The organism is Polynucleobacter sphagniphilus, assembly GCF_001953355.1.
GTDB classification, from domain to species: domain Bacteria; phylum Pseudomonadota; class Gammaproteobacteria; order Burkholderiales; family Burkholderiaceae; genus Polynucleobacter; species Polynucleobacter sphagniphilus.
In genome coordinates, this window is the sequence record NZ_MPIY01000002.1 from 57672 (window position 1) to 173014 (window position 115343).

The 115343-nt window shown below is 46.0% G+C and carries 108 protein-coding genes, 5 tRNA genes and 1 riboswitch (2 of these 114 cut by a window edge); of the genes, 70 read left to right on the plus strand and 43 right to left on the minus strand.

What is annotated here, in order from left to right; translation table 11 throughout:
• Positions 1–63, minus strand: partial view of a hypothetical protein gene (locus tag BOQ04_RS02675; RefSeq protein WP_076023242.1) — the 5' portion only. It extends 120 nt beyond the left edge of the window; only the first 63 of its 183 coding nucleotides appear in the window; it begins with the start codon at positions 61–63; the stop codon falls past the left edge of the window.
• A gap of 94 nt (positions 64–157) precedes the next feature.
• On the minus strand, positions 158–1423 hold the full coding sequence (locus tag BOQ04_RS02680; protein ID WP_076023243.1) for a cupin domain-containing protein: 1266 nt from the start codon (positions 1421–1423) through the stop codon (positions 158–160).
• A gap of 53 nt (positions 1424–1476) precedes the next feature.
• Here BOQ04_RS02680 and BOQ04_RS02685 point away from each other — a divergent pair, with 53 nt between their 5' ends.
• Complete coding sequence (locus BOQ04_RS02685) at positions 1477–2082, plus strand: FKBP-type peptidyl-prolyl cis-trans isomerase (protein ID WP_076023419.1); 606 nt, start codon at positions 1477–1479, stop codon at positions 2080–2082.
• Between the two features lie 40 nt (positions 2083–2122).
• On the opposite strand, the gene cysE is transcribed toward BOQ04_RS02685, so the two are convergent.
• Together cysE and BOQ04_RS02695 are read right to left on the minus strand one after the other, a co-directional pair.
• On the minus strand, positions 2123–2884 hold the full coding sequence (gene cysE, locus BOQ04_RS02690; protein WP_076023244.1) for a serine O-acetyltransferase: 762 nt from the start codon (positions 2882–2884) through the stop codon (positions 2123–2125).
• A gap of 23 nt (positions 2885–2907) precedes the next feature.
• On the minus strand, positions 2908–3666 hold the full coding sequence (locus BOQ04_RS02695; protein WP_076023420.1) for an RNA methyltransferase: 759 nt from the start codon (positions 3664–3666) through the stop codon (positions 2908–2910).
• Between the two features lie 153 nt (positions 3667–3819).
• Here BOQ04_RS02695 and BOQ04_RS02700 point away from each other — a divergent pair, with 153 nt between their 5' ends.
• Complete coding sequence (locus BOQ04_RS02700) at positions 3820–4611, plus strand: inositol monophosphatase family protein (RefSeq protein WP_076023421.1); 792 nt, start codon at positions 3820–3822, stop codon at positions 4609–4611.
• A gap of 47 nt (positions 4612–4658) precedes the next feature.
• On the opposite strand, the gene BOQ04_RS02705 is transcribed toward BOQ04_RS02700, so the two are convergent.
• From BOQ04_RS02705 to BOQ04_RS02715, 3 genes are read right to left on the minus strand one after another with little or no spacing between them, the layout of a single operon-like run.
• Positions 4659–5447, minus strand: coding sequence for a UDP-2,3-diacylglucosamine diphosphatase (locus BOQ04_RS02705; protein WP_076023245.1), 789 nt, complete (start codon positions 5445–5447; stop codon positions 4659–4661).
• Complete coding sequence (locus BOQ04_RS02710; protein ID WP_076023246.1) at positions 5444–5947, minus strand: peptidylprolyl isomerase; 504 nt, start codon at positions 5945–5947, stop codon at positions 5444–5446. The genes BOQ04_RS02705 and BOQ04_RS02710 overlap by 4 nt, the downstream gene beginning before the upstream one ends.
• A gap of 16 nt (positions 5948–5963) precedes the next feature.
• Positions 5964–6773: a tetratricopeptide repeat protein gene (locus BOQ04_RS02715; protein WP_233126613.1), complete on the minus strand. Its 810-nt coding sequence runs from the start codon at positions 6771–6773 to the stop codon at positions 5964–5966.
• 87 nt (positions 6774–6860) lie between these two features.
• Here BOQ04_RS02715 and cysS point away from each other — a divergent pair, with 87 nt between their 5' ends.
• The 8 genes from cysS (at position 6861) to BOQ04_RS02755 (ending at position 15952) form a co-directional block, all read left to right on the plus strand.
• Positions 6861–8279 carry a cysteine--tRNA ligase gene (gene cysS / locus BOQ04_RS02720; protein WP_076023248.1) on the plus strand — a complete coding sequence of 473 codons (1419 nt, stop codon included), beginning with the start codon at positions 6861–6863 and terminating at the stop codon, positions 8277–8279.
• Entirely contained in the window at positions 8279–8947 is a 669-nt protein-coding gene (locus BOQ04_RS02725) for a DNA-3-methyladenine glycosylase family protein (protein ID WP_076023249.1), read from the plus strand. Before cysS ends, BOQ04_RS02725 begins: the two co-directional genes overlap by 1 nt.
• 9 nt (positions 8948–8956) lie before the next feature.
• Positions 8957–9928 (plus strand): acetyl-CoA carboxylase carboxyltransferase subunit alpha, encoded by a 972-nt coding sequence (locus tag BOQ04_RS02730; RefSeq protein WP_076023250.1) that lies wholly within the window; start codon positions 8957–8959, stop codon positions 9926–9928.
• Positions 9894–11198, plus strand: a complete 1305-nt coding sequence (tilS, locus tag BOQ04_RS02735; RefSeq protein ID WP_076023251.1) for a tRNA lysidine(34) synthetase TilS — start codon at positions 9894–9896, stop codon at positions 11196–11198. Before BOQ04_RS02730 ends, tilS begins: the two co-directional genes overlap by 35 nt.
• 86 nt (positions 11199–11284) lie before the next feature.
• Positions 11285–12535 (plus strand): aspartate kinase, encoded by a 1251-nt coding sequence (locus tag BOQ04_RS02740; RefSeq protein WP_076023252.1) that lies wholly within the window; start codon positions 11285–11287, stop codon positions 12533–12535.
• A 79-nt stretch (positions 12536–12614) separates the two neighbouring features.
• Positions 12615–12709 (plus strand) — tRNA-Ser (locus BOQ04_RS02745).
• Positions 12710–13185: 476 nt separating this feature from the next.
• Complete coding sequence (locus BOQ04_RS02750) at positions 13186–14655, plus strand: Fic family protein (protein WP_076023253.1); 1470 nt, start codon at positions 13186–13188, stop codon at positions 14653–14655.
• Between the two features lie 529 nt (positions 14656–15184).
• A complete protein-coding gene (locus tag BOQ04_RS02755) occupies positions 15185–15952 on the plus strand; it encodes a metallophosphoesterase (protein ID WP_076023254.1) in 768 nt (255 codons plus the stop codon).
• 29 nt (positions 15953–15981) lie between these two features.
• Here BOQ04_RS02755 and BOQ04_RS10600 read toward each other — a convergent pair whose 3' ends face one another.
• Genes BOQ04_RS10600 through BOQ04_RS02765 form a run of 3 tightly spaced genes read right to left on the minus strand, consistent with a single transcriptional unit; the run spans position 15982 to position 17631 of the window.
• A complete protein-coding gene (locus BOQ04_RS10600; RefSeq protein ID WP_083657493.1) occupies positions 15982–16578 on the minus strand; it encodes a type II toxin-antitoxin system HipA family toxin in 597 nt (198 codons plus the stop codon).
• Positions 16562–17290: a type II toxin-antitoxin system HipA family toxin gene (locus BOQ04_RS10980; RefSeq protein WP_083657494.1), complete on the minus strand. Its 729-nt coding sequence runs from the start codon at positions 17288–17290 to the stop codon at positions 16562–16564. The genes BOQ04_RS10600 and BOQ04_RS10980 overlap by 17 nt, the downstream gene beginning before the upstream one ends.
• A complete protein-coding gene (locus BOQ04_RS02765; RefSeq protein ID WP_076023255.1) occupies positions 17290–17631 on the minus strand; it encodes a helix-turn-helix domain-containing protein in 342 nt (113 codons plus the stop codon). The genes BOQ04_RS10980 and BOQ04_RS02765 overlap by 1 nt, the downstream gene beginning before the upstream one ends.
• A 482-nt stretch (positions 17632–18113) precedes the next feature.
• Between BOQ04_RS02765 and BOQ04_RS02770 the strand changes: the two genes are divergently transcribed.
• Positions 18114–19274 carry an alkane 1-monooxygenase gene (locus BOQ04_RS02770; RefSeq protein ID WP_233126614.1) on the plus strand — a complete coding sequence of 387 codons (1161 nt, stop codon included), beginning with the start codon at positions 18114–18116 and terminating at the stop codon, positions 19272–19274.
• Positions 19271–20869 (plus strand): GMC family oxidoreductase, encoded by a 1599-nt coding sequence (locus BOQ04_RS02775; protein WP_076023256.1) that lies wholly within the window; start codon positions 19271–19273, stop codon positions 20867–20869. Before BOQ04_RS02770 ends, BOQ04_RS02775 begins: the two co-directional genes overlap by 4 nt.
• Here BOQ04_RS02775 and BOQ04_RS02780 read toward each other — a convergent pair.
• The 7 genes from BOQ04_RS02780 to BOQ04_RS02810 are packed head-to-tail and all read right to left on the minus strand — an operon-like array spanning position 20866 to position 29264.
• A complete protein-coding gene (locus tag BOQ04_RS02780; protein WP_076023257.1) occupies positions 20866–21630 on the minus strand; it encodes an enoyl-CoA hydratase in 765 nt (254 codons plus the stop codon). The two genes, BOQ04_RS02775 and BOQ04_RS02780, sit on opposite strands and share 4 nt — an antisense overlap.
• A gap of 5 nt (positions 21631–21635) precedes the next feature.
• Positions 21636–22616, minus strand: a complete 981-nt coding sequence (locus BOQ04_RS02785) for an NAD(P)H-dependent flavin oxidoreductase (RefSeq protein WP_076023258.1) — start codon at positions 22614–22616, stop codon at positions 21636–21638.
• A 21-nt stretch (positions 22617–22637) separates the two neighbouring features.
• Entirely contained in the window at positions 22638–23093 is a 456-nt protein-coding gene (locus tag BOQ04_RS02790; protein WP_076023259.1) for a DUF2147 domain-containing protein, read from the minus strand.
• Between the two features lie 31 nt (positions 23094–23124).
• Positions 23125–24321 carry an acetyl-CoA C-acyltransferase gene (locus tag BOQ04_RS02795; RefSeq protein WP_076023260.1) on the minus strand — a complete coding sequence of 399 codons (1197 nt, stop codon included), beginning with the start codon at positions 24319–24321 and terminating at the stop codon, positions 23125–23127.
• Positions 24322–24338: 17 nt separating this feature from the next.
• Positions 24339–26780: a 3-hydroxyacyl-CoA dehydrogenase/enoyl-CoA hydratase family protein gene (locus BOQ04_RS02800; protein WP_076023261.1), complete on the minus strand. Its 2442-nt coding sequence runs from the start codon at positions 26778–26780 to the stop codon at positions 24339–24341.
• Positions 26781–26790: 10 nt separating this feature from the next.
• Entirely contained in the window at positions 26791–28578 is a 1788-nt protein-coding gene (locus tag BOQ04_RS02805) for an acyl-CoA dehydrogenase C-terminal domain-containing protein (protein ID WP_076023262.1), read from the minus strand.
• 50 nt (positions 28579–28628) lie between these two features.
• Positions 28629–29264 carry a TetR/AcrR family transcriptional regulator gene (locus BOQ04_RS02810; RefSeq protein WP_076023263.1) on the minus strand — a complete coding sequence of 212 codons (636 nt, stop codon included), beginning with the start codon at positions 29262–29264 and terminating at the stop codon, positions 28629–28631.
• A gap of 237 nt (positions 29265–29501) precedes the next feature.
• On the opposite strand from BOQ04_RS02810, the gene BOQ04_RS02815 reads away from it, so the two are divergent.
• From BOQ04_RS02815 to BOQ04_RS02880, 14 genes are all read left to right on the plus strand, one after another.
• On the plus strand, positions 29502–30308 hold the full coding sequence (locus BOQ04_RS02815; protein ID WP_076023264.1) for an outer membrane protein: 807 nt from the start codon (positions 29502–29504) through the stop codon (positions 30306–30308).
• 138 nt (positions 30309–30446) lie between these two features.
• The gene (locus BOQ04_RS02820) at positions 30447–32123 is read left to right on the plus strand and encodes a long-chain-fatty-acid--CoA ligase (RefSeq protein WP_076023265.1); all 1677 of its coding nucleotides are present in this window, start codon (positions 30447–30449) and stop codon (positions 32121–32123) included.
• On the plus strand, positions 32120–33100 hold the full coding sequence (locus BOQ04_RS02825) for an NAD(P)H-dependent flavin oxidoreductase (protein ID WP_076023266.1): 981 nt from the start codon (positions 32120–32122) through the stop codon (positions 33098–33100). Before BOQ04_RS02820 ends, BOQ04_RS02825 begins: the two co-directional genes overlap by 4 nt.
• A 33-nt stretch (positions 33101–33133) precedes the next feature.
• Positions 33134–33883 (plus strand): lysophospholipid acyltransferase family protein, encoded by a 750-nt coding sequence (locus tag BOQ04_RS02830; protein ID WP_233126615.1) that lies wholly within the window; start codon positions 33134–33136, stop codon positions 33881–33883.
• Positions 33883–34785 (plus strand): TorF family putative porin, encoded by a 903-nt coding sequence (locus BOQ04_RS02835; protein WP_076023267.1) that lies wholly within the window; start codon positions 33883–33885, stop codon positions 34783–34785. Before BOQ04_RS02830 ends, BOQ04_RS02835 begins: the two co-directional genes overlap by 1 nt.
• A 14-nt stretch (positions 34786–34799) precedes the next feature.
• Complete coding sequence (locus BOQ04_RS02840) at positions 34800–35195, plus strand: DUF805 domain-containing protein (RefSeq protein ID WP_076023268.1); 396 nt, start codon at positions 34800–34802, stop codon at positions 35193–35195.
• Between the two features lie 152 nt (positions 35196–35347).
• Complete coding sequence (locus BOQ04_RS02845) at positions 35348–36019, plus strand: carboxylesterase/lipase family protein (protein WP_076023269.1); 672 nt, start codon at positions 35348–35350, stop codon at positions 36017–36019.
• A gap of 220 nt (positions 36020–36239) precedes the next feature.
• Entirely contained in the window at positions 36240–36530 is a 291-nt protein-coding gene (locus BOQ04_RS02850; protein ID WP_076023270.1) for a hypothetical protein, read from the plus strand.
• Between the two features lie 144 nt (positions 36531–36674).
• The gene (locus tag BOQ04_RS02855) at positions 36675–36860 is read left to right on the plus strand and encodes a helix-turn-helix domain-containing protein (RefSeq protein ID WP_076023271.1); all 186 of its coding nucleotides are present in this window, start codon (positions 36675–36677) and stop codon (positions 36858–36860) included.
• A complete protein-coding gene (locus tag BOQ04_RS02860; RefSeq protein ID WP_076023272.1) occupies positions 36857–37153 on the plus strand; it encodes a hypothetical protein in 297 nt (98 codons plus the stop codon). The genes BOQ04_RS02855 and BOQ04_RS02860 overlap by 4 nt, the downstream gene beginning before the upstream one ends.
• A gap of 37 nt (positions 37154–37190) precedes the next feature.
• Complete coding sequence (locus BOQ04_RS02865; RefSeq protein ID WP_233126616.1) at positions 37191–37652, plus strand: Smr/MutS family protein; 462 nt, start codon at positions 37191–37193, stop codon at positions 37650–37652.
• Positions 37653–37707: 55 nt separating this feature from the next.
• The gene (locus BOQ04_RS02870) at positions 37708–38049 is read left to right on the plus strand and encodes an ElaB/YgaM/YqjD family protein (RefSeq protein ID WP_076023274.1); all 342 of its coding nucleotides are present in this window, start codon (positions 37708–37710) and stop codon (positions 38047–38049) included.
• Between the two features lie 6 nt (positions 38050–38055).
• Positions 38056–38424, plus strand: coding sequence for a phage holin family protein (locus tag BOQ04_RS02875; protein WP_076023275.1), 369 nt, complete (start codon positions 38056–38058; stop codon positions 38422–38424).
• Positions 38421–38705, plus strand: a complete 285-nt coding sequence (locus BOQ04_RS02880; protein ID WP_233126617.1) for a YqjK family protein — start codon at positions 38421–38423, stop codon at positions 38703–38705. Before BOQ04_RS02875 ends, BOQ04_RS02880 begins: the two co-directional genes overlap by 4 nt.
• Positions 38706–38722: 17 nt before the next feature.
• Here the strand turns inward: BOQ04_RS02880 and BOQ04_RS02885 are convergent, their stop codons facing one another.
• Positions 38723–39241 carry an adenine phosphoribosyltransferase gene (locus BOQ04_RS02885; RefSeq protein ID WP_076023276.1) on the minus strand — a complete coding sequence of 173 codons (519 nt, stop codon included), beginning with the start codon at positions 39239–39241 and terminating at the stop codon, positions 38723–38725.
• Between the two features lie 11 nt (positions 39242–39252).
• Between BOQ04_RS02885 and BOQ04_RS02890 the strand changes: the two genes are divergently transcribed.
• On the plus strand, positions 39253–39813 hold the full coding sequence (locus tag BOQ04_RS02890) for a phosphorylase family protein (protein ID WP_076023277.1): 561 nt from the start codon (positions 39253–39255) through the stop codon (positions 39811–39813).
• Positions 39814–39828: 15 nt separating this feature from the next.
• Here BOQ04_RS02890 and BOQ04_RS02895 read toward each other — a convergent pair whose 3' ends face one another.
• Together BOQ04_RS02895 and BOQ04_RS02900 are read right to left on the minus strand one after the other, a co-directional pair.
• Positions 39829–40704 (minus strand): transporter, encoded by an 876-nt coding sequence (locus BOQ04_RS02895; RefSeq protein ID WP_143742147.1) that lies wholly within the window; start codon positions 40702–40704, stop codon positions 39829–39831.
• 33 nt (positions 40705–40737) lie between these two features.
• The gene (locus BOQ04_RS02900; RefSeq protein WP_076023279.1) at positions 40738–41268 is read right to left on the minus strand and encodes a hypothetical protein; all 531 of its coding nucleotides are present in this window, start codon (positions 41266–41268) and stop codon (positions 40738–40740) included.
• Positions 41269–41399: 131 nt separating this feature from the next.
• Between BOQ04_RS02900 and BOQ04_RS02905 the strand changes: the two genes are divergently transcribed.
• The 4 genes from BOQ04_RS02905 to BOQ04_RS02920 are packed head-to-tail and all read left to right on the plus strand — an operon-like array spanning position 41400 to position 45841.
• On the plus strand, positions 41400–41879 hold the full coding sequence (locus BOQ04_RS02905) for a MarR family winged helix-turn-helix transcriptional regulator (RefSeq protein WP_076023280.1): 480 nt from the start codon (positions 41400–41402) through the stop codon (positions 41877–41879).
• On the plus strand, positions 41876–43306 hold the full coding sequence (locus BOQ04_RS02910) for an efflux transporter outer membrane subunit (protein WP_076023281.1): 1431 nt from the start codon (positions 41876–41878) through the stop codon (positions 43304–43306). Before BOQ04_RS02905 ends, BOQ04_RS02910 begins: the two co-directional genes overlap by 4 nt.
• A gap of 22 nt (positions 43307–43328) precedes the next feature.
• Entirely contained in the window at positions 43329–44297 is a 969-nt protein-coding gene (locus BOQ04_RS02915) for an efflux RND transporter periplasmic adaptor subunit (RefSeq protein WP_076023282.1), read from the plus strand.
• Between the two features lie 8 nt (positions 44298–44305).
• A complete protein-coding gene (locus BOQ04_RS02920; protein ID WP_076023283.1) occupies positions 44306–45841 on the plus strand; it encodes a DHA2 family efflux MFS transporter permease subunit in 1536 nt (511 codons plus the stop codon).
• Between the two features lie 29 nt (positions 45842–45870).
• Here the strand turns inward: BOQ04_RS02920 and thiD are convergent, their stop codons facing one another.
• The gene (gene thiD / locus BOQ04_RS02925) at positions 45871–46746 is read right to left on the minus strand and encodes a bifunctional hydroxymethylpyrimidine kinase/phosphomethylpyrimidine kinase (RefSeq protein ID WP_076023284.1); all 876 of its coding nucleotides are present in this window, start codon (positions 46744–46746) and stop codon (positions 45871–45873) included.
• A gap of 21 nt (positions 46747–46767) precedes the next feature.
• Between thiD and BOQ04_RS02930 the strand changes: the two genes are divergently transcribed.
• Positions 46768–46843, plus strand: a tRNA-Asn gene (locus tag BOQ04_RS02930).
• Between the two features lie 65 nt (positions 46844–46908).
• Here the strand turns inward: BOQ04_RS02930 and BOQ04_RS02935 are convergent.
• From BOQ04_RS02935 to BOQ04_RS02965, 7 genes are all read right to left on the minus strand, one after another.
• A complete protein-coding gene (locus BOQ04_RS02935; protein WP_076023285.1) occupies positions 46909–47493 on the minus strand; it encodes a hypothetical protein in 585 nt (194 codons plus the stop codon).
• A 117-nt stretch (positions 47494–47610) separates the two neighbouring features.
• Positions 47611–48537 carry a thiamine phosphate synthase gene (gene thiE / locus BOQ04_RS02940; protein ID WP_076023286.1) on the minus strand — a complete coding sequence of 309 codons (927 nt, stop codon included), beginning with the start codon at positions 48535–48537 and terminating at the stop codon, positions 47611–47613.
• A gap of 18 nt (positions 48538–48555) precedes the next feature.
• Positions 48556–49374: a thiazole synthase gene (locus tag BOQ04_RS02945; protein ID WP_076023287.1), complete on the minus strand. Its 819-nt coding sequence runs from the start codon at positions 49372–49374 to the stop codon at positions 48556–48558.
• Between the two features lie 21 nt (positions 49375–49395).
• Entirely contained in the window at positions 49396–49593 is a 198-nt protein-coding gene (thiS, locus tag BOQ04_RS02950) for a sulfur carrier protein ThiS (protein ID WP_076023288.1), read from the minus strand.
• Positions 49584–50738 (minus strand): FAD-dependent oxidoreductase, encoded by a 1155-nt coding sequence (locus tag BOQ04_RS02955; protein ID WP_076023289.1) that lies wholly within the window; start codon positions 50736–50738, stop codon positions 49584–49586. Before BOQ04_RS02955 ends, thiS begins: the two co-directional genes overlap by 10 nt.
• Positions 50739–50747: 9 nt before the next feature.
• Entirely contained in the window at positions 50748–52664 is a 1917-nt protein-coding gene (thiC, locus tag BOQ04_RS02960; RefSeq protein WP_076023290.1) for a phosphomethylpyrimidine synthase ThiC, read from the minus strand.
• Positions 52665–52702: 38 nt separating this feature from the next.
• A riboswitch (TPP riboswitch) is annotated at positions 52703–52811 on the minus strand.
• 90 nt (positions 52812–52901) lie between these two features.
• Positions 52902–53744 carry an NUDIX hydrolase gene (locus BOQ04_RS02965; protein ID WP_076023291.1) on the minus strand — a complete coding sequence of 281 codons (843 nt, stop codon included), beginning with the start codon at positions 53742–53744 and terminating at the stop codon, positions 52902–52904.
• A gap of 284 nt (positions 53745–54028) precedes the next feature.
• On the opposite strand from BOQ04_RS02965, the gene BOQ04_RS02970 reads away from it, so the two are divergent.
• The 5 genes from BOQ04_RS02970 (at position 54029) to BOQ04_RS02990 (ending at position 58482) form a co-directional block, all read left to right on the plus strand.
• Entirely contained in the window at positions 54029–54442 is a 414-nt protein-coding gene (locus BOQ04_RS02970; protein ID WP_076023292.1) for a surface-adhesin E family protein, read from the plus strand.
• Between the two features lie 85 nt (positions 54443–54527).
• Positions 54528–54881 carry a DUF1622 domain-containing protein gene (locus BOQ04_RS02975; RefSeq protein ID WP_076023293.1) on the plus strand — a complete coding sequence of 118 codons (354 nt, stop codon included), beginning with the start codon at positions 54528–54530 and terminating at the stop codon, positions 54879–54881.
• Complete coding sequence (locus BOQ04_RS02980; RefSeq protein ID WP_076023294.1) at positions 54878–56080, plus strand: c-type cytochrome; 1203 nt, start codon at positions 54878–54880, stop codon at positions 56078–56080. The genes BOQ04_RS02975 and BOQ04_RS02980 overlap by 4 nt, the downstream gene beginning before the upstream one ends.
• Positions 56081–56196: 116 nt before the next feature.
• Complete coding sequence (locus BOQ04_RS02985; RefSeq protein ID WP_076023425.1) at positions 56197–57630, plus strand: patatin-like phospholipase family protein; 1434 nt, start codon at positions 56197–56199, stop codon at positions 57628–57630.
• Between the two features lie 39 nt (positions 57631–57669).
• Positions 57670–58482 carry a peptidylprolyl isomerase gene (locus tag BOQ04_RS02990; protein ID WP_076023295.1) on the plus strand — a complete coding sequence of 271 codons (813 nt, stop codon included), beginning with the start codon at positions 57670–57672 and terminating at the stop codon, positions 58480–58482.
• A 407-nt stretch (positions 58483–58889) separates the two neighbouring features.
• On the opposite strand, the gene BOQ04_RS02995 is transcribed toward BOQ04_RS02990, so the two are convergent.
• From BOQ04_RS02995 to BOQ04_RS03005, 4 genes are all read right to left on the minus strand, one after another.
• Positions 58890–58964: transfer RNA gene (locus BOQ04_RS02995), tRNA-Arg, on the minus strand.
• A gap of 29 nt (positions 58965–58993) precedes the next feature.
• A complete protein-coding gene (locus BOQ04_RS10700) occupies positions 58994–59161 on the minus strand; it encodes a hypothetical protein (RefSeq protein WP_158025474.1) in 168 nt (55 codons plus the stop codon).
• A 38-nt stretch (positions 59162–59199) separates the two neighbouring features.
• Positions 59200–60441: an MFS transporter gene (locus BOQ04_RS03000; RefSeq protein ID WP_076023296.1), complete on the minus strand. Its 1242-nt coding sequence runs from the start codon at positions 60439–60441 to the stop codon at positions 59200–59202.
• Between the two features lie 14 nt (positions 60442–60455).
• A complete protein-coding gene (locus BOQ04_RS03005; protein WP_076023297.1) occupies positions 60456–61676 on the minus strand; it encodes a CaiB/BaiF CoA transferase family protein in 1221 nt (406 codons plus the stop codon).
• Positions 61677–61755: 79 nt separating this feature from the next.
• On the opposite strand from BOQ04_RS03005, the gene BOQ04_RS03010 reads away from it, so the two are divergent.
• On the plus strand, positions 61756–63744 hold the full coding sequence (locus BOQ04_RS03010) for a DNA topoisomerase IV subunit B (RefSeq protein WP_076023298.1): 1989 nt from the start codon (positions 61756–61758) through the stop codon (positions 63742–63744).
• Positions 63744–66176 (plus strand): DNA topoisomerase IV subunit A, encoded by a 2433-nt coding sequence (parC, locus tag BOQ04_RS03015; protein ID WP_233126618.1) that lies wholly within the window; start codon positions 63744–63746, stop codon positions 66174–66176. Before BOQ04_RS03010 ends, parC begins: the two co-directional genes overlap by 1 nt.
• Before the next feature lie 90 nt (positions 66177–66266).
• Here parC and BOQ04_RS03020 read toward each other — a convergent pair whose 3' ends face one another.
• The 3 genes from BOQ04_RS03020 to BOQ04_RS03030 form a co-directional block, all read right to left on the minus strand.
• The gene (locus BOQ04_RS03020; RefSeq protein WP_076023299.1) at positions 66267–66725 is read right to left on the minus strand and encodes a RidA family protein; all 459 of its coding nucleotides are present in this window, start codon (positions 66723–66725) and stop codon (positions 66267–66269) included.
• Between the two features lie 71 nt (positions 66726–66796).
• Positions 66797–67972: a vWA domain-containing protein gene (locus BOQ04_RS03025; RefSeq protein WP_076023300.1), complete on the minus strand. Its 1176-nt coding sequence runs from the start codon at positions 67970–67972 to the stop codon at positions 66797–66799.
• A gap of 15 nt (positions 67973–67987) precedes the next feature.
• A complete protein-coding gene (locus BOQ04_RS03030) occupies positions 67988–68845 on the minus strand; it encodes an AAA family ATPase (protein WP_076023301.1) in 858 nt (285 codons plus the stop codon).
• 164 nt (positions 68846–69009) lie between these two features.
• Here BOQ04_RS03030 and BOQ04_RS03035 point away from each other — a divergent pair, with 164 nt between their 5' ends.
• A complete protein-coding gene (locus BOQ04_RS03035) occupies positions 69010–69372 on the plus strand; it encodes a c-type cytochrome (protein ID WP_076023427.1) in 363 nt (120 codons plus the stop codon).
• 17 nt (positions 69373–69389) lie between these two features.
• Positions 69390–69734 carry a c-type cytochrome gene (locus tag BOQ04_RS03040; protein ID WP_076023302.1) on the plus strand — a complete coding sequence of 115 codons (345 nt, stop codon included), beginning with the start codon at positions 69390–69392 and terminating at the stop codon, positions 69732–69734.
• An 88-nt stretch (positions 69735–69822) separates the two neighbouring features.
• Here BOQ04_RS03040 and BOQ04_RS03045 read toward each other — a convergent pair whose 3' ends face one another.
• Positions 69823–70461, minus strand: coding sequence for a GntR family transcriptional regulator (locus tag BOQ04_RS03045; protein WP_076023303.1), 639 nt, complete (start codon positions 70459–70461; stop codon positions 69823–69825).
• 98 nt (positions 70462–70559) lie between these two features.
• Here BOQ04_RS03045 and scpA point away from each other — a divergent pair, with 98 nt between their 5' ends.
• Genes scpA through BOQ04_RS03085 form a run of 8 tightly spaced genes read left to right on the plus strand, consistent with a single transcriptional unit; the run spans position 70560 to position 79683 of the window.
• Complete coding sequence (gene scpA / locus BOQ04_RS03050) at positions 70560–72743, plus strand: methylmalonyl-CoA mutase (RefSeq protein WP_076023304.1); 2184 nt, start codon at positions 70560–70562, stop codon at positions 72741–72743.
• Positions 72744–72756: 13 nt separating this feature from the next.
• Entirely contained in the window at positions 72757–73782 is a 1026-nt protein-coding gene (gene meaB / locus BOQ04_RS03055) for a methylmalonyl Co-A mutase-associated GTPase MeaB (protein WP_076023305.1), read from the plus strand.
• Between the two features lie 9 nt (positions 73783–73791).
• Entirely contained in the window at positions 73792–75324 is a 1533-nt protein-coding gene (locus tag BOQ04_RS03060) for an acyl-CoA carboxylase subunit beta (protein WP_076023306.1), read from the plus strand.
• Positions 75325–75349: 25 nt separating this feature from the next.
• Positions 75350–77374, plus strand: coding sequence for an acetyl-CoA carboxylase biotin carboxylase subunit (gene accC, locus BOQ04_RS03065; protein WP_198929279.1), 2025 nt, complete (start codon positions 75350–75352; stop codon positions 77372–77374).
• A 10-nt stretch (positions 77375–77384) separates the two neighbouring features.
• Positions 77385–77849 carry a VOC family protein gene (locus BOQ04_RS03070; protein WP_076023308.1) on the plus strand — a complete coding sequence of 155 codons (465 nt, stop codon included), beginning with the start codon at positions 77385–77387 and terminating at the stop codon, positions 77847–77849.
• A 36-nt stretch (positions 77850–77885) separates the two neighbouring features.
• Positions 77886–78620 carry a tRNA (adenosine(37)-N6)-threonylcarbamoyltransferase complex dimerization subunit type 1 TsaB gene (gene tsaB, locus BOQ04_RS03075; protein WP_076023309.1) on the plus strand — a complete coding sequence of 245 codons (735 nt, stop codon included), beginning with the start codon at positions 77886–77888 and terminating at the stop codon, positions 78618–78620.
• Positions 78621–78622: 2 nt separating this feature from the next.
• The gene (rimI, locus tag BOQ04_RS03080; RefSeq protein WP_076023310.1) at positions 78623–79159 is read left to right on the plus strand and encodes a ribosomal protein S18-alanine N-acetyltransferase; all 537 of its coding nucleotides are present in this window, start codon (positions 78623–78625) and stop codon (positions 79157–79159) included.
• A complete protein-coding gene (locus tag BOQ04_RS03085) occupies positions 79156–79683 on the plus strand; it encodes a uracil-DNA glycosylase family protein (protein WP_076023311.1) in 528 nt (175 codons plus the stop codon). The genes rimI and BOQ04_RS03085 overlap by 4 nt, the downstream gene beginning before the upstream one ends.
• On the opposite strand, the gene lplT is transcribed toward BOQ04_RS03085, so the two are convergent.
• On the minus strand, positions 79680–80999 hold the full coding sequence (lplT, locus tag BOQ04_RS03090) for a lysophospholipid transporter LplT (RefSeq protein WP_076023312.1): 1320 nt from the start codon (positions 80997–80999) through the stop codon (positions 79680–79682). The two genes, BOQ04_RS03085 and lplT, sit on opposite strands and share 4 nt — an antisense overlap.
• Positions 81000–81073: 74 nt before the next feature.
• On the opposite strand from lplT, the gene alr reads away from it, so the two are divergent.
• Positions 81074–82165 (plus strand): alanine racemase, encoded by a 1092-nt coding sequence (alr, locus tag BOQ04_RS03095; protein ID WP_076023428.1) that lies wholly within the window; start codon positions 81074–81076, stop codon positions 82163–82165.
• Between the two features lie 73 nt (positions 82166–82238).
• On the opposite strand, the gene BOQ04_RS03100 is transcribed toward alr, so the two are convergent.
• A complete protein-coding gene (locus tag BOQ04_RS03100; protein WP_076023313.1) occupies positions 82239–83132 on the minus strand; it encodes an outer membrane protein assembly factor BamD in 894 nt (297 codons plus the stop codon).
• Positions 83133–83152: 20 nt separating this feature from the next.
• Between BOQ04_RS03100 and BOQ04_RS03105 the strand changes: the two genes are divergently transcribed.
• The 7 genes from BOQ04_RS03105 to BOQ04_RS03135 all read left to right on the plus strand — a co-directional run bounded on the left by BOQ04_RS03105 (position 83153) and on the right by BOQ04_RS03135 (position 90763).
• Entirely contained in the window at positions 83153–84190 is a 1038-nt protein-coding gene (locus tag BOQ04_RS03105) for an RluA family pseudouridine synthase (RefSeq protein ID WP_083657497.1), read from the plus strand.
• Positions 84190–84951 carry a peptidoglycan editing factor PgeF gene (pgeF, locus tag BOQ04_RS03110; protein WP_076023315.1) on the plus strand — a complete coding sequence of 254 codons (762 nt, stop codon included), beginning with the start codon at positions 84190–84192 and terminating at the stop codon, positions 84949–84951. The genes BOQ04_RS03105 and pgeF overlap by 1 nt, the downstream gene beginning before the upstream one ends.
• A gap of 107 nt (positions 84952–85058) precedes the next feature.
• A complete protein-coding gene (gene phaC / locus BOQ04_RS03115; RefSeq protein WP_076023316.1) occupies positions 85059–86690 on the plus strand; it encodes a class I poly(R)-hydroxyalkanoic acid synthase in 1632 nt (543 codons plus the stop codon).
• Positions 86691–86726: 36 nt separating this feature from the next.
• Entirely contained in the window at positions 86727–87467 is a 741-nt protein-coding gene (locus tag BOQ04_RS03120) for a 3-ketoacyl-ACP reductase (protein WP_076023317.1), read from the plus strand.
• Positions 87468–87578: 111 nt separating this feature from the next.
• Positions 87579–88148: a polyhydroxyalkanoate synthesis repressor PhaR gene (phaR, locus tag BOQ04_RS03125; RefSeq protein WP_076023318.1), complete on the plus strand. Its 570-nt coding sequence runs from the start codon at positions 87579–87581 to the stop codon at positions 88146–88148.
• A gap of 2 nt (positions 88149–88150) precedes the next feature.
• Positions 88151–89509: a 30S ribosomal protein S12 methylthiotransferase RimO gene (gene rimO, locus BOQ04_RS03130; RefSeq protein ID WP_076023319.1), complete on the plus strand. Its 1359-nt coding sequence runs from the start codon at positions 88151–88153 to the stop codon at positions 89507–89509.
• A 69-nt stretch (positions 89510–89578) separates the two neighbouring features.
• Positions 89579–90763, plus strand: coding sequence for an acetyl-CoA C-acyltransferase family protein (locus BOQ04_RS03135; RefSeq protein ID WP_076023320.1), 1185 nt, complete (start codon positions 89579–89581; stop codon positions 90761–90763).
• A 5-nt stretch (positions 90764–90768) separates the two neighbouring features.
• Here the strand turns inward: BOQ04_RS03135 and serB are convergent, their stop codons facing one another.
• Positions 90769–91659 (minus strand): phosphoserine phosphatase SerB, encoded by an 891-nt coding sequence (gene serB / locus BOQ04_RS03140; protein ID WP_076023321.1) that lies wholly within the window; start codon positions 91657–91659, stop codon positions 90769–90771.
• Positions 91660–91670: 11 nt separating this feature from the next.
• Positions 91671–95210 carry a transcription-repair coupling factor gene (gene mfd, locus BOQ04_RS03145; RefSeq protein ID WP_076023322.1) on the minus strand — a complete coding sequence of 1180 codons (3540 nt, stop codon included), beginning with the start codon at positions 95208–95210 and terminating at the stop codon, positions 91671–91673.
• A 23-nt stretch (positions 95211–95233) separates the two neighbouring features.
• Between mfd and ispD the strand changes: the two genes are divergently transcribed.
• The 9 genes from ispD (at position 95234) to BOQ04_RS03190 (ending at position 104483) form a co-directional block, all read left to right on the plus strand.
• Positions 95234–95992, plus strand: coding sequence for a 2-C-methyl-D-erythritol 4-phosphate cytidylyltransferase (gene ispD / locus BOQ04_RS03150; RefSeq protein WP_076023323.1), 759 nt, complete (start codon positions 95234–95236; stop codon positions 95990–95992).
• Between the two features lie 15 nt (positions 95993–96007).
• Positions 96008–96511, plus strand: a complete 504-nt coding sequence (gene ispF, locus BOQ04_RS03155) for a 2-C-methyl-D-erythritol 2,4-cyclodiphosphate synthase (protein ID WP_076023324.1) — start codon at positions 96008–96010, stop codon at positions 96509–96511.
• Between the two features lie 71 nt (positions 96512–96582).
• A tRNA-Leu gene (locus BOQ04_RS03160) sits at positions 96583–96669 on the plus strand.
• A gap of 56 nt (positions 96670–96725) precedes the next feature.
• Positions 96726–98063, plus strand: a complete 1338-nt coding sequence (gene tig, locus BOQ04_RS03165; RefSeq protein WP_076023325.1) for a trigger factor — start codon at positions 96726–96728, stop codon at positions 98061–98063.
• Positions 98064–98103: 40 nt separating this feature from the next.
• Positions 98104–98733 (plus strand): ATP-dependent Clp endopeptidase proteolytic subunit ClpP, encoded by a 630-nt coding sequence (gene clpP / locus BOQ04_RS03170; RefSeq protein WP_076023326.1) that lies wholly within the window; start codon positions 98104–98106, stop codon positions 98731–98733.
• Positions 98734–98762: 29 nt separating this feature from the next.
• Positions 98763–100133, plus strand: coding sequence for an ATP-dependent Clp protease ATP-binding subunit ClpX (clpX, locus tag BOQ04_RS03175; protein ID WP_076023327.1), 1371 nt, complete (start codon positions 98763–98765; stop codon positions 100131–100133).
• A 180-nt stretch (positions 100134–100313) separates the two neighbouring features.
• The gene (gene lon, locus BOQ04_RS03180; protein WP_076023328.1) at positions 100314–102746 is read left to right on the plus strand and encodes an endopeptidase La; all 2433 of its coding nucleotides are present in this window, start codon (positions 100314–100316) and stop codon (positions 102744–102746) included.
• Positions 102747–102852: 106 nt separating this feature from the next.
• Positions 102853–102928 (plus strand) — tRNA-Val (locus BOQ04_RS03185).
• Positions 102929–103016: 88 nt separating this feature from the next.
• Positions 103017–104483 carry a peptidylprolyl isomerase gene (locus tag BOQ04_RS03190; RefSeq protein WP_076023329.1) on the plus strand — a complete coding sequence of 489 codons (1467 nt, stop codon included), beginning with the start codon at positions 103017–103019 and terminating at the stop codon, positions 104481–104483.
• Between the two features lie 10 nt (positions 104484–104493).
• Here the strand turns inward: BOQ04_RS03190 and BOQ04_RS03195 are convergent, their stop codons facing one another.
• The gene (locus BOQ04_RS03195) at positions 104494–105150 is read right to left on the minus strand and encodes an arylesterase (RefSeq protein WP_076023330.1); all 657 of its coding nucleotides are present in this window, start codon (positions 105148–105150) and stop codon (positions 104494–104496) included.
• Between the two features lie 28 nt (positions 105151–105178).
• On the opposite strand from BOQ04_RS03195, the gene BOQ04_RS03200 reads away from it, so the two are divergent.
• The 3 genes from BOQ04_RS03200 to BOQ04_RS03210 are packed head-to-tail and all read left to right on the plus strand — an operon-like array spanning position 105179 to position 110684.
• Positions 105179–105859 (plus strand): ABC transporter ATP-binding protein, encoded by a 681-nt coding sequence (locus BOQ04_RS03200; protein ID WP_076023331.1) that lies wholly within the window; start codon positions 105179–105181, stop codon positions 105857–105859.
• 21 nt (positions 105860–105880) lie between these two features.
• On the plus strand, positions 105881–109918 hold the full coding sequence (purL, locus tag BOQ04_RS03205) for a phosphoribosylformylglycinamidine synthase (RefSeq protein WP_076023332.1): 4038 nt from the start codon (positions 105881–105883) through the stop codon (positions 109916–109918).
• Between the two features lie 10 nt (positions 109919–109928).
• Positions 109929–110684, plus strand: coding sequence for a spermine/spermidine synthase domain-containing protein (locus BOQ04_RS03210; protein ID WP_076023429.1), 756 nt, complete (start codon positions 109929–109931; stop codon positions 110682–110684).
• Positions 110685–110784: 100 nt separating this feature from the next.
• Here the strand turns inward: BOQ04_RS03210 and BOQ04_RS03215 are convergent, their stop codons facing one another.
• Positions 110785–113370, minus strand: coding sequence for a bifunctional aconitate hydratase 2/2-methylisocitrate dehydratase (locus BOQ04_RS03215; RefSeq protein WP_076023333.1), 2586 nt, complete (start codon positions 113368–113370; stop codon positions 110785–110787).
• A gap of 142 nt (positions 113371–113512) precedes the next feature.
• The gene (locus BOQ04_RS03220; RefSeq protein ID WP_076023334.1) at positions 113513–113701 is read right to left on the minus strand and encodes a superinfection immunity protein; all 189 of its coding nucleotides are present in this window, start codon (positions 113699–113701) and stop codon (positions 113513–113515) included.
• A 121-nt stretch (positions 113702–113822) separates the two neighbouring features.
• Here BOQ04_RS03220 and BOQ04_RS03225 point away from each other — a divergent pair, with 121 nt between their 5' ends.
• On the plus strand, positions 113823–115343 hold the 5' portion of the coding sequence (locus tag BOQ04_RS03225; RefSeq protein ID WP_076023335.1) for a CTP synthase. Its footprint extends 141 nt past the window's final position; only the first 1521 of its 1662 coding nucleotides appear in the window; the start codon lies at positions 113823–113825; its stop codon lies off the right edge, out of view.

A 115343-nucleotide genomic window follows, 5' to 3' on the forward strand; every position in this document is an offset into this window, starting at 1 on the left:
TTTTTTACCGCAAGCGGCCAAAGCAATAGCGAACAATGCTACGAGTACGAGTGACTTCTTCATTTGTAATTTCCTCTTAAAAAAAATTAACACCAATTACCGGTAATTGTTGTTGGAATTAACACGGGGAAACTCCCTAGGTGTTTTCCAGTATTTATTATAGCCATGTCTTTGCTTGATCTTCAAAAATGAGCCAGCCTGCCATATAGGCCTCAAAAAGACTACCCCCATCTTTCGGCTTTAGTATTTTGCTCAAGGTTTTACTGGGGTCGAGCGCTTTATCCTTCGATAGTGCGCGCCATGCGGCTTGGATTTCCACCGCCTGATCTTGGGTGACCACGTCCCCATTGCAATAAACCTGAGTTCCTATCGAAAGAATTCGGGTTTGAGGGTGTATCTTGAGCACCTTTTTTTCTAGATTGCGTGCAAATTGACTAGCAGTCAGGCAATGGGTGGGTCCATCAAAAAAGGCCCGAGGCTTGGGTTCGCTTAAATATGAGGCAATTCCAGGTAAAAACGTCTCGATTTGGTCTAATTTGAGACTGGCCAAACTACCCTGAAGCTGCTTGATCATCTGCTCTGGAACTTGCTCTGGATGCAGGCAAGCCTCTTGCTTGGGATCGCTATAGAGGCTAGCAAGCTCAGGAACGTCATCAAAGGATTCGGCAAGACGCCACAAGCCTTCGCGTAGCAATTCTCGATAAGTGGGGGCTCTAAAGCCTATCGACCAAGTTTGACAACCGCTATCGAGTGCAATGCCATCATGGGCAATGTGAGGGGGTAGGTAAAGCATGTCACCTGGCTCTAGAACCCACTCTTGATCATGCTTAAATTTCTGCAAAATCTTGAGCGGTAGATTGGGGTTTAGAGATAAATCTTCTTGGGCGGAAATGCGCCACTGGCGGCGTCCAGCCATCTGAATGAGAAAGACGTCATAAGAGTCAAAATGTGGGCCCACACCACCTCCAAGGCCTGCAATACTAATCATCAGATCATCTAAGCGAGCGTCTGGAATAAAGCGGAACCAAGAGAGGATATTGGCTGCCGCAGGGTGATGGGCTTCCATACCCTGAAGTAAGAGCGTCCAATTTTGATCTTTCAGACTTGGAATAGCCCTTTTTTTCAGTGGGCCCTCGGTCAAGCTCCAGGGTTTTGACTTAATTAATCTGGTTTCTGCCATTTCTTGACCGGCAAGCGCAAAGAGTGTATCGGCTGAAATGGGGCTCGATAAGGCAATCTTCTCTTCTTTAGCCATTGCAAATGCAGGAATAGCCTGTCGAACCAGTAATGGCTTTTTATGCCAATAGGTTTTCATGAACTGCTGTGGACTGATTTTTCCCAATAAGGCCCATGGCTCATCCAGGGGAAGGTCTTTGGGGGCATGCGGGGGTTCGTATGGCTTGCTCAAGTAAAATGAGGTCATAAAGTAAAAGCAATATTAAGATTGATTAAAAACGAATGTCTGAAGAATTCCGCATGAAGATTGAAAAAAATACCATCGTATCCTTACGTTATAAGTTAACCGATGCACAAAATAATGTCATCGAAGAACCTGATACCCCGATGGTATACCTGCACGGTGGTTACGAAGGTACTTTTCCTAAAATTGAATCCTTGTTGGATGGTCAGGATGTTGGCTATGAAGCGAGTATTCAGCTTGAACCTAGTGAAGCCTTTGGTGAGTATGATCCCGAGTTATTAAAAATCGAACCGCGTGTGCGCTTCCCCGAGCCTTTAGAAGTGGGCATGCAATTTGAGGGCGTTCCAGAAGCTGATGAGGAAGATGTTGAGCATGCGGCCGTTGATAGCGATGAGGACGAAGAGCCCTTAATTTATACCGTTACGGATGTAGCTGATAACCAGGTGGTGCTGGATGGCAATCATCCACTAGCAGGCATGGCACTGCGTTTTTGGGTTCAGGTGGAGGATGTGCGCGCCGCAACGGATGATGAGATTGAAAATCGCCATCCTGAGGGCGGCGATAGTTTTAGCTTTGGCATGCCCATTGAGGGTGACGATGGTGATGAGGATGACTTCTTAGGTGACGAACCTGAGAATCCCAGTTCACACACCTTGCATTAAAAACCTCAAGCGTGTATTGGTACGCTTTTTTATTTCCGACTTACTCTTTGAGCCATTCCTTGAGGGCGCCCAGATCACGCTTGGCATCGCTAGATTCGCCGCTGGGCTGGGCTGGACTATCACTCAATTTGGCAAGTGCTTGCTCTAAAGCATGTATTTTTGCCTCTTGTTCCAGGCTAATATCAATTAAGCCCTTGAGCGCCATTGAAACAGGATCATCAATGTTTGGGGTGATGCCATAGGCTGAAAAATATTCCTTTGCTTTGCTATCGACGCTTTGAGGCAAATCAGGATGAAGAATGCGTGCTGGAATGCCAACAGCGGTTGCGCCCGCCGGAATTTCTTTCAGGACAACTGCGTTGGAGCCAACACGTGCTCCATCACCTACCGTAAAGCCGCCCAAAACTTTAGCGCCCGCACTGACAACCACGCCTTTACCAAGTGTGGGGTGACGTTTGATGCCTTTATAAAGCGAGGTGCCACCCAGCGTGACGCCTTGGTAAATGGTGCAATCATCACCAATTTCTGTAGTCTCACCAATCACAATCCCAAGTCCGTGATCCAAAAAAACTCGACGCCCGATTTTTGCTCCCGGATGAATTTCAATACCAGTCAGAAAACGTGCCAACAAAGAGAGTAGGCGCGCCAACCACTTGAGTCCTAGATTCCATAAGCCATGGGAAACACGATGAATCCACACTGCATGTAAACCGGGGTAGCACGTGATCACCTCAAGGCGATTTCTGGCTGCTGGGTCGCGAACAATGATGGAGTCGACTTGATCGAAAAGGGAATTAAACATGGGTTAATTTTAACGGGAGTAGGCTATTTTCTCAGAAGCATCTGTTTTGCAATACCGCGTAGGAGGTCGATTTCTTCTTTATGAAGACGGCTGCGTGCAAAAAGGGCTTGAAGGCGGGGCATGAGTTTTTTGGGGTTTGCGGGGTCTAAGTACCCAATTGCCTCTAGACCTTGCTGCCAATGGTTCAGCATCGCCTCAATAGCTACTGGATCTGCAAGTTCTGCCTTTTCCTCCCTCTGGGGTAATAGGCCAGCCTTCTGGCTGCTGGACGCGGCATTGAATGCTTCTCTGAGGCTAAAGGCGCAAACCATGATGGCTTGAGCCAGATTTAAGGAGGGGTAGACGGGATTGGCGTCGAGCCACACGCGATGCGTGCAGAGTGCAAGGTGCTGGTTATCCAAGCCAGTCCTTTCTGGGCCAAACAAGAGAGCTACCTTTTGATTTTGATCTACCGCTTGCGCAATCAAAGCCCTAGCCTCCACCCAATCAATCGAAGGTGGACCAAATTCACGATCGCGGCTAGTAAGACCCAAAACTAGGGTGCAGCTTTGTACAGCCTCGCTAATAGAGGTAAATTCTTGGCTTGATTCAAGTAAATCATTGGCCCCACTTGCCAAGGCTATTGCCTCAGGTTCTTTGGCAATCATGGCGCTTTTTGGCTTAACCAAGCGCAAATCCTCAAAACCCATGGTCTTGAGGGCGCGTGCTGCTGATCCTACATTGCCAGGATGGCTGGTTTCTACTAGCACCCAGCGTAATTGTTTGGCTTGGGATGGGTTCATTGAGGCTGGTAATAGGACAGGGATTTGGGCAACATCTTTGGGTAATGGGGGCAATCGTTTAGAATCAAGCTGTTGACTCCATATTGTGCTGCAGATTTGCTTGTGCCGCTCAATCTGAGGAGTTTGTTCTTATTTAATTTGTCCATCAATACTATGCATCCCATGTTAAACGTGGCCATTAAGGCTGCCCGTCGTGCCGGAACGGTTATTAACCGTGCATCCCTCAATTTAGAGCGCTTGCAAGTAGATCGCAAACAGCATAATGACTTTGTGACCGAGGTGGACAAACAGGCAGAAGCCGCCATCATTGAAACTCTGAGTGAAGCCTATCCTACCCATGGATTTTTGGCTGAAGAAACGGGCGCGCAAAATACCGATGCAGAAAATGTGTGGATTATCGATCCACTTGATGGCACAACCAATTTCATCCACGGCTTTCCACAGTACGCTGTTTCTATCGCCTTGGCTGTGAATGGGGTGACTCAACAAGCCGTTGTGTACGATCCGACTCGCGATGAATTATTTACAGCCACTCGCGGTGCGGGGGCATACTTAGATCGTCGGCGCTTGCGTGTTGCTACTCAAGATCGCTTAGCCAATGCCTTATTGGGCACCGGCTTTCCTTATCGGGAAGACCAAGATCTAGAAAAATATCTCAAGATCTTTGCAGAGATGACGCGTCAGTGCGCTGGCTTGCGTCGCCCAGGCGCCGCCTCTTTAGATCTGGCCTATGTTGCTGCGGGACGCTACGATGGTTTCTTTGAAAGTGATCTCAAGCCATGGGATATGGCTGCGGGTGCCTTGCTTGTTACAGAGGCTGGTGGACTCATTGGTAACTATCGTGGTGAAGAGGGTTACTTGCAAAGCGGTGAAGTCATGTGTGCCAATCCACGCATCTTTGCGCAAATGGTTCAATCACTTTCTAAGTATTCGAATAGCAAGTAAACAACTGCTGAAACAAGAAGCGAGAGTTCATACTCTCGCTTTTTTATTTATGCTTTGATGAGATCTAAATAGCGGACACCCTGTTCATCTATGAGTAGTGCGCTCGCTTTTGGCATCACACTTTCTGGGTGATCTAAATCCCAGTCAGATAAAACCCAGCGTTGCCATTCTTGTTCATTGAAATGCTCAACATGGTGAGTGGGTAAGTGGGTATGGCCATGAATCAGTTTATTGCTATTTTGAGCTGCCAATAGCGCAGCGCATGCAGTTTGGGTGACATTGCTGCGAAGCAAATTCTTTTCTGGTGCTGCGCTAGCGTAACGTTGGTATTGCACCGTGCTATTGCTACGTAAATGATTAGCGATTGCCCGACGCCATTTCAGCGGCATTCTTAAGAATAGTTTTTGTATCCAGGGTTTGCGTACCCAGCTACGAAATATTTGGTAACCCACATCGGCAGTGCATAAACCATCGCCATGGCTCAGTACATATTCAGCGCCGCCAATGCTGACCTTGCAGGGATCTGAAAGCAAAGTCATACCAGTTTTTGAGAGGTAGTCATTGCCGACCAAAAAGTCCCGATTGCCATGCATGTAATAGGTCTTGACTTTGGTAGAAAGCGTTGCAATGGCACGCTTGACCTCTTGCTGGAAAGGCGAGAGCAAGCCCGCATCGTCGCCCACCCAATATTCAAATAAATCACCCAAGATGAAAACAGCCTCCACCTTAGGAGCTTCTTTTTCACAAAAGTCAAAGAAGCGTTGCGCCGTCAAGGGCATTGACGGCGTCAGATGAATATCTGAAATGAGCAGGGCGCTCGAATAGTGCGGAATCATTCTTCTAGAACGCTGGCCTTTTCAATCACAACATCTTCTGTTGGTACATCTTGATGAAAACCAGCGCTACCTGTTTTTACTTTGCGGATCGTGTCAACTACATCCAAGCCATCAGTTACCTTGCCAAAGACTGCATAACCCCAGCCTTGTGCATTTGGTGCAGTGTGATTTAAGAAATCATTGTCATTGACGTTGATAAAGAATTGAGCAGTAGCAGAATGTGGGTCACTAGTGCGAGCCATGGCAACTGTGCCACGCTCATTCTTAAGGCCGTTATTGGCTTCATTTTCAATTTCTGCGCCAGTGGGCTTTTGCTTCATACCTGAGGTCATGCCACCACCCTGGATCATGAAGTTATCAATGACGCGATGGAAAATGGTGCCGTCATAGTGACCATTTTTTACGTACTGCAAAAAGTTTGCAACACTCTTAGGCGCCTTAACAGCGTCCAGTGTTAGGGTGATATCACCTTTGTTGGTCTTCAAGAGAACTTTAGCCATGATTAAATCAACTTTCTTATGGTTTATTAGTGGTTGGAATGGGATTTTGAGGGGGAGTTTGGGCTGCCGCAGGTTTTTTACTTGGTGGCTTGAGTAATTCAAGTAGTGCCTTGGCGCGATTGCCGTACTGTCGTTGATATTGAGTGCCTTTGGCAGCCTCTTCATAGGCCTGTGCACCGAGACGAATATAGACTTCGCCTAAATTGGCTGAGGCAATGGTATAGCTTGGTCGTAGCTTGAGTGCCAGTTCTAAATAATCACGTGCCTCAATCCATTGTCCTTGATCAGCTGCGAGCGCGGCCAGATTGTTATAGGGCTCGGGTAATTCTGGAAATTGCTGGGTGATTTCAATGAGGGTCTTCTTGGCCGCATCAAATTGACGCAACTCTAGCTGAATACGGGCTTTTACAAAACGTAGTTGTACATTCCTGGGTGTCTTCTTAAGATGGGTATTAATGAGCTCAATAGCCTGTGGGTATTGATGGGCTTTAACTAGTTTTTCAACGTCCGATGGAACAGCATTTTTGGTCACGGGATCCGGCTCGATAATCAAAAATGACATCAGCGGTACAGCAACCGAATCAGATAGTTCTGAATTGACTATGCCGCTATTGGTAGTCAATTTAGGCGGGTCGTTAGGTCGATCGCCCCCGAGATAGGGCTGCTGGGCACAAGGGCAAGCCATTTCCTGTTTGTCCACAGCCAGGATTTTGGCTTCAGCCAGTTGTTGGCCTGTGCTGCTACAGCCTGCCAATACAAAGAGGGCCAGGCTCAAGGCCAATGCTTGAAAAGGCTTAAAACGGCGTGTTAAGACTGAAAATGACATAAGTGGTGGGGTGTAAAACGGACTCATTCGATATACTCAGCGCTCAGTCTAACAAATTGGCGCTACTTGCCTCCTCTTTATAGCTCTATGTTGCAAATCTATAACACCCTAAGCCGCTCAAAACAGGTATTTAAGCCCATCGTGCCAGGCAAAGTCAAAATCTACGTCTGTGGCATGACGGTATATGACTTTTGTCATATTGGTCATGCGCGGGTCATGATCGTGTTTGATATGGTAGTGCGCTGGTTGCGCGCGAGCGGCTATGAGGTTTTGTATGTGCGCAATATTACTGATATTGACGACAAAATTATTCACCGTGCGATTGAAAATGGCGAGTCAATTTCTACGTTAACTAACCGTTTTATCGAAGCGATGCATGCCGATTCTGATGAACTAGGTTTGATGCATCCTGACGTGGAGCCCCGCGCTACCCATTACATCGCGCAAATGCAGGGAATGATTGGCCGTTTAATAGAGAATGAGTTGGCCTACCAAGCGGATGATGGCGATGTGAATTTTGCGGTGCGCTTATTTCCAGGTTATGGCAAGCTCTCTGGAAAAACCCTAGATGAATTAAATGCAGGTGAGCGGGTTGCTGTTGGTAGTGGAAAGCGTGATCCATTAGATTTTGTCTTATGGAAAAGCGCAAAACCAGAGGAGCCTACAGATACGCGTTGGAGCTCACCATGGGGAGAGGGTAGACCAGGTTGGCACATTGAGTGTTCAGCTATGTCTTGCGATTTACTGGGTGATCATTTTGATATTCATGGCGGTGGAGCTGATTTGCAGTTTCCGCACCATGAAAATGAAATTGCCCAAAGCGAAGGTGCCCTGTATGGTATCGACCGCAAACCAGAAGACCAGCCCTTGGTGGATTACTGGATGCATAACGGCCATATCCGCGTCAATGAAGAGAAGATGTCTAAATCTTTGGGTAATTTCTTTTTGATTCGAGATGTTCTAAAGCAATTTGATCCCGAGGTGCTGCGTTTCTTTATGCTGCGCGCTCACTATCGCAGCCCCATTAACTACAGCGATGCTCAGCTTGAAGAGGCGCGTGCTGGTCTGGTTCGTTTATACACGGCTTTATCTCATGTGAACACGGCCAATCAGGCAATTGATCCACACTCCCCTTGGGTAGTGCGCTTTACTGAAGCCATGAATGATGATTTCAATACGCCTGAAGCAATTGCAGTCTTGTTTGATTTAGCTACTGAAATTAATCGTGCAAGCGGCACTGATAAGCAGGAGTTGGCCAGTCTCTTAAAGTGGTTGGCAGCAAGCCTACATTTTCTCCAACGTGATCCGACCGATTTTTTGCAAGCTGGAAGCAAGCAGGAGGGCGGTTTAAGTACAGCTGAAATTGATGAACAAATATTAGCGAGGGCAGCTGCTAAGCAAGCTAAGGATTTTGCAAAATCAGATGCGATTCGTAAAACACTGCTTGAGCAAGGAATTATTCTGGAAGATAAGCCCGGCGGCATTACGGAATGGCGTAGGGCATAGTGACTTCTTCTAAAAAAACGGATATTGCTGTGGAAAGTATTCTGGAATCAATTGCTCCAGATTATTGGGAGCAAGCTTGCAATGAGCTCATGAAGCAAGATCGCATTATGAAAAAAATCATTCCCAAATATGGGTCTGGGTTTTTGATGACACGCGGCGATCCTTTTACAACTCTCTCGAGAGCAATTGTTGGGCAGCAGATTTCTGTGGCAGCGGCTCAATCGGTTTGGAATAAAGTGGTCTTGGCTGCGAAAAAAATTACCCCCAAAAATATCCTCAAACTCACTGTTGAGGAATTGCGTGCCGCTGGCTTATCGGGTCGCAAGGTGGAATATATCCGTGATTTAGCAGACCATTTTGATAATGGCCGTTTGCATGCCAATCAGTGGAAAAATATGGATGACGAGAGTGTCATCAAGGCATTGTGCTCAATTCGGGGAATTGGTCGCTGGACGGCCGAAATGTTCCTGATTTTTAATATGGTTCGCCCTGATATTCTGCCTTTAGATGATGTAGGGTTAATCCGGGCGATTTCCCTCAATTACTTCAGTGGCGAGCCGGTCAGCCGCCATGAAGCTCGTGAGGTGGCAGCCAACTGGGCCCCATGGCGTACGGTTGCAACCTGGTATTTGTGGAGAAGTATCGACCCGGCCCCGGTTGAATATTAAAATCTAGCTATGAAAACGACTTTCCTGGATTTTGAGCAGTCAATTGCTGAACTAGAGTCAAAGATTGAAGAGCTTCAATTTGTGCAAGATGAATCATCGGTAGATATTTCCGATGAGATTAAAACCTTGTCCGAAAAGAGTCAGCAATTAACTAAAGACGTTTATGCCAATTTAACGCCATGGCAAGTGTGTCAGGTTGCACGCCATCCGCAGCGTCCTTACACCCTAGACTACGTGAACGCGTTATTCACAGATTTTCACGAGTTGCATGGCGATCGTACATTTGCAGATGATCAATCCATTGTTGGTGGTTTAGCCCGCTTTGAAGGTATGCCATGCATGGTGATTGGTCATCAAAAAGGGCGTGATACTAAAGAGCGGGCTCTGCGTAATTTTGGTATGAGTCGTCCAGAGGGTTATCGCAAAGCAATGCGCCTGATGCGCCTAGCCGAAAAATTTGGCTTGCCTGTATTTACGTTCGTTGATACCCCGGGCGCTTTCCCGGGAATTGATGCGGAAGAGCACAATCAATCAGAGGCAATTGGTCGAAACTTATATGTACAAGCAGAATTAAAAGTACCCATCATCGCCACCATTATCGGTGAGGGTGGGTCAGGTGGCGCTTTAGCGATTGCGATGGGTGATGTAGTACTCATGTTGCAAAACTCTACGTACTCTGTCATTTCACCAGAAGGCTGCGCCTCTATTTTATGGAAGACAGCCGAAAAGGCATCAGAAGCTGCGGAGCAGTTGGGTTTAACTGCCCAACGTATTAAAGCCATTGGCTTGATCGATAAGATTGTTCCTGAGCCCATTGGTGGTGCGCACCGGGATTACGACACCATGATGACTCATATGCGCAAAGCATTAGCAGAGTCACTCAAGGTATTTGAAGGCATGAAAGAGAGCGCACTTCTCGAGCGTCGCCATGAACGGTTAATGAGTTATGGCAAGTTCAAGGAAATCGAAAAAAAATCCTAAAACAATCAATCGAATCGCTGTTGCCTTAAGTGGTGGCTTAGATTCGGTTGTATTGCTCGATTCAGTTTGCAAGGCGAGTGATCCTGACCACACCGAGATTTGGGTATTCCATATCCATCACGGTTTACAAAAGGCTGCTGATGAGTGGATTCTATTTTGCGAGCAGCTTGCAAAAAAATACAAAGTTCATTTTGATTTCCGCCTTCTACATCTAAAAAATAATCAAGCTCAAGGTAATATTGAGGCGCGGGCGCGAGCAGGCCGTTATGAGGCGCTTGAAGATCTGTGTGTTGAACACAACATCCATGATTTACTTTTAGCCCACCATCAAAACGATCAAGCTGAGACCATCCTATTGCAATTACTCAGGGGGTCCGGTATTGCTGGCATGGCGGGAATGCCGCAGCAGCGTGAGCTAGTCAAGGGTAAAAGCATCACCTTATGGCGCCCATTGCTTGATCAAAGCAGGGCGCAGCTTGAGTCTTATGCAAAAGAACATAAGCTCAAATGGATTGAGGATCCCAGCAATGTCGATACGAGCTATCGGCGCAATGCAGTTCGTAAATATATTCTCCCAAAGCTTGTTCAAATTCAGCCAGAGGCAGTGGCTAATTTGGCGCGTAGTGCGCAGCTCATGGCCCAAGCGCAAGGACTGCTGGATCGACTGGCCGAGCAAGATGGTCAGGCAATCTTCACCCAGCATGAATTAAAAGTCGCCCCCCTCAAAGCGCTTGCAAAGAGCGACTTGCCCGCGGCAAATAATGTGTTGCGCTATTGGTTAAAGAGTCATAACCTAGGCATGCCTTCACAAGAGCGTTTGCAGTCTTGGTGGGGCGATCTTCATTCTGTAAAGCCTTCAGCCCAACTGAAATGGCAACATGATGGGGTCAGTATTTGCCTGTGGCGCAGCAAGCTACAGGTCACCAGCCCAAACCGCCAAGAGAACACGGGGGAGTGGGTTTTTAAGCCAATATCAGTGCGCAGTAAATTACCAGGTATTTCTCTGGATTGGGTAGAGGAAGCTCAAAGCAGTGGATCCATTGAGTTGAGGAAGCGTAGCGGTGCTGAGAAATTGCAAATTAAGCCCAGCAGCCCCCGAAAGACTCTCAAAAATCTATTTCAAGAGCTCCAGGTGCCCCCATGGGAGCGCCAAGCGCCCTTGCTTTACATCAACGGCGAGTTAATCGCGGTGGCAGGTGTGGGAGTGAGTTACCCCCATTTAGCTCTGGTTGGACCCCGTGTGTGGCCTCAGTGGTTGCCTGCAACCTGAATGGTCGCAGACGGTGGCTCAAAACCCTGTAAAATAAGCCCTTTTTAGATCCTTAGGAATTCATTTCCTGATTACTGACGGTTTTTATGGCTCTTATTGTTCATAAGTATGGCGGCACCTCAATGGGCTCGGTAGAGCGCATTCAGAATGTTTCGAAACGCGTAGCTAAATGGATGCGTGCGGGTCACCAGGTGGTGATCGTTCCTTCCGCTATGTCGGGTGAAACAAATCGCTTACTGGGTTTGGCAAAGGATATTAATCCCGATGCAAACCCGCGTGAGCTCGATCAAATTGCCTCAACCGGCGAGCAGGTCAGCTCTGGCTTGTTGGCCCTGGCCTTAATGCGCGAAGGTGTGGATGCGGTGAGTTATGCCGGTTGGCAGGTAACAGTGCATACCGATTCTGCTTTTACAAAGGCGCGCATTAAATCGATTGACGATAAAAAGATCCTTGCAGATTTAAATGCAGGCCGTGCAGTAGTGGTAACCGGATTTCAGGGTGTAGATCCCAATGGCAATATCACTACCTTGGGTCGAGGCGGTTCTGACACATCTGCTGTAGCGATGGCAGCCGCCCTGAAGGCCGATGAGTGTTTGATCTACACCGATGTCGATGGTGTTTATACAACCGATCCTCGTGTTTGCGAAGATGCCCGCCGCTTAGATCGCATTACTTTTGAAGAAATGCTGGAAATGGCCAGCCTTGGTTCAAAGGTCTTGCAAATTCGTTCAGTGGAGTTTGCTGGTAAGTACAAAGTTAAAACCCGGGTTCTGTCTTCCTTGACAGATCCTTTGATGCCCTTGGCTGAAGAGATGAAGTCAGGTACCTTGATTACATTTGAAGAGGACAGCACTATGGAAGCCGCCGTTATTTCCGGCATTGCCTTTGCGCGTGATGAAGCAAAGATTACCGTTTTAGGAGTTCCTGATCGACCAGGCATTGCATACCAAATCCTAGGGCCGATTGCGAATGCCAATATTGATGTCGACATCATTATTCAAAATCAGTCTTTTGAGGGTAAAACAGATTTCACTTTCACTGTTCCACGTGCTGATTATCAAAAAGCTTTGGACTTGCTCAAAAACAATGTTCAGGCGCATATTGAAGCTAAAGAAATCACTGGCGATCCAAAAGTCTCCAAGGTTTCCGTAGTTGGCGTTGGGATGCGCTCCCATGTAGGAATCGCGAGCAAAATGTTCCGTACCTTATCGGAAGAGGGTATCAATATCTTGATGATCTCCACCAGCGAAATTAAGATTTCTGTCGTAATCGATGAGAAATATATGGAATTAGCAGTACGTGCCTTGCATAAGGCATTTGAGCTGGATCAGAAGTAAAAGGGCAATAAGGAGCAGTAATTCCCCTCAGTCAACGGAATCCGTTAAACTGTGGGGCGTTGTAAATGTATCGAAGTAAGGAGACGTGGCCGAGCTGGTCGAAGGCACTCCCCTGCTAAGGGAGCATCGGGGCTAAAACTCTGATCGGAGGTTCGAATCCTCTCGTCTCCGCCAGCACTTTTGGCATTTTTTCTCTTTTTTACCATACGCATCAATGACTTAGCCCCCTAACCGGGGCTTTTTCTTTACTACTCCCGCTTACCAGTACGCTTACCACCCAAGCAATGCTTGTTTTGGGATGCTCTAGAGTTTAGTTGCCAAATCTAGCTCTAAAACCTAATGGTTTAAATTGCTCAAAATTTAGGCAATATGGATATCTCAGGTGCTTTCGACATGTTACGCCTGGTAGGTGGCATATTAAGAAAACTGCATTTTCAAGGTGAATTCAGGCCCTCGATGCCACTAGTAAAAAATCATTTAAATAGCTATTTAGTAGGAAAAAGTGAGGATATGTTTAAAAATGTAGGAATCTATTAAAAAATGTAATAAAAAGTATGTAAATATGTCTAATCGTAAGAAAAAGTGTGTATATGTAAGAAAAAGTATGGGAAAATAACCATTCGAACGAAAAAGCGGAGCTTGAGGGAAATATGAGTGAAATAGGCTACTCACGAGTAAAAAGTCAGTTAGATCTCAGTGCTTTTGATCCTCTGGTACCCGCACGCCTTGCCTCGGTAACCAGTGTAACGCCCACTCAGGGCGCATTGTTGATACCGGCAAAGGTAGCCCCTAAAGATGATCGCCCACTAAGCCACCTTTTGTTTGCACTAAAGCATGAAGGGGTTAATCTTCAGCTGCTATCGCAGGCCTTAAGAAAAATCCCGGCCCAAGAGATGCTGGCTGCCATTAGTGAATCGCCAACAGGCGTTTATATACGCACAGCATGTTTTTTGTGGGAAGCCTTTAATAGGCAAGAGTTAAAGGGCGCGCCAGTAATTACAGGGCCGATGGTCAATTTATTTGACCCAAAAAAATACATTACCGGTCCAAGCATACGCAATGCTAAATGGCGGGTTCATTTCAATGGATTGGGTTCTTTGGATTACTGCGTAACTGTTGAGCGAACCGCACGTATTAATAGCTTGCTTGAATCCAACATCCTCCAGAAGGCAAATGAATTTCTATCGCAGCTTGGTGGAGCCGCGTCCGATAGGGCAATGTCATGGGCTTATTTAAGCGAGACCAAAAGTTCTTTTGAGATTGAGCATGAAACACCAAGCGCAACTAAAGCAGAAGCATTTGTAGAGCTGCTTAAAAAAGCACATCTGACTCCTCAATTGAATGAAGAATACTTGGTTGGATTGCAAAACACTGCCATTGCAAACCCATTAGATAGGGCCGTTCATTATCGGCATGAGCAGAATTGGTTAAGTAGTCCGTTACGTGGTGCTGCTGGCGTAACGTATATTCCACCACCACCTGAAATTGTTAATGACTTGATGAAGGGTTTGGTAGATTTTGCTAATGCCTCGCCAAAGCAGATAGACCCCTTGGTTGCAGCTGCGATTATTTCATTCGGGTTTGTTTTCATTCACCCATTTATGGATGGAAATGGACGTTTGTCCAGATTTTTATTTCATCATGCAATATGCCAGTCTGGCGCTTTAAAGAATGGCCTGCTATTGCCAGTATCCATTGCGATGAAGCGGAATGAAGATTTATATCTAACCGCTCTAAAGAGCTTTTCTGAACCTGCTCGCAAGCGCTGGGAAGTTATTTGGATTGATGGTGATGAATATCAAATGACATTCAAATCAAATGATTCCTTATATCGCTATTGGAATGCCACTGCCTGTGTTGATTTTGGATTGGAGATGGCCAAGCAAGCATTGGAAAAGGACTTAAGAGAAGAGACCGAGTTCTTGGCAAAGTATGACCTTATTTACCGTGCTATTGATAGTCAGTTTGATATACGCGGCAAGGATCTCAACGCCTTAATTTTGACCTGCATGGAACAAAATGGAAAGCTATCAGCTAACCGTCGTAAGAAATTTTCTGCAACGGTGCCGGAAGAAATATTTAATGCAATTGAAGCTGAATATATGAAGATAGCGGACTGATTCAAAAAGCCTTGCTAATTCTATCAAGGTCAACCCAAGGGCTGGCGCAATGATAAATTGGGTAATTCAGTTGCCTGAAGTTTAATCTTCCCAGACCTTTTGGCTTGCATCCTAACTATGTAAGGCCATCATTTGCTTACCATCCCGCTTACCAGCAAAACATGGATTTTAGTAAGTTTGAATGGATTGCTCGGGAGTAGGGTCTACCTTCTAAGCCATATATATAAAAGATTTAATGGACATTGGTGCACATGACAGGAGGGTCAAAACCTAGATCTCGTCTCCGCCATCACTTTTGGCATTTTTTCTGCCTTTTGCTATACGCAGCATAGACTTAGCCCCCTAACCGGGGCTTTTTCTTAATTTCTCCCGCTTACCACTACGCTTACCAGTCAAGCAATATTTGATTTCAGATGTGTGGCTAATGCTAATGAAGCTAACAATCGCTAATTGCATTTTGGTGGCATGGTTAATGTATTGAATACACTAGCTCTCCACATAAAAGTTACGATCATGTCTTATCCAATTTATGAAACTTCATGTACTGAGTGATTTACATCTAGAGTTTGCTGACTTTACCCCCGCATCAAATACGGCAGATGTTGTTGTTCTGGCGGGTGATATCGGCCTTCGCGCGGAAGGTGTAACTTGGGCTAGGAAATCGTTTCCTCAGCAAGCAATTATTTATGTGGCTGGCAATCATGAGTTCTATGGTTCGCAGCGTTGCCATGCGCTTGAAGATATCCGAAATGCATGCGCAGAAAATGCTATTCATTTTCTAGATGATGATGTACTTCAATTGCAGGACTCTAAAACAAAGACTTCCATCCGCTTCTTGGGAGCTACGTTATGGACTGACTTTTTATTATTTGGCGAAGAGCTAAAATCTAAATGCCTAACGTATGGTGAGCTTTACTTAAATGACTTCAGAAGAATCCGTGACGGAGGCAGAAATTTTTCCCCAAAAAAATCGATTCAATTGCATGAAAAGTCACTAGCCTGGCTACAAAAAGAGTTAGAGAGTCCATTTAATGGCAAGACTGTGGTGGTTACCCATCATTTACCTTCAATGAGTTCAGTAGCAGAGCGATACAAGCCGGATTTACTATCCGCCTGTTTTTCCTCCGAGTTAGTCCATCTCTTTGGAAAGATGTCACTATGGATTCATGGGCATACGCATGATTCCTGCGATTATGAATTAAATGGCACTAGGGTAGTTTGCAACCCTCGCGGTTATGTTCGATCTAGCCACGCCGAGAATCCAGAATTTAATCCATCTTTAATTATTGACATCTAGTTACTCAACAAGATCGCTGAGATGTGGAGTTAGCTTTTAGCTAAAGCCTTGATTAATTCAGGACTGCAAATGTCATCAATATGTCTAAAGGCTAGAGAGATCTCCTGGATTTGCTCTGAGGTAATTCCAAGATTTTCAAAGTGTGTTTTCCATTGTCTGGTTACTCGCCATATGCGATCGATAATGGCGCTTGCTTGCTGCGCCGATAGACCAAAGCGCTCTTTGGCGCCATAAGCATTATCTAGTGTGGCTAATTTACCTTGAGGACCAACGCCCAAATGTTGATAGCGCTCACTTGCGATGACTGCATGTGGCATCACGTCATAGAGTGGGCTTAGACTCCAGCCTTTCAGCTTATGATCCCATAAGAATGCATGATTGCGTAGATGATCATCATCGTTACTCACAAAAAGATTAAAGATCATGCGCGCAAATAGCTCTTCAATATCCGATTTGACTGTTGGAATCACGCAATATCTACGGATGGCATCAGCAATATCCATATAGCTTTTTGTATTGGATTCTGATTCGTGGCAAGCGAGGAGGGTGAGGGCACTAACGACGTGATGACGAATTTCGACTGAACGAGCTGAAGTAGTCCAAGAGCGATCAAAGCGTTTGACCATCAATACTTTTTTTTTTGCCGACTTGTTCTAATTGAGTTTGCGCAACCTTTAGACCAGCTAGCTGTGCAAGTTTAAGGGTAGCGTGCTCAATGCTCGGTACATCTAAGGCTCCATCGTTGTTGCCTGGGAACTTGGCCATCCATAAAATATTTTCATCGTCGCGCACACTTGCCTTTGGGCGCATACCCCCAAGACCGCTACCCACAATCAAAATTCTAGATAGCGACTCTGATACTGGCAAACCTGCTTCAATCTTCTCCGCCCCTTCGAGTACGTAAGATAGATTGTGAATACTCTCATGAGCAGGGCGCTCTTCTTGGTCAAGCGCTAATCGAATATCTAAAGCCCCAACACGATCACTACCTGCTTCGAGGAGATAAGTTGATTCTGCAAGGCTATTGGCTGGAACCTTGAGCCTAGCTTCAATCACTCTTCTTCCCCACGAATCAGGAGCAGCATCCCGAATTCCACCAAAAGCTTTTAAGCTATTTGGTGGAATGAGGCGTTTACCTTTGATCTCATTTTTATTCTTCAGGCTCAGGGCCACTGGATCCACTTCTTGTGCGTTGCTCCTATCTAAGTAGCGCAGGCCATAAGCAAAGGAAGATGCAATGAGTCTTGAGCCTTCTTCATCCACTTGCAGTTGTCCTGCTGGTACAAATTGCCCATCAAGATTGGCAAAGACAAAAAGATCTTTAGTGGTATTGGCCATCAGAAATCAAGCGCTTTCATTTCCGCTGCATTTAAAGCACGCACGCGTTGTGGACGTGAGCGACGCTCTAAAGCAATGATCGCAGGATCATCTCCGCTTAAGAGTTGCAACAAGGTCATGCCTGGAGCGATTGCATCTAAGTAACGCAAAAGCGCGCCAATCGCCACACCAGGATCACCTTTTTCAATGCGTTGTGCAGTAGCGCGAGATAGGCCGGCACGAACTGCAGCTTCTCCCTGGCGAACACGACGCGCAAGACGCAAAGAAACAAGGCAATGCGCTATTTCAGCGGATTGGCCAAGTTGCTTTGATGCTAGGGTCAGTTCTTGATCTATGCGCATAGTTGCCTCATGCATTTTGTTAAGTATGAGGCTTTAATATACCTGTTTATATGCTATAGGTCAATAAATATAACTCATAAATAAGTCTTTAAGTGTTTTAATGACTCATTTATAAGTCTTTTAATGATTTTAAGTAGAAAATTTAGGCTTGTAATTCCGTCAAAGGGACACCTCTTTACCGGACAGATTCTCCATACGTTTTTCTATAGAGCCCTCCCAGTCGCTCATCAAGCAAGCCCTTTTTTCTAGCTGATCTTGCCTTCTATAGGCCGCCTCTACCTTGGCAATCATTTAAATACATCACCGATGAAGCTAATGAGAATTCAGGCGATGACTGGCAGTCTAAAGTCAATCACGGCCAAGATCTATACCTGGCTCAAATCAAGGACATATTGCGTAATTAGTTTTGGTGGCATTATGATGCTATTCATTCCCGTCTTTAGCTAGCATCAATCTACTAAAGCAATCCAAAGGGGTAATTAGTGAGTATTGCAACTGCACCTGCTAGTGAGTCTTGGAGGGATAAGCGCTGGCTATGGTTATTGAGCCCAACCATTCCATTTGCCTTTACTGCTTCTATTCTAGCTTTCTCATTGACAAGGCAGTGGCTCTGTTTGCTTTTTGCCCCAGCTATTATTCATATTGCTATCCCCATCTTAGATCTGACTTTTGGCGAAGACTTTAGCAATCCTCCAGAATCCGCTGTCGAGACTTTAAATAGAGATTTCTTTTATCGTGCTTTGGTCTGGCTTTATGTCCCGTTTCAACTCATTGGAACAGTCTATGGAACTTGGCTAGCGGCGACTCAATCTTTAGATTGGTATACCTATGTTGCCTTAGTATTTACTGTGGGATCCACCAACGGCATTGGTATTGGAACCGCCCATGAGCTAGGGCATAAACAAGAATCTATTGATCGTTGGCTTTCTAAATTGGCATTAGCTTCGAGTATGTATGGCCACTTTTTTGTAGAACATAATCGCGGTCATCACAAGCGGGTGGCGACACCCGAGGATCCTGCTAGCGCCCGTATGGGGGAAAGTTTTTGGGCATTTCTGCCACGCACAGTGTTGGGGAGCTTGGTTTCTGCATGGGAGCTAGAGCGCGAGCGCTTAAAAAGAAAAGGCAAGGACGTTTGGACTATTCACAATGAAAATCTCCAAGCCTGGTCACTCACCATCCTCCTGTATGGTGTGCTCATGCTTTGGCTTGGATGGCCAGCATTGATTTTTCTAGTACTTCAGGGCATCTACGCCGCCTCAATGTTGGAAGTGGTGAACTACGTAGAACACTACGGGTTATTGCGCCAAAAAAATCAACATGGTGAGTATGTTCGCTGTGCCCCAGAGCATTCCTGGAATAGCAATCACATAGTAGGCAATATTCTGCTTTACCACCTGCAAAGACATTCAGATCATCATGCACACCCAACCAGACGTTATCAAGCATTGCGTCATTTTGGGGAAGCGCCTCAATTACCTGGTGGTTATGCATCCATGATTACTTTGGCGTATTTTCCGCCCCTTTGGTTCGCCTTAATGGACAAGCGTGTGGTGCGTCATTACGCTGGAGATATACATAAGATCAATATTCAACCATCTGCTAGATCACAGCTGATGAATCACTGGGCTAATAAATCATGAAGCCTCAGGCCTTTGATTACATCGTCATAGGCGGCGGGTCTGCCGGTAGCGTGATGGCAGGGCGGCTTAGTGAGGATGCTGACACTAGCGTTGCATTGCTTGAGGCTGGCGGTAAGGGCGACAGCTGGGTCGTGAAAACACCTGCGGCTGCAGTCGCCATGCTACCCACATCAATTAATAACTACGCCTTTCAAACGGTAGCTCAGAAGGGTTTGAATGGCCGCAGAGGATATCAACCCAGAGGTAAGTGTTTGGGCGGTTCTTCAGCAATTAATGCCATGATTTACACCAGGGGTCATCGCGCTGATTACGATCATTGGGCGTCTCTTGGCAATGCAGGTTGGTCATATGATGACCTACTGCCTTACTTTAAGAAAAGTGAAAACAACACCACCATTAAGAATTCATTCCACGGAAATGATGGCCCATTATCTGTATCGAATCTGCAGTCTCATAATCCTTTTCAGAAAATCTATTTGAATGCAGCTAAGGAGGCCGGCTTTCCGGTTACAGAAGACTTCAATGGCGCCGAACAAGAGGGTTTGGGGATTTATCAGGTTACCCATAAAAACGGTGAGCGCTGGAGTGCGGCGCGCGGCTATTTACATCCCCATATGGGTAAACGGACAAATTTACATGTGCAAACCGGTGTTCAGGTTGAGCGTATTTTGTTCGAAGGTAAGCGCGCTGTAGGCGTGAGCTACACGCAGGGTGGTAAACAGCACATCATGCGCGCTAATAAAGAAGTCATTCTATGTGCTGGCGCCTTCCATTCGCCTCAATTGCTCATGGTTTCAGGGATTGGGCCTGCTCAAGAGTTAAAGAAATTCGATATACCAGTCCTCCATGATTTGCCTGGCGTAGGTCAAAATCTCCAAGATCATCCAGATTTTATTTTTGGCTATTCCGCAGATAGTCTTGATCTGATCGGCGTTTCTTTAGGCGGTACAGTTAAATTGACTGGTGAAATTATTAAATACATTCGTTCACGCGAAGGCATGATTGCCACCAACTTTGCAGAGGCGGGCGGCTTCCTTAAAACAGATCCCGGCCTTGATGTACCAGACGTGCAATTGCATTTTGTAGTTAGCTTAGTGGAAGATCATGCCCGTAAATTACATATGGCCCATGGTTACTCATGTCATGTATGCGTACTGAGGCCTAAGAGCCGAGGACAGGTAACGCTAGCTAGCAACCGCATGCAAGACGCACCCTTAATTGATCCAGCTTTCTTAGCCGAAGAAGAGGATTTGGAAACCCTAGTTAAAGGTTATAAGCTGACCAAACAACTAATGGATGCCGCCTCGTTTACTAAGATACGCAAAAAAGATGTCTTTACCCCTAATGTAAAAACAGATGATGACATTCGGAAGATTATTCGGGAGCGGGCTGATACGGTCTATCACCCAGTGGGCACCTGCAAAATGGGCCATGATGCAATGGCGGTAGTGGATGCAAACCTAAAAGTTCATGGCCTGGAGGGGCTAAGAGTGGTTGATGGCTCAATCATGCCAACCTTGATCGGAGGCAATACTAATGCCCCCATCATTGCCATTGCTGAAAAAGCAGTAGACCTGATCCGAGCAGGTCGCTAATCTAGACCTTCAAAATTAGGAGCACGCTTTTCTAAAAAAGAAGTGAGAGCTTCTTTAGCTGCAGGACCATGAAGTCTATCAATAAATAGTTTTCCCTCAATATCAATTTGATTGAGCACTGCAGTCTTCAGGGCGCCATCCTTTAACAAAGACTTGGTTCGAGATATCGATCCCGAGGAAAGGGCGGTGAGCTTTTGAGCTCTTTGCTCCGCATAAGGCAGTGCCGATGGCTCTGTAATTACTTTATTTACAAAGCCAATTTGCTGGGCTTCATCGGCGCTGATAGGTTCACCAAAGAGTAATATTTCTGAGGCTTTTTGATGGCCTACGAGGCGTGGAAGCAATAAAGAGACGGCACCTTCTGGAACCAAGCCCAAAGAAACAAAAGGAAAGATAAAGCGAACATCCTTTTGGGCGTAAACCAAATCACAGTGAAACAATAATGTTGCTCCAATGCCAACCGCAACCCCATCAACCGCTGCAATTAAGGGTTTGGTTAATCCTGCAAGCACCTTTAATAAGTTAATCGGTGGGGCATCTTCATGCGTAATGGGTGATTGCATGAAATCAGCAATATCATTCCCGGCTGAAAAGGCGTTGCCAGCTCCAGAAATCAGCATTACTTTCACTTCAGGATTTTGGTCGCCATCAGACAGTATCTGCGTAAGCTCGCGATACATCGAGTTGGTGAACGCATTCTTTTTCTCAGGACGGTTCAGCAATATCTTCAGAATGCCGTCTGCTAGCTGATGATTAATCATATGGGCTATGCAGCGCCTTTAAGCAGGCTGGCTTTAGTTTGATCGTATTCAGTTTTTAAGCGAGCAACGAACTGCGCTGTAGGTGTAACCGCTTTCACGGCACCAATACCTTGACCGCAACCCCAAATATCTTTCCAGGCTTTCTGAGCTGCGCCACCAAAGTTCATCTTGCTTGGGTCACTTTCTGGAAGATTATTCGGATCTAAGCCAGCATTGCGGATGGAAGGTGCTAAATAATTGCCGGACACACCAGTAAAAAGGTTGCTCAAAATAATGTCATCTGAGTTGAAATCAACCACTGCTTGCTTATAGTCTTCACTCGCACGCGCTTCTTCAGTGGCAATAAATGCAGAGCCAATATACGCATAGTCAGCACCTATGGCCTGAGCCGCTAAAACAGCACCGCCAGTAGCAATAGAGCCACTCAGTACTAATGGCCCTTTAAACCATTCCCGAATTTCCTGAATTAATGCAAAGGGACTTTTAATGCCGGCATGTCCACCAGCGCCAGCTGCAACTGCAATTAAGCCATCGGCACCTTTTTCAATCGCTTTCTTAGCAAAGGCATTGTTGATGATGTCATGTAATACGATGCCGCCATAACTATGAGCCGCAGTATTAATTTCTTCGCGTGCACCGAGAGAGGTGATGATGATAGGTGCTTTGTATTTGACGCAGAGCGCCATATCATGCTCAAGACGATCGTTGCTCTTGTGCACAATTTGATTGATGGCAAATGGTGCAGCTGGTTTCTCCGGATGTTCTCTGTTGTAAGCCCCTAAGGCAGTAGTAATTTCAATCAACCATTCTTCAAGCTGTTCGGCTGGTCTGGCATTGAGGGCGGGCATAGAGCCAATCACACCCGCTTTGCACTGGGCAATCACTAATTTAGGATTACTGATAATAAAAAGTGGGGCTGCAATGACGGGTAAATTACCATCCGCCAAATGTTTGCATAGAACTTCTGGAAGAGGTTGATGGCTCATATTTTTTAAGTGATCTGTAGATTACTGCTCAGCTTTGTACCAAACTTGGGTGCGACCTAATAATGGAATGCCAATATAGCCGCGGACATCCATCTTTTTGCCATCTTCAGTTGCAACCTTAACTTTGTAGGTTTCGCCATTCTTTGGGTCTAAGATTTTTCCATCTGACCAAGTACCCGACCCATCTTGCTTAAGATCACTCATAATTTTCATGCCAATAAGAGGCTTATCTTTACGATCGTCTTTGCACAGATTGCAATAAACTAGCGGCGTTTCGCCTGGGGCTGGGAATGTTTTGATGATGGTGCCCTGTAAAAACCCATTGGCCTCTTCAATCTTAATTAAGGAAGCCGGTTGATTGGTTTTATCGTCAATTGTTTTCCAAACCCCAATAGCTGGATCGGTAGCTTGAGCATACGTATTGCCAGCAATCAGACCAAGAATGCAGGCCGATAGAATGATTTGTTTTTTTAACATTCTGATGTCTCCCATTTTTGATAAAAGCTGATTAGCAACGCTCAAATATTCCAGCAGCGCCCATACCGGTACCAACGCACATCGTCACCATGGCGTGTTTAAGATTACGTCTCTGTAGCGCATGAATCGCTGTTGCAGCTCTGATGGCGCCTGTTGCACCCAAAGGATGTCCAAGAGCAATAGCGCTACCCAAAGGATTGACTTTGCTTTGATCCAAACCAAGATCTCGAATGACCGCTAAAGACTGGGCTGCAAACGCTTCGTTTAACTCGATCCAGTCCAAATCCTGCAAATTGAGTCCAGCCAGTTTTAACGCAGCTGGAATAGCCTCTTTAGGGCCGATGCCCATAATTTCTGGTGGAACACCCTTAACGGCAAAGCTAACAAAGCGCGCTAAAGGAGTGAGACCAAAGGTCTTGATCGCTTTTTCACTGGCTAAGATGAGTGCGCCAACACCGTCAGAGGTTTGTGAGCTATTGCCAGCGGTCACGCTACCTCTAGCGGCGAATGGAGATTTGAGTTTCGCTAACCCTTCAAGCGAGGTATCGATCCGTGGGCCTTCGTCTTTCAAAAATTCACGCCACTGTATATCCACTTGGCCTTTATCCAGATTCATCGAGCGATGGGCAACCTTGACGGGAAAGATTTCAGAGTTAAATTCACCGGCGGCTTGTGCGGCCATAGCCTTTTGATGAGAATGAAATGCAAAAGCATCTTGATCTTCGCGACTGATCTTCCATTGTTGCGCAACTTTCTCGGCGGTTAAGCCCATACCGTAAGCAATACCAATGTTTTCATCGGCCATAAAGATTTCTGGTGACATCGATGGAGAGTTGCCACCCATGGGAACCATACTCATTGACTCAACACCGCCAGCAATCATCACATCCGCTTCGCCAACCCGAATGCGGTCAGCTGCCATAGCAATGGCATTTAACCCAGACGAGCAGAAACGGTTGACAGTAATACCGCCAATAGTATTTGGTAGCCCACCTAGGAGTAAACCAATGCGGGCCACATTCAATCCTTGTTGACCTTCTGGCATGGCACAGCCAATAATGGCATCCTCAATGGCTTTGGGATCTAGGGTGGGTACTTGCGTCAGAATATGTTGCAAGGCGTTGCCAAGTAAGTCATCCGGACGAGTATTTTTTAATGCACCTCGCCCAGATCTACCAACGGCACTGCGAGTGGCAGCAACGATATATGCGTCTTGAATATTTTTCATAGTGATATCTCGGTAAATTAGTTTCTAACAGGCTTGCCAGTTTGGAGAATACCCATAATCCGTTCCATGGATTTAGGGTGACCAATGAGCTCCACAAATGCCTGGCGCTCCAGTTTGAGCAGCCACTCTTCAGTAACAAGCGTTCCTGCATCGACATCGCCACCAGTAATGATCTGAATGATCTTCTGAGCAATGTGCGCATCGTGTTCAGAGATAAAGCCACCGTCACGCATATTGACTACTTGACCCATCACGGTGGCGGCAACAGAACGGCCACCAACCGGTATTAAGGTTGGTATAGGAGGTCTGTATCCGGAGTAGCGCATTGCTTTGACTTGATCTTGTGCCAAAGCCAGTAATTCATAGACGTTTGCAACGATAATGTCACCCTTTTGGAGGTAAGCCATCTTCATTGCTTCTTGAGCTGATGAAGAAACCTTAGCCATTGCAGCATTTTCAAAAGCGGCTTTGGTGAAATCCAAATAATTGGTGTTCCCAGCAAGCGCAACGCCTTGAGCCGCACGAATGGCTGCTTCTTTAAGTCCGCCACCAGCAGGCAATAGGCCAACACCAACTTCCACTAATCCGATATAGCTCTCCATAGCGGCAACCCTGCGTGCAGATTGAAGAACCAGTTCACAACCACCCCCTAAAGCAATGCCAGAGACCGCTGAAACTACAGGCACTTGGGAGTATTTGATTTTCATCATCGTGTCTTGAAACTCTTTGACGAACGGCTCAACTCCAGCAGGACCGCCTTTCATAACCATGGGCATTGCAGCCTCCAAGTTGGCGCCTGCAGAGAAGGGCCCACCAGGTGTACCTAGCTTCAATGAAGTTGGTTGCCAGATTACCAAGCCTGCGTAGTTTGCTTCTGCAATCTCAACCGCTTTTTGTAGACCACTTAATACATCTGGACTGAAGGTATTCATCTTCGAGCGGAATGAGGCAATTAAAACCTCAGGCTGATTAGCATCTACCCAAGCTCGGAAGTCCGTGTTTTCAAAAACAGTGGTGCCCGCTGTTTTAGGATCTGGAGAACCATCTCCTAACAGTGGTGCTCTAAATACTTGCTTTTGATATACCGGTAAAGTAGAGCGGGGGATGTATTTATTCTCAGATGCAGACCATGAACCTTCAGGAGTATGGAAAGCTTGCTTATCCGCAACTGGCCCACTAAAGATCCATGCGGGCAAAGGTTCTTTGCTTAATGTTTTGCCAGCATCGATATCTTCTTTAATCCAATTAGCTACTTGCGTTAATCCAGCGGCTTGCCAATCTTCAAACGGACCTAAATTCCAGCCATAACCCCAACGCATTGCAAAATCGATTTCTCGAGCAGATTGCGCAATCTCACCAAGATGAATAGCACAGTAGTGGAAGATATCCCGATAGATAGCCCATAAGAACTGAGCTTGCGGTTCATCGGTCTCGCGTAGCAATTCAAGTCGTTCTGCAATCGGTTTTTTCAGAATGCGTTCAATTAGTGGTTCAATCGTTGCAGTAGATGGTTTGTATTCACCGGTGGCAGCATCCAATACAAGAACATTCTTCCCGTCCTTGCGATAAAAGCCTGCTTTGGTTTTCTGTCCCAGCGCACCTTTTGCAATGAGCTGACTTACAACCTCAGGAGTTTTAAACAGAGCAGAAAAGGAATCGCCTTGTAATGCATTTTCCATAGTCTTAATAACATGAGCCATGGTATCTAAGCCAACGACATCGCTGGTTCTGAAGGTTGCTGACTTAGCGCGTCCAAGTTTGCTACCGGTAATGGCATCAACTTCATCAAAGCCAAGACCAAACTTTTGCGCCTCTGCAAAAACAGCTAGGATAGAGAAAACACCAACACGATTGCCGATAAAATTTGGCGTATCTTTAGCACGTACAACCCCTTTGCCCATTGTGGAAGTCATAAAGGTTTCTAGAGCATCTAATACGGCAGGATCGGTATCCGCTGCCGGGATGAGTTCGAGTAAATGCATATACCGAGGCGGGTTAAAGAAATGCACACCACAGAAGCGCTTCTTCAGGTCGCCAGAAAAGCCTTTGGCAAGCTCGCCAATAGGAAGGCCTGAGGTATTGGTAGCAAACAGAGCATGCGCCGGAATATGTGGAGCTACTTTCTCATAGAGGGCGTGCTTCCAATCTAAACGTTCAGCAATTGCCTCAATAATGAGGTCACAATCTGCCAAGAGGCCTAAGTCGTCCTCATAATTTGCAGGAGTGATTAGATTGGCTTCTGAAGATAAACCCAGAGGAGCGGGTTTCAGTTTCTTCAGGTTCTCGATTGCTTTCATGGCAATCGCATTCTTGTTAACAGGTTTGCCATCATCCGATTTGCTTGGCAAGTCAAACAGAACTACTGGTAGACCGACGTTAATGCACTGCGCAGCAATCTGAGCACCCATGACGCCAGCACCTAGAATGGCTACTTTTTTAATAATCTTGTTATCACTCATGTTCAGTCTTTCAGAAAAAATCAGCAGGCATTGACATTAATGATTTAGAGCCAGCGCGTGCCTGACGAATTAACATCGCTGTTTCAGGAAGTAATTTGTCAAAGTAAAAGCGAGCTGTGGCCAACTTCGCTTGATAAAAAGGATCGTTACTCGATTTATTGGCTAAGGCAATTTTTGCCATGCGGGCAAATAGATAGGAATAAATCAAATGGCCCACAACGCGTAAGTAGGGAACTGCAGCAGCACCCACTTCCTCGTGGTTCATCATGGCTTTCATGCCAATTTCTTTGGTGAGTTTTTCAACCTTAACAGCAATATCTGAAAGTGGATCAATAAACTCCTGCATTTCCTTGCGCACACCTTCATCTTCGATGAACTGTTCGATGATTTTGCCAAACTTGGTAAGCTTCTTGCCCATATCTCCAAGAACTTTTCTACCCAAGAGATCAAGAGATTGAATGGTGTTGGTGCCCTCATAAATCATATTGATACGAGCATCACGAACATATTGCTCCATACCCCATTCAGCAATATAGCCATGACCACCAAATACCTGCATGCCTTCGTTTGTTGCAGTAAATGCGTTATCGGTTAAGAAGGCTTTAATGATTGGGGTGAGTAGGGCTACCATCTCACCTGTTTCTTTACGAACTTTTTCATCAGGATGATTAAGTTCTTTATCAATCATGAGGGCCACCCAGTAAGAGAAGGCTCTACCAGCTTCTGCGTAAGCTCTTTGGGTGAGCAACATTCTACGAACATCCGGATGAACAATAATCGGATCAGCCGCCTTTTCGGGTGCCTTAGCCCCAGTTAAGCTACGCATTTGTAAACGCTCTTTGGCATAAGCGGCAGAGTTCTGATATGCCACCTCTGTTAAGCCAAGACTTTGCATACCTACGCCAAGACGAGCCGCATTCATCATGACGAACATGGCGTTTAGACCTTTATGCGGCTCTCCAACCAATGTACCAATAGCGCCATCAAAGTTCATAACGCAGGTGGCATTCCCATGAATACCCATCTTGTGCTCTAAGGAGCCGCAAGACACTGCATTTGCTTTGCCAATAGCACCATCAGCTCCCACATGAAATTTAGGTACTGCAAATAAAGAGATGCCTTTGCTTCCAATTGGAGAGTCCGGTAAGCGCGCCAACACTAAATGAACAATATTTTCTGCGAGATCATGATCTCCGCTAGAAATAAAGATCTTGGTTCCATTGATGGCATAAGTGCCATCTGCTTGAGGCTCAGCTTTTGTTTTGAGTAAACCAAGATCCGTGCCGCAATGAGGTTCCGTTAAACACATCGTTCCTGTCCATTGGCCAGAAACGAGTTTTTCAAGATACAGTTTCTTCTGCTCATCAGTACCATGGGCATGAAGGCATTCATAGGCTCCATGCGATAGGCCCGGATACATCGTCCAAGATTGATTTGCGGAGTTGAGCGTTTCATATAGAACGGTATTAAGTAACTGCGGCAATCCTTGGCCGCCATATTCAGGATCACATGACAATGCAGGCCAACCGCCAGCGACATATTGTTGATAGGCTTGTTTGAAGCCAGTAGGCGTAGTAACAGAGCCGTCTTCGTGGCGAGTGCAGCCCTCCTTGTCACCAATTTGATTCAATGGAAAGGCGATCTCACTAGCAAACTTGCCAGCCTCTTCAATAATTTGATTGATAGTGTCTTTATCAACCTCCTGGTAAGCAGGTAAGGCAGCAAATTCTTTATCAGCGCCGAGGAGTTCATGAATCACAAATTGAATATCACGAAGAGGGGGGTTATATTGGGGCATGATGTTCTTCTATCTATTGAGGTGTTGAAGAGATTTGTTGATTGGGTTTTTTAATTTGATTTATTGCTACTCAAAATTTCTTTAATTAACTTGTTTGCGGTTACCAAGCATTTGGGGTTATCTAAGAAACGAGAATCGTGATGAACCCCAAGAACAATACTGTAAAGTTGAAAGAGCAGGGCCTCTACATTCAGAGATTTCTTCAGGTGACCAGCAGCGATAGATTCTTTAATTGCCCTGCGGATAGCAGAGCGCCAATCCTCTACGCTACGTACCAACTCATCGCGGACGATGCCAGGTTGGTCATCAAACTCAACAGCCCCAGCAATAAAGAAGCAGCTAGAACTGTCATCGCCAATACTCATCTTGAGCCATAGTTGGATCATTTGATTTAAGCGAGGCAAGCCTTTGGGCTTCAGTAGTGCGGGGATAAAGACTAAACCTTGAAACCGTTGGTAATACTCCCTCACTACAGCAACTTGTAGCTCTTCCCTGGAGCCAAAGTGAGCAAAGACACCGCTTTTACTCATATTGACCGCTTCTGCAATATTGCCAATGGTTAAGCCTTCAAGCCCTGATTTACTGGCGATCGCAAGAGCCGCTTCAATAATGGAGTTCTTTGTCAGGGCCCCTTTTTTAGGCTCCATTATTTCTCGCTGTAAATCTGTAGATTCTTGTATGGTCATTTCAATTTACGCAATTTGTTGTAAAAATAATACGATCGTTCGTTTATATTACATCATTAATTCATTCTCGAAACCAGTTTCTAGACCCATTAAATAAAGATTCCTATCTACAGAGCTAACCAAATTGATGCACTGCAAAATAAATAGAGGGAAAACCCGAGATACATATTTACTTAAAGGTAATTAAGATTTGTGAAGTTGTTGTGAATCATTAAAAAAATTAACACAGGAAGACATATGAAAACAGTAAAAATTAGCGCCTTGGCATTAGCGATGATGGGCGTGTTTGCAGCTAGTGCAAATGCACAATCAGTTAAAGTAAACGCATGGGAAGGTACCTATGGACAAGTGGGCGTTGGTTATGGAATGTTTGTGCCAAAAATCGGTAGTGGTTCAGCGGTAAGCTCAACTGGTAACTCACCTCTTACTGGCGCACCTTTGACTGCATATGGTTATCCTGCAACAGTTACTCAGTCAGCATCCGCTAGCAACGTGAACAATGTGAATACTGCAACTGCATCGCTATCAGCAGGTTACAACTTTGGCATCAATGAAACTTGGATCTTAGGGTTAGGAGCCTCTTACTATCCTGGTGCAAGTTCAGGTGCAACTGGGCAATTAAGCTTGGCCCCAACAACTATTTCAAGCCCAGCTGGTGCATCGGTTGGATCCCCTGCAAATGTACCCGGTGGAAGCACTACTGCTACTTACAACGTTAAAAATCTTTATAGCATCACCATTACCCCTGGTTATGCCATTGATAAAGAACGTTTAGCTTATGCAAAACTTGGTTACACTGGTGCAACCATTGGTCTATCAGGTCCAACGCTCGCTTACCAAAGCACCAACCTAACTGGTTGGACCTTAGGCTTGGGTTATAAGCAGATGTTTACTGAGCATTTATATGCATTTGGTGAGGTGAACTATGGCTCTTATGGAAATAAAAATTTAACAGCAACCTTGACTAACGGAACTGTACTGAATGGTATGACCTTGAGTGGCAATGGTACTGATATTTTGGTTGGTGTAGGCTATCGCTTCTAATGTTGTAGATGTTCAATAAAAGCCCTCTCATTGCAGAGGGCTTTTTCTTTGGATTTATTGTTGTCGTGATTAGAATGTGTCATACAGATTTAGCAATCTAACTATAAATAAAAATATATCGAGACTGGAAATAACTTCATGGTCAACCCCTCAAAACCTTGGTTAAAACATTATCCTGAGGGCGTTCCTCATGAAGTGGATATTTCAGGCTACTCTTCTTTGCTGGATATGTTTGAGGAATCCTTTGAGCGCTACCCAAATAGACGTGCATGTGAGTATTTAGATAAGTTTTTAACTTATCGAGATCTTGATCAGCACTCCCAACATTTTGCGGCTTATCTACAGACTTTGGGTTTAGAGCCGGGATCTCGTGTAGCCATTATGTTGCCAAACGTATTGCAATTTCAGATTGCGATGATTGGTATTCTCCGTGCTGGGTTTGTGGTGGTCAATGTCAACCCACTCTACACCGCACGCGAATTGGAGTATCAGCTTAAAGATAGCGGAGCTTCTGCTCTCATTATCTTGGAAAACTTTGCACATGTTTACCAGCACATATCTGCGAATGTTCCCCTGAAAAAGACAATCGTCACTTCACTCGGTGAGATGATTGGCTTAAAAGGTGCGGTAGTGAACTTTGTTGTCCGCAATGTGAAGAAGCTAGTTCCTGAATGGGATTTACCTGGGCACATTACTTTTAATGGTGCTCTGAGCGAGGGTAGTCGACATCTATGGAATAAGCCGAATACTTCGTTAAATGATATTGCCTTTTTGCAATACACGGGGGGTACTACAGGCTTATCTAAAGGTGCCATTCTTTTGCACAGCAATATTCTATCTAACGTCATTCAGACAGAGTTATGGCTTGAGCCGGGATTGAGGCGTAAAAAAGTAGATCAATTAGTCTTCTTATGTGCGTTACCGATGTACCACATCTTTGCTTTAACAGCCTGTTCCGTATTGGGAATGCGCAAAGGTGGTCTGTTAGTTTTGGTTCCTAATCCACGTGATTTTGATGGATTCATAAAGCTATTGAAGAAGCATCCAAATATCAATATCTTCCCCGGAGTAAATACTTTATTTAATGCGCTGATGCATAAACCTGAATTTGCCACAGTGAAGTTCCCTAATATTTTGGCAACTATTGGCGGCGGTATGGCAATGCAAAAGATAGTTGCAGATCACTGGCAAGAAATGACTGGCGCTCCCATTGCCGAAGGCTATGGCCTTTCAGAAACATCACCAGTTGCCTGCGTCAACTCTGCTTTGATTGAGAGCTTTACTGGCTATATTGGCTTCCCGGTACCAAGTACCGAAGTAGTGATCTTAGGCGATGACGGCATCGAAGTACCTTTTGGTACTCCTGGTGAGATTTGTATTCGGGGGCCTCAGGTAATGGCCGGTTACTGGAACAAGCCCGAGGAAACCAAGAATGTTATGACGCCCGATGGCTTCTTTAAATCAGGCGATATCGGCATCATGAATCCCGACGGCCTAACTAAGATTGTCGACCGTAAAAAAGATATGGTTCTGGTTTCTGGATTTAACGTCTATCCAAATGAAGTGGAAGAGGTTCTATCTCTCATTCCTGGAGTGCTGGAATGTGCAGTCATTGGTGTGCCTGATGAGGATTCAGGCGAAGCCGTTAAGGCGTTCATTGTGAAACAGGATGCTTCATTAACAGAGGAAGCTATCATGGCGTTCTGTAAAGAAAATCTTACAAACTATAAACGCCCTCGATTCATTGAATTTAGGGCTGATTTACCAAAAACAAACGTTGGAAAAATCCTACGCAGAGAATTGAGAAATAAATGAGCGCCTCAAGAATACCTAAAGCATTGCAAGGACTAAGATTACCCATCATTGCTGCGCCAATGTTTACAGTCAGCTATCCAGAATTGGTTCTCGCCCAATGTAAAGCGGGGATCGTAGGTTCATTTCCGGCTCTCAATGCCCGACCACCAGAGCTTCTAGATGAGTGGTTGAGTAATATTAAAGAGGAGCTCGCAAGACATTCTGCCGCACATCCGGGCAGGGCCGTTGGTCCTCTGGCAGTCAATCAAATCGTTCATATTTCTAATACACGCCTTGAGCATGATGTACGTGTCTGTGTACAACATCAGGTTCCCATCTACATTACTAGCCTGCGTGCACCGGTTAAAGAAATTATTGATGCCGTTCATAGTTATGGTGGAATTGTTTTGCACGATGTGATTAGTATTCGTCATGCTGAGAAAGCACTTGAAGCTGGTGTGGATGGGTTAATACTGGTAGCTGCTGGAGCGGGAGGTCATGCCGGCAATCTATCGCCTTTTGCTTTAGTGGGCGAAGTACGTGCCATGTACCCAGGTCCAATTATTTTATCTGGGGCGATATCAACCGGTGATGCAGTACTAGGCGCTTTGGCGATGGGGGCTGATTTCGCCTATATGGGCACTCGCTTCATCGCAAGTAAAGAAGCGCATGCAAGCGAGCCATATAAAGAGGCCATTGTGAAGGCGCAAGCTGCTGATATTATTTATACGGATCATTTCACTGGCATTCATGGGAACTATATTAAGCAGAGCATCATTAATGCTGGCTTAGATCCCAGTAATTTAGAGCCTGGAGATGCTCAAGCTTTTGCAAAGCTATCCCAGGCCGGTAAAGATGGCTCGGGTGCGAAGGCTTGGAAAGATATTTGGGGTGCGGGCCAAGGAGTCGGGCTGATTGAGGATGCTCCTAGTGTTGCACAGATTGTTGACACAATTGAGCGCGAGTTTAATGCGGCCAAGCAAAGGTTGCTAGGCTAAAATCTTCAGCAAGTTCCCATTTCTGGTTGGCTGATGACTATTCTGATTCTCTGGCTTCGTTCGCTCCTTTTTTACCTCTTTCTTTTTGCCTATGTAACGCTGTGCGCAAGCATCGTAGTCATCATGATTCCCTTTTCTAGTACCAGTGCTCGCTACCAGATAGGTGTCTTTTGGAGTAAAACCACTTTATGGGTGCTAGCAAAGCTCTGCGGTATTGAATATCGAGTTCAGGGCTTAGAAAATATTCCCAAAGATGAAAAGACCCCCCTGATCATTCTGGGTAAGCATCAATCTGCATGGGAAACCATTGCTTATCCCTCAATCTTTCCAAAACCCTTGTGTTTTGTCTTTAAAAGAGAATTACTTTATTTGCCATTCTTTGGTTGGGCATTGGCTTCCTTAAAGATGATTCATATCAATCGCGGCGATGCAGAAAAGGCGCGAGTTTTGGTGGCTAGTCAAGGCAAGCTGCAACTGGCAGAGGGTAAGTGGATTGCGATTTACCCCGAAGGAACTCGTACCCGCGCTGGGAGTTTTAGCCCCTATCGTAAGGGTGGCGTGCGCCTAGCATTAGCTACACAAACCAATATATTGCCGGTCGCTCAAAATTCAGGGCGATTTTGGCCTAGGAACTCAATCTTAAAACGCCCTGGAGTGATTACAGTATCGATAGGTTCGGTTATTGAGGTTGCGGGCAAGAACGAGGTAGAGCTCCAGCAAGAACTCGAGACTGTCATTGAGTCTGAAATGCATCGACTAGATCCCCATTCCTATCATCAGTAATGAACAATAGCTATATTCGTATTCGTCACATACTATGCTTGGTTTCTATGCTAATTGGCCTAAATACATACGCTCAAACTGATAGCGATCACAGCAAGAAATTCAATGCAGCGCAAACTCCCTATCAATTTCAATGGGATATGGATGTAGTCTCAGACTACCGATCGCGTGGCCTGACCCAAACTTTTGGAATGCCGGCAGTGCAGGGCGGAGTTGGGTTGATGCTCCCCAACCACTTTTATGTCGGCAATTGGAACTCTACCGTCTCTTCGGGGGCCGGTTATCCCGGAGCGCTTTTAGAAACAGATCTCTTTGGAGGTTGGGCTCAGCAGCTTGATGAGTACCATATCAATACTGGAATTTATGGGATCATTTATCCAGGTAGCAATGTATCCAACTACGTATTTAGTCCTTTTAAAACTGGAATGTCTTCTGGGATGGTGCATAACGGGGCTGTATTTTTTGCTGTTCAGCGCGGCCCGTTTTCCGTCCAACAAAATATTGCATTTACCAATTTTGAAAGTATGCTCAGTCCCACAGGCGCCTCCACTGCAGGCTCTGCTTATACGAATCTGACTGGTAATTTCCCTATGTCTTCATGGACTTGGGCTGACGGAGGGTGGAGTTTAATAGCCCACGCTGGATACCAGTACGTTGCCAATTATTCTGTTGCTAGCTATGTCGACTGGAAGCTTGGTATTGAAAAAAAATTTGCCAGTATGTGGTCTGCTAACTTGGCATATACACAGACCAACGCCAATGGTAACTGCAGCGCTGCAGCCATTAGCGCTCAACCATACTGCGTTAACAAGTACACTAACAGTAGTGGCATCGGGTCGGGTCCAACGATGAATTCTGGCGGTGCGGCTTTGTTTCTCACAATCAAGGTTGCAAATTATTAATATCAGAGACATTGATGAACATAAAAGAATCCATTGCAAGCTGTTATTTCAAGTATGCAAGCTTTAAGGGTAGAGCCTCTCGCAGTGAATACTGGTACTTCTTTTTGTATGCTGTTATTTTGGGCGAGATCATTCAGTTTGCGGTATCAATGGCGATGCAGCAGCCTTATATGATGATTGATCCTGTTAATGGTTCCGTTGTTTACACCAACGCTTTTTGGATTACACAGGCTATTAGCTTGTTTCTCATTACGATACCTTCCGCATCAGTCATGATTCGCCGCTTGCACGATTCTGATAAATCGGGTTGGTGGTGGTTGGTTAATTTCACAATCATCGGCGTCTTTTACTTTATTTATTTGTTAATTCGAAAGGGCACAGATGGCCCTAATCAGTTTGGTAGCAATTAATTCCTTGTGGAGAAATTCAATGAAGAAAATGATTCCTATTTTTCTAGCCCTCAGTGTATTTGCCATCACTGTCTACGCTGATCAGCAAAAACCGATTGTTTAGATTCAAACAGGCACCCTGCAAGGCGCTTTTGAAAACTCCATGATTAGTTTTGGATCCCAGCGCCTTCTATAAGGGCGAATTTGGTAGCTCATTTGTGGATTGTCAAATCATTCCTGGAGATCCGCCGCCACTATTCGCCGCGCATAAACAGGCTCAAGTTCCATTTATTATTGGCACCAATTCTTGGGATTCTAGTTTTTTAGTCCCCGGCCAACCTCCCGTCTATGTTCTCCTGAAAAAGCTGCATGAAGACCCAAAAACTATTGCCAAGCTGTATGCAAAAGTAAAGGATCGCTGTATTTTGTCCTCTGATATCCAAGGGGATATGATTTATCGCGCTAGTACCAAGATGTTGGCTGGCAGCATGAAAGGCATTGCCCCTGCTTATGCCTATTATTTTGATTACCTGAGCAAAAACATTCGGGTCTCTCATCCGGGTGCCGCGCATACCTTTGAAATTCCTTATGTCTTCGGCAGCCTGGCTCTCATGCCGCAAACCCCTTCTCAGCCTGAATCTGGGGCAGATCAATGCGGTTTAATTGCGCATGCCACTGCTGATCTAAAGAAGGGTATTTGGTCTACATATTGGTATCCAAGCATGGGTAAAAATAGTCCGCAAGATCAAGCAATGTCTGAAAAATTACTCAAAGCTGGGCGGCATTTGCAAAAACTGGTAATCCCAGTGTGGATGGACAAGCTCATTGGCCAATCTACGATATGAAGCAAGATGTGATGAGGGATTTCACGTACGACAGGGGGATCGTAAAAAATCTTCTGAAAGATAGGGGGTTGGTTATCAAATCACACATCTCAAAGAAATCTTTGGACTTGAGTTTTTCAAGGATATTTTTTGATAATCAGCCAACTTAATAACCACCTTAGGGTGGTTTTTTATTCGCTAAGGGGCGTAAAATAAACCTAGAAAGTGATACACAGCGATTATGAAAAGTTACCTCATTCCCTTGGCCTGCACTGTTTTTTTAACAGCTTGCGCTGATATTGAGGCTGAACAGACCAATAATCCTGAAGATATTACATCCAGTGTTGAGGGTTCTACGCCTTGGTCCTTGGGGTCAATCCCCATGAATATGCAAATCCAAGAAGCAACTTTATTGTGCAAAGAGCAGGGCGGCACCTTGCAAATTGTCGATACCCGCATTGCAGCACCCTCCAATCTGAATTCTATTGAATTTGGTGACGTCCAATTCATGTGCTTTGGCACCACCCGCTGACCACCGAGCCTTCCTAGCGTCATAGAAGCCCCTCTCGCAGGGGTTTTTTCTTTTTTCTTATCCCATATCTCTGCTAATAAATATTTTTACTAAAGTTCACAACTTCACAACTTCAGTGGTATAGTAATAAAAGAAAGGGGAGATATGAAACGATTGATACCAAAAACCCACCAAGCGCTAGAGTGGGTGGGCAAGGGCATGACTGCGGCTCAAGCTGCTAGAAAAATGGAAATTTCAGAGTCAAGTGTGTATGCCGCTCTCCGAAAAGTTCGAGCGCAAGATTTAGGTTGTTGCCCAACATGTGGTCACAAATTAAGGAAAACAGAATGAAAAAGACAATACTTGCTGCTATTTCAATATCAGTTGTTGCAATAGCGTATGCCAATACAAGCACCGATTCATCTGAGATGCTCGATCAGCAGTGCAAAATTTCAGCTGAAGCCGTATCCACTCTGAAGGAGTTACGTTATGGAAATACCTCCATTCGTAAGGATGTGAATAGCCTGATTAATACAAGTCTTAAAGTGCAGGAGAATAGAGATGAAGCACGCAAGGCTTTAAATAAAATGGTGGATGATGCATCAAGCAACGCTAGCGTATTAGAAAAGAAATATTGCTCTTAATATTTTTGCAATTTATTTCTTGTGGGGTTGAATCCTAGTGACCAGCGCTTTTGAGTGTCCTGAATGTGGCAACCCTCGCCCTATGGTTGGCTCTTGCCCATATTGCAATAGCAATCTTCTACCACTGTTGCATGAGGACACGGCAGTATTTAATTTAAAGCAAGGCAGTCCAACCGTAGAGGAGGCCGTTGATCGTCTTACGCACTATTTGCGTCGTGCAAGTGAGGTGGGAATAAAAGCGATCATCCTGATTCATGGCTATGGATCTAGCGGTGAGGGCGGAAGAATCAAGTCTGGAGTCCATCAGGCCCTAGAAAATAACTATTTCTCAGATCGCGTTGACGAGTATTACTTCGGTGAACAAGTTGCATTTGGCGGTGAGGCATACCATCGTTTATTGAGAAGGCGTCCCAGCTTAAAAAGTCACCTGAAACACTTTAAGGAAGGTAATGCCGGTATGACAGTTTTATTATTAGGAAATGAGAGCAGAATTGCTTAGAATAGAAGTGTTAATCACTTGCAACCATTTGCCGTCATATTTTTGAAGGATAGGTATGTCTACCAAAGCTTCATCACACCATATTGAGCATGGGACCGCAGCATCAAGCACAGATCAATTGGTCGGTGACTTTAAAGCCCTGATGACTGACGTAGAGGCTCTAATATTGGCTACTGCTTCCCATTCTGATGGGCCAATTAGCGCTATTCGAGGTAAAGCCCTCGAATCTCTTGCAAGCGCCAAAGAATCCTTATCTACGGCTCAAGGGCCAATCACTGAGAAGGTAAAAGAGCTTGCTGAGGGCACGGATGATTTTGTGCATCGCAATCCATGGGAGGCAATTGGCGTTGCGGCCGGCCTAGGTTTGTTAATTGGTCTTTTCATTAGTCGACGCTAGGAATTTATGTCTCAGGAAAATTTGCTGGCATCTCTCAAGGGCCTATTTTCTACTGCAGCCTCAATAGCGCAGACACGGTTAGAGCTACTTTCAACAGACGTACAAATTGCTCGTAGCAAATTTATTAGCATCCTGGTGTTGATTCTCTTTAGCCTTTTCTTTCTATTTTTTGGTTTAGTAATGCTGGCTTTGTTTATTGTGATTTATAGCTGGGAAAGTAATCGGATGTTAGCTTTAGGTCTACTGACTGGCGGCTTCCTCAGTATTGGGCTGATTTTTTCTTTGATTGTGCTGCGCTCTCTCAAAACCATGCCTAAATTATTCGAGGCAACCATTGCTGAGTTGGACAAAGATCGTAAGGCGCTTTCTAAATGATGGCTCAGCAGCTCAGAGCTTTGGAGGGGCGTCGGAATGAGCTCCAGATGCAGGCCGCACATGAACGTGTGCAACTTGCTATCCATTTTGAGCCTCTTGAAAAGCCGCTGGCATGGGCTGATAAGGGTATTGGCGCAATTTCATTTATTAAAAATACTCCTATCCTTTGGACAGGCACCTTTGCTTTGCTTGCCCATTACAAACCCAAGATTGCGAGCAAGGCGCTAGCAGTTGGCTGGGGCGCCATGAAGTTATTAAAGACTACAAAAAACTTCATTTAACTTTTTAGCTTAAATATTTAGACGGTCAGCACTGTCTTATGTTCAATTTGATGTTGATTAAGTAACTGCAAACCATTTAGAAAGCGGATTTCTAGTAAAGAGAGTGCGCCAGCAATCCTAAATCCAGCACTTTCAAGTAATTTCTTTGCTGCTACGATGGTTCCTCCGGTGGCTAGTACGTCATCAATGATTAAGACTTTTGCATCCGCCGGAAGAGCAGCCTGTTGAAGTTCCAATGAATCATTGCCATACTCAAGGCCAAATGATTGCCGATGGCTCGCCTGGGGTAACTTATTTGGCTTTCTAGCGAGAGCTAAACCTTTTTGGTTGCGGTAGGCTAGGGCGCTCGCAAAAATAAAACCACGCGATTCAATACCCAAAATATGACTAAATTCAAATTCCAGTGCCAGTAAACTCATTTGATCAATCGCATGCTGAAAGGCGATGGAGTTTGCTAATAATGGCGAAATGTCTCTAAAAAATATCCCGGGCTTCGGAAAATCTGGCACTACCGGTAGATAATCAATTAAATTCATGCTTATAGAATATGAAAACACAATTACTCATTATTACCGCATTAGAGTCTGAGCTCAAGCGTGATGCACTTCCGAGAAACGTCGAAGTGATTTACTGTGGGATCGGTAAGATCAATGCAGCAATTGCGAGCGTCAAAGCCATTACGCAGTTTGAGCCAGCTCATATCATTAATTTTGGGACTGCTGGCAAAGTAAATACGAAGCTATTTGGGTTGATTGAGATTGGTAAAGTCATCCAGCGCGATATGCTGACCGAACCTTTAGCGCCCCGTGGAAAAACGCCATTTTGTGATCATCCGCATGAACACTATTCATTGGGCGGCCAGTATTGCTGTGGAACGGGTGATAGTTTTGTTACTGCTCATGATCCGTGGCTGAATGACAAACAAATTGATGTAGTTGATATGGAATTATTTGCAATTGCAGCTGTCGCCCATCAATTTAACGTACCATGGAAATCTTTTAAGTACATCACTGATGATGCAAATGAACATGCTGGAACGGACTGGCAGAAAAAAGTTCATCACGGCCAAGAACTTTTTTTAGATAAATTACATTCTCTTTTGATGTGATGATTGATCTGGATCCTATAAACCAGGCCCCCAGCGATACTGCCAGGATAGGCCTAACAAATCAAAGCTATTGTTTGTTCTAGATGAAATACCTGTGCTAGCTGATAAGCGAATCGCATTGTGCTTATCGATTGGGTAGGAGAAGGTGCTGCCGAAGCGCCAATTTTCTTGTGAGCCATTGATTGGGGTGCCATTTACAAAAGCTTGGCCGCCAATAAAGTAGGTGGTGTCAATTGATAACCATGCGGTGGATGGAAAATAATAAATGACATGCGTTTGAGTGGAGTAAATCGGGTTTTCTGAGAATGTATTGCTACCAATATAACTCGTATTGCTGGTAAAAATAGTTGCCGCACCTTCTAATTCAAGCCGCCAGGGCCCAATCGCCTGTGATGCACCAACCCCTGGTTGAATAAACCAGCGATTAGCACCGACATTAATCAGTTGTTGATTGCTATAACTACCCCATGGAATGGAGGCATTGAGACTGGCGCCGACAATTAAATCCTGTTGATAGCTTTTGAATTCTTCACTATCGAGAGCGGGGGCACCATATAAATTGATGGAGGCCTTGAGAACAGGGTCTGAAAATCCGTTCGCAGAGGCATTGATAGTTTGACTATTAACGTTTTTAGATCCCGTTAATTCAGCATAGGGAATAATGAGACTTATTTTTCCGGACTGTCCGTTGATATCCAGAATATGGGTAAAACTAGTAACTTCGCTGGTGAGGGTATAGGAGCCGCTAGAAGCTTGGGCTATTCCAGCGCTAGCAAAATTAAGGCCAATAGGCGCGTTAGAGTATGCGCGCGCCTCAATTTCTTGCCCGAACGTCGCGCCATAATATAGAGCTAATGTCCACCAAACACAAACTTGGAATAGTGTGCTCACAGCTACTTGGTTTTTTCTGAAGCCGGACGCCACTTATTTTGACGGGCTGCCAAATAGAATTTCAGAGGTTTCGCTTGCTCCAAGCGCCTTTTTAAGGCCGATGAAAATCAAGTAAGGCCAAATAATGAGCCAATAAACAATCGATAGGGCAAGAATATGGAGTGGATAACCATGACCAAAGTTATTTAGGGAGCTAATAAAACTTTCGCCATGAAAGAGTCCTTCAACTCCCGCTTCTACAAAGCTCAGCGCAATCACGATGACGAGATAAGTTATTGATTTTTTGAAGAGCACATTGAAAATGCCTTTGCTCTTATTAATTACGATTGGGTAAATCGCCTGACCGATCAACATAAACTTGGCACAAATTCCGGCCTTGATGAATGCCAAGCCAAATACTTCTAGTGGTATTGGATCCTTATGCATAGTAGTAAGCGCTAAAAAGGCGAGGGCGCAAAACCAAGAGGCTAGGTACAGTGTCAGATAAAAAGCTTTCTTTGCCTCCGCTTCCGCACTTGCTTTAAATAGGCTAATTTTGCTGGGTTTTGGGGGGCTTGAGCTCATCAGGTCATTGTAAGTGACTGATAAAAATAGATAAAGCGCAGTTTTAGTCTTTTAGGCAGGCTTCATAAGCCTTCTGCAGAAAATATCAGAATCCACTAGAATTACTTGACTAGTCAACTAATTGAATCAATATGCCTCTCACAGAGCCGCAATTCTATAAACCAGAAAGCTACACGCCACATGGTAGTTTGGTTTACCTTATGCTGAGAAACAAATCGGTTTATCAGCGTATTGCAGATATCAGCTTGTCTGACTTGGGCGTTACTGCTGCTCAGATGAGTGTATTAATGATGGTTGCTCACAATGAAGAGCCAACCATTTCATCCATTTCACAGCTACTTGGAATTCATGCTGCTGCAACCGTACGCATGATTCATAAGCTTGAATCAATGGAGTTGATTAAAAAAATACAGTCTGATTCAGATAAGCGTGTGTTTCATTTGTCTCTCACTCAGTCGGGATCTAAGCTTGCTAAACGCATTCCTGAGCGCCTATGTGGACTACTCAATCGCTCATTGATGGGCTTTACGCATGCTGAGTTTGATCAATTCAAAGATTTCTTGCTGAGAATTGAAAAGAACAATGCGTTGCAATTAAAGGATCTTTCATGATTCATTCAATAAGTAAGAATATGCGAAATATTTTGATCATTGGTTTTGCTCTGCTGTTATCTTCTTGCGCTCTTTTTCCAAGGGATAGCTTGCCTGAACAGGCGATTAAGCCGCTTGAGCAACTGGAGCCGCAATTAGATACGAAAGCCAGCCAAATTAGCGATGAGTGGTGGAAAGCGTTTGGAGATCCACAGTTAAATCGGCTGATCTCCTTGGGGCTTAAGAATTCACCAAGCCTGGAGACTTCAGGCGCAAGGATTGTTGCTGCGCAAGCTATGCTTGACACTGAGAAAGCGGCTTTCTTGCCCCAAATTGGTGTAAGTGGTCAGCTTGATCGTGAGCAGCTTTCGCAGAACTATATTTTTGTGCCGGGCATGCCGGTCTATACGGGTTATGGATTGGCCAGCGCTTCACTAAATTGGTCAATCGACATATGGGGTAAGCAGAAAAAGTATTTCGATGCAGCCAAGAATCAAGTCATTGCTGCTCAAGCAAATTATCGAGCCTCCCAGTTACTACTCGCTACAACGATTGCTAGAATTTATCTCGATTACGATCGCATGACTCAGGCCCGGGCCTTATTTACCCGAGATGCAGACTTAAAAAAATCCCTCTATCAAATAGCACGCGATAAACAGCGTACTGGCTTGGCGGATGCAATTCAAGTAAATCAGCGCCAAGTCGAATTTGAAACTGCAGAGGCCAACTTAAGTCAGGCTAATTTAGGTGTGAAGATGTTGCAACATCAACTGGCTGCTTTGGTTCAAGAGGGTCCGTCATGGGGTGAGACTCTAAATGCCCCAACGCTTAAGGTCGTGGGACTTGGTTTACCTGAGGTGATTCCCTCTAACTTACTTGAAAGAAGGCCTGATTTACAGGCCCTGCTTAGTCAAATAGATGTAGCGAAACTTCAATTAGATGGAGCTAAGCTAGAGTATTTGCCCGATGTCAACCTGGCTGGTTTTATTGGCGTCCAATCGTTTGGTATTTCTCAGCTCTTTAACAGTAGAAGCCAGCAATTCAGTATTGGACCTGCAATTAGCCTGCCTATATTCGATGGTGGCGCAATAGCAGCAAATATTACGGGCAAGGAATCTGCCCGCAATCAGGCGATTGCTAATTATCAAGAGCAGTTGGTGCAGGCCTTACGAGATGTCGCTGATGGTGTTGGCTCCATGAGAAGTAGTCAGGCTAATTTTGAGAGCTATAAGACCACCTTTCAAAGTGCAAAATCAAATTATGAGATTGCTCGTCAGCGTGCAAAGGTAGGCATTAGCTCGCAAGAAGCAGTATTAACTACGGAACAATCCTATCTAGCTCAGGGCCAAAATTTTGCTGATGCTAAAGCCAAAATGCTTACTGCCAATGTTGTCTTGGTGCAGGCGTTAGGCGGATCCTATTTACAACATTCTAAAAAATCAGATTAACACTTCATATAAAGAAATCTTTATGGAAAACGCTTCAGAAAATTCAACGTTTAATCGACCAAAAGCATTTAAGATCTTTGCAGCTATTTTGCTTGCAGTCGTTGCGATTGGTTTACTCTATTGGCTCATTTTTGGCCGCAACTCTGAGTCGACCGATGATGCTTACGTCAGCGGCTCTCAGGTCCAAGTGGTGTCCCAGATTGAGGGAGCTATTGCTTCGGTGAACATTTCCGAAACGCAATCGGTAAAAGAGGGTCAGACCCTTTTTAAAATTGATCCAACTGAGGTCAAAATAGCTTCGGAGAAAGCCGATATAGATTTGCTCAATGCGTATTCGGATTACCAGAAACGTAGCGCGCTCGAGGGTGATGCAGCGGTTTCAAAAGAAGAGCTTGAGCATAGCCACTTGGCATTATTAAAAGCCATTGCGAATGCTCGTCAAGCTTATGTCAATGTATTGCGCACTAATGTACAAAGTCCACTAGCTGGCGTTGTGGCAAAGCGCTACGCCCAAGTTGGGCAAAGGGTTGCTCCCGGCACCGAATTAACACTGATTGTAGAAAATCATGAGATTTGGGTGGATGCCAATTTTAAAGAAGACCAACTAAAAAATATTCGCGTAGGGCAGAGTGCAAAATTAGAATCTGATGTTTACGGCTCCAAGATTGAATACCACGGGACTGTAATGGGCTTTGCTCCAGGAACTGGATCCACATTGGCTTTGTTGCCTCCTCAAAATGCGACTGGTAATTGGGTCAAAGTGGTTCAACGCCTACCAGTCCGTATCGCCTTAGACCCGAAGGATCTAAAAGACTATCCATTGCATATTGGCCTATCGATGTATACAACGGTTGACACCAGCAATACTGCTGGATTACCTTTGCAGGCGATGGAGGGTGGCCCAATTAGCGAGACAAGCATTTATCAGAAGCAATTTGATGAAGCGCAAAAGCATATTGAATCACTGATACATCCACACAGCAAAAAATAAGTAAATATATGTCAGCCAATCATCAGCTGGAGCCTTTGCACGGTTATAAATTAGTGCTGGGCACCTTAGCCTTGGCATTAGGCTCCTTCATGAATGTGTTAGATATGTCGATTGCAAACGTGGCATTACCAACTATTGCGGGCGACTTTGCAGTGAGTCCAACGCAGGGTACTTGGGTCATTACGTCATATGCAGTAAGTGAAGCAATCTTTTTGCCTTTAACCGGTTTTCTTTCTAAACGTATCGGTGAGGTTCGCCAGTTCTTATTTGCAACGATGCTCTTTACACTTGCATCGATGCTGTGCGGAATCTCACCAAGCTTTCAGTTTTTAATTGTGGCGCGTATTTTGCAGGGCGTAGTTGGGGCGTCAATGATTCCGCTTTCGCAAGCCTTGCTCATGAAATCCTTTCCTCCCAATAAACGAGGGATGGCCTTAGGAATATGGGCCACTACTACGGTGGTTGCGCCGGTTCTAGGGCCTTTAATTGGTGGTTGGCTGACTGATAATTTAGTCTGGCGCTGGGCTTTTTATATTAATTTACCTTTCGGAATATTGAGCGCCTATTTAGTCTATTGGCTCATGGGCGCACCAAAGCCAGAGCCCTCCAAAGAGAAGATTGATATTGTAGGCATTGCTTTGCTAGTTGCAGCTGTCTCATCCATGCAGATTGCGCTTGATAAGGGTAGTGAGTTAGATTGGCTTTCTTCTCCATTCATTACTTTTTTAGCAATCGTATCCAGTATTTCTTGGATCTCTTTTGTCTTATGGGAGCTCGGAGAGAGACACCCTATTGTTGACCTGCGTTTATTTAAGTTAATTAACTTTCGCATGTCCGCCATATGCTTAGGCCTAGGATCTTTTGCTTTTTATATCTACATTGTGATTGGCCCCTTGTGGTTGCAAACACAATTGGGCTATACGGCGTTTAATGCCGGTAAGGTGATGGCCATTACAGGTGTCTTGGCTCTATTTTGTGGACCCTTATTTGGCGCTAATATTCATCGCGTGGATGCGCGTATTATTGCCAGCGTTGGGTTTTCAGCCATGGCGATTGGTTGCTGGATGGCGGCAAACTTTACAACTGGCGTCGATGAGAAGACCTTGATGCTGGCACGTGTCATTATGGGTGTAGGTATTGCTGGTTTCTTTATGCCGATGTCAGCCATCTCGATGTCACAGCTTAAGGGCCATCAAATTGCCTCAGGCTCTGGCATCTCTAATTTCTTACGAAATGTTGGCGCCAGTGTGGGTACCGCAGTATCTACGACCCTTTGGCAAGATAATGCGATTCGTCATCATGCCAACCTCACCGAGCACGTTCAATTGGCTAACCCAGCCTACAGCGAATTTTCACAAAAAGCGCTGCAATTGGGCTTTACTGAGATGCAAAAAAATGCCTATATGGATTATTTGGTTAACTCTCAGGCGTATATGCTTTCAACCAACCAACTGATGCTGCTGGCTGCCGTCATATTGGTGCTGCTCATGCCATTGATTTGGTTTGCGAAACCACCATTTGCATCTGGTAAAGGCGCACACTAATAGCTCAATCATCAATTGAGAGTGCCGCCTTATTTTTCCAAGGGTAGGGAGGTGGGGTAAAACTCAAACATGTGCCACAAAGGTCCCGGTCCTTCACCAATGCTCAAAAATTTACCGGCTTCTAGACCTGCCTCAACATAAGAAATTGCTTTGGCTACCGCATGCGTGAGTTCATGGCCATCCGCTAGGTAGGTGGCAATTGCAGATGCGAGAGAGCAACCCGTTCCATGCGTATTAGCGGTAGTAATTCGATCATGTTTGAATTCTTTTGAGAGGACTACTTCTAGATTATCGTCGATGCTGCGCCACATTAAGTAATCAGTTATTTGTGTATGCGTTGCATCCAGATGCCCGCCTTTAATGAGGACTGCTTGTGGACCCATCTCCAACAGTTCTTGTGCGGCTAATTTAAAGTCATTTGGAGAGTTTAAATCGCGGCCCAATAAAAGTGAGGCCTCGTCTAGGTTCGGCGTAATGATGCTGGCGATTGGAAAGAGCTCCTTCATCATGGCTTGGGCAGTATCGTCACCACCCAAGCTCGCTCCAGATGTGGCTCGCAAAACGGGATCCAAGACAATCTTCTTCATTCCATGGCGACGCAAAGCAATTGCTACCGTGTGAACAATTTCTGGGCTGGCTAACATTCCGATTTTGACAATATCAGCGCCAATATCCAGAAGGACGGCGTCTATTTGAGCTTCTATGACATCCAGATCGATATCCTGGATTCGCGTAACGCCCAGAGTATTTTGGGCTGTGATGGCTGTGACGACCGATAGGCCATAGCCACCCAGGGATGTGATCACTTTGAGATCTGCCTGAACACCCGCGCCACCACCGCTATCAGACCCTGCAATGGTCAGTACTTTGGGGATCTGTATAGAAGTAGGGGAAGTCGTTTTCATTTTGCTATAATATTCGCTTATTCCTCGATAGCTCAGTCGGTAGAGCGCCGGACTGTTAATCCGTAGGTCCCTGGTTCGAGCCCAGGTCGAGGAGCCAAATAAGTGAAAGGCCTAGAGAAATCTAGGCCTTTTTGCTTTTCAGCCCAGCGGCAATGCGGTGATTTAAATGATGCCCTTTTTGCGCAGGTTAGTAAGGCGGTTATTTAAGCTCTTATCTGTCAGAAGCATGTATTTGTCACCTTCAGACCAATTGCTGCCTCGCCACTCAATACCTTCTGTGGTGATGTTGGCAAAAGGCTCTTTGCCTTCCTTTGCATAGCCTTCCAGGATTGCCATTAGGATTGAGCGATCATTTGAGCCGTTGGCATCTTTGATGGCATCGAGAATAACTTGGGTAATCGCTTCTTTATGAATCACTTTTGAGTCAGGATGTTTTGCTTTAGCTGGTTCATCAAAGATGTAGTCGTGCGGCCATTCAAATACATTGCGCGCCGCATTTTTGACCGCCTCTGGACTGACTGTGATGAAGTCTGTATTTTTTGGATTGCTAGGCAAATTCAACTCTAAGATCCACGCCTCAAATTCCGCAATACGGCTGTAACGCTTGGCTTCACTGCCACGCGTTTCTTCCTCTTGTGACAATAGTAGGGTAACCCAGGCCCAGGCAATGTCCTTGGGTGTGGAAAACTCCTGGGAGAGTATGTGAGCGGCTCGCTTGAGAATCGGTTTTGATTTGAGCTTAGTCATTCTTATTTCCTTAATGCTTCAATAGTGGGTAGTGAGTGCGAGATAGCATCCCCTTTACTTGGGGTTCACACCATAGATGACACAGAATACTCTTGATTCGTATGGTTGAGACTAAGTCTAGCTTTCCATTAATTCTTTAAGCCGTTTAACAGCCGCTTGTGGATTGGCTGATTGGGTAATTGCTCGAACGACAGCTACTGAGCCAACACCGCTCTGTGCCACTGCATGAATACTCGTCTCGTCAATTCCACCAATCGCTACCAGGGGGTAGTTGCTCATCAGCTGGGCATATTTATATAAGCGGCCGAGGCCTTGTGGCGCTGTTGGCATTTGTTTTAGTTGCGTTGGAAAGACAGCGCCCATTGCTATATAGCTAGGGCAGAACTGATCAACGTAGGCCATCTCTGCATATCCATGGGTACTTAAGCCAAGCCGTAAGCCGGCCGATCGAATTGCATCGAGATCGGCGGTTTCAATATCTTCTTGACCAAGGTGAACACCATATGCACCAGCTTCAATGGCTTCTTGCCAAAAATCATTAATAAATAATAGGGTTTTGCTGCCCTTAACAGCAGCTACCGATTCAGTAATCTGTTTTTGGGCTTGGGCAAGATCGCTACCCTTATAGCGTAATTGGACTGTGGGAACTTCAGCATCGACCATGCGCTTAACCCAATCTGCATCGGGCATGACCGCATATAAGCCCAGTCTCTTTGGGCAAGATGGATACGCCTTGGGATTTATATTTCGAATCCAGGGCAGAAGATCAAAGTGTTCTGGGCGGTTGGGCCACTTAAATGGATTAAACCCACCATCTTGATGCACCATGCGCGACAATGCCTTGCCTAAGACTTTCGCATCACTCTCAATAAAGCCCATTTCAATGGCTGCTACCGTACCAGCTAATTCATAGTGGTCAGCAGCATGTTCATTATCAATCTGGGGTGGCGGATTGTTGATGCTGAATGTAGGAATCGGCAGGCACAAATCCTCCATACGGTGGGCTGCCACAATTTGATCCGCTAGGTCGCGTACTAAACTCATTTCACTCTTTGCTATTGATTAGGACTGGTGCCAAAAAGGGGTCCCCACAAGTGGGGTGCTGGCTTGGGCGGATTCTTGGGCAGGCATTGCCCCCGAGAGGTAGGCGGTACGGCCAGCCTCTACAGCCTTCGCAAATGCTGTGGCCATAGCCACTGGGTTATCGGCTAAGGCAACGGCAGTATTTAGTAAAACCCCATCAAAACCCCATTCCATAACGGTGCAAGCATGTGATGGCAGCCCGAGCCCAGCATCAACCAGCAAGGGAACGTTCAGGCGCTCACGCAGTAATTTCATGGCAAATGGATTAAGGGGGCCCTGGCCGGTGCCAATGGGTGCTGCCCATGGCATTACAGCCTGACAGCCAACATCAACCAGGCGCTGGCATAAGATGAGATCTTCAGTGCAATAAGGCAATACCTTAAAGCCATCCTTAATTAAGGATTGAGCGGTTTCCACTAACCTTAAGGTATCGGGTTGGAGTGTGTAGTCATCACCAATGAGCTCTAACTTAATCCAATCGGTTTCAAATACCTCGCGCGCCATCTGTGCAGTAGTAATGACTTCTTGTGGGCTATGACAACCTGCCGTATTGGGTAAGACGGGAACCTGCATTTTCTTCAGCAGATCCCAAAATCCACTATGGGATTCGGTAGTGCTCGTTCCTTGTCTACGCAAACTCACCGTGATCATGCCGGGATTAGATGCCAGGACTGCGTTCTCCAAAATCTGTGGAGAGGGATAGCGTGAGGTACCCAATAGCAGCCGGCTGGAGAATTGCTCTCCGTAAAGCGTTAATACATCGGCTTGAGGAAAGTGATTAGGTAGAGGTGCAGTCATTGCAATTAGTTTGAATAAAAATTAACCGCCGGTAACAGGAGCAATCACTTCGATATGATCGTTTTCATGCAGACCGTGCTCTGTATATCGGCTTTTAGGTACGAACTGTAAATTCACTGCTACAGCATAGGGAGGTTTGGCATTAATCAGACGCAAGGCATCACTCACTTTGCTTGAGTTCTCCACTTCGTAAGGGAGTTGATTGATGACTATGCGCATAGGGCATCCCCTTTTGCTGAACTCAGTGCAGTTGACTTGGTCACACGCAGATTTAGTGTGCTTGCTGTTGTGCTGACACCATGCTCCAAGATCTCGAGGGCGCAATCTAAGATTGCTGGAGAGATCATAAAACCATGACGATACAAGCCATTAATTAACATCAGGCCGGGCTGTGAAATGCGAATTTCTGGTAAGTTGTCCTTGAGAGTAGGGCGACATTGAGTCGCCATCTCTAAAATACGCGCTTCAGCGAAACCGCTATGAACGGTATAGATTGCACTGAGTAATTCCATGGCTGAGCGTAAACTCATCTCAGATAGATCTTCCGATTCAATTTCGGTGGCACCCACTACATAGACATCATTTTCTTTTGGTGCAATATAAATCGGATAGCGCGGATGAATGAGGCGCGTTGGTCTTTGTAGCTTGACTTCTGGTGCATGTAAGCGAATGACTTCACCCCGAATGCCACGCAATGGATTGCTATTAGCATTCTTCGCATTTTGGCCCCATGCTGCTTTAGCGCCCAACCCGCGACAGTCAATGACCCAGTCATATTTATTTTGTTCACGCAGCAGTTCTGGATCGGCAGGGCTGTTCCAGTGACAACGAACTTTTAATATGTCTAATTCTGTTGCCAAGGCACTGAGTAGTTGGCGGTTATCCAGCTGGCCTTCATTAGGTAGATATAGAGCCTGATGAAAGCGCTCGCCAATACTCGGATCTAGACTTCTTAAGCGTTCGCCGTCCACTTTCTCTGGGTTACTGAGCATTTCATTATTAGCACTATTGCGCTCTAAGTGTTTAATAAAACGCTCGGCATCGCTGGCATCTTGGCGATGCCACAAAATTAAAGTGCCATTTTGCTGAAAAAATACCGGAGAACTGAGTTCGCTTAAAAGCGTTGGCCAGCGTGACAAGCTATGCACACCCATCCGCACCACGTTATCTTCGGTAATGGCTGATTCTGCTAACGGGGCCAACATGGCGGCAGCAATTCTTGCGGGCGATTGCAATGCATCAGCTGCGCCTTGTTCATATATCTCAACTTGAGCGCCGCGCTTTGCCAAGGCAACAGCAAGTAGTCGGCCGATGAGCCCGGCGCCGACTACTGCATATTGACTGTTGGCAAAAGTCTTGCTCATTCTGGTTTCTTATTGATAGATTTCACTACCGCGTTGACGAAACTCAATCGATTTTTCTTCCATGCCTTGGACCGCCTCAACTGCAATCGGAATGACCTTGGGATTGCCATCGGCATCCAAAGAGGCAGCATAGTCACGCACTTCCTGGGTGATCTTCATCGAGCAGAACTTCGGTCCACACATTGAGCAGAAGTGGGCGATTTTGGCGCCCTCTGCTGGCAAAGTTGCGTCATGATATTCACGAGCGCGCTCAGGATCTAAACCGAGGTTAAATTGATCCTCCCAGCGGAACTCGAAGCGGGCTTTAGATAGGGCATTGTCGCGAACCTGGGCACCAGGTAAGCCTTTTGCCAAGTCAGCACCATGAGCGGCAATCTTGTAAGTAATAATCCCCTCGCGGACATCTTCTTTGTCTGGCAAACCGAGATGCTCTTTGGGGGTGACATAGCAAAGCATCGCTGTGCCATACCAACCAATTTGTGCTGCACCGATGCCGCTGGTGATGTGATCGTAGCCAGGCGCAATATCAGTAATCAATGGTCCGAGAGTGTAGAAGGGCGCTTCCAGGCAGTGCTTGAGCTCTTCAGTCATATTCTCCTCAATGCGTTGCATTGGAACGTGACCAGGACCCTCAATCATGACTTGCACATCATGCTTCCATGCTTTAGCAGTGAGTTCACCTAGGGTATGCAGTTCACCGAATTGGGCAGCATCATTGGAGTCGGCAATGCAACCTGGACGTAAGCCATCACCAAGACTAAAGGACACGTCATACGCCTTCATGATTTCGCAGATCTCATCAAACTTTGTATATAAGAAGTTTTCTTTGTGATGAGCAAGACACCATTTAGCCATGATAGAACCACCACGTGAAACAATGCCAGTGATGCGATCAGCAGTCAGTGGTACATAACGTAACAGAACACCTGCATGAATGGTGAAGTAATCAACACCTTGCTCTGCCTGCTCCACTAATGTGTCGCGGAACATTTCCCAGGTGAGGTCTTCTGCAATACCACCGGTCTTATCCAGCGCTTGATAGATGGGTACTGTTCCAATGGGTACTGGGGAGTTACGAATAATCCACTCACGAGTCTCATGAATATGTTTCCCGGTAGATAAATCCATAATGGTGTCTGCACCCCAACGAATAGACCACACCATCTTTTCAACTTCTTCATTAATAGAAGAGGTCACTGCTGAATTGCCTAAGTTGCCATTAATCTTGACGCGGAAGTTGCGGCCAATAATCATTGGCTCTAACTCTGGGTGATTAATGTTCGCTGGAATAATCGCGCGGCCCGCTGCAATTTCTTGCCTTACAAATTCACCGGTCACAATTTCTGGAAGATTTGCACCATAGCTTTTGCCAGGATGTTGTTTGAGGAGCTGCTTATATTCTGGATTCTTGCGAAGTTGTTCAAGACCCATGGATTCGCGCAAAGCCACATATTCCATTTCAGGAGTAACAATGCCTTGGCGTGCGTAATACATTTGGCTAACATTCTTGCCTGCTTTTGCAACGCGAGGAGCGGCAATATGGGCAAATCTCAAATTGGCAGTTTGTGGATCTTGGGAACGTGCAACACCATACTCTGAAGATGGGCCACTGAGCAGTTCAGTGTTATTGCGCTGTTCAATCCATTCTTTGCGTAGCTTGGGCAAACCTTTTTCAAGGTTAATCAGGATGTCTGGATCGCTGTATGGGCCAGATGTGTCATACACAGGTACCGGCGGATTAGCAACTAACTGCTCGCCTACGCGAGTGGGTTGCTGCTCAATCATACGAATCGGTGCTTTGATATCCGGGCGTGAACCTTGAAGATACGTTTTTGTAGAGGCCGGATAGGCAAATTTTTGGCCAAAGTCTTTTTCAAGGCTTTGAATACTTGGAATTGCTGTTTTCGTTTTTGATGTATTGCTCATGTCCATCTCCTGACTGTTTGTAGATGGACGAAACCGGGTGTCGGTCTGATGTAACTCCCCACGCCAGCATTACCTGGATCGGGTTCTAGGGTCTTTCTCAGCGCCTCTTGGCTAAATCAGCTTTGGAGGGCACCCCTGTTTCATCCTTAACCTTGATTTAACCACGAAAAAGCACTTTCATGGATGATCAACATCAAGAGATTGATGGGGAGATGAAGCAATAAAAGACGTTTGGCTTTATTTTGCATTGCGCAAAATGAAATCAGCCGTGACAAACCCGGCGTCCTTGGTAAATTCATCAGCCAAAATGCGTGCCGCTGCCTCTGATATGGATATCTCAATAAAACTACTGACCTCTCCATCATGGTTGGTGGGGACGAAGTTTTCAGTGAGCTTGAGGTCATATATATAGAGCTGCTCATCATGAAACCCGCGCTCGCTACTAATCCGACGCATATGCATGCGTCCAACCGGTTGAATATGCTCAGATATTTGCTGGGGAACACCAGCTTCCTCCCAAAGTTCGCGGCGAGCGCAAACCCAGGGGGTTTCATCAGCAGAAATGCCGCCGGCAGCCAAATTATCCAAAAGCCCTGGGTCTGTAGCCTTATTTTGACTGCGACGACCTAGCCATAGAGTGCCGGTAGCGGTAAAACCATTGATGTGAGTAGCCGTGCTGCGCAAGCCAAAGGTGCGAAAAGCAGCCCTTTCCAGGTGAAAGTAGGCATGACCATTTTGATCGATCCAAGAGAAGTTCTCATTTCGCCACCCTGGAATAAAGCCGCCTGCTCGCATTCTTTGGGCTAATTCTGTCCAACTGCGACTCAAGTCACTTGGAGGGGCTGCTGCTATGGTGAGATGATGAGAGTCAATTCGAACGTTGGCAATCGGCTCTTTTTTGAGGGATTTCTGCAAAAAATGAGAAAACTCAGGATTTATGTGGCCAATGACCTCGCCATTTGCTTGCGCATGCATCCCGCCTTGAAAATGAATAGGTAAGAAATCGGCTGGGGGCGTGCGCGCTATGTTTTGAAGCATCTCTTCAAGAGCGGCAATGGTGCTAGTGTTCAAATTATGCATAGACGAAGTGTAAGAGATAAGTCGAGATTCCTTGACCAAAGTCAAGCAAGTTTTACATTTTTAAACATCAATAATTTCTGCTTATTTTTTAAGCAAGCCAGGTGTCTCTATACAAATCGGTGACTTACGAAAACTTTTCAGTATTTATCCACACAATCTGTGGATAAGTTTTACAACATAAAAAGAAATTTCTGTTGCAAGGCAAAATTCTTAAAATGTGTGCTAGCACTAAAGTAGTGTTCATAAAAATTTCTTGACATAGATCCCCAAGTATCATGCCTCTTATGAAATCTTCACTACGTCTTTTGATTGCCTCACTATTTTTTTGGAGCGTTATTGCGCATGCAGAGTGGCTGACATATAAGGACCCCGCTCAAAAGGGGGTTGTCATTACCTATTCCACTTTGAGTATTAAAAGAATCGATGAAGTGCATTATGCAGTGAGTGTTTTCACTAATTACCCCACAATGCAGACTGCAGAAATCAATCGCCAGAAAATTCAATATCAGTCCAAAACTGAAACACAGTTTTTTGGATGCGAGACCCAGGACTTTGCGCTTGGCGCTTTTGAACTGTATCGGGATAAGGATGCGCTAGGGCCAAAAACCAGCGTTCCAGCAAAAGATCTACTCTGGAATCCAATTGCCCCAGGAAGCTTGCAAATGCAGTTTTTAAACTCTTTTTGTAGAAGAGGCTAGATACTTTTTGTCAGCAGCATTTACCTTGCGTTGGCAGTAAGTTACGATAGATTTCATATTATTAAATATAGAGCGCTGGCTTTCCATGAACTTAATTGAAGCTATACAAATTGTCAGTGATTGCATGGATGTGCTGGGAGTTGCTATTGTCTCGATTGGCGTAGTTTGGGGTTTAATTGGTTTTGCTCGAGCTATGTTTGGCCAGGATTTTGATTTGGCCTACAAATCATTCCGCATTCAAATTATTCGTGCTTTGATACTAGGCCTTGAGGTTCTAGTGTCTGGCGATATTATTCGTACGGTTGCTATTAGTCCAACATTAACTAGCGTCGCCGTCTTAGGAGCTATTGTATTAATTCGTTGTTTCTTGAGCTGGTCATTGGCTCTTGAAATTGATGGGCGTTGGCCTTGGCAAGGCATCTCTCCAGTAAATAAATGAAATTGATCCGCACCCTTTATTTTTTACCCCTCTTATTTTTAATCCCTGCTGCTTTTGCAGGCACTCAGACGCAAGTGGAGCGCGGTCAATATTTAGCAACGGCTGGGGATTGCATTTCTTGCCATACGGGGCCATCAGGCAAGCCATTTGCAGGTGGCCTGAAGATGAAAACCCCTTTTGGCTATCTCTTAACACCCAATATCACCCCAGATGTGCAGACAGGCATCGGCTCTTGGTCGGAAGAAGATTTTTTCCGAGCTATCCACGATGGTGTCAATAAGCACGACCAAGATTTATTTCCTGCTATGCCATTTGTGGCGGGCACTAAGGTGAGCAGGGAGGATGTCAATGCCATTTATGCCTATATCCAAACTATTCCTGCTGTTAGCAATGCAGTGTCTGTCAATCATTTGGATTTTCCGTTCAATATTCGCAAATCGATGTTTTTTTGGCGTGAACTCTTTTTTACACCTGGTTTTTATCAGCCCGATACCAGTAAAAGTGCCAGCTGGAATAGGGGTGCCTATTTAGTTGAGGGCCTAGGTCACTGCAGTGACTGTCATTCACCCCGGGATGTCTTGGGTGGAATTAAACAATCGAAAGCATTTACTGGCGCCCTAATTGATGGCTGGTTTGCCTTGAATCTCACTTCCAACATCACAACTGGCTTGGGTGCGTGGTCAGCATCCGATATTGCAACTTATCTCAAAACGGGAGCATATCCTGGAAAAACGACTGCATTGGGTCCAATGGCTGAGGTAGTACATAACAGTACCAGCCATCTCACCGACGACGATCTTCTGGCAATGGCAACTTATCTAAAAACCTTGCCTGCCAATTCCAGTTTGTATGGTGGTAATAAAAAGATTGATTTGCATAAATTAGAGGGGGCCCGCCTCTATATTGATAATTGCAGCGGCTGCCACCAATCATCAGGTAGGGGTGTTCAGGGGGTTATTCCCCCTTTAGCTGGCAATCCTGCGGTGATTGCTCCCAATCCAGGAAACATCATAAAAGTCGTTTTAAATGGGGTAATTGCGCAAAATAATTACATTGCTATGCCTGAATTTAGCTCGAAACTCACTGATGTTGAAATTGCAGAGCTCGTAAATTATGCAAGAACCAGCTGGGGAAATGCGGCAAGCGCTGATGTCACTGCATCGATGGTGGCCAAGGAAAGGCGCACGCCGAAAAATTGAGCGTACACCACATTGGTGCGCTTGCCATTTGTTTGTATGAGCAAATGAGTATAGTTATCAAATCTAAGCACTTTCCTTCGGAAGTTTGCTTGCCTGCCATTGCTCTGAAAATTTGCATGAAAAGTATAGTAAATCCCTTTATTTGCTGCCTATTACTAGCTGTATTGGGCGGTTGCGCCACTAGGCCCGTGAATCCACCTATTGCCGCTGTAGATCTCAATAAAGGATATCGATATAAGAACTCTACTGAATATTCGAAAGAAAAGACTCCCGATACTTTAGTTGTCTTGGCTTTTTCAGGTGGTGGTACGAGAGCGGCAGCATTTTCATACGGAGTTCTTGAAACGCTGCGCGATATTCAGTTCACAAATAAACAAGGAAAACGGGTTCGCGCATTAGATGAGGTCGACCTGATTTCTGGCGTATCGGGCGGTAGCTTTACTGCACTTGCTTATGGTCTTTATGGTGAAAAGTTATTTGATACCTACGAGTCTGATTTTTTAAAGCGCGATGTTCAAGGCGAAATCGTTGGACGGGTAATGAACCCCTTCAATTGGGGTGACCTTGCATCCACAGGCTGGGGGAGATCCGAATTAGCTGCTCAGTACTATGATGAAATCCTGTTTCATGGGGCAACATTTGATGATTTACAAAAGAGCGGTGGCCCCTTTATTCTCACCACAGCCACGGATATATCGACCGGCGCTGGATTTGCCTTTACCCAATTGTTTTATGACAACCTTTGTTCAACAGTTGGGCCAATGAATCTTTCCAGGGCTGCAGCAGCTTCATCTGCAGTTCCCTTGGTACTCTCACCAGTGACGATGAATAACTACGGCGGTAGCTGCGTCTATAAGCGCCCTGGTTATATTGATCCATTTGTGAATGAGGCTACCGCCCCAAGACCTGCGGCACGTTTAATTAAGCAGATGCAGGAGATGGATTACTACCATGATGGCAAAGATAATCCCTACATTCATTTGGTCGATGGCGGGGTCTCGGATAATTTAGGTATTCGTGGGGTTCTGGAGTCTTTAGAGGGTCTTGAAGCGATGCGACTTGCGGGATTACCTACACCCTTAGATTATGTAAAACGCATTGTGGTGGTGGTAGTCAATTCACTTTCTTCGCCCAAGACTGATTGGAATCAATCAGAAAATGGGCCGGGGAGTATTGAACTCCTACTTAAGGCAACTGGCGTACCCATTGATCATTACTCCTATGAAGAAATCGAATCTTTGAAAGATACTCAAGCACGCTGGAAGAGTATGAGTATCCTGCGGAACTCTAAGTTGTTTGCTCACAACAAAAACCCGCAACTCGAGAAAATCGTCAACACGCCGGATATTGACCTGTATGTAGTGGATGTTTCGTTCAAGATGCTGAAAGATAAGCAAGAATATGAGTACCTAAACAACCTACCCACGTCCTTCAGTCTGCCGCCTGAGGCGGTTGACCGCCTCAGAGCTGCAGCCAAAAAGATTATTTTGGCTTCACCTGACTTTCAAAAGGTCATGCAGGATACCGGTGTGCGAGATATTCAATACTAATTCGTTATCATTCTAATAACCCACTAACAAAGGATTCCAATGAAGTTAAGAAATATTGCATTAGCGCTTGTAGCGGTGAGCTCCCTTTATTCCATCAATAGCTACTCACAATCTGGCAGTCAAGCTGTTGTGACAGTCAATGGAACCAAAATCTATCAGCGTCAAGTAGACGAGATGGTGAAAGCTGAGGTAGCACGTGGTGCAACTGATAATGCGCAATTAAGACAGGGCGTACTTGAGGATTTAGTCTTCCGTGAAGCGGTCATGCAAGATGTCAAGAAAAAAGGCCTGGCGACTCAACCTGATAACGAATTTCGTATCCGCATGGCGCAGCAAACAGCCATAGTTGATATTTGGTTTGCCCAATACATGAAGTCTCATCCTATTTCTGAAGCAGATGTTAAAGGTGAGTACGATAAGTTGGTTGCCTTAAGTAAAGAGCCTAAAAATGCAAATGAATATCTTTTCTCAGATATTGTTGTGGGCACAGAAGCTGAAGCGAAGGAAGTGATTGCCAGTGCAAACATGGGTACTGACTTTGCCACCTTGGCCAAAGAAAAATCACTGGATAAGCAGGGCGGAGCTCAAGGCGGTCAGATGAACTGGTCATTACCAGGTAAGTTGTTGCCAGCCATTGGTGATGCGCTCCTCACTACCGGTAAAGGTAAAGTAGATAGCACCCCTATAAAAACAGATTATGGTTGGGTAGTTCTAAAAGTAAATGACATCCGCCCATTCAAGGTGCCACCGTATGATGAAGTCAAGCAAGGTATCGCGAGCATGATGGTGCAAGCTGAAAAGCAAAAAGCGATTCAACAGTTGATGTCTACTGCGAAAATCACTAAAGGCTAAGCAACAAATTGCATAGTAAACGTTTAGGATAGTTTTAGACACCTAAAAAGCCCTTGCAGTGGATGCAGGGGCTTTTTTCTTAACAAAATGACATCCATAGTTCTTTAGTTCTAGTGGAGCCTTTTTATTGACCAAGGTCAATATTTTGTTAATACACCGCCTTTATAAATCGGTAAGCGGGCGTGCGCTCATTTCAAAAGGGTGGTGAGTATGAAAAAGATTATTTACTGGTGCCTATTTGGCTTAATTTGTTTTTTTGGTGGCGTTGTTAGTGCTTCTAGTTTCACAAATGCGAAACCATTTATTAGTGAGAACTTCATTCAATATCTCAATACAGCACACGCACAGAACTGAGTCTGTTAGCGCATTACCGGGGGGGTACATGCATTTAGTTTTGATTTACGGTTTGGTCCCGCCGACAGGAATCGAACCTGTATCCCACGCTTAGGAGGCATGTGCACTATCCATTGTGCTACGGCGAGTTTGTATCTCAATAAGCGATAGATTTAGCTTACTGCCAGCCACACATCGTCATTAGCTGACTGGTCATGGCGTACATCATATCGGGAGCATAGTAGCTTGCAAAGACTGCAGCCAGTATCAATAGCACTAAGCTTGCTGTTGCCCATTGCAAAAAGGGGGCTTTCTTTTTCTGCTGGATAAATAATGCTCTAGTCATGGTGCTCTTTAAGATTTTGGATGATTGTACTAATGAACTTAGGCGACCGCTGTTTTATGCATTCTTGTCACGGCTCTCTCTTTAATTGGTAGGTTCACCAGGAATCCAATGACGCCCAAGGCAATCGATATTTGCCAGACAATGGTGTAGGAGCCGGTTTTATCAAATAAATAGCCGCCAAAATAAGCGCCACAAAAACTACCCATTTGATGCGAGAAGAAAACCAAACCAGATAGCATGGATAGGTGCTTGACCCCAAAGATTTGCGCCACGATGCCATTTGTTAATGGAATGGTAGCTAACCACAAAAATCCCATGAGAGATGCAAAAACATAGGTTGTCATTGGTGATAGTGGAAGACTTATAAACGCAATGATTACAATGGATCTACTCAAGTAAATGCCCGCGAGTAAATAGCGCTTTGGAATGCGTTGGCCTAATATACCTGCTCCGTATGTTCCAAAGATATTAAATAAACCAATTAGTGCTAGCGCACTTGTAGCAACGGATGGTGCGCCAACACTCGGATAAATACTAGAGAGATCTTTGAGATAGGGTGCCAAGTGGACCGCAATAAATACCACCTGGAAACCACAGACAAAATAACCAAAAGCGAGCAATTGAAAGCTGGAATTTTTGAGTGCTTCTTTAAGTGCTTCTGCGATGGTTTGATCCTCAGCATGATGTACATGCGTAAATTCTTTTTCGCGCAACATGAACGCCACCGGAATCATCATGCTTGCCATAAGGGCCAAGAGCATTAATGCATTTTGTGCGCCAAAGCTGCTAATTAATCCTTGTTCAGTTGGAATCATTAGGAACTGACCAAAAGACCCTGCCGCCGCAGTAATACCCATCGCCCAGACCCGTTTTTGGGCGGAGACATTTCGACCCAATACGCCATACACCACGCTATAAGTTGTCGCAGTTTGAGCTAAGCCAATGAACAGGCCCCCAGCAACGGTAAAGTTCAGGACGTCGGTAGATAGAGCCATGCCTGCTAAACCGAGTGCATAAAGAATGCCGCCCATTACCATGATCTTGAGAGCCCCGTAGCGATCAGCCAGCGCACCAGTAATTGGTTGGAATGCCCCCCAGATCAGATTTTGCAGGGCAATCGTAAGGGCAAAGGTTTCACGTCCCCAGCCATTGGCCATCGTAATGGGAAGATTAAATAGGCCAAAGCCATGACGAATGCCCATGGACAGGGTGACCATCAGGCCACCAAAGATCAGCACTTGAGCTAGGGATAAACGATTGGATTGTGTGGATGTATTCATGATTGGGGGGGTGTTTAAACCACGCCATGCTTGTGAAGTGCTTCGATTGCACTGCTATCAAGTTTTAAGTATTCTCGCAAAATTTCATCGGTATGCTGACCCAGGGTTGGTGGCGCTGTCCGAATTTCTGTCGGGGTAGCTGACATCCGTATTGGGCTCGCTACTAATTTCATGGTGCCAGCGGTATCGTGAGGAACGCTGATGGCTAATTTGCGCGCCTGAACTTGTTCATTGGCAAATACTTCTTTCATATTATTGATCGGTCCACAGGGAACTCCATGTTCATCCAGTAAGGAGATCCACTGCGCCTTGGTTTTTTTCCGCGTCATTGCCTCTAGCAATGGCACTAGCTCTGTGCGGTGTTGAACGCGCAATGGGTTTTCGGAAAAACGAGGATTGTCAGCTAAATGATCCTCGCCACCCACTTTTACAAAATGTCTAAATTGACTGTCATTGCCCACAGCCACAATCATCCAGCCATCTGATGTTGGAAAGGTCTGGTAAGGAACGACAATGGGTGAGGTGTTGCCCCAGCGTCGTGGCACCTCATTGGTACTGAGATAGGCGCTTGCTACATTGGCCATCATGGCCACTTGGGTATCAAGTAGAGCCATGTCGATCATTTGACCTTCGCCTGTTCTATCTCGATGGATGACTGCAGCCAAAATAGCGCTGCTCGCGTACATCCCAGTAAATAAGTCGGCGATGGCCACCCCCGCTTTTTGAGGACTGCCTCCTGGGAACCCGTCCGCCTCCCCGGTAACACTCATAAAACCACCCATGCCCTGAACAATGTAGTCATACCCAGGACGATGGGCGTATGGACCAGTTTGTCCGAAGCCTGTAATCGAGCAATAGATCAAATTGGGCTTGATTTGGCGCAAACTGGCGTAGTCAAGTCCATATTTTGCCAAATCATCCACTTTGTAGTTCTCAATGAGGACATCGGACTCTAAAACCAATTGCCGAATGATCTCTTGACCCTCTGGCTTGCTTAAATTGACTGTAATGGAGCGTTTATTGCGGTTGATGCAGACAAAATAAGTCGATTCTGCCGTATCTTGGCCTTGGGCATCTTTCACGAATGGCGGGCCCCAATGCCGGGTATCGTCTCCGACGCCAGGGCGCTCTACTTTAATCACTTCTGCCCCCAAATCAGCTAAGTTTTGGCTACACCATGGGCCTGCCAGCACTCTGCTGAGGTCTAAAACGCGAATGTGGCTAAGTGCTCCCATAGGCTGATTTTGGCATGAACGAGGGGTTAATTTGGGAAAAGTTCCGGTTTCGGCTCAGACATGACTACAATTTGCGCGCATGGCTACTCGTAAAACATCCGAATACAGTGAATCGTCGATTCAGGTCCTAAAGGGGCTAGAACCAGTCCGTCAACGGCCTGGTATGTACACCCGCACCGATAACCCCCTGCATATTATTCAGGAGGTATTGGATAACGCTTCTGATGAGGCATTAGGCGGCTTTGGTAAGCAAATTATCGTAACGATGCACACTGATGGCAGTGTCAGTATTGAGGATGATGGTCGCGGCATTCCGGTGGGTATGCATCCAACTGAAAAACTACCTGTTGTAGAGATCGTTTTTACGCAATTGCATGCCGGCGGTAAATTTGAAAAAGGCACCGGCGGTGCTTATGCTTTCTCCGGTGGTCTTCATGGTGTGGGTGTATCGGTCACCAATGCTTTATCTAAACGTCTGGAAGTGACGGTTTGGCGTGATGGCCAGGTTTCTACCTTGACCTTCGCTGACGGCTTGGTGATTGAAAAGCTCAAAACTAAGCCCGCAAGCAAAGAAGATAAGTCACACGGTACACGTGTTCGCGCTTGGCCTGATGGAAAATATTTTGATAGTTCTGCCATTCCCATGCCAGAACTGATTCGTTTGTTGCGTTCGAAAGCAGTTCTTCTGCCCGGCGTGAAGGTAACCTTGATTCAAGAGAAGTCTGGTGAAAGCCAAACTTGGCAATATGCACAAGGCTTGCGCGGCTACTTGACGGAGGCCATTGCACAAGCAGGTCATGGCCCAGAAGTGATTCCCCCATTTGAAGGCGAGCAATATGCTACCGGCACTGGGGATGATGACTCCTTTGCTGAAGGCGAGGGCGCTGCTTGGGTGGTGACCTGGACAGAAGATGGCGCGCCTGTGCGTGAAAGCTATGTCAATCTCATTCCAACCCCGGCTGGTGGTACGCATGAGAGTGGTCTGCGCGAAGGTCTCTTTAACGCAGTCAAGGGCTTCATAGAGATGCATGCATTGCAACCGAAGGGTGTGAAGCTGATGCCTGAAGACGTCTTTGCCCGCGCCTCATTTATTTTGTCTGCCAAAGTATTGGATCCACAATTTCAGGGGCAAATAAAAGAGCGCCTGAATTCACGTGATGCAGTGCGTTTGGTTTCAGCTTATGCAAAGTCAGCCCTTGAGCTCTGGCTCAACGAGCACGTAGACTACGGTCGTAAATTGGCTGACTTAGTCATCAAGCAAGCGCAAGCACGAACCCGTGCCGGTCAAAAAGTCGAGAAGAAAAAATCGTCTGGCGTAGCAGTGTTGCCTGGTAAATTGACCGACTGCGAAAGCCAAGATATCAGCCTCAATGAAATTTATTTGGTAGAGGGTGATTCGGCGGGTGGCTCAGCCAAAATGGGTCGTAACAAAGAGTACCAAGCTATTCTCCCATTGCGCGGTAAGGTATTAAATACTTGGGAAGCAGAGCGTGATCGCCTGTTTGCCAATAATGAAGTGCACGATATTGCAGTAGCTATTGGCGTAGATCCACACGGCGCTAATGACGCCCCTGATTTATCCAATTTGCGTTACGGCAAGATCTGCATTCTGTCAGATGCGGACGTGGATGGCGCGCATATTCAAGTGCTATTGCTAACCCTGTTTTATAAACATTTCCCAAAACTTATCGACTTGGGTCATGTCTATATCTCTCGCCCACCGCTCTTTAGGGTAGATGCCCCTGCGCGCGGTAAAAAACCAGCCCAAAAGATTTATGCACTTGATGCTAATGAGTTGCAGGCAATTGAAGATAAATTACGCAAAGATGGTGTGAAGGAGTCTGCCTGGCAAATCTCCCGCTTTAAAGGCTTGGGCGAGATGAGCGCAGAGCAGTTATGGGACACCACCTTAAACCCAGATACACGTCGCTTGCTTCCAGTCACCTTGGGAACCTGGACTGAAGACGAAACAATCAAAACAATGGATATGTTGATGGGCAAATCAGAATCAGCAGCGCGCAAAGACTGGTTAGAAGAGCGCGGCAATGAAGTGGAGGCGGATATTTAATGACAACTAAAAAAACTCCTGGTGAAATTGCTGCAGCAGAGCAGGCTGATTTATTTGCGGATACCGTTGAAATTGCACAAGAAATTACAGCACCGTCGACTGATGGTCCAAAAGATCCACATGATCCCAAGTTGGTAGATTTAAACGAAGACGGCAACGATAGTCTTACCCTGGCGGTGTATGCCGAGCGGGCTTATTTAGATTACGCCATCAGCGTAGTAAAAGGTCGCGCCTTACCAGATGTTTCTGATGGTCAAAAGCCAGTGCAACGACGCATTCTGTTTTCTATGAGTGAAATGGGTTTGCGTGCTGATGCTAAACCAGTAAAAAGCGCGCGTGTGGTGGGTGATGTGTTGGGTAAATTTCATCCACATGGCGACCAATCTGCTTATGATGCTTTGGTACGCTTAGCGCAGAGCTTTTCACTGCGGTATCCGCTGATTGATGGTCAAGGTAACTTTGGTTCGCGCGATGGTGATGGCGCAGCAGCAATGCGATACACCGAAGCACGACTGACTAAGATTGCCGGTCTATTATTGAGTGAGATTGACGAAGGCACGGTAGATTTCGCGCCGAACTATGACGGTTCATTTCAAGAGCCCAAATTATTACCCGCCCGCTTACCATTTGTATTGCTGAACGGCGCATCTGGTATTGCTGTGGGTATGGCTACTGAAATTCCGTCACATAATTTACGTGAAGTAGCCAGCGCAGCTATTGCGCTGATGAAATCACCCAAGATGACAACCCCAGAGCTTCTGGAGATCATGCCAGGGCCAGATTACCCGGGTGGTGGCCAGATTATTTCTTCTGGCGCTGAGATTGCGCAGATTTATGAAACAGGTCGTGGTAGCGTCAAAGTTCGCGCCCGTTGGTCTATTGAAGAATTGGCGCGTGGCCAGTGGCAAATTGTAGTGAATGAATTACCCCCAGCCACCTCATCCCAACGTGTTTTGCAAGAAATTGAGGAAATTACCAATCCTAAGGTGAAGGTTGGCAAAAAGACCCTCACTCCAGAGCAAAACAACTTGAAGTCAACCATCCTTAATGTCTTGGATGGTGTGCGCGATGAATCGAGTAAAGATGCTGCGGTACGTTTGGTATTTGAGCCAAAGAGTAAGAATATTGACGTAAATGAATTCGTGAACCTCTTGTTGGCGCATACCTCACTTGAGTCCAATGCGCCGATGAACTTGGTGATGATTGGTAACGATGGTCGCCCGCGTCAAAAAGGCTTAAAAGAAATTTTGACCGAGTGGATTGCATTCCGAGTTACTACAGTAACGCGTCGTACTCAATATCGCCTGGGCAAAGTAAAAGACCGTATGCATATATTGGAAGGGCGTTTAACCGTTCTTCTCAATATTGACAAGGTCATTAAGATCATTCGCAATAGTGATGAGCCCAAAGCCGACTTGATTAAAGAATTTAAATTAACCGATCGCCAAGCGGAAGATATTTTAGATATTCGTTTGCGTCAATTAGCGCGCTTGGAAGGCATCAAAATTGAGCAAGAGCTCAAAGAGCTGAAGGCCGAACGGGATGACTTAGAGGGTCTACTACAAAGTGATGCCATTTTGCGTAAACGCATCATTAAGGAAATTGAATCAGATCTGAAAGAGTTTGGTGATGATCGTCGCACTTTGATTCAGGAAGATAAGCGGGCTGTTGCTGAAACTAAGGTGGTAGATGAGCCGGTGACTGTGATTGTTTCGCAAAAAGGTTGGGTGCGCGTGCGTCAAGGTCACGAGCACGATGCTACTCAGTTTGGTTTTAAATCGGGCGATGCCTTATACGCGACCTTTGAATGTCGCACAATTGATGTGATGCAAGGCTTCGGTAGTGACGGACGGGTCTATACCGTTCCTGTCAGTGAATTACCTGGTGCACGTGGCGATGGTTCTCCATTGACAAGCTTTATTAATCTGGCTGCCGGCTCACAAATGGTTGCTTACTATGCAGGGCAGTCAGATGATTTAGTGTTAATTTCAACGCGAGCTGGCAATGGCTTCTTGGCCAATGTAGCGGATATGACGACCCGTAATAAAGCTGGTAAATCATTTGTCGGAATAGACAGTAAGTTCCCTGCTGGAGATGCCCCATTGGGTGCCGCCAAAGTCTCTGTTGGTATGAAGCAAGTTGCCTGCCTTTCTGAGTCAGCCAAATTATTAGTATTTCCATTAGATGAGCTCAAGCGGCTACCTACAGGCGGCAAGGGCGTTATCTTGATGGGCTTGGACGATAAAGAGAGATTGGCCTCAGCCATTGCAGTAGGTCCAGAAGGGGCAACTTACTCAGGGGCTGGCCGCGCAGGAAAGCCAACTGAACTCAATCTGGATGCCAAAACTTTGAAGTCTTTCGCTGGTAATCGTGCCCGCAAAGGCCACTTTGTTGAGCCCAGGCTTAAAGAAGGTAAGCTCAAGGCTAATTAATATAATCAGCCTACCAAANNAAAAACCCGACCTCAAGGCAGTCGGGTTTTTTATTGAGAAGAATAACTCAACCAATCTCAATGGTTTCAATCAAATTTCTGCGATGAGTTCAATTTCAACACAAGCGCCCAATGGAATTTGTGCAACACCAAAGGCACTACGCGCATGTTTACCGGCATCGCCAAAGACTTCGAAGAGTAATTCAGAACAGCCATTAATGACTAAGTGCTGCTCGGTATATTGGTCGGTAGAGTTCACCAGGCCCATCACTTTCACAATGCGTTTGACTTTATCCAAAGAGCCTACATGGTTCTGTAAAGTAGAAAGCAAATCAATTGCGATGGATTTGGCTGCCTCTTTACCAGTCTCGGTATCCATATCGAGACCCAGTTTGCCAACCCAAGGTTTGCCATCGCGCTTGGCAATATGGCCAGACAGAAGAACGGTGTTACCCGTTGTTGCAGCCATGACATAAGCTGCAGCAGGAGGGCCTGGTGGCGGCAAATCAATTCCAAGGGTTTTTAGGCGTTCAGTAATTAAGCTGGTCATAGGGGCTTCTAAAAGAATGAATGAAAAAATAAAAAAGATTGGAAATCTTAAAAAAGACTCACACCAAGATCTTACTTTGAAAGTTGGCGCATAGCGCTTTCTAGACCATTTAAGGTAACCGGATACATCCGATCTTTTACCAGCTGGCGCATGATGTCGATCGACTGGCGATATTGCCAAACCCCTTCAGCCTCTGGGTTAAGCCATGCAAAGTGGGGGAAGTGGTCTAACAAGCGATTCATCCAAGTGGCTCCTGACTCAGTATTGTTATATTCAACTGAACCATGGGGGCTGAGGATTTCATAAGGAGACATAGTGGCATCGCCGACAAAGATCAATTTGTAATCAGGGCCATACTTGTTGATGATGTCTTGGGTCGGCATAACTTGGTCACGCCTGCGACGATTGCTTTGCCATAGATAGTCATAAACGCAATTGTGAAAATAGTAGTACTCCAAGTGCTTAAATTCTGTTTTGGCGGCAGAGAATAATTCATCGATCCGTTTAACGTGATCATCCATCGAGCCGCCCACATCCATCAATAGCAATACTTTCACTTGATTGTGTCGTTCAGGCCGCATCTTAATGTCTAACATGCCAGCATTTGCAGCAGTTGCATGAATCGTCTGATCCAAATCTAGTTCGAGATGAGATCCCTCTCGCGCAAAGCGGCGCAAACGACGCAAGGCTAGCTTGATGTTGCGTGTGCCTAAAGCTAAATTAGCGTCATAGTCCTTAAATTCACGTGCTTCCCATACTTTGATTGCAGTACGATTGCCAGCGCTCTCGCCGCCAATTCGAATCCCTTCGGGATGGAAGCCACTATGACCAAAAGGTGAGGACCCCCCTGCGCCAATCCATTTAGTACCGCCACCATGCCACTCTTTTTGTTCCTTTAAGAGTTCTTCCAGGAGCTTTTTGAGAGCCTCAGGCCCACCTAATTTTGTGAGCGCAGCTTTTTCTGCTTCAGTTAACACCCGTTGAAGTTTTTTCTCGAGCCAGTCTAGCGGTATATCGGGCTGCAGAGCAATAATTTGCTCGATACCGCTGAAGTAGGCGCCAAAGACCTGATCAAAGCGATCAAAGTGCTGCTCATCTTTGACTAAAGTCATGCGTGCCAATTGGTAGAAATCATCAATCGAAGGGTCAATCACCCCTTGTTTGAGTGCTTCCAGTAAGGTTAAAAATTCCCGCACTGAAACCGGCACCTTGGCCTCTTTGAGCTTCAGAAAGAATTCGATCAACATGGGACAGTAGGGGGCTTAGCGATTGTTGCGGTTCATTTGTACTAAGCGTTCAAACAAGTGAATATCCTGCTCGTTCTTTAGCAATGCACCATGCAAAGGAGGCACAACAATCTTGTCATCGCCACTGTGCAGCGCTTCTGGAGCAATATCTTCAGCTAACAAGAGTTTGAGCCAATCAATGAGCTCAGAGGTCGAAGGTTTCTTTTTGAGACCTGGTAGAGCGCGCATTTGATAGAAAGACTTTAAGGCGGCATCGAGTAAGTCTTGTTTAATTTGGGGGTGGTGTACATCAACAATGCGCTGCATGGTTTGTGCATCTGGAAATGAGATGTAGTGAAAGAAGCAGCGACGCAAAAATGCATCTGGCAACTCTTTTTCATTATTTGAAGTGATGATGACGAGAGGGCGGTGTTTGGCTTGGATGAGTTCGCGCGTTTCATAAACATAAAACTCCATGCGATCAATTTCGCGTAAAAGATCATTCGGAAATTCAATATCTGCTTTATCGATTTCATCAATTAACAGAACGGTTGGCTCATTTGCCTCGAATGCCTGCCAGAGCACTCCTTTAATAATGTAGTTGCGAATGTCATTGACCTTGTCGTCACCTAATTGAGAATCTCGTAAGCGACTAACTGCATCGTATTCATAGAGTCCTTGCTGGGCTTTGGTGGTTGATTTGATATGCCATTGCAAGAGTGGCATTTTGAGAGCGGCAGCCACCTCTTCGGCTAGCATGGTTTTGCCAGTCCCGGGTTCGCCTTTAATTAATAAAGGTCGTTGCAGCATCATGGCGGCGTTTACGGCCAGTTTCAGATCATCGGTGGCGACGTAGCTCGATGAGCCATCAAAGCGCATTTGGTTTTTAGTCATCTGTTTAGGGTTCGGGGTCGATTTAGCGAGGGTTCAGTATAGGTAAAAGAGCCTTAATTTTCAGCATTTATGCTGTTTTTTTACAGCTGAAATGACGAATTCAGGCTTACTCCGCTATACTCTGTGCAAATTGATTGAAATCAAACCTACTATTGATGATTTTTATGAAAAAACACCTCATTCTTTCCCAAATTGCCGTATGCGCTAGCTTGGCTTTTGCTGGGTTCTCAGCATATGCTGATGTGACTGGTTCTGCTCAAGCAGGTCAAGGCAAGGTATGGCTTTGCACCGGTTGTCATTCCATTCCTGACTATCGTGCCGATTACCCATTGACTTACCGCGTACCGATGTTAGGTGGACAAAATGCTGCCTATATCGTTACGGCTCTTTCTGAGTACAAAAAAGGCGAAAGAAAGCATCCAACTATGCGTTCTATTGCTGCCAGCTTGTCTGATCAAGATATGGCTGATATTGGCGAGTACTATGCTGCGCAAACTGCCAGCTCACCTAACAACCCATTGAAGTGATATTTAGAGGCACGTTTATGAAATTCGCACTAATTACAGCTATTTTGCTCTCCAGCATTGGTATTGCCAATGCGGCTAGCGTTGAAAAAGGTCAAGCATTGGTTGAGAAGGGTAATTGCACCTCCTGTCACGGCGCTGGTTTGAATGCCCCGATTGCCCCTAATTACCCAAAGTTAGCTGGCCAGTATCCAGACTATCTGTATTACGCACTTCATGCTTATCAGGTTGGCGATAGCAATGCCAAGTATGGTCGCGTGAATGCAATCATGGCTTCTCAAGTGCAGAACTTCAGTGATGCTGATTTGCACGACATTGCTGCCTACATTGCATCCCTACCTGGCAATTTTGTAATTAAAAAGTAAGTTCAATTACTTTAAAACAAAAGGCTTAGACTAATACTCTAAGCCTTTGTTATTTATAGGTTTGATTTTTATAAACCGAATTAAACCTTTATTTCGCCGCTTCTAGCCCATGCGCCAAATGCTTGCGCATAGCAGCTTCTGCTGCAATCGGATCTCTTTTGAGAATCGCCTCTAGGATTTGGCGATGCTCAATGACAGAGTGCTGCATCCGGCCAGTGCGATTCAAAGAATCCCTTCTTTGAAGCTTGAGGACCTTTCTGAGGTCCGCAATCGTATTGTTCATCCAGCGGTTCCCAGCAATGCCTTGAATTAGTTCATGAAACTTGACATTAATCTCAAAAAATTGGTCTAGATCACGATCAGCTGCGGCTTTCTCAAGGCGGTGGTGCAAATTGTCCAGCTCAGTCAATTGATCCTCAGTGGCTCTCAAAGCCGTTTCTTTAGCAGCTTGGCCTTCGAGTAGGGATAGGACGGTGAAGATCTGCTCCAAGTCACGCCTGTCCACCTCGGTGACATAAGCGCCTCGGTTCATGTACATGGTGATCAGCCCCTCGGCTGCCAAAACCTTAATGGCTTCTCGCATGGGTGTGCGGCTAATACCTAGTTGCAGAGCTAAGCTTTGCTCATCCACCCAACTGCCAGGTGCCATTTGATGGGCAAATATTTGCTCACGCAAGCGTTCGGCAACCTCTTCATATAAGGGTCTTTTGTTTAGTTTTGTATTCATAATTATGAATTCATTTTAACTGGACAAATTGAATATTGTCTAGCAAAATAACCCCACATTTTTTGTAAATATGCAATAAAGCCAAACAGGAGTGCTTTATGAGTACCAACGAGAACAAACCAACGACCAATTGGCCTAATGTGCCTGAGACCAATTTAGATGCATGGGCTAAATCAGCACAAAAATCCGCTCCCAATGGGGATGTTGGAAATCTTGGTTGGAAAACTCCTGATGGCATTCATCTCAAAGCGCTTTATACCTCGGCTGATATCGAGAGCTTGCAATACACCAATACCTTACCTGGTTTTGAGCCATTTGTGCGTGGACCGCAAGCAACCATGTATTCCGTACGCCCTTGGACGATTCGCCAGTACGCTGGATTTTCTACTGCTGAAGAATCCAATGCCTTTTATCGCAAAGCTCTTGATGCAGGAGGGCAAGGTGTCTCAGTTGCATTCGACTTAGCAACCCATCGTGGTTATGACTCCGATCACCCCCGAGTTACTGGTGATGTTGGCAAGGCAGGCGTAGCCATTGACTCAGTGGAAGATATGAAGATCTTGTTCGATGGAATACCGCTCGACAAAGTATCTGTTTCCATGACGATGAATGGCGCTGTCTTACCGGTCTTAGCGGGTTACATTGTTGCGGGCGAAGAGCAGGGCGTGAAACAAGAGCTCTTATCTGGGACCATTCAGAATGACATTCTCAAAGAGTTCATGGTGCGCAATACCTATATCTATCCACCAGAACCTTCGATGCGGATTATTGGCGACATTATTGAATACACCGCCAAGCATATGCCCAAGTTCAACTCGATTTCTATTTCGGGTTACCACATGCAAGAAGCTGGTGCTAACCAGGTCTTGGAGTTGGCCTTCACATTGGCCGACGGTAAAGAGTATGTCAAAACTGCTCTTGCTAAAGGCTTGGATGTGGATGGCTTTGCAGGTCGCTTGTCTTTCTTCTTTGCGATCGGAATGAACTTCTATTTAGAAGTGGCAAAGTTACGCGCCGCCCGTCTTTTATGGTGGCGGATTATGAAGTCTTTTGAACCAAAAAATCCCAAGTCGTTGATGTTGCGTACACACTGCCAAACATCTGGTTGGTCGTTGACTGAGCAGGATCCATACAATAACGTAGTGCGAACCACTGTTGAGGCAATGGCAGCAGTATTTGGTGGCACTCAGTCACTACACACGAATTCTCTAGATGAAGCCATTGCTTTGCCATCAGAATTCTCTAGTCGTATTGCGCGAAATACGCAACTCATCCTCCAGGAGGAAACCCATATTCCTAGTGTGATTGATCCATGGGCTGGTTCATACATGATGGAAAGCCTCACGCAAGAAATGGCTGATAAGGCGTGGGAAATTATTCAAGAAGTAGATGCCATGGGCGGCATGACTAAGGCAGTAGAAAGTGGTTGGGCTAAATTAAAAATTGAAGCTGCCGCCGCTGAAAAACAAGCCAAAATTGACTCCGGAACGGATGTGATTGTTGGAGTCAATAAATACAAGCTTCAAAAGGAAGATCTGCATGATGTCTTGATGATTGACAACGATAAGGTTAGAGAGAGTCAGGTTGCACGTTTACAAGCTATTAAAGCAAAGCGCGATAGTAAAAAAGTAGAGGCCGCATTAGAGGCTATCACCATAGCCGCCGAAAACAATACAGGCAACCTGCTTGATTTGGCGGTGCAGGCAATTCGTTTGCGTGCAACGGTTGGCGAAGTATCTGATGCATTGGAAAAAGTTTACGGGCGTCATCGCGCCGATACGCAAAAGGTGACCGGAGTGTATGCAGCTGCTTATGACTCAGCCGAAGGCTGGGCAAAATTACAAACAGAAATCGCTGACTTTGCCAAAGACTTTGGCCGTCGCCCGCGGGTGATGATTGCCAAGCTCGGACAGGATGGTCACGATCGTGGTGCTAAAGTGGTTGCAACTGCTTATGCTGATTTGGGATTTGACGTTGATATTGGACCGCTTTTTCAGACGCCTGAGGAGTGTGCGCGCCAGGCAATCGAGAATGACGTACACGCTCTGGGTGTTTCAACTTTAGCTGCTGGTCACAAAACCTTGGTGCCAGCCATCATTGCTGAACTCAAAAAGCAGGGTGCCGATGACATTATTGTTTTCGTCGGTGGCGTGATCCCCAGGCAGGATTATGAATTTTTATATGAGGCGGGCGTCAAGGGCATCTACGGGCCTGGCACCCCAATTCCAGCATCGGCCAAGGACGTGCTTGAGCAGATTCGTAAATCGGTAAGCACGAGTTAAGCGGACACAAAGCATGCTCAATGCTGTTGACCAGGCTTTAGTGGGTGACCTCACTGGTGGTCCGTCGCCTAAACAGAGGCGCGCACTAGCGAAGATCATCACCTTACTGGAATCAACCCGCTTAGATCATCGTAAGCGTGCCGACGATGTTCTCAACACCTTACTTCCGAAGACCGGCAAGTCATTTCGGCTTGGTATCTCCGGTGTACCGGGTGTTGGCAAATCAACCTTAATTGAAACGCTAGGTCTGTATTTAATTGAAAAAGGTCACCGCGTTGCAGTCTTAGCAATTGATCCTTCCTCTAGCTTATCGGGGGGCTCTATTCTGGGTGATAAAACCCGTATGGAGCGTTTATCTGTTTTAGAGAATGCCTTTATTCGACCCAGCCCTTCCTCTGGCACCTTGGGGGGTGTTGCTGAAAAAACCCGCGAAGCACTATTGGTTGCAGAGGCAGCTGGCTTTGATGTGGTGATTGTAGAGACGGTTGGCGTTGGACAAAGTGAAATCACAGTGGCCGGTATGACAGATATGTTTGTGCTCTTGCAATTGCCTAATGCTGGTGATGACTTGCAAGCCATCAAAAAAGGGGTGATGGAAATAGCCGATCTGATTGTGATTAATAAAGTCGATATCGATCCAGATGCAGCAATGCGCGCACAATTATTTATTACGAGTTCATTGCGCTTACTTGGGTTTCAAGGCAATCCCGACCATGCCTCACATCAAGCAGAGCATTGGCACCCAATCGTCATGCGCTTAAGTGCCTTACAGGGCAATGGGGTGCCTGAGTTATGGGAAAAAATACAGCAATTTGAAGCACTGCAAAAGGCTAATGGTGAGTTTGATGCAAGACGCAAAAAACAATCGGGCTCATGGATGTGGGATCGTATTGATGCGGGCTTAAAAAATGCATTTGCAAATAATGTAGCAGTACAAGAACTTTTACCCAGCTTGAGTGCTGCCGTAAATCAGGGAACTATAGCTCCATCAGTTGCCGCCAGGCGATTGCTGGAAGCGATGGGGCATGAATTTTTCTAAGGAGTCGGTATGAAGGAAATCATTGAACAGCTTGAATCGAAACGCGAACTCGCCCGTTTAGGTGGGGGACAAAAACGTATTCAGGCGCAACATTCAAAGGGTAAGCTCACCGCACGAGAGCGTATTGAGCTCTTGCTTGATGCTGGCACCTTCGAAGAATGGGATATGTTTGTCGAGCATCGCTGCTATGACTTTGGCATGGCCGATCAAACGGTACCAGGTGATGGCGTTGTTACTGGTTACGGCATGATCAATGGCCGATTGGTGTTTGTATTTTCCCAAGACTTCACCGTTTTAGGAGGCTCACTTTCTGAAGCGCATGCAGAAAAGATCTGCAAGATCATGGATCAGGCGATGAAGGTGGGGGCACCTGTGATTGGCTTGAATGATTCAGGTGGGGCGCGGATTCAAGAGGGCGTTGCTTCTTTGGGAGGCTATGCAGAGATTTTCCAGCGTAATGTCACTGCATCTGGAGTGATTCCACAAATCTCGCTCATCATGGGTCCATCGGCAGGAGGCGCGGTTTATTCTCCAGCCTTAACGGATTTCATCTTCATGGTGAAAGATAGCTCGTACATGTTTGTTACCGGCCCAGAGGTTGTCAAGACCGTAACGCATGAAGATGTTACCGCTGAAGAGTTGGGTGGAGCAGTCACGCACTCCACGGTTTCAGGGGTTTGCGATCTGGCATTCGAGAATGATGTAGAAGCCATTTCTATGTTGCGCCGTTTCTTCAATTACTTGCCATTATCGAATCGCGAAAAACCGCCTCTGATTAAAGGTGCCAACCGCAATGAAGAGCCTGATTTTTCCTTGGATACCTTAGTCCCCTCGAATCCCAATCAACCATATGATATGAAGGAATTGATTGCCAAGATTGTTGATGATGGTGAGTTTTTTGAATTGCAACCCGATTACGCTAAAAATATTCTGATTGGGTTTGCCCGTATGGAGGGCCGCTCGATTGGCATTGTTGCAAATCAACCCTTAGTTCTGGCTGGTTGCCTAGATATCAAAGCTTCTATCAAGGCAGCTCGTTTTGTTCGCTTCTGTGATGCCTTCAATATTCCAGTAGTCACCTTGGTTGATGTGCCTGGCTTTATGCCGGGTACTGCACAAGAGTATGGTGGAATCATTAAGCATGGCGCAAAACTCCTATATGCCTACGCTGATTGCACTGTTCCTAAAGTAACATTAATTACGCGTAAAGCCTATGGCGGCGCCTATGATGTGATGGCTTCCAAACACCTGCGTGGCGATGTGAACTTTGCTTGGCCTTCAGCGGAGATCGCTGTAATGGGGCCTAAAGGTGCGGTTGAAATTATTTTCCGCGAGGAAAAATCAGACCCAGCCAAAATTACAGCACGTGAAGCTGAGTACAAAGCCAAATTTGCGAACCCATTTGTAGCAGGTCGTCGCGGCTATATTGATGATGTCATTTTGCCGCACGAGACCCGTAAACGTATCGCACGCTCCTTAGCGATGTTGAAGGATAAAGATTTGAAGAATCCTGCCCGTAAACACGGCAACATTCCTCTGTAAGGACCCATACATCATGACTACCAAAATGTTTAAAAAAATATTGATTGCTAATCGCGGCGAGATTGCTTGCCGTGTAATGAAAACTGCTAAAAAGATGGGCATCAAAACGGTTGCCGTTTACTCCGAAGCGGATAAAGAGGCTCGTCATGTCCAGATGGCCGATGAAGCAGTTTGTATTGGGCCGGCACCATCTCGCGAATCTTATTTGGTAATGGACCGCATTATTCAGGCCTGTAAAGACACTGGCGCCCAAGCAGTTCATCCTGGTTATGGCTTCTTATCTGAGAATGAGCAGTTTGCAAAACGTTGTGAGGAGGAGGGTATTGTCTTTATTGGCCCCAAGCACCAATCGATTGCGGCCATGGGCGATAAAATTGCTTCTAAGAAATTGGCGCTGGAAGCCAAAGTCAATACGATTCCTGGTTTTAATGAAGCCATCGATAAAGCAGAAGATGCAGTCAAGATTGCGCAGGGTATTGGCTATCCTGTAATGATTAAAGCCTCGGCCGGCGGCGGCGGTAAAGGTCTGCGTGTTGCCTTTAATGACAAAGAAGCTTTTGAAGGATTTACCGCTTGTCGCACAGAGGCGCTCAATAGTTTTGGCGATGACCGTGTCTTTATTGAGAAGTTTGTTGAAGGTCCGCGTCATATTGAGATTCAGGTGTTAGGTGACTCGCATGGCAATGTGGTGTACTTGGGTGAGCGTGATTGCTCGATTCAGCGTCGTCATCAAAAAGTCATTGAAGAGGCGCCATCACCGTTTATTGATCCTGCAACGCGCAAAGCCATGGGTGAGCAGGCAGTTGCTTTAGCAAAGGCCGTTAACTACCAATCGGCTGGTACGGTCGAGTTTGTTGTAGGTAAAGATAAATCTTTCTATTTTCTGGAAATGAATACCCGCCTACAAGTTGAACATCCTGTCACGGAAGGTATTACTGGTCTTGACCTCGTGGAGCAGATGATTCGAGTCGCTGCTGGTGAAAAGCTGGCTTTCAAGCAAGAGGATATTCAGTTAGACGGTTGGTCTATGGAGTGCCGTATTAATGCCGATGACCCATTTCGTAACTTCCTGCCTTCCACTGGGCGACTGGTCAAATACCGCCCGCCCCAAGAAATGGATGGCGTGCGCGTAGATACAGGCGTCTACGAAGGCGGTGAGATTCCGATGTTCTATGACTCAATGATCGCTAAGTTGATCGTGCACGGCAAGGACCGTACGGAAGCTATCGAGAAAATGCGTTCTGCCTTAAATGACTTTGTAATTCGCGGCATTCATTCCAATATCCCATTTCAAGCGGCTTTACTGCAACATCCACGCTTTGTATCAGGTGACTTCACTACTGGATTTATTGCAGAAGAATACCCACATGGTTTTAAGACCGATTCAGTGCAACCAGCTGACCCAAAACGGTTAGCTGCATTAGCTGCATTTATGCGATATCGCTATCTTGAGCACATCAAGATGATTGATGGTCAGTTGGTTGGCCATGAAATGATCATTGCCAAGAAATTTGTAGTGGTAACAGGTGCTCGGGTTGGTTCAAAAGAGGATCCATATGAGATTCCAATTCGATTAGAGCTAAAAGAAAATGTGTACTCTGTGTATATTGAAGAGGCTGATGGGGTTAGTCGTTATGACATCGTCAGTAACTGGCGTCCAGGTGAAATTTGTCTGCATGCCACCATTAATGGCACCAGTAAAATAACTGCACAGGTTGAGCGTCGTGGCACCAAATACCTATTGGTGCTCGATGGTGCGCAGTTTGAATGTATGGTCTTGAGTCCATTGGGCGCTGAGCTACAGCGCCGTATGCCTGTCAAAGTTCCGCCTGATACCTCTAAGTTAGTGATGTCACCAATGCCTGGTTTACTAACGACCATTGCCGTTAAGGTGGGCGATGCAGTAACAGCCGGTCAAAAAATTGCTGCCATTGAGGCGATGAAAATGGAAAATACCTTGACGGCTGCGCAAGACGGGGTGGTCGCCGAAATTTGTGCAAAAGAGGGTGATAGCTTGGCAGTTGATCAATTGATTATTCGTTTTGAATAGGTAAATGACAATGACAAAGCCATTCAAAATCTTGGGTATTCAGCAAATTGCTATTGGAGGCGAAAATAAAGACCGCCTAAAAACCCTTTGGGTAGACTTATTGGGTTTTGAGTACAAGAGCACTTTTGTATCTGAGCGTGAAAACGTCGATGAGGACATCTGCGCAATTGGTAAAGGTGCGCATGAGATTGAGGTTGACCTCATGCAACCTTTTGACATTGAAAAAAAGCCAGCGGTTCATCAAACCCCTCTTAATCATATTGGTCTTTGGGTCGATGATCTACCAAAGGCAGTAGAGTGGCTTACTGCCAAGGGCCTACGCTTTGCCCCAGGCGGTATTCGTAAAGGGGCGGCTGGCTATGACATTACGTTTGTGCACCCCAAAGGCAATGATCAATTCCCGATTAGCGGGGAAGGTGTTTTAATTGAGCTTGTCCAGGCGCCCGTTGAAGTGATTCAAGGATTAAGCGCCTAATTAAGTGTAATTGGGGTTTGTTATTAAGGATTTAAATTGACTGCATTATTAGCCATCGACACCTCTACAGCCTGGTGTTCGGTGGCTTTATCTTTAGGTCAATCTACGCCATTGCTTAGACATCAAAAGGTGTCCGCAGGCGCTAGTGGACTATTGCTCCCTTGGATTGAAGAGCTGCTTGCCGAAGCAAATATAACGCTCCAAGACTTGGATGCAATCGCCATTGGCGTTGGGCCCGGTGCTTTTACGGGTGTTCGCTTAGGAGTAGCTGCCGTTCAAGGTTTAGCAATTGCTGCCAATCTTCCCGTCCTGCCGGTCTGCAGCTTAGATGCAATTGCAGCACAGCTGTCTGTCAGCGGCCCATTTAATCAAGCAATGACTCGGGATCATGCGCAATTTGTAGTTGCGGTGGATGCACGCATGGGTGAGGTGTATTGGGCTCAATATGAAACACAGCCCGCAGCCTTACCTAGGCGTATGAGTGAAGTCATGTTAAGCGCGCCCGAAGAGGTCGATCTGTCAGGTGCTCAGTTTGTAGCGGGTAGTGCCATAGCAGAATTTGGTGAGCGTCTACTGATCACTGCTAAACCAGCTTTACCCCTGGCTAGGATGGATTCTCAAATTGGCGTGCATGCTATGGGCTTGCTTCTCCAAGGCCAACACCTATGGGATCAAGGTGGGCAACTGGAAGTGCACGCTCTCGAGCCCTTGTATATCCGTAATAAAGTAGCTTTAACTACTTTAGAGCGTGAAAACGCATTCGGGGTCTAGCAATGTCGGTCAACACCAGTCCACAAGCAGATGGGGTGGCTGAGCTTTCCTTTTTTCCAATGAGTGCAGTGGATCTGGAAGCTGTCTTGGCAATAGAGAATCAATCTCATGTTCACCCATGGACTAAGGGCAATTTTTCTGACTCATTAGCTGCGGGTCATTGGGCGTATTGCATTCGTCCTGCGCATGATCAGGCTGTGAAAGGATCATTTTTGGATCCAGAGGTGCTTTGGGCGTATTGCATTCTCTATCCTGCAGTGGATGAACTTCATCTTCTCAATATTACGGTTGCCCCTAGTTTGCGTCGCCATGGCATTGCTCAGCGCATGATGAAGGCTATTGAGGGGGTGGCAGCCCAGCAAAATATGCCGCGCATCATTTTGGAGGTGCGCCCCTCCAATACCAATGCCCTCAAGTTGTATGAAAAGATGGGTTTTGAAGCGATCGGCGGCCGTAAAAATTATTACCCCAGCAATCCAGAGACTGGATTGCGTGAAGATGCGATCGTGATGGCTAAATCGATTAAGCTAGCAACATGAATACTAGTACGCGCTCCATTTTCTTAAAAGAAATGGGAATTACCGAATGGACTTCCCGAGATGCACCTCAGTCCGACATCCAGCCAGAATTAGCCAGCCCTGTCGCACAAGCGGATGAGCTTAGTCCACCTGGGCAGCATAAAGGCATGTGGTGGTTCTTTGGTTCGCCACCCCAGGGTGATGCGCAGACCTTATTTCACAATATTGTTCGCGCCCTAGGACTTGACCAAAATGAGTGGGTTTGGAAGAACCCTGCAGAAAGTTTGGTAGGTAAAGAGGCGCAATTGGGTTCTTTGCCAGTCATTGCTTTTGCCTTCGGTGGTCCGGCTGCACAGAAACTCTCAGGTGAGCGAGATCCCTTGCCTCAGTTAAGAGAAACGGTTTTGGGTATTGCGGCGGACGGGTATGAAGAGGTACCCTTGATTGCGTCGTTTGAATTAAATCAATTGCTCGCCAGGCCTAAAGATAAGGCCTTGCTTTGGCAGGACTTGATCCTCGCTCGCTCGGTCTTACACAGCCTCTAGTGCTTGCTTTCGCCAATCAGATGCATGGAGTCATATTGCGCTTGATTGGCGGCATGGCGCTTGATTACAAGCCACATGAGGACGCTCACGACGATTCCAAACCCAATAATGACAAATTGAATTTGGATATCGAGCCAAATGAGCAATGAGTACACCAGCAGCATCATCAAAACAGAAATATTTTCATTGAAATTTTGGACGGCAATCGAATGACCTGCAGACATCAAGACGTGACCACGATGTTGCAACAGGGCATTCATTGGAACCACAAAATAACCAGCCAAGCTGCCTACCAGTATTAATAAGCCATATGCCGGCAATAAATTAAGGCTCAGCTTCAGTTGTCCGAATGTAAAGAGCGTGGTATCAGGAAGCATATTGGAGTTGTATAAAGCCATGATGCAAACAACCACCCCCATTGCAATGCCATAGGGGAGTACTGACAGAGATTTGCGCAGAGGCACGCGCCAGGCAGCCCAGACTGCACCGAAGGCAACACCAACAGCGGAGATAGCTTGCAAAATGGCTCCTTGAGACAGATTCATATGCAAAGCAACTTCAGCCCACTTAATTACAATAAATTGCAAGGTAGCGCCTGCACCCCAAAACAGGGTGGTAACAGCTAAGGAGATTTGCCCTAGACGGTCATCCCAGAGGGTTGTAAAACAATGCGCAAAATCCTTAATTAACTCAAGGGGATTGGTTTTTTGCGACATGTAGCGTGCACCCGTATCTGGGATACGCAGATTAATCATGGCGGCGATCACATAAATCATCATAATGACAAGAATGGCTGACTCAGCAGGGGTATCTATGCCGGTATCAATAAAGGGCATATCAAAGCCCAATAGTGTTTGGGATACTGCATTGCTGATCAGGACGCCCCCAAGGACGGTACCCAAAATAATCGAGCTCACTGTCAGCCCCTCAATCCAGCCATTAGCGGCAACCAGTTTTTCAGGGGGGAGAAGTTCGGTCAAGATGCCATATTTGGCTGGGGAATAGGCTGCGGCTCCAAGTCCCACAATGGCGTATGAAAACAATGGATGAGCCCCAAACAACATGACAATGCAACCTACAAACTTAATGGTATTGGTAATGAACATCACATTGCCCTTGGGCCTGGAATCGGCGAAGGCGCCCACAAAGGCCGCAAGCAAGACGTAGGAGAGTACGAAGAATAATTTGAGTAAAGGAGTCATCCAGGCCGGAGCATTGAGCTGGACCAAGAGGGCGATTGCTGCGATCAGCAATGCGTTATCAGCAAGCGACGAAAAAAATTGCGCCGCCATAATGATGTAAAAACTGCGGTTCATTCGTACAATCTAGTCATTAGTGCAATTAAAACATGAAAGGAGGGGTGGATATGACTGGTTTAGCTAATCGCTTGATTAATCGACCAATTTTGGCATCTATTCGCACCAGTGCCTTTCGGCATAATTTAAACCGCGTTCGCGAGCTGGTACCAGAGTCCAAAATTTGGGCCGTTATTAAGGCCAAAGCTTATGGGCATGGTCTTGAAGGTGCTTTGCAGGGTCTTGAATCGACTGATGGATTTGCCTTGCTGGACATTGAGGATGCGCTATGGCTCAGGGCGCAGCAGTGGCAGGGCCGTATTTTGCTCTTGGAGGGTTTATTTCATGAGAACGAGATTCCAGTTGCCCGTGAATTACATTTGGATCTAGTGGTCCATTGCGAGGCGCAGATCCAGTGGTTGGAAACGAATGCTTTAGCTGGTAAGCCTTTAAATATTTTCTTAAAACTGAATTCCGGAATGAATCGCCTTGGATTTACTCCTAAGGCCTATCGAAATGCATTTCACCGCCTACATGCTGCTGGTTACCACTTGCACCATATGACGCACTTTGCCAATGCCGATCAAATTGATCGACAGCCTACAGTAGGTCAGCAAATGGAGTGTCTCCAAAAAACCATTGAGGGCCTGGAGGCATCAAGCTCACTGGGTAACTCAGCCGCTATTTTGTGGCATCGCAACGCCGTTGGTGAATGGGCGCGACCAGGCATCATGCTCTACGGAGCTTCACCCACTGGGCTTCATGCTGATATTGCGCATGCCCACCTTGAGCCTGTCATGCAACTGCGCAGTGAAATTATTGATGTTCAGGAGCTTAAAAAGGGTGATCGGGTAGGCTATGGCGGTCGTTATGAGGCTCCTGAAGATATGCGGATTGGAGTGGTGGCGTGCGGCTATGCTGATGGCTACCCACGACATGCAAAAGATGGAACCCCGGTTTGGGTTGAATCTGAGAATGGGCTGGGGGTGACTTGCCCGATCGTTGGTCAAGTTTCAATGGATATGCTTACTATTGATTTACGAGCTGCGCCTGCTACCGGAGTTGGGACTGTAGTAGAGCTCTGGGGTGCGGTCATTTCAGTTGATGATGTCGCTCAGATGAGCGGCACTATTGGTTATGAGCTTTTATGTGCCCTAGCGCCTCGGGTGCCAGTATCGATCGAGTAGTTATCGGTTTGAAGATTGATGGGATGAAAAAAGGGCGCCTATTAAAGCGCCCTTATTCTTGATCTTTAGTAGTTTATTTATTCCACAGCTGCCACCAGCGACGCTCTTTCTTGGGGGTTTGTCCTGTCACTAGGATCTGACTGTCGGGGAAGTTCAGTTGAAGGACTCTCAAAGCGTCATTGCTCAGTTCGGGCATGTTTAACTTTTCGTAAGACTTAACCAATAGGTACAAAGCCTCTTCAACAGCTGGGGCGCGGTCATAATCTCGAATAACTAATTGGGCGCGATTAGCTGATGCCAAGTAAGCTCCGTGTTCATAGTAATAACGGGCGATGCGAACATCTGACTCTGCCAGCGAGTTCACGATATAACGCATGCGATCAAGAGAATCAGGCGCATATTTACTGTTTGGGAAGCGCTCAACCACCGTCTTAAATGATTCAAATGCTTCTTTGGCAGCCTTGGGATCGCGCTCACTTAAGTCTTGCCCAGTAAACCTGCCAAGCCAACCCAAGTCATCGTTGAAGGTAATGAGTCCTTTAAGGTAATACGCGTAATCCAGGCTCTCGCTACCTTGATGTAATTTAATGAAGCGATCGATTGCAATAATTGCCTGGGGCTGCTCTTCAGCCTTCCAGTAACAATAAGCGGCATTAATTTGTGCTTGCTGTGAGTAGGGGCCAAAAGGGAAGCGGGCTTCTAGTTTGTCGAAATATTTACCGCACTTTGCATAGTCTGCATCGTTGAGCTTTGCAGTTGCTTCAGAGTAAAGCTTGGTTTCAGACCATACATCGGTATCATCCTTCTGACCATCGCTACCAGCACAAGCAGTGAGCAATAAGCAAGCAGCGCTGAGTGTGAGTAATAGCGCAGCGGGGATAATTTTGAAAGATTTGTGGCTTTTTTGGCGAGATGACTCAACAATGGCCGCAAGCCTTAAACTGGCGTTTGAAATAACGTCCGACATAACTGAAAGGCTCTTTAAGCGTGGCATTGCCGCAAACTCCTGATTCGAATCCCGTTGATTATATCGATGAAGAGGATTTCATTGCTCTAGAAATGTCCCATGAGGTGGCAGGCGAGCGTTTAGATAAGATTTTGGCTGCTGCTTTGCCTGATTATTCTCGAAATCGCCTCAAGTCCTGGGTTGAGGCGGGGGCTGTGATGGTCGATGGAAAGATCACCAAAGCCCGGTATTTACTGCGTGGCGGCGAAAGTATTAAGGTTTTTCCACAAGAAATGCCTGAACAATTTGCTTTTAGTCCTGAAAACATCCCTCTGGACATTGTGTACGAAGACGATTCCATCATTGTGGTTAATAAGCCTCCTGGCTTGGTGGTCCATCCTGCAGCAGGCAATTGGACTGGCACTTTACTGAATGGACTCTTGTTTCATTATCCGGAGCTCAAGCTGCTGCCTAGGGCTGGCATTGTGCATCGTTTAGATAAAGATACCTCTGGTCTGATGGTGGTGGCGCGCACCGCTCTGGCTCAAACTGCTCTGGTGCGTCAATTACAAGAAAGAACCGTTGGCAGACGCTATTTGGCTTGGGTTTGGGGTGAAGCACCCAGCCAAGGCAAAGTTCTGGCTTCTGTTGGGCGTGATCAAAGGGATCGTTTGCGTATGGCAGCCGGTATCGCCCAAGGCAAACCAGCGGCTACCTTGTTTCGGCGTTTGGCCAAGGGCGAGTTTGCTTCAAGCCCGCTTGCTTTATTGGAGTGCCGATTAGAGACTGGCAGAACCCATCAAATTCGAGTGCATTTAGAGTCACTGGGTTTTCCATTGCTTGGAGACCCCGTTTATCGCAAGAAAACGCCTGGCGCAGCTAAAACGCTGCCATTTCATAGGCAAGCATTGCATGCCTATGCCCTGAGTTTGGAACATCCTGCTACCCATGAGACGATGACCTGGTTTCGTTTGCCGCCTGCTGACCTGATGGATTTGATGTCTGAGGTGGCAATTGATTTAGATAGCCTTCCAACAGAGGCGGGTTTAATGGCCTCCATTCAAAACGATCATCGCTAATGCCTCTTTTGACGCCAGAATGGTCTTTGCCGCCAGGGGCGCAGGCACGATTTAGTACGCGTGCCGGGGGCGTCAGCAAGCCGCCCTATACCTCTTTAAATTTGGGTGATCACGTAGGCGATGATCCTCGGGCGGTATTGGAAAATCGCAATATTCTGAAGACTCAATTACCAAGTGAACCGCTGTGGTTAAAGCAAACCCATGGTGTTGCAGTGAGCACGCCCATATCAAGGTCCCTTTTTCAAAAAGTAGGCATTGAGGCTGACGCTGCAGTGACTAATGTTCCCAATGAAGTATTGGTTGTGATGACGGCAGACTGTTTGCCAGTCTTATTTAGTAGCTCCAATGGCGAAGTGGTCGGGGTCGCGCACGCCGGCTGGCGCGGTCTTTGTGGGGGGGTTTTGGAAAGTACGATGCAAGAGATCCTGCGGCTGAGTACAGATTTAAAACCAGAAGATATTCTGGTTTGGCTGGGGCCTGCGATTGGCCCACACGCCTTTGAGGTCGGCGAAGACGTTGTTGATGCATTTTGCTCAGATGGGCTGCCAATTCCGCCTGATGCTTTTGTTCCGATTGCTGGGCGCGAAGGAAAGTATTTGGCAAATCTCTATTTGCTTGCCCGGCAGCGTTTATTGGCTTTAGGCTTGAAGGATATTTCCGGTGGCACACACTGTACTTATCAAGAAAAAGAACACTTCTTTTCCTATCGTCGAGATGGGTTAACTGGTCGGTTTGCATCTTTTATCTGGATTTCTGCATAGACTCTTTGACGGGTTATTACTAGAATTTGGTATTTGCTAGGGTTAGTGCGTATAACCTTAGTGCATATATGCAACGAGAATGTATCCATTCACTATAAGAGACGACTATGTTTGCAGGAATGAATTCCGGTAGCACGCCATCCTTGGCGCCACATCATATGGCCTTAATTCCTTCAGAGCGTTTGACTGAAATTCAGAAAGACTATTTTGCTGAGTTGGCGCATCTGGCAACCAATCCTGAAGCGATTGAACTCAAGGATCGTCGTTTTGCAGGAAAAGCTTGGCACTCTTCATGGAGCAAAATCATCGCCGCAACTTATCTGCTTAATTCAAGGTATTTGATGAATTTGGCGAAAGCGGTGGAGGCTGATGAAAAAGCAAAGCAAAAAATCTTGTTCACCACAGAGCAGATGATTGATGCATTATCGCCGTCCAATTTCATTGCAACCAACCCAGAAGTTTTAGAGAACATCATTAGCTCCCAAGGCCAGTCTATCCAAAACGGGATTGTTAATCTGCTTGGCGATATGAAAAAGGGGAAGGTGTCCTTAACTGACGAGAGTGCATTTGAGGTCGGCAAAAATATCGCCACCACCGAAGGCCAAGTTGTTTTTCGTTGCCCGCTGTTTGAGTTGATTCAATATAAACCAGCCACCGAGACTGTTTTTGAAAGACCTTATTTAATGGTGCCTCCTTGCATCAATAAATATTACATATTAGATCTACAGCCGGATAACTCGGTGGTTCGTCACATGGTGAATGAAGGTCACACTGTATTTTTAGTTTCTTGGAAAAATCCTGATAATTCCATGGCAAAAGTGACCTGGGAAGATTATGTTGGCGGTGGTGTGATCAAGGCTATTGAGGTTGTGCAAGAGATCAGCGCCAGCAAGCAAATTAATATCCTTGGTTTCTGTGTTGGGGGTACGCTAACTAGTTGCGCTCTCGCAGTATTGGCGGCAAGAAAAGAAAATCCAGTGGCCAGCGTAACCTTGTTAACTACGTTGCTAGATTTTTCTCATAGCGGAGTGCTGGACGTCTTTATCGATGAGACCATGGTAAAGATGCGTGAAACCACCATCGGTGGTGAGGGCGGAAACTTTGGGATGATGTCGGGCTTAGATCTTGGAAATACCTTTTCCTTCTTACGTCCCAATGACCTGGTATGGAATTACGTAGTTGAGAATTACTTAAAAGGAAATTCTCCGCCACCATTTGATTTGCTCTATTGGAATGGCGATGGCACCAATTTACCCGGGGCGATGTACTGTTGGTATTTACGTCATACCTATTTACAAAATGATTTGATCAAGCCAAACACAGTGACTATTTGTGGGCAAAAAATTGATTTAAGCAAAATCACTATTCCAGCTTATATTTATGCATCCCAAGAGGACCATATTGTTCCTTGGAAATCGGCATATGAATCCACGCATCTCCTCAAAGGGAAAAACCGTTTTGTGTTGGGTGCCTCCGGACATATAGCTGGCGTGATCAATCCGCCAGCAAAAAATAAACGCTATTACTTTGAGAATGACGCTATTGCTAAAACAGCCGATGAATGGTTGGCAGGCGCCAAAGAAATCAAGGGGAGCTGGTGGCCAAACTATACAAAGTGGCTTGCTCAATTTGGCGGAAAAAAAGTACCAGCCAAAACGACATTCGGTAACGCGAAGTACAAAAAGTTGGAGGCTGCACCGGGTAAATATGTAAAAGAAAAAATTGGTACAGCTGTTTAATTTAATAATAAAACTGATTTCACAAGGGGGAGCACAATGTCTCAAAAAGTCGCATACGTAACTGGTGGTATGGGTGGTATTGGTACCGCTATCTGTCAACGCTTAGCTGCAGATGGCTTCAAGGTGATTGCTGGATGTGGTCCGAATTCTCCACGAAAAGACCGCTGGATTGGCGAGCAAAAAGCATTGGGATTTGACTTTATTGCTTCAGAGGGCAATGTGTCTGATTGGGATAGTACCGTTGCTGCGTTTGATAAGGTGAAGGCTGAAGTAGGGCGTGTGGATGTCTTGGTAAACAACGCAGGCATTACCCGCGACAGTGTTTTCCGTAAAATGACCCCGGATGCTTGGAAGGCGGTAATTGATACCAATCTCAATTCCTTATTTAACGTCACCAAACAAGTGGTTGATGGCATGGCTGATAACGGTTGGGGTCGCATTATCAACATCTCCTCTGTAAACGGTCAAAAAGGACAATTCGGCCAATCAAACTACTCAACCGCAAAAGCGGGCTTGCATGGATTTACGATGGCCTTATCCCAAGAGCTTGCTTCTAAGGGTGTCACAGTCAATACGGTTTCTCCTGGCTATATTGGCACCGACATGGTTAAGGCGATCCGTGAGGATGTACTTGAGAAGATTATTGCCGGGATTCCAGTCAAACGCCTTGGCACTCCAGAAGAAATCGCTTCAATTTGCTGTTGGATTGCTTCAGAGGATGGTGGTTATGCAACTGGTGCTGACTTCTCCTTAAATGGCGGTTTGCATACGGGCTAAGCTGTTTTTAGGCCATATTAAGTGCCCAACATCGGCAAATTTACCCAAAGTAGAAACTAGGGATAAACTATGCCGATGTTGCATTGCAGTACATAAATTGAGGAAACATAAATGGCCACCCGTACCAAGACTCCAAGTGATGAGCGTTTAATTAAAAAATACCCCAATCGCCGTCTATACGATACCCAAACGAGTGCTTATGTGACCCTATCAGACATCAAGGCTTTGGTGATGTCTGGGGAAGTATTTAAAGTGCTGGATGCCAAGACTGACGATGACCTCACTCGCAATATTCTTCTGCAAATTATTTTGGAAGAAGAGGCTGGAGGTGCCCCTGTTTTTTCTAGTCAGATGCTTTCCCAGATCATTCGTTTTTATGGAAACTCAATGCAAGGGCTGATGGGTAGCTACCTTGAAAAGACCATGCAGTCTTTTGTTGATATCCACAATAAATTAGGCGACCAATCCAAGGGGATGGGAGCAGGCAGCAGTCCTGAGGCCTGGGCGCAAATGCTCAGTATCAATAATCCTTTGATGCAGGGCCTCATGGGCAACTACATGGATCAGAGCAAGGATCTATTTGTAAAGATGCAAGAGCAAATGCAAGGTTCTCAAAATTTGTTCAGCAGCTTCCCTTTTGGGCAGCAAGCCCCTAAAACTGATAAAGCAAGCAAAGAATAATCGTGGTCGGAAAAGTTGGTTTTGTATCCTTAGGATGCCCTAAGGCCCTGGTTGATTCTGAGCTTATTTTGACGCAATTGAGTGCAGAAGGTTATGAGACCGCTAAAGATTATTCAGGTGCGGATCTCGTTGTTGTAAATACCTGTGGTTTTATAGACTCAGCCGTAGAGGAAAGTCTTGCCGCTATTGGTGAGGCACTTGCCGAGAATGGCAAGGTGATCGTGACTGGTTGCCTGGGTGCGCGAAAAAATGCCGATGGCAGCGACCTTATTCAGAGCATCCATCCAAAGGTGTTAGCCGTGACTGGCCCACATGCTACGGACGAAGTGATGCAGGCGATACATCAACATTTGCCCAAGCCGCATGATCCGTTTACAGATTTGCTGCCACCGATTGGCGTCAAGTTAACGCCAAAGCATTACGCCTATCTCAAGATCTCAGAAGGCTGCAATCACCGTTGTACCTTTTGCATCATTCCCAATTTGCGTGGCGATTTAGTTTCCAGACCAATTGGTGAAGTGCTACTTGAGGCTAAACGCCTGTTTGAGTCTGGTGTGAAAGAGCTGCTTGTGGTCTCACAAGACACTAGCGCCTATGGTGTAGATATACAGTACCGTACTGGTTTTTGGGATGGTAAACCAGTTAAGACACGCATGTATGATTTGGTGAATGCACTCAATCAGATTGCCAGGGAGCATCAGGCTTGGGTGCGTTTACATTACGTCTACCCCTATCCGCATGTGGACGACATTCTGCCTTTAATGGCCGAATTTTCTGAGCACGGTTATGGCGTCCTGCCGTATTTAGATATTCCGCTGCAGCATGCGCATCCCGATGTGTTAAAGCGGATGAAACGACCTGCCAGTGGTGAAAAGAATTTGGAGCGTATTTTGGCCTGGCGTGAAGCTTGCCCAGACTTAGTCATTCGCAGTACTTTTATCGCGGGCTTCCCAGGTGAAACCGAAGAAGAATTTGATTACCTTCTTCGTTTCTTAGATGAAGCCCAGATTGATCGCGCTGGTTGCTTTGCTTATTCTCCAGTTGAGGGTGCATTGGCTAATGCGCTCGATAAGCCGGTTCCCGATGCCATCCGCGAGGAGCGCCGTGCCCGTTTTATGGCAAAAGCAGAAGAAATCTCAGTGAACCGCCTGACAAAAAAAATCGGGAAGCGCATTCAGGTGCTCATAGATCGAGTCGATGATGCTGGTGGAATTGGCAGAACTGTGGGCGATGCCCCTGAAATTGATGGATTGGTGCGGGTTTTACCGCCTGCTAAGCCCTCCAAGCGCTATCGTGCGGGTGAGATCATTCGTGCCACAGTCGTGAGCTCCCAAGGGCATGACCTAGTAGCGCAGACTTGATATTTAGAATAAAACTGCAGTTTGATTTACTAATTTAGCCCAAAACAGGGTTTAGCTAAGGGGATTGATATGAGTCGTGATGTCGTTGTCTTAAGTGCAGTTCGTTCCGCAATTGGTACCTTTAATGGAGCCTTAAGCAGTTTTGAGCCATCTGAACTCGGTGGCATTGTGATGAAAGAGGCGGTTGCACGCTCTGGTGTAGATCCAGCCTTAATAAATTACGTCACTGTAGGCAATACGATTCCTACAGACAGTCGATACGGTTATGTTGCGCGCGTAGCTTCAATACAGGCAGGCCTGCCAATGGAGTCTGTGGCTATGGCATTAAACCGTTTATGTAGCTCTGGTTTACAGGCCATCGTGACAACGGCTCAGCAAATTATGTTGGGCGATTGTGACTATGGTGTTGGTGGCGGTGTTGAAGTGATGTCACGCGGTATGTATGGTTCACCTGCGATGCGTAGCGGTGCACGCATGGGCGATACCAAAATGATTGACTTGATGGTGGGTATTTTGACTGACCCATTTGGTGTTGGCCATATGGGTGTGACTGCTGAGAACCTGGTTGAGAAATGGAAGTTGACGCGCGAAGAGCAAGACGCGCTTGCGGTTGAATCACATCGTCGTGCAGCAAATGCAATCAAAGAGGGTCGCTTTAAGTCCCAGATCGTTCCAATCACGATCAAGACTCGTAAGGGCGATATCGTGTTTGATACAGATGAACACTGCAAGCCTGACACCACCATGGAAACATTAGCCAAGATGAAGGCTGTTTTCAAAAAAGAGGGTGGTAGCGTGACTGCTGGTAATGCCTCAGGTATTAATGATGGCGCTGCATTCTTTGTGTTGGCTGATGCCGAAACGGCTAAAAAAGCAGGGCATAAGCCGCTTGCGCGATTGGTTTCTTATGCAGTTGCTGGAGTGCCAAATCACATCATGGGTGAAGGCCCCATTCCAGCAACCAAGATTGCTTTAGAACGTGCTGGTCTGAAATTAGATCAAATCGATGTCATTGAATCAAACGAAGCATTTGCAGCCCAAGCATTAGCTGTCACCAAAGGGCTTGGACTTGATCCAGCAAAAACCAATGTGAATGGTGGTGCAATTGCTTTGGGTCACCCGATTGGATGCTCTGGTGCTGCCATTGCCACCAAAGCTATTCATGAGTTGCAACGCGTTCAGGGCAAATATGCTTTGGTCACCATGTGTATCGGTGGTGGACAGGGTATTGCCACTATTTTTGAGCGTCTTTAATTCGCTTATTGAATTAGCAGCAGCGCTGCATCTAAGCCGACTCGGTCAAAAGCCGCGTCGGCTTTTTCTTTAACCAAGGGTTTGGCTTTATAGGCAATGCTAAGACCAGATCCATGCATCATGGGCAAATCGTTTGAGCCGTCACCCATCGTCATTGCATGCGCTTTACTCACTCCCAGAGCCTGACAGGCTTGGTCCACGTACATGGACTTGGCGGCACCATCAACAATCTCCCCAAGCACATTGCCGGTCAGTTTGCCGTCAATGATTTCCAGTGTATTGGCTTGAGTTTGTTTAAATCCCAATTGCACGCGCAGCTTTTCAGTAAAAAAAGTAAATCCACCAGAAACTAGCAGCGTATAAAGTCCTCGCTCATGCGCACCATTGAGCAGCTCGTATGCTCCAGGGTTTGGTCGCAAACGCTCTTGATAGATGGATTCTAGAACATCCTCTGAAACACCCGATAACAGTTTGACGCGTCTACGCAAACTTTCCTTAAAGTCTTTGATTTCACCGCGCATAGTTGCTTCGGTAATTTCTGAGACTGCTGTTTTTTTACCTGTGAAATCGGCAATCTCATCAATGCACTCAATATTGATTAAGGTTGAATCCATATCCATAGCTAATACTTTTATTGCATGGGGTTTAAATGCAGCAGATAAGAAAGCGAGATCTGATTGGTGTTGGCTGGCAATTTCCCTTAATACTGCGCGAGCTTCTGGCGGGATAGTTGATGATGCCGTCCAGCGTTGTGAAAAATAAGGTGGCGCATTTGTATCGAGTTGAGATGGCAGTAATTCCACTCCAATAATCTGTGCATGATGTGTCAGTGAATCATTTAAAGAGGAGTGTATTGGCGCGGTAGATAACGCGACTAGGGTCTGAGGATGGCTCATGGTTAATTGGCTTATGCAGTAGAAAGCATGGCAGATTCGTTGAGGCTGCGCAAGATACGGCGAATATGTTCTAAGCGTTGCTCAAGTTTTTGGAAATCATTTTCTTTTTGCGGCAGAATCTTCAGCTTATCTTGCCCGTTTAATTGAATATGCTTTGAAGACTGAATCAAACGAATAATCTTCATTGGATCAATCGGTGGATTGGGAATAAATTGAATCTGTATTGAAAGCGGGCTAGCATCAATTTTTTTGATACCAAAGCCGGCCATTTCAAGGCGCAGTCGATGGGTTTCATAAAATGATTTTGCTTGATCTGGCAAGTCGCCAAAACGGTCTATTAATTCTTCGCGTAGACCCATGAGTTCCGAAAAATCATTGGTGCCCGCAAAGCGCTTGTAAAGGGATAGGCGTTCGTGAACGTCTGGGCAATAATCATCCGGAAAGAGCGCTGGAACTCCTAGATTGACATCTGTAGTGGCTTGAAGGGGTGAGAGAAGATCAGGCTCTTTGCCACTACGGAGTGCTTTGACAGCGCGGTTGAGCATCTCCGTATAGAGCTGAAAACCAATCTCATGAATTTCACCGGATTGCTTGTCGCCTAGGACCTCTCCAGCCCCGCGAATTTCCAGATCATGCATGGCAAGATAAAAACCAGACCCCAATTCTTCCATTGCTTGAATAGCATTTAAGCGTAATTGCGCTTGTTTACTAAGCGCATCCGGATCAGGAACCAGTAAGTATGCATAGGCTTGATGATGGGAGCGACCAACTCGGCCACGCAATTGATGTAATTGAGCCAAGCCAAACTTATCGGCGCGATGCATGATGATGGTATTGGCGGTCGGCACATCGATGCCGGTTTCGATAATAGTTGTGCACAGCAAAATATTGGTGCGCTGTGTTACGAATTCACGCATGACCGATTCGAGTTCCCGTTCATGCATCTGACCATGAGCAACGCTGATGCGCGCTTCTGGTATGAGTTCTTGTAAAGCGTGTTTGCGATTTTCAATAGTCTCGACCTCATTGTGCAGGAAATACACTTGGCCGCCACGTTTGATTTCGCGCAATACTGCTTCTCTGATGACGCCATCACCTTCACGTCGCACAAAGGTTTTAATAGCTAAACGCTTTTGAGGCGCTGTTGCGATGATAGAAAATTCACGCAAACCTTCCATTGCCATACCTAAGGTGCGAGGTATAGGGGTAGCAGTTAACGTCAAGATGTCCACTTCAGCGCGTAATGCTTTGAGGGCATCCTTCTGGCGAACCCCAAAACGATGTTCTTCGTCAACGATCACAAGACCCAAATTGGCGAATTGTGTTTCCTTGGAAAGTAGTTTGTGGGTGCCGATAATGATGTCTGCTTCCCCCTTGGCGATTGCCTCGAGGGCGGCATTAATTTCTTTGGTAGTCTTAAAGCGAGAGAGCTCAACAATCCTCACCGGCCAATCCGCGAAGCGATCCTTCCAGGTTGCTACATGTTGCTCTGCCAGCAGGGTGGTAGGGGCCAATATTGCAACCTGTTTGCCACCCATCACAGCAACAAAGCTAGCGCGTAGGGCCACCTCTGTTTTTCCAAAACCGACGTCGCCGCATACTAGGCGATCCATTGGTGTACCACTGGTCATATCGCCTATGACTGCAGCAATGGCATGAGCCTGATCAGGGGTTTCTTCAAAGCCAAAGCTTTCGGCAAAAGCAGCATAGTCATGAGCAGAAAATTCAAAGGCATGCCCCTTGCGTATCGCTCTAGCTGCATACAATCCCAGCAGTTCTGCAGCGGTATCTCTGATTTGTTCTGCTGCTTTCCGTTTCGCTTTATCCCATTGGCCTGAACCTAGGTGGTGTAAAGGTGCCGTATCAGGATCAGAACCTGCATAACGAGTAACCATTTGTAGTTGCTGTACTGGGACGTATAAAGTGGCGTCCTTGGCATAAACCAAATGTAAAAACTCTTCGAAAATAGGGGCGTCTTTCGGCGGCGCAACATTGAGCAGCACTAGACCTTGGTAGCGACCAATGCCATGATCTGCATGCACTACGGGGTCACCAATCTTGAGCTCTGATAGATCCTTAAACAACATATCTGGATCGGCGCTATCAGAGCTTTTCCCCCTACGGCGTTGCCGAGCGGTGGATGTAAATAATTCTGCTTCCGTGATGACAATGAGATTTTCACTAGGCCAAGTGAAACCATTAAAGAGCGGTGCCGTTACTAAACCAAACAGAGCATCGCTCTTAATGAAGTCGGCAATGCTCTCAAAACCCTCTGGCTTGAGCGGGTAGAGCGACCTACCATCTTGTCCAGCGACGGAGTTACTTTCTTCAAATAATTGTCGGATAGATTCTTTACGACCAGCACTATCACTGCATACCAAAACTCGAATACGTTCCTTAGAGACGAGATCGCGTAAGCGGGCTATGGGATCAGCATCGCGACGGTGAACGGCAATGTCTGGAACTTGAAGAAACGCGGCTTCATTATTTTTATCCCCGCTTATCTCAAGTGCTAGACGGGCATTCGGTTTTAGTTTGGAGAAGAATTCATCCGCATCTAAAAACAGTTCGGCGGGTGGTAGTACAGGACGATCAAGATCGTGCTTCAGAAATTCGTAGCGCTGGAGAGTGTCTTTCCAGAAACTGCGTATCGCTTCATCTGCATCACCAATGCTGACTAACCAGACTGGGTCGCCAGAGCGGGGGAAATAATCAAAGAGGGTGGACGACTCATCAAAAAAAAGCGGCAGATAAGATTCAATGCCGGCGCTTGGTATACCTAAGTTCGCGTCCTTGTAGATTGAGCAGCGCGTTGGATCGCCTTCAAACACTTCACGCCAACGATTTCTAAATGCAGTACGAGATTGATCATCAAAGGGAAATTCATGACCAGGCAACAGGCGCACCTCTTTCACTGGATAAAGGCTGCGCTGTGTATCTGGATCAAAGGAGCGTATCTGCTCAATTTCATCGCCGAATAGATCAAGGCGATATGGCAGGCTAGATCCCATTGGAAATAAATCAATCAGTCCGCCGCGAATACTATATTCGCCAGGACGCATCACGGCACTGACGGGGTCATACCCAGCCTGTTGCAGTTGTAACTTCAATGCTGCTTCATTGAGCTTGTCACCCTGCCTGAAAAAGAAGGTGTGCCCTGATAAAAACTGGGGCGGACCTAAACGCTGTAGGGCCGTAGTGACGGGGACTAAGACAATGTCACAACTACCATTTAGTAGCTCATAGAGGGTGGCAAGACGCTCAGAAACCAAATCCTGATGGGGGGAAAAATGGTCATATGGGAGGATTTCCCAGTCAGGTAGAAGGCGAGCTTTAATTTTTGGGGCAAAAGCCGGAATTTCCTCAAGCAGGCGTTGTGCATCTTGCGCATGGGCGCAAAAAACAACCATGACTGAGTAGTTTTGTCGGTGGCGTGTGGCTGCTTGGGCAATCAGGGCGGCATCAGCGGAGCCAACGAGCCCTGAAAAGGTAAAGCGCTGCCCAGCCCGCGGTGCAGGTATGGGGGGTGCTAGTTCTAATGCATCTGACATCGAAGCTCATTATAGAATCAGGTATGAGCTCAACGAATAGCAAGTTGCCTAAATGTCATGTCCTTTTGCCGACTGCAGGGGCTGGTTTGCGTTTGGGGGGCGAGCTTCCCAAGCAATTTCAACAATTGGCGGGGCGCCCAATGCTTGCTTATGCGTTAGAAGCTTTTATGCAAAGTCCTCGAATTAACTCGGTATGGGTTGCAGTGAGCCATAGTTTTATCGATAACCTGATTTTGTCTAAGCTTGCCGCCAGCCCAAATTGCAACAAGCCATTGCATTTTTTGCCTACGGGTGGTCCAACCCGCCAGGAAACAGTCAAAAACACTTTAGCTGCCATGTTGACGGCTGGTGTCTCTGAGAATGATTGGGTTTTAGTCCATGATGCTGCGCGCCCTGGTATTACGCCAAAATTGATAGGCCAATTAATTGAGGCTGTCGAATCATCTGATTCTGGAGGTTTGCTGGCTATTCCTGTGGCCGATACATTGAAGCATTCAGATTTTAATTCTGCGATTGCAGGTAATCCTACTAGGGTGGATAAAACAATTTCACGAGATCATCTCTGGCAGGCACAAACGCCCCAAATGTTTTGTTTAAAGCAGCTGCATGACGCACTAGAGCTTGCTATTCTTGGAGATGCGGATGTGACTGACGAGGCCAGTGCAATGGAGCTGGCAGGTACAAAGCCGCTTTTGGTTCAAGGCTCTATTCGTAATTTCAAGGTAACCCATCCTGCAGACTGGGAGCTCATGCAATCATTGCTCATGGCAGCTCGCAACTAACTTCTAGCTATCTTTATGACTCAATCTCCCACTCACATTCCACAATTTCGTATTGGGCAGGGCTATGACGTCCATGCCTTGGTGGAGAATCGAAAACTCATTTTGGGCGGTGTCCATGTCCCTTATGAAAAGGGGTTATTGGGTCACTCCGATGCGGATGCCTTATTGCATGCGATTACGGATGCCTTGCTGGGAGCTGCCGGATTAAATGATATTGGGCAACTCTTTCCTGATACAGATCCTGCTTTTAAAGACATGGATAGTCGAATTTTGCTTAGAGCAGCTTTGCAAAAGATTCAATCCGCTGGTTTTCACATTGGCAATGTCGATGCCACCATCATTTGCCAAAAGCCCAAATTGGCTGATTTTCTGCCTGAGATGGTTCGAAATATTGCTGCTGACTTAGCCGTTACACCTAGCCATGTCAATCTAAAGGCCAAAACAAATGAGTCTTTAGGGCATTTAGGCAGGGGTGAGGGCATTGCTGTTCATGCCGTCTCCCTGCTTTATAAAGTCTAAATACGCCGAGCATTGTAGAATTACGGTCTTTAGAGTGAAGTTTAAGCTCGGTAGCGTTTGCGGAAATTCGCGCGAGGATGGCGAAATTGGTAGACGCACCAGGTTTAGGTCCTGACGCCAGTAATGGTGTGGGGGTTCGAGTCCCCCTCCTCGCACCACAAAGTGCTACTTGGCTTGGACTTCACATACCCTGTTTTTCAATTAAGAGACGAGAATGGCTGTGCAGATAGAAAATTTAGGTCAGTTAGACCGCAAAGTAACCTTGGAATTTGCTCGTGCAGATTTGGCTAAAGCGCGTGAAGCCCGCTTGGTTAAATTAGGCAAGACCATGAAGATGGCCGGCTTCCGTCCAGGCAAAGTGCCTAAGAATTTAGTTGAAAAGCAATATGGTATGCAGGTTGATTTCGAACTTCAGTTCGACAAAGCCTCTGAGTTGTTTTATGAACTCGCGCAAATAGAAAAGATCGCGCTAGCAGGACAACCGCGCTTAGAGCCTAAAAGTGAATTAGAAGCAGACACAATCGTATTTGATGCATTGTTTGAAGTATTGCCAGAAGTAAAAATTGGCGACTTTAGCAAAGCCGAAGTGACTAAGTACCTTACCGAAATCGCAGATCCTGAGATCGATCGCGCAATTGATGTCTTGCGTAAACAGCAAGTTCATTATCACCCACGCGGTGAAGCTGGTCATCATGGAGATGGCGGTGCAAACATGGCAGCCCAAGCTGGCGACCAAGTGGTGATCGACTTTGTTGGCAAGATTGATGGTGTTGAATTCGCTGGCGGCAAAGCGGAAAACTTTGAGTACGTTCTGGGTGAGGGCCGTATGTTGCCTGAGTTTGAGGCGGCTACATTGGGCTTGAAAGCCGGTGAAAGCAAAACTTTCCCATTAGCATTTCCTGCCGACTACCATGGCAAAGATGTGGCTGGCAAAACAGCCGAATTCACGATCACTGTTAAATCAGTGAATTGGCCGCACCTTCCCACTGTTGATGATGCCTTTGCATTGTCAATGGGTGTAACTGAAGGCGGTGTTGCAAAAATGCGTGCAGAAGTAAAAGAAAACTTAGATCGCGAAGTAAAGCGCCGCATCACTTCATTGTTGAAAAACGAAGTGATGGAAAAGCTCAATAGCTTGTGTGAACTCGATGTTCCAAAATCTTTGGTTGCCTCTGAGCAGGAGCGATTGGTTGAGTCTGCACGTCAAGACTTGATGCAACGTGGCATTCCAAATGCAAAAGACGTTCCGATCCCTGTTGAAATGTTTGCCGAACAAGCTACTAAACGTGTTCGTCTTGGCTTGATTTTGGGTGACCTTGTTAAGCAGCAAAACTTGGCTGCAACTGCTGATCAAATTAAGGCTGAGATCGATGAACAGGCTGCTACTTACGAAGATCCAAAAGAAGTGGTGCGTTGGTTCTACAGCAATCCAAGCCGCTTAAAGGATATTGAGAATTTGGTCTTAGAAGATAACGTCATTAAGTATTTCACGTCACTTGCAAAAGTAACTGACAAAGCCATTTCTTTTGAAGAGCTCAGCAAGTTAAACTGATCTTCATAAAGTATTTAATCTTTTATAAAGGCCCAATCCCATGATCCAGAATCATTCCCTTTCAGAGAATTTAGAGCCTAAATCCTTGGGCTTAGTGCCCATGGTGATTGAAACTTCTGGGCGTGGCGAGCGAGCTTATGACATTTATTCCCGTCTACTGAGAGAGCGTGTGGTTTTCTTGGTGGGTGAGGTAAATGATCAAACCGCAAATCTAGTGATTGCACAGCTTTTATTTTTGGAAAGTGAAAATCCAGATAAAGAGATTTCTCTTTATATAAATTCTCCAGGCGGTTCGGTGTCTGCTGGTCTGGCCATCTTTGACACTATGCAATTTATTAAGCCGCACGTCAGCACATTATGTATGGGAATGGCTGCCAGTATGGGCGCCTTCTTACTGTGTGCCGGTGAGAAAGGTAAGCGCTACGCTTTGCCTAACTCACGTGTGATGATTCACCAGCCATTGGGCGGTGCTCGTGGTCAGGCGTCTGACATAGAGATTCAGGCCCGTGAGATTTTGTATTTACGTGAGCGTTTAAATAAAATTTTGGCCGATCGTACTGGTCAATCCATTGAGACGATTGCCAAAGATACTGACCGCGATAATTTTATGTCTGCAGAGCAGGCTCGTGAATACGGCTTGATCGACAAGGTTATTGAAAAGCGCCCTTAAATCACGGCACTTATAAATAGGTAATTATTTTGAGCGATACCCCAACTACTAGCGGTTCAGAAAAGATTTTATATTGCTCCTTTTGTGGCAAAAGTCAGCACGAAGTTAAAAAACTGATCGCCGGCCCTTCAGTTTTTATTTGCGATGAATGTATCGACTTATGTACTGACATCATTCAGGAAGAAATTGCCAAGCTACCAAAGGAAGAGGGCGATGGTTCTTTGCCTACGCCCCACCAAATTCGTGAAAACCTAGATCAATATGTCATTGGGCAGGATCACGCTAAAAAGACTTTAGCTGTTGCGGTCTACAACCATTACAAACGTTTGCAATATTTGCCTAAGCCGAAGAAGGCTAAACTTGATAAAGATGGCAAGGAAATTGAATCTGTAGACAAGGCTGCAGACACTAAATCAAAATTGCCTGCTAAGGCAATGGTTGATGGCGTTGAATTGGCTAAGAGCAATATCCTTCTGATCGGTCCAACGGGCTCTGGTAAAACTTTACTGGCTCAAACATTGGCACGCATGTTGGATGTGCCGTTTGTGATGGCTGATGCAACAACGCTCACCGAAGCGGGATATGTTGGCGAGGATGTTGAAAACATCATTCAAAAATTACTCCAAGCTTGCGATTACAACGTTGAAAAAGCACAGCGCGGCATTGTGTATATCGACGAGATCGATAAGATCTCGCGTAAGTCTGATAACCCCTCAATTACTCGTGATGTATCGGGTGAGGGTGTTCAGCAGGCACTCCTTAAGCTCGTTGAAGGGACAATGGCTTCTGTGCCCCCTCAAGGTGGCCGTAAACACCCTAATCAAGATTTCTTGCAGGTTGACACCACTAATATTCTGTTCATTTGTGGCGGCGCTTTTGATGGTCTTGAAAAAGTTATTCAACAACGTTCTGCCAAAACGGGTATTGGCTTTAATGCAACTGTTCCTGGCAAGGATGATCGTGGCGTCTCCGATCTGCTGCTTGAAGTGGAGCCCGAAGATTTAATTAAATTTGGCTTGATTCCCGAGTTAATCGGTCGTCTGCCAGTAGTGGCCACTTTAGCCCAATTAGATGAGTCAGCACTCATTCAGATTCTGACTGAGCCAAAGAATGCGCTTGTTAAGCAATATCAAGCACTGCTAACCATGGAAGGCGCTCAATTGGAAGTAAGGCAGGCAGCTCTGTCAGCTATCGCTAAAAAGGCGATTGCTCGTAAGACAGGTGCTCGCGGCTTGCGCTCCATTCTTGAGGGTTCGTTGATGGATGTCATGTACGACTTGCCCTCTTTGAAAAATGTTGAAAAGGTCGTTATTGACGAAAGCAGCATTCAGGATGGTGGAAAACCACTTTTAGTCTACAAAGCTGATGCTAATCAGGCTGATTTAAGTAAAAAAGCCTAGTTTTTCTGAGTTTTTTGCTGGTTTTCAGGCCTTTTTGCGCATTTTTGGCATTTTCCCCCCTTGTTTTTCAAGTGGTCAAACCCATATAGGTAGTATCCTATTTCATAACAGCAACTCTATTTAGTGTTTTAAGCACTTTTGGGGATTTCTGGGGACTGACTACTTTGGAGGATTTGCCCTATGCCTGGCCACTTATTACTACCCTCTGAACCCATTCAACTACCTTTGCTCCCTTTGCGGGATGTAGTTGTATTCCCACACATGGTAATTCCATTGTTTGTGGGGCGCCCAAAATCGATTAAGGCCCTTGAAGCTGCCATGGAAACTGGCAAAAATGTGCTTTTGGTGGCTCAAAAAACGGCAGCTAAAGATGAGCCCTCTGTAGAGGATCTTTATGAGGTTGGTTGCATTGCCAATATCTTGCAGATGCTTAAGTTGCCTGACGGTACTGTGAAAGTGCTTGTCGAGGGTGTTCAGCGTGCTGAGGTAAGTCAAGTTGAAGATAGCCTGGGTTATTTCAATTGCGAAGCGACTCCTACTGCGATTGCCGCAATTGACGCTCATGAAACAGAGGCTTTACGCCGTGCCATCATGGCTCAGTTTGATCAGTACGTCAAACTGAACAAGAAGGTGCCGCAAGAAATTTTGTCCTCTTTAGGTGGTATTGATGACCCTAGTCGCTTGGCAGACACAATCTGCGCCCATCTGCCAGTCAAGTTAGAGCAAAAGCAACGCTTACTCGAAATGACTGAAGTAGTACAACGCTTGGAGAGTCTTTTGGCTGATCTTGAGAGCGAGATTGATATTCTTCAAGTTGAGAAGCGTATTCGTGGTCGTGTAAAGCGTCAAATGGAAAAGAGCCAGCGCGAGTACTATCTCAACGAGCAAGTTAAGGCCATCCAGAAAGAATTGGGTGAGGGCGAAGAGGGTGCTGATTTAGAGGAATTAGAGAAGCGTATTAAAGCAGCCAGGATGCCAAAAGAAGCTTTGAAAAAAGCGGAGTCTGAGTTAAAAAAGCTCAAGTTGATGTCACCAATGTCGGCAGAAGCTACAGTCATTCGGAACTTCATTGATACATTGGTAAATTTACCCTGGAAGAAAAAGAGCAAGATAAATAATGATTTGCCTAATGCTGAAAAAGTATTAGATGAGGATCATTACGGGCTTGATAAAGTAAAAGAACGTATTTTGGAGTACCTCGCAGTTCAACAAAGGGTTGACCGTGTTAAGGCTCCGATTCTTTGTTTGGTTGGGCCTCCAGGAGTCGGAAAAACCTCGCTTGGACAGTCGATTGCTAGGGCTACCAACCGTAAGTTTGTCCGTATGGCATTGGGTGGTGTACGAGATGAGTCTGAAATTCGTGGTCACCGTCGCACTTATATCGGTTCAATGCCTGGCAAGATTCTGACCAGTATGACCAAGGTAGGTGTGCGCAATCCTCTGTTCTTGCTCGATGAAGTCGATAAGATGGGGATGGATTTCCGTGGTGATCCGGCCAGTGCGCTATTGGAGGTTTTGGATCCCGAGCAAAATCATACATTCCAGGATCACTATGTAGAAGTTGATTTTGATTTGTCTGATGTGATGTTTGTTGCTACCGCGAATTCTTTAAATATTCCAGGCCCTTTATTGGATCGCCTCGAAATCATTCGTCTTGCTGGTTACACGGAAGATGAAAAAACGAGCATTGCAATCAATTACTTGATTCCCAAGCAGATCAAAAATAATGGACTGAAAAAGGACGAGCTCAAGATTGAGGAGAGCGCTGTCCGCAACATGATTCGCTATTACACCCGTGAAGCAGGCGTACGATCTTTGGAGAGGGAAGTTAGCAAAATTTGTCGTAAGGTGGTGAAGCTACTGCTTCTGAAAAAAGAGGCCGCTCCTGTGGTAGTTAATGCGGATAACCTAGATAAATTCTTGTCAGTACGACTTTATGATTTTGGTTTAGCTGGTAAAGAAAACCAAGTGGGTCAAGTAACGGGTTTAGCTTGGACTGAAGTGGGTGGTGATTTATTAACGATTGAGGCTGCCGTGATGCCAGGTAAGGGCGTGATAACGCGCACTGGCTCAATTGGTGATGTTATGAAAGAGTCTGTAGAGGCTGCACGCACGGTGGTTCGCTCGAGGGCAAGGCGACTTGGAATTAACGATGAGTCTTTTGAGAAAAAAGATATTCATATTCATTTTCCTGATGGTGCAACACCTAAGGATGGACCGTCTGCTGGTATCGCAATCACTACAGCCTTGGTTTCTGTCTTAACAGGAATTCCAATTCGTGCTGATGTTGCTATGACTGGCGAAATTACTCTGCGCGGTGAGGTGCTTCCTATCGGCGGCCTTAAAGAGAAGCTCTTGGCGGCTCATCGAGGTGGAATTAAATTGGCCCTGATCCCCGAGGAAAACGTGAAGGATTTAATTGATATTCCAGACAAGGTCAAGAATGCAATTGAAATCGTTCCGGTTCGTTGGATTGATCAGGTGCTAGAGTTGGCTCTCGAGCGTAAACCAGAAGCCTTGCCTGAGCTCAGCCCAGAAGAGCTGGCTAAAAAAGCCTCTGAAGCCAGTAAAGCAAATGAAAAGGCAGCTAGCTCAGAAGTCTTAAAACACTGAGAATAAAAGGGTTCCAAGTCAATTTTGTAATCATTCTGATTGCGTTTTGATGCGGAATCCTTCTTTTATTTTCATACTAGGTTACAATCTCGTCTGTACTAAATTGGGGCGCTTAGCTCAGATGGTAGAGCGTCTGCCTTACACGCAGAATGTCGGCGGTTCGATCCCGTCAGCGCCCACCAGTTCCCCACCTGCTTTTAAGGCTTTCTAGGACTCTAGACTTCATGCCTAGTACACTCGCATAATTGACATTTTCTAAGTGACTTTTACATGTTCGATACCGTTCGTAAACACCAGAAGCTATTGCAAATAGTTTTGATGCTTTTTATTGTTCCTTCATTTGCTTTCTTTGGTATCTCCAGCTATTCAGGCTTCATGGATAAAGAAACAGACCTGGTTAAGGTCAACGGTAAAGCCATTACCGCTCAGGAGGTTGACTCTGCAGCCAAACGTCAAGCCGAGCGAGTTGGGGGTAGCCCACAAATTGCGCAAAGCCTGCAATTTCGCCAAGCCATTCTGAGCGAACTACTCCAGCAACGTGTTTTGGCCTATGCAGTCAATGATTTGCGTTTGCAAGTGAGTAAAGATGCTTTGATTAAGAGCCTTCAAAACATTCCTCAAATTCGGGCGCTGTATAAACCAGACGGTAGTTTTGATGATGCCCGCTTTAAACAATTATTAGCTGCAAATGGTTTGAATGAAGAACAGTTTTATGCTGGCCAAGGTTTCGACTTAAAAATTCAGCAATTAGTTACCTCGGTAGCTCGCACGGAAATAGCAACCCCCAAACTTTTTGAAGCGATTTCCTCTTTATATGAGAGCGAGCGTGAAGTTCAAGCAATCACATTCTCAGCAAAAGACTATCTATCTAAGGTAGACCCCTCTTTGGATGAGCAACAAGCTTTTTATGAAGCCAACTCAAAGCTCTTTGTTAGTCCCGAATTAATTGATGTTGACTATCTCGTGCTGAAGGCCGATCCCAAGGAGGATCCCAAGTCATTTAATGAAAAGGCAGATCAATTTACCAATATTACTTACGACCAGGCTGATAGCTTGAAGCCTGCTGCTGATAAATTGAAGTTATCGGTTCAGTCTGCCAAAGGAATTTCTCGCGGCGGTCTTGCTGGAGCGCCCAAAGAGAGCCCAATTGCCAATCCTAAAGTAGTTCAAGCACTCTACAGTGATGACTCCCTGAAGAACAAGCGCAATATCGAAGCTGTACAAGTGTCTCCAGGTGTTTTTGTTTCCGCACGAGTGGTTGCATTCCATCCTTCTCAAGTACTACCATTTAAGGAGGTTGCGCCTGAGATTAAGCGTCAACTTAGTCAGCGCGCAGCAGAGGCATTGGCAGTTGCTGCAGCCTCTGAGCGATTGAATACCCTCGAGAAAGATCTCAAAGTGGCAAGCGGTTTTGGAAGCCCATTTTGGGTCTCACGCACTAAGCCGGGCAACCTAACTGGTAGCGCCTTAGATGATGTGATGTCAATTGATGCCGCCAAGTTACCAGCACTTGTAAAAGTGCTTAATCCCGGTGTTGGTGAAACTATCTATCGCGTCGATCAAGTTCGACAGCAAGCTGGCGTTGATCCAAAGATTCATCAAGCTCAAGCGCGGCAAATTCAATCTTTGTCTGCTCAGTCCGAATTTGCAGGTTTTATGGCCTATTGGCGCAATGCAGCTGGTGTCAAAGTCATCAACCCCCTCAAGGCTGTAAATTCCGGCGGAGCGGGTAGTTAATCTTTTCCAGCTACTTCTGCAGCAAATCATAATATGGGGCCAAAGCGCCCCATACGTTTTTAAATAGAACTTTTTGCGCCTGTTCATTTGGATGCATTCGATCTGCTTGGAATAATTCTGGTTTATCAATGACGCCAGTGAGGAAGAATGGTAAGAATGCAGTTCCTTCTGTCTTTGCCAGCCTTGTAAACATATTTGCAAACTGCTTGGTGTAATCTTGTCCATAATTAGGCGGCAACTGAATGCCAATCAGCAGTACCTGTGCCCCCGACCGTTTACTCATGACAATCATCTTCTGGAGATTTTTTTCGCTTGCAGCAATAGAGAGGCCGCGTAATCCATCATTGGCACCCAATTCAATAATCACTAAACCAGGTTTCTTCTTTTCCAGTAAAGAGGGAAGTCGGTTTAATCCCCCTGCAGATGTTTCACCGCTAATACTCGCATTAAAAACATTCCAAGGGCTGGCTTCTTTTTGTAGTTTCTTTTCGAGTAAATCGACCCAGCCACTGCCATGGACTAGGCCATACTCGGCTGATAGACTGTCCCCAAGAATGAGAATCGTATGAGATGCTCGTGCATCAGCATGGCCTCCCATTAACAGGCAAAATAGAGCGGTAAATGCTAAATTGCACTTCAACTTGTTGATGTAATTAAATCGTGCCATTGTTTCTATAGGTTAATCTAGCGCCCTTATGCGTAATCCATCCCAGGTTATCAGAGTGAATCAGCTTCAAAAGGTGGTGAAAGCCAACGATGGAGAACTGATTATTTTGCACGATATTAGTTTTGCCATTGAGGCTGGCGAGAGTGTAGCGATTGTTGGCAGTTCTGGCTCCGGAAAAAGTACCTTACTTGGTCTCTTGGCGGGCCTTGATGACGCATCTGCTGGTGATGTATTTCTTATGGGGCAGACACTTTCAGGTTTAAATGAGGATGGAAGAGCAAAGCTGCGCGGTCAATCGGTTGGCTTTGTTTTTCAGTCATTTCAGCTGCTTCCCCATCTAAATGCCCTTGAAAATGTCATGCTGCCATTGGAATTAGCTGGAATTGGCTATTCTGAGGCTAAAAATACCGCCCAAATTGCTTTAGAACAAGTAGGTTTAGGTGCTCGCATAGGTCACTTTCCCAAGACATTATCCGGGGGCGAGCAACAACGTGTTGCTTTGGCAAGGGCTTTTGTAAAGAGGCCAGCAATCTTGTTTGCCGATGAGCCTACGGGTAGTCTGGATGAGGCTAGTGGCCAAGCTGTCATCGAGCTACTTTTTGAGCTCAATCGGGTAAATTCCTCCACCTTGGTCTTGGTGACCCATGACCCAGCCCTAGCTGCACGATGTGAGCGTCAGTTTCACCTACAAGGCGGCAGATTGCTTTGATCAAAACCTTATAATCTAGGGATGTCATTTTTCCTTTGCTTGCCCGGGGCTGATGCCCTTTCAGCCTTCCGTCAACAGCGACTTTTAACAGCGCTCATGGACCAGGGCATTGAGCTTGAGTCTATTGAAGCTCAATATCTCCACTTAATTTGGTCTGAGGCGCAATTAGCTCCTGGAAAACTAGATCTCCTCGCGAGTTTGCTTACTTATGGCGATCCTTTTGCCTCCAAACTCAAATCATCCGGTTCTTGGTTTGGTAGGGGGGTCGATCAAAAGCAACAAGCGCTTGTTATTCCACGCTTGGGTACTGTTTCACCATGGGCCAGTAAGGCTACTGAGATTGCTCGTCAATGCGGGCTTGATATTTTGCGTGTTGAGCGCGGTGTGCAATATGCCTGGCAAAGCAAAAAAGCTTTAAACGAGACCCAACATCACCTTGTTTTGGCTGCGATTCACGATCGTATGACCGAAAGTGTCATTGAAGATTCTCAATTAGCCAAGGCGCTCTACCAAACCTTAGATGACAGGCCCTTAAAACGCGTAGCCGTATTGACTGAGGGTAGGTCAGCGCTTGATAAAGCGAATCAAGAATTAGGCTTGGCTTTGTCAGATGATGAAGTTACCTACCTAGTAGAAAATTTCACACGCTTAAAGCGTAACCCAAGCGATGTTGAACTCATGATGTTTGCGCAAGCAAACAGCGAACATTGTCGTCACAAAATTTTTAATGCCAGCTGGACTATTGATGGCGATGATCAAGAGCGATCCTTGTTTGCAATGATTCGCAACACTCATCAATTGCAGCCAAAGGGCACCATCATTGCTTATTCTGATAATTGTGCGGTGATGGTTGGTTGTGAGTCGGAGACTTGGGCGCCACAAGGCAATGATCATCAGTATGCAAAGGATACTCGCCTAGTACATACCTTGATGAAGGTGGAGACCCATAACCATCCCACTGCAATTGCACCTTTTCCAGGCGCGTCTACCGGCGCTGGCGGAGAAATTCGTGATGAGGGTGCAACAGGTATTGGCGGTCGTCCAAAGGCGGGTCTGACAGGTTTCTCAGTTTCAAATTTGAATATCCCTGGCACTGATTTGCCATGGGAGCTTGAAAAATATGGCAAGCCCGAACGAATTGCCACTCCATTGCAGATCATGATTGAAGGGCCCCTTGGCTGTGCTGCCTTTAATAATGAATTTGGTCGCCCGATTTTAGGTGGTTATTTCCGCGTCTTCGAACAGACCATTCATGGTACAAGGCGTGGATATCACAAGCCCATCATGATTGCGGGCGGTATTGGCAGCATCGACACTATTCATACGGAGAAAAAAGCAATTAAACCGGGACATCTGCTCATTCAGCTCGGTGGACCGGGTATGCGTATTGGTATGGGTGGGGCAACAGGTAGTTCGGTAGCCACGGGTACCAATACAGCAGACTTGGATTTTGATTCAGTGCAACGTGGCAACCCTGAAATGGAGCGTCGTGCTCAAGAGGTGATTAATGCTTGTCGTGCGATGGGTGAAGATAATCCCATCATTTCTATCCATGATGTAGGGGCAGGCGGTCTATCTAATGCTTTCCCTGAATTGGCTGATGGCGCTGGTCTGGGCGCTCAATTTAAATTGCGCAGCATCCCTCTTGAAGAGAGTGGCATGAGTCCTGCTGAGATTTGGTGTAATGAATCTCAAGAGCGTTATGTGCTTGCAATTGAAGCTGAGCAACTCGAATTATTTAAAGCACTTTGCCAGCGCGAACGCTGTCCGTTTGCTGTGGTTGGTGAAGCAACCGCTGAACGTCAATTGAAGTTGAGTGATAGTAAACAAGAGCCATCAGCTGATGCTGCCTTGCCAATCGATATGCCAATGGAGGTACTGCTTGGTAAGCCGCCTCGCATGCATCGAGATGTCACTCGAGTTGAACAAGAATTTTCAGAATTAAATGTCACTGACGCTGACTTGGCTCAGTGCATTGCTTGGGTTTTGCAACAGCCCACTGTCGCTAGTAAATCATTTTTGATCACCATTAGCGATCGCACGGTTGGCGGCCTTAATGCTCGGGATCCTTTTGTAGGTCCATGGCAAGTTCCAGTGGCTGATTGCGCTGTCACTTTGATGGATTACAAGGGTTACCGTGGCGAAGTCATGACGATGGGGGAGAGGACCCCCTTAGCTATTATTGATGCACCAGCAGCGGCTCGCATGGCGGTAGGTGAAGCCATCACTAATTTAATGGCAGCTGACGTGGCCTCCCTTGAGGATGTCAAGCTTTCTGCGAACTGGATGGCTGCTTGCGGCGCACCAGGTGAAGATGCTAAGTTGTACGACTCAGTTCATGCAATCGGCATGGAGCTTTGCCCTGCCTTGGGTATCTCCATTCCGGTGGGTAAAGATTCTTTATCGATGGCAACGGAATGGCGTGATGATGGTCAAACTAAGAAAGTAGTTTCCCCAGTCTCTTTAATCATTTCTGCCTTTGCCCCTGTTGTCGATGTGCGCAAAACTTTGACACCTTTACTGCAGCTCGCAGATCAAAGCGGCAACACCTTGGATACAGAGTTGATTTTGATTGATCTGGGTCGCGGTCAAAACCGTATGGCTGGCAGCATTCTGGCTCAGGTTTTAAATCAGTCAGGCAAAGCTGCCCCAAATATAGATCGTCCTGAAGATTTAAATGCATTTGCTGCTGCAATTATTCAGTTACGCAACGAAGGTAAATTGCTGGCCTACCACGATCGTTCTGATGGCGGTTTATTGGCCTGCATAGCTGAGATGGCTTTTGCATCCCATTGCGGCATTTCAATCAATGTGGACATGATTGCTGTGGATGCTGGCCAAGAGCCAGATCATGGCGATGCCAAAAATTGGGCCCAGCAAATCTCTGGCCGTCGTCATGAGCAAACCATGCGCGCACTATTTAATGAAGAGCTAGGCGCTGTGATTCAGGTTCGTCGTGAGGATCGTGATGCAGTGTTTGCGGTGTTGCGTACCCTCGGTTTAAGCGCCTATAGCCATGTGATCGGCAAACCTAATACGAATGGCCGTATTGAAATTTGGCGTGATGCAAAATTCATTTTTGCAGAACCACGCGAAGTGCTACAAAAGATGTGGGCCAATACCAGCTATCAGATTGCACGTTTGCGTGACAACCCCGCATGTGCCGACAGTGAATTTGCTTTGCTAGATAATTTGTCTGATGCAGGCATGTCACCGAAGCTGACTTTTAATCCAGCTGAAGATATTGCCGCTCCATTTATACAAAAAGGCGCTCGTCCTAAAGTTGCCATTTTGCGTGAGCAGGGTGTTAATTCCCATGTCGAGATGGCTTACGCTGTCGATTTGGCAGGCTTTGATAGTTACGACGTCCACATGTCTGATTTACTCTCGGGTCAAGCCAAGTTGGCTGATTACCGTGGATTAATTGCTTGTGGCGGTTTTAGTTACGGGGATGTGCTGGGTGCTGGCGAGGGCTGGGCAAAAACCATTCTGTTCAACGATAAATTACGTGATCAATTTTCAGCGTTCTTCAATCGCAATGACAGCTTTGCCTTAGGTGTATGTAATGGTTGCCAAATGATGAGCAATCTTTCTGGAATTATTCCAGGGGCGCAAGCGTGGCCTAAATTTACTCGCAATCAATCGGAGCAATATGAAGCCCGCCTAGTCATGGCAGAGGTGATGCCTTCGCCATCGATATTTACTCAGGGCATGGAAGGCAGTCAATTGCCTATAGCGATTGCTCATGGAGAAGGCTTTGCAAACTTTAGTCAGCAAGGCAATCTTGAGCTCTTACAAGATCAAGGTCTTGCAGCATTACGCTTCGTTGATCATCTAGGTAAACCCACAGAAACCTATCCTTTGAACCCCAATGGCTCACCTGGTGGCCTAACAGGGGTAACCACCCCTGATGGTCGCTTTACCGTCATGATGCCTCATCCAGAGCGCGTATTCCGTGCTGTACAGATGAGTTGGTGCCCTCCTGAGTGGTTAGATATCCCAGATGGTGCAAGTCCGTGGTTGCGTTTATTCCGCAATGCACGCCGCTGGGCAAATTAATATATTTCTCATGGAACCGGTAACCTTCTCTGAAAGTGGCGGTATTCGCTATTTGCATTTTGGTAGCGAATTGATTCAAGGGGCCATGCGTATGCGTGACCCTGACGAGATTTATTTGGAATATAACCAGCAAATGATGGCTTGGCTATTGTTTTTGGAAACAAAGCCTGGAATGCAAGTGGCCCAACTTGGATTGGGCACCGGCGCATTAACGAAATTTCAGCATCGGTATTGCCCCGCTGTTAAAACTACGGTTGTGGAGCTAAATCCGGCAGTCATTGTGTCTGCCAGAAGCATGTTCTTTACCCCTGACGATGACCGTCGCCTGAGCACTTTGCAGGCGGATGCAAAAGTATTTGTTAACAACCGTCAATATTGCAATTACTTTGACGCGGTTCAAGTGGATTTATACGATGCCATTTGCGATGGTCCTGCAGCTAGCTCGCTTGATTTCTATAAGGGGTGCTTTAATATCCTCAAAAGCCCAGGTGTAATGACGGTTAATTTATTTTCTCGCCATAAAAGTTTTAACGTCAACCTCAAGAATATTTGTGAGGCTTTTGGCAATAGAGTGCTGTTGTTTCCAGAATCCCATGATTGCAATGTCGTTGCGCTGGCATTTAAGGGGCCAAAATTAGAGGTTGAGTGGCAAGATGTCTCTAAGCGCGCAAAAGTCATTATGGAAAAAACAGGCTTGCCAACCAACACGTGGGCGGCAGGTTTGAGTCGTGAGAATGCACGCCAAGAAATTTGTTTATCTATCTAAGCTAATAATTTAAAGCTTGTTTTTTCTAGCGCTCTGCTAAGAAAAAAGGCGATCCACAGATCGCCTTTTTATTTGCCTAATACTACGAGCGTATTGCAATTTAGACAGTCACAGCATCAGCAACATCAGTGAATGCTTTGATCTTGTCAAAGTTCATATAGCGATATATCTCTGCTGATTTACTCTCCAATGAAGCCACTTGCTCAAAGTATTCCGTTGGAGTTGGCAAGCGGCCTAAGAGGGCGGCTACTGATGCCAATTCTGCAGAAGCTAAGTAAACCCGCGTATCAATACCCAGTCGGTTAGGGAAGTTACGTGTTGATGTAGAAACCGCTGTCGAGCCCTTACGGATTTGAGCTTGGTTACCCATGCAGAGAGAGCAACCCGGTGTTTCCATACGAGCACCTGTACGACCTAGGACCCCGTAGTAGCCTTCTTCCGTAAGAATCATCTGGTCCATCTTAGTTGGGGGAGCAATCCACAGGCGAGTAGGCATATCTGTTTTACCTTCCAGCACCTTGCCAGCTGCGCGGAAGTGACCAATATTGGTCATGCATGAGCCAATGAATACTTCATCAATTTTCTCGCCAGCAACTTCGGATAAGAACTTCACATCATCTGGATCATTAGGGCAGGCCAAGATCGGCTCCTTAATATCATCCATATTAATTTCGATGACTTCAGCATACTCAGCATCGGCATCAGCCTTTAGTAGATTTGGATTTGCAATCCAAGCTTCCATGGCTTTAATGCGACGACCCAGCGTGCGTTTGTCATCATAGCCATTAGCAATCATCCACTTCATCAGGGTGATGTTGGAGCGCATATATTCAATAATGGGCTCTTTGTTGAGCGCTATAGCGCAACCGGCAGCAGAGCGCTCGGCTGATGCATCTGATAATTCGAATGCTTGCTCAACCTTCAGGTCTGGCAAGCCTTCGATTTCTAAGATGCGGCCAGAAAAAATATTCTTCTTGCCTTGTTTCTCAACAGTCAACAACCCTTTTTTGATCGCGTACAAAGGAATTGCATTAACTAAGTCACGCAAGGTGATGCCAGGCTGCATCTTGCCTTTAAAACGCACCAATACAGATTCAGGCATATCTAAGGGCATTACGCCAGTGGCTGCGGCAAAAGCCACCAATCCAGAGCCAGCCGGGAATGAAATACCAATGGGGAAGCGGGTATGACTATCACCACCAGTACCGCAAGTATCAGGCATTAGCAGGCGATTTAACCAGCTGTGAATGACGCCGTCGCCTGGACGCAGTGAAACACCGCCCCGATTGGTCATAAAAGCAGGTAATTCATGATGGGTACGAATATCGACTGGTTTTGGATAAGCGGAGGTATGGCAGAACGACTGCATTACCAAGTCTGCCGAGAAGCCCAAGCAAGCCAAGTCTTTCAACTCATCGCGCGTCATAGGGCCAGTAGTATCTTGTGAGCCAACAGTCGTCATATGGGGTTCGCAATAGGTGTCTGGGCGAACACCTTGACCTTCAGGCAAACCACATGCGCGACCCACCATCTTCTGGGCCAAGCTAAAGCCTTTCTTATTATCAGGCGGGCTTACTGGAATGCGGAATTCTGTAGAGGCAGGCAGACCAAGCGCTGCACGTGCTTTGGCTGTTAAACCGCGACCAATGATCAATGGAATACGACCGCCTGCTCGCACTTCATCAAAAATGACGGGTGATTTAAGTGAAAAGCTAGTAATTTCTTTGCCGTTTTTAAATGCTTTTCCATCATAAGGGCGCAATTCAATTTCATCACCCATATCCATTTGCGATACATCTAATTCAATAGGCAATGCGCCAGCATCTTCCATCGTATTAAAGAAAATTGGGGCAATCTTTGCACCGAGGCAAACGCCACCAAAGCGCTTATTAGGCACAAAAGGAATGTCTTGACCGGTCCACCATAAAACCGAGTTGGTAGCGGACTTGCGTGAAGAGCCTGTACCCACAACGTCACCGACGTAGGCGATTTGATTGCCTTTCTTTTGCAAGGCTGCAATTTGCTTCATAGGGCCGCGAACGCCAGATTCATCTGGCTCGATATCGGGACGTGGATTTTTGAGCATGACTGTGGCATGCAATGGAATATCGGGACGACTCCAAGCATCGGGAGCGGGGGATAAGTCGTCAGTATTTGTTTCGCCAGTAACTTTAAATACTGTTAGCTTCATGCTTTCAGGAACGGGTGGGCGGCTAGTAAACCACTCTGCATCAGCCCAACTTTGCAATACGCTTTTTGCGTTTGCATTGCCTTTTTCAGCCAATTCCTGGACATCGTGAAAATAGTCAAACATCAACAGAGTCTTTTTGAGGGCGGCTGCGGCTGCAGTTCCACATTCAGCATCAGATAGGAGCTCAACCAAAGGCTTGATGTTGTACCCACCAAGCATAGTGCCCAAGAGTTCAGTTGCTAAAATTCGGGAGATTAAAGGCGATTTTTCAGTGCCTTTTGCTACCGCATCTAAAAACTCCGCTTTTACTTTGGCTGCTTCGTCAACGCCTGCAGGAACGCGGTTGGTAATCAGCTCTACCAGTTCAACTTCCTTTCCCTTTGGAGGATTTTTTAGCAAACCGACTAATTCTGCGGTTTGATCCTTGGTTAATGGGAGGGCTGGAATGCCAAGAGAGGCACGTTCGGCAACTTGGGCGTTGTAGGCTTCTAACATCGTGTTTCCTAAGGGGTAAAGGTTATCAACAGAAAGGCCAAGCGGGATCATGAACCCCGATTTTTATGATTGTAAAGCGTTGTACCTAGCCTGAATATGGGTTTAACTACTGATTTTTGCCAAAAATGAACCAAATTTGGGCTTAAATGACCTGCTCTTCTTTAATCGCCCAAACTAGGGCGATAACCCAACCAACAAAAGACCATCCTAAAAATAGATTCAAGACAAAAATCGCGCCTGTATTTGCACGCTTTTTGTTAAAAGCGATAGCAAAGGGTAGCAGGTAAAACAGGGAAAAAACGGTAATTAAAATAGCAAAAAATAGGCGCATGGCTTGTAAATAATGGGATCCGAGTCAGTTTTTTTCAATCTTACCTTTTTATCACCATTTTTATTTTAGAAAAATGCAGGTTGCTATCGTTATAATTATTTTTTCCAACAGAGCTTAAGCGATGACCAAATACGTTTTTGTCACTGGTGGTGTGGTTTCTTCTTTAGGGAAAGGAATCGCAGCTGCCTCGCTTGCCGCGATTCTCGAATCCCGCGGCCTGAAAGTCACCCTCCTAAAATTAGACCCTTATATCAACGTTGATCCTGGGACGATGAGTCCACTTCAACACGGCGAAGTATTCGTAACAGAGGATGGCGCTGAAACTGACCTGGATTTAGGTCACTACGAGCGATTCGTATCTGCCAAGATGCGTAAAAGTAATAATTTCACCACAGGCCAAATCTACGAGTCAGTGATTAGTAAAGAGCGTCGTGGTGAATATCTTGGTAAGACGGTTCAGGTAATCCCCCATATTACTAACGAAATTCAAGCATTCATTGAACGCGGCGCTAAAGCCAGTCACGATGGCCATGCAGACATTGCGATATGTGAGATCGGTGGAACGGTCGGGGATATTGAGTCTCTCCCATTTTTAGAGGCTGCAAGGCAGATGAGTATTCGTCTGCCAAAACACAGTTGTGCATTTGTGCATCTCACACTAGTGCCCTATATCAGTAGTGCTGGCGAACTGAAAACCAAACCTACGCAACATTCCGTCCAGAAGCTGCGTGAAATCGGCATCATGCCAACAGTATTGCTCTGCCGCGCTGATCGTCCTATTCCCGAGGATGAGCGCAGCAAGATTTCTCTCTTTTCAAATGTGCGCGAAGAGGCTGTCATTTCTGTATGGGATGTGGATACGATCTACAAAATTCCAGAAATGCTTCATGCTCAAGGTATGGATGACTTGATCTGTAGTGAATTGGAGATTCAAGCTAAACCTGCCGATCTTTCTGTCTGGGCGCATCTTGTCTATGAAATGGCAAACCCACAATATGAGGTCACGATTGGCATGGTTGGCAAATATGTAGAGCTAACTGAGTCTTATAAGTCTCTGATCGAAGCATTGCGTCATGCTGGCATCCATAACCACACCCGCGTGAACATCACCTATATTGATTCTGAGCAACTTGAAAAAGATGGCGTAGATTGCCTAAAGAGCTTGGATGCTATTTTGGTGCCAGGTGGATTTGGTAAACGTGGCACTGAGGGTAAGATTACTGCCATTCGTTATGCACGTGAGAATCACATTCCTTACTTGGGAATTTGCCTTGGTATGCAATTAGCAGTGATTGAATTTGCTCGTCATGTAGCTAATATTGCCGATGCAAACAGTACTGAGTTTGCGCCTGATACACAAAGCCCGGTGGTTGCGCTAATTACCGAATGGGTTGACCGCGAGGGGCATGTAGAGAAACGTACGAATGATTCCGACTTGGGTGGAACAATGCGCTTAGGTTCCCAGCGCTGTCCTGTGAGAGCGGGTACTTTGGCACATCGTATCTATGGATCTGAGGTCAATGAACGCCATCGCCATCGTTATGAAGTTAACAATAACTATGTTCCGCGTTTAGAGCAGTCGGGTTTAATTATTTCTGCCAGAACACCAAATGAGTCCTTGCCCGAAATGATGGAGCTTCCA

Coding starts and splice junctions, on each gene's coding strand:
- BOQ04_RS02680 (WP_076023243.1), bottom strand. CDS start 1,423: ATGACCTCATTTTACTTGAGCAAGCCATACGAACCCCCGCATGCCCCC.
- BOQ04_RS02685 (WP_076023419.1), top strand. CDS start 1,477: ATGAAGATTGAAAAAAATACCATCGTATCCTTACGTTATAAGTTAACC.
- cysE (WP_076023244.1), bottom strand. CDS start 2,884: ATGTTTAATTCCCTTTTCGATCAAGTCGACTCCATCATTGTTCGCGAC.
- BOQ04_RS02695 (WP_076023420.1), bottom strand. CDS start 3,666: ATGAACCCATCCCAAGCCAAACAATTACGCTGGGTGCTAGTAGAAACC.
- BOQ04_RS02700 (WP_076023421.1), top strand. CDS start 3,820: ATGCATCCCATGTTAAACGTGGCCATTAAGGCTGCCCGTCGTGCCGGA.
- BOQ04_RS02705 (WP_076023245.1), bottom strand. CDS start 5,447: ATGATTCCGCACTATTCGAGCGCCCTGCTCATTTCAGATATTCATCTG.
- BOQ04_RS02710 (WP_076023246.1), bottom strand. CDS start 5,947: ATGGCTAAAGTTCTCTTGAAGACCAACAAAGGTGATATCACCCTAACA.
- BOQ04_RS02715 (WP_233126613.1), bottom strand. CDS start 6,773: ATGTCATTTTCAGTCTTAACACGCCGTTTTAAGCCTTTTCAAGCATTG.
- cysS (WP_076023248.1), top strand. CDS start 6,861: ATGTTGCAAATCTATAACACCCTAAGCCGCTCAAAACAGGTATTTAAG.
- BOQ04_RS02730 (WP_076023250.1), top strand. CDS start 8,957: ATGAAAACGACTTTCCTGGATTTTGAGCAGTCAATTGCTGAACTAGAG.
- tilS (WP_076023251.1), top strand. CDS start 9,894: ATGGCAAGTTCAAGGAAATCGAAAAAAAATCCTAAAACAATCAATCGA.
- BOQ04_RS02740 (WP_076023252.1), top strand. CDS start 11,285: ATGGCTCTTATTGTTCATAAGTATGGCGGCACCTCAATGGGCTCGGTA.
- BOQ04_RS02750 (WP_076023253.1), top strand. CDS start 13,186: ATGAGTGAAATAGGCTACTCACGAGTAAAAAGTCAGTTAGATCTCAGT.
- BOQ04_RS02755 (WP_076023254.1), top strand. CDS start 15,185: ATGAAACTTCATGTACTGAGTGATTTACATCTAGAGTTTGCTGACTTT.
- BOQ04_RS10600 (WP_083657493.1), bottom strand. CDS start 16,578: ATGGTCAAACGCTTTGATCGCTCTTGGACTACTTCAGCTCGTTCAGTC.
- BOQ04_RS10980 (WP_083657494.1), bottom strand. CDS start 17,290: ATGGCCAATACCACTAAAGATCTTTTTGTCTTTGCCAATCTTGATGGG.
- BOQ04_RS02765 (WP_076023255.1), bottom strand. CDS start 17,631: ATGCGCATAGATCAAGAACTGACCCTAGCATCAAAGCAACTTGGCCAA.
- BOQ04_RS02775 (WP_076023256.1), top strand. CDS start 19,271: ATGAAGCCTCAGGCCTTTGATTACATCGTCATAGGCGGCGGGTCTGCC.
- BOQ04_RS02780 (WP_076023257.1), bottom strand. CDS start 21,630: ATGATTAATCATCAGCTAGCAGACGGCATTCTGAAGATATTGCTGAAC.
- BOQ04_RS02785 (WP_076023258.1), bottom strand. CDS start 22,616: ATGAGCCATCAACCTCTTCCAGAAGTTCTATGCAAACATTTGGCGGAT.
- BOQ04_RS02790 (WP_076023259.1), bottom strand. CDS start 23,093: ATGTTAAAAAAACAAATCATTCTATCGGCCTGCATTCTTGGTCTGATT.
- BOQ04_RS02795 (WP_076023260.1), bottom strand. CDS start 24,321: ATGAAAAATATTCAAGACGCATATATCGTTGCTGCCACTCGCAGTGCC.
- BOQ04_RS02800 (WP_076023261.1), bottom strand. CDS start 26,780: ATGAGTGATAACAAGATTATTAAAAAAGTAGCCATTCTAGGTGCTGGC.
- BOQ04_RS02805 (WP_076023262.1), bottom strand. CDS start 28,578: ATGCCCCAATATAACCCCCCTCTTCGTGATATTCAATTTGTGATTCAT.
- BOQ04_RS02810 (WP_076023263.1), bottom strand. CDS start 29,264: ATGACCATACAAGAATCTACAGATTTACAGCGAGAAATAATGGAGCCT.
- BOQ04_RS02815 (WP_076023264.1), top strand. CDS start 29,502: ATGAAAACAGTAAAAATTAGCGCCTTGGCATTAGCGATGATGGGCGTG.
- BOQ04_RS02820 (WP_076023265.1), top strand. CDS start 30,447: ATGGTCAACCCCTCAAAACCTTGGTTAAAACATTATCCTGAGGGCGTT.
- BOQ04_RS02825 (WP_076023266.1), top strand. CDS start 32,120: ATGAGCGCCTCAAGAATACCTAAAGCATTGCAAGGACTAAGATTACCC.
- BOQ04_RS02830 (WP_233126615.1), top strand. CDS start 33,134: ATGACTATTCTGATTCTCTGGCTTCGTTCGCTCCTTTTTTACCTCTTT.
- BOQ04_RS02835 (WP_076023267.1), top strand. CDS start 33,883: ATGAACAATAGCTATATTCGTATTCGTCACATACTATGCTTGGTTTCT.
- BOQ04_RS02840 (WP_076023268.1), top strand. CDS start 34,800: ATGAACATAAAAGAATCCATTGCAAGCTGTTATTTCAAGTATGCAAGC.
- BOQ04_RS02850 (WP_076023270.1), top strand. CDS start 36,240: ATGAAAAGTTACCTCATTCCCTTGGCCTGCACTGTTTTTTTAACAGCT.
- BOQ04_RS02855 (WP_076023271.1), top strand. CDS start 36,675: ATGAAACGATTGATACCAAAAACCCACCAAGCGCTAGAGTGGGTGGGC.
- BOQ04_RS02860 (WP_076023272.1), top strand. CDS start 36,857: ATGAAAAAGACAATACTTGCTGCTATTTCAATATCAGTTGTTGCAATA.
- BOQ04_RS02870 (WP_076023274.1), top strand. CDS start 37,708: ATGTCTACCAAAGCTTCATCACACCATATTGAGCATGGGACCGCAGCA.
- BOQ04_RS02875 (WP_076023275.1), top strand. CDS start 38,056: ATGTCTCAGGAAAATTTGCTGGCATCTCTCAAGGGCCTATTTTCTACT.
- BOQ04_RS02880 (WP_233126617.1), top strand. CDS start 38,421: ATGATGGCTCAGCAGCTCAGAGCTTTGGAGGGGCGTCGGAATGAGCTC.
- BOQ04_RS02885 (WP_076023276.1), bottom strand. CDS start 39,241: ATGAATTTAATTGATTATCTACCGGTAGTGCCAGATTTTCCGAAGCCC.
- BOQ04_RS02890 (WP_076023277.1), top strand. CDS start 39,253: ATGAAAACACAATTACTCATTATTACCGCATTAGAGTCTGAGCTCAAG.
- BOQ04_RS02900 (WP_076023279.1), bottom strand. CDS start 41,268: ATGAGCTCAAGCCCCCCAAAACCCAGCAAAATTAGCCTATTTAAAGCA.
- BOQ04_RS02905 (WP_076023280.1), top strand. CDS start 41,400: ATGCCTCTCACAGAGCCGCAATTCTATAAACCAGAAAGCTACACGCCA.
- BOQ04_RS02910 (WP_076023281.1), top strand. CDS start 41,876: ATGATTCATTCAATAAGTAAGAATATGCGAAATATTTTGATCATTGGT.
- BOQ04_RS02915 (WP_076023282.1), top strand. CDS start 43,329: ATGGAAAACGCTTCAGAAAATTCAACGTTTAATCGACCAAAAGCATTT.
- BOQ04_RS02920 (WP_076023283.1), top strand. CDS start 44,306: ATGTCAGCCAATCATCAGCTGGAGCCTTTGCACGGTTATAAATTAGTG.
- thiD (WP_076023284.1), bottom strand. CDS start 46,746: ATGAAAACGACTTCCCCTACTTCTATACAGATCCCCAAAGTACTGACC.
- BOQ04_RS02935 (WP_076023285.1), bottom strand. CDS start 47,493: ATGACTAAGCTCAAATCAAAACCGATTCTCAAGCGAGCCGCTCACATA.
- thiE (WP_076023286.1), bottom strand. CDS start 48,537: ATGAGTTTAGTACGCGACCTAGCGGATCAAATTGTGGCAGCCCACCGT.
- BOQ04_RS02945 (WP_076023287.1), bottom strand. CDS start 49,374: ATGACTGCACCTCTACCTAATCACTTTCCTCAAGCCGATGTATTAACG.
- thiS (WP_076023288.1), bottom strand. CDS start 49,593: ATGCGCATAGTCATCAATCAACTCCCTTACGAAGTGGAGAACTCAAGC.
- BOQ04_RS02955 (WP_076023289.1), bottom strand. CDS start 50,738: ATGAGCAAGACTTTTGCCAACAGTCAATATGCAGTAGTCGGCGCCGGG.
- thiC (WP_076023290.1), bottom strand. CDS start 52,664: ATGAGCAATACATCAAAAACGAAAACAGCAATTCCAAGTATTCAAAGC.
- BOQ04_RS02965 (WP_076023291.1), bottom strand. CDS start 53,744: ATGCATAATTTGAACACTAGCACCATTGCCGCTCTTGAAGAGATGCTT.
- BOQ04_RS02970 (WP_076023292.1), top strand. CDS start 54,029: ATGAAATCTTCACTACGTCTTTTGATTGCCTCACTATTTTTTTGGAGC.
- BOQ04_RS02975 (WP_076023293.1), top strand. CDS start 54,528: ATGAACTTAATTGAAGCTATACAAATTGTCAGTGATTGCATGGATGTG.
- BOQ04_RS02980 (WP_076023294.1), top strand. CDS start 54,878: ATGAAATTGATCCGCACCCTTTATTTTTTACCCCTCTTATTTTTAATC.
- BOQ04_RS02985 (WP_076023425.1), top strand. CDS start 56,197: ATGAAAAGTATAGTAAATCCCTTTATTTGCTGCCTATTACTAGCTGTA.
- BOQ04_RS02990 (WP_076023295.1), top strand. CDS start 57,670: ATGAAGTTAAGAAATATTGCATTAGCGCTTGTAGCGGTGAGCTCCCTT.
- BOQ04_RS10700 (WP_158025474.1), bottom strand. CDS start 59,161: ATGACTAGAGCATTATTTATCCAGCAGAAAAAGAAAGCCCCCTTTTTG.
- BOQ04_RS03000 (WP_076023296.1), bottom strand. CDS start 60,441: ATGAATACATCCACACAATCCAATCGTTTATCCCTAGCTCAAGTGCTG.
- BOQ04_RS03005 (WP_076023297.1), bottom strand. CDS start 61,676: ATGGGAGCACTTAGCCACATTCGCGTTTTAGACCTCAGCAGAGTGCTG.
- BOQ04_RS03010 (WP_076023298.1), top strand. CDS start 61,756: ATGGCTACTCGTAAAACATCCGAATACAGTGAATCGTCGATTCAGGTC.
- parC (WP_233126618.1), top strand. CDS start 63,744: ATGACAACTAAAAAAACTCCTGGTGAAATTGCTGCAGCAGAGCAGGCT.
- BOQ04_RS03020 (WP_076023299.1), bottom strand. CDS start 66,725: ATGACCAGCTTAATTACTGAACGCCTAAAAACCCTTGGAATTGATTTG.
- BOQ04_RS03025 (WP_076023300.1), bottom strand. CDS start 67,972: ATGTTGATCGAATTCTTTCTGAAGCTCAAAGAGGCCAAGGTGCCGGTT.
- BOQ04_RS03030 (WP_076023301.1), bottom strand. CDS start 68,845: ATGACTAAAAACCAAATGCGCTTTGATGGCTCATCGAGCTACGTCGCC.
- BOQ04_RS03035 (WP_076023427.1), top strand. CDS start 69,010: ATGAAAAAACACCTCATTCTTTCCCAAATTGCCGTATGCGCTAGCTTG.
- BOQ04_RS03040 (WP_076023302.1), top strand. CDS start 69,390: ATGAAATTCGCACTAATTACAGCTATTTTGCTCTCCAGCATTGGTATT.
- BOQ04_RS03045 (WP_076023303.1), bottom strand. CDS start 70,461: ATGAATACAAAACTAAACAAAAGACCCTTATATGAAGAGGTTGCCGAA.
- scpA (WP_076023304.1), top strand. CDS start 70,560: ATGAGTACCAACGAGAACAAACCAACGACCAATTGGCCTAATGTGCCT.
- meaB (WP_076023305.1), top strand. CDS start 72,757: ATGCTCAATGCTGTTGACCAGGCTTTAGTGGGTGACCTCACTGGTGGT.
- BOQ04_RS03060 (WP_076023306.1), top strand. CDS start 73,792: ATGAAGGAAATCATTGAACAGCTTGAATCGAAACGCGAACTCGCCCGT.
- accC (WP_198929279.1), top strand. CDS start 75,350: ATGTTTAAAAAAATATTGATTGCTAATCGCGGCGAGATTGCTTGCCGT.
- BOQ04_RS03070 (WP_076023308.1), top strand. CDS start 77,385: ATGACAAAGCCATTCAAAATCTTGGGTATTCAGCAAATTGCTATTGGA.
- rimI (WP_076023310.1), top strand. CDS start 78,623: ATGTCGGTCAACACCAGTCCACAAGCAGATGGGGTGGCTGAGCTTTCC.
- BOQ04_RS03085 (WP_076023311.1), top strand. CDS start 79,156: ATGAATACTAGTACGCGCTCCATTTTCTTAAAAGAAATGGGAATTACC.
- lplT (WP_076023312.1), bottom strand. CDS start 80,999: ATGAACCGCAGTTTTTACATCATTATGGCGGCGCAATTTTTTTCGTCG.
- BOQ04_RS03100 (WP_076023313.1), bottom strand. CDS start 83,132: ATGTCGGACGTTATTTCAAACGCCAGTTTAAGGCTTGCGGCCATTGTT.
- pgeF (WP_076023315.1), top strand. CDS start 84,190: ATGCCTCTTTTGACGCCAGAATGGTCTTTGCCGCCAGGGGCGCAGGCA.
- phaC (WP_076023316.1), top strand. CDS start 85,059: ATGTTTGCAGGAATGAATTCCGGTAGCACGCCATCCTTGGCGCCACAT.
- BOQ04_RS03120 (WP_076023317.1), top strand. CDS start 86,727: ATGTCTCAAAAAGTCGCATACGTAACTGGTGGTATGGGTGGTATTGGT.
- phaR (WP_076023318.1), top strand. CDS start 87,579: ATGGCCACCCGTACCAAGACTCCAAGTGATGAGCGTTTAATTAAAAAA.
- BOQ04_RS03135 (WP_076023320.1), top strand. CDS start 89,579: ATGAGTCGTGATGTCGTTGTCTTAAGTGCAGTTCGTTCCGCAATTGGT.
- serB (WP_076023321.1), bottom strand. CDS start 91,659: ATGAGCCATCCTCAGACCCTAGTCGCGTTATCTACCGCGCCAATACAC.
- mfd (WP_076023322.1), bottom strand. CDS start 95,210: ATGTCAGATGCATTAGAACTAGCACCCCCCATACCTGCACCGCGGGCT.
- ispD (WP_076023323.1), top strand. CDS start 95,234: ATGAGCTCAACGAATAGCAAGTTGCCTAAATGTCATGTCCTTTTGCCG.
- ispF (WP_076023324.1), top strand. CDS start 96,008: ATGACTCAATCTCCCACTCACATTCCACAATTTCGTATTGGGCAGGGC.
- tig (WP_076023325.1), top strand. CDS start 96,726: ATGGCTGTGCAGATAGAAAATTTAGGTCAGTTAGACCGCAAAGTAACC.
- clpP (WP_076023326.1), top strand. CDS start 98,104: ATGATCCAGAATCATTCCCTTTCAGAGAATTTAGAGCCTAAATCCTTG.
- lon (WP_076023328.1), top strand. CDS start 100,314: ATGCCTGGCCACTTATTACTACCCTCTGAACCCATTCAACTACCTTTG.
- BOQ04_RS03190 (WP_076023329.1), top strand. CDS start 103,017: ATGTTCGATACCGTTCGTAAACACCAGAAGCTATTGCAAATAGTTTTG.
- BOQ04_RS03195 (WP_076023330.1), bottom strand. CDS start 105,150: ATGGCACGATTTAATTACATCAACAAGTTGAAGTGCAATTTAGCATTT.
- BOQ04_RS03200 (WP_076023331.1), top strand. CDS start 105,179: ATGCGTAATCCATCCCAGGTTATCAGAGTGAATCAGCTTCAAAAGGTG.
- purL (WP_076023332.1), top strand. CDS start 105,881: ATGTCATTTTTCCTTTGCTTGCCCGGGGCTGATGCCCTTTCAGCCTTC.
- BOQ04_RS03210 (WP_076023429.1), top strand. CDS start 109,929: ATGGAACCGGTAACCTTCTCTGAAAGTGGCGGTATTCGCTATTTGCAT.
- BOQ04_RS03215 (WP_076023333.1), bottom strand. CDS start 113,370: ATGTTAGAAGCCTACAACGCCCAAGTTGCCGAACGTGCCTCTCTTGGC.
- BOQ04_RS03220 (WP_076023334.1), bottom strand. CDS start 113,701: ATGCGCCTATTTTTTGCTATTTTAATTACCGTTTTTTCCCTGTTTTAC.